Below are 83,010 nucleotides of genomic sequence, written 5' to 3' on the forward strand. Positions count from 1 at the left end.
GTATCTTCGCCCAATCATCCATATTGATCACCCTCCATAGTGGCTGGTGGCCCTGTTTTCAGTCGGCGATACTGGCCCTATATTCGGTCGGCGTTAACACGCCGTGGTGGCGGCACTCCCAATTCTTGTTGTGAGCGTTCAGCAGAAGGAGCAGATTGCATGGCTATCCGACCTGCCGGTCGTTACTATATGGACTATTTTTGCGAAGCCAGCGTTTGATAGTTCCTGGCTTGTTGCGGCACTAGCGTGGTGCGCCTTGCTCGTGCTCGCTTTTCGGTGTCGAAGAATCTGGTCAGGACCGCATGGCAGCGCATTTCGGCTTGCTGCGTCCTGGTTTTCGGTTCCGCTGGTTCTACTTCTGACCGCCGATGCCCTTGTCGGCCCCCTGTACAACGCCCGGTATCTCTTCTTCACCGCTCCGGCGGTCGCCGTTCTTCTGGCGATTGCTTTCACGCTATCGGCGCGGGCGATCGTCGTCTGGGCATTGATTGGCGTTCTTGTGTTAGCCAGCGCGCCCACTTACATCTCCCAGCGAGGACCGTTCGCGAAGGATGGCGGCAGTGATCTCTCCCAGATTGCCGACTACATTCACTCCAATGCGGCCGAGAGCGACGGAATCTACTTGCAGGATACTGGCAAATCCACGCTCAGGCCGCGGCTGGCTCTCTACGCCTACCCGGCGGCGTTTATCAGCACCGAAGACATTGCATTCGAGGCACCTTTCACGACGACGGGTACTTTTTCCGATGAAACACGATCACTCGATGAGATTGAGTCGAAGCTGGTGGGACTCGAACGCATCTGGGTTGTCACGGCTGGCTCAACAGGTACCGATGCTGCCCGGAAGATAAACGCGGCCTTCAACTTGATGGGGTTCTTCGACACCAGCTCGCACCAAACGAATCGTTCCGTCATCACCCTGTACGAACGCTAACCTGATCCCGAGGGGGGTTCCACAGAAAATCACTTGAGAACACTCCTTGAAGTACTTACGCGCTGCGGTCTTGGGGATGGACTTCGACAAGGCGCTGACGCGCACAGGTGCCGACGTCCCACAAGAAGTTGGCGGATTCATTTGGTCGTCGCGACATTCGTTTTTTGTGAGCTGTAATCACCCATCCAATCGTGATGGGCGGCCTACTTTTTGAAGAGCGAAACTGGCCTACTTCTCAACGAGCGCTGACAGCTACGTTGGCGGAGCGTCGGACACGGTTCACGGTGCTGGTCCACCTCCCCGGTGATTCGGCGCAATCACGGTTCGCGATGGGCGGGCTCACCGCCTTCTTTGCTCTGCTCTTGATATCGCTCTTGACAAGGAGATCTTTCGAACTCAGGTCTGTGCTTCGGTCACCAGTGGTACATCGGCTCTCGCCCGGCGATTGACGCGGTCGGCGAGAACAATGGCGATGACACCAAGCAATACCGTACCGCCGATCCGGGCAAGGCCGTCTAGTCCCATCAGGAGCCAGGTCACCAGATTGGGTCCGTATGTGGTGGCTGAGCCTCCGCCCAGCACTTGCAGTAACAGCCAGGTCACGGTCAGTGCCGCCACGACCCCGGCTGGCACCCAGTTCCACGGAGCCGGCACGGCGCCGAGCCGGGCGATCTGCATGACCGCGACCAATGCGAGAGCGAATTGCACGAACGAGTCCGCGTAGGCGAAAGACATCAGTGCGGTCGGAGTGGGGTCGTTCGAGAAGACATCGCCAATAACGCCGGACAGCACAGATCCAAGAAGGAGCCAGAGGGCCAACAAAGCGAGAGCGATAGTGCCGACCGGGCGGCGCGCTGTAACGCTGCCCATGCCGCGCACGCCGAAAGCGAACACCAACAGGGCGGCGGAGAACAGAGCGGGCCCCACCGTCTCGGCGTACGGGAAGAGCGGGGGCTGCGCGATCACCGTGATAACGACCGAGGTCAACAGTAGCCCGCCGCCGATCAACAAAGCGAGGGAGGCCGGTGACACTGGGCGATCACGAAGCTGTGAGTTTGCCATGCGCCCGAGTCTACTCAGAGCGCGCGGCACGTCCAGTCAGGTCACAAGAGAGACGCAGCCCTAATGGATCATGCCGGGCTCGTCCTGCCGGTGCTTCTAAAGTCGAATCATGAACCTTTTCTTCGTGAATAAGCAATACCAAGTGTGAGCACAGACAACAAAGTGATCGAGCGATCGGTCGGCAGCCCGGAAGATTTCGCGACGCTGTTCGACCGGCATGCCGTCAAAGTCCACCGATATGCGGCTCGGCGGATCAGTCCCCAAGTCGCCGATGACATCGTGTCGGAGACCTTTTTGGTGGCGTTCGACAAGCGCGCCACGTTCGACGTGACTGTAGCGGATGCTCTTCCCTGGTTATTGGGGATCGCGACGACACTGCTCAAACAGCACGCTCGTCGGGAAGCGGTCGCGTGGAAGGGCATGGTCGCAGAGATTGCTGCGGGCGTTACTCCCGATGCGATCGAATTAGCGGGCGCGCGCATGGACGCAGAACGGTCCGTGAAACGGATCACCACCGCCCTGCGCCGGCTCTCACCCGGTGACCGTGACGTCGTTCTGCTCTACGCATGGGGCGATCTTGACTACGCCGGCATCTCTCTCGCGTTGGGTATCCCGGTCGGTACCGTTCGGTCTCGTCTGAACCGGTCTCGACGCCTTCTTCGCTCTGCTCTTGATATCGCTATTGACAAGGAGATCTTTCATGGACGAACTGACACTGCTACGCAGCGCTCGATCTGACGTCACCGACCCCACACCGCAGGCGTTGAACGAGGCCCGCTCGGCGTTGTTGACGCACATCGAGGATTCCCGCCGTCCGACGGCGGCGCTGGCGACGCACATACGGCGGCCCGTGCTGCGACGAATCGCCTACTCGACGTTGGGCACGGCAGCAACGGCAGCCATTGTCACCGGATTGGTCATGACCGACTTAGTCGGCCTTGCGGGGTGGCGGGGAGGGGCGGATGCCGCTGCGGCGGCTGTTCTCCGTGAGGCCTCTGGTATGGCCATCGCATCATCGGATCCCATTTTGCAGCCGGGCCAGTATCTCCGTGTGGACACAAGCGCTGTTTATGGTGGGGCCGCAGCAGCCGAGGGTAATCGTCAGATCGGATTTCTCACGATCAACGAGGGGCAGATGTATATACCGGCCAACCGTGATGACGATTGGGTGTGGATGCGAGGCCTACGCAAACCGTATCAATCGTTCGGGCCGGAATCGGAAGCGGCCGCCCAAGACGATTGGAATCGCCAACTTGCCAAGCGCGGCACACCTGACTACCAGGAGAACGTCCGCGCACCGGGAGGCACGTTCTACGCGACGAGCAGTCCCAATCTCGACAAGCTGGACGGACTCCCCACCGACCCCTACCGCCTGCTCAACTACATCTACCGCATTACGCTCGGGTCGGGACCGTCCCCCGACGCCGCGGCATTTACCTGGATTGCCGACAGCCTCCGAGGATTTGGCGCCAAGGCTGAGATTCGTGCCGCACTCTACGAGGCCGCGGCGATGATTCCCGGCGTCGTCATCACGGACAGCGCAGCTACGCTGAACGACCGCACCGGGGTGTCCATTGGACGGACGGAACCCAGTGACGGCCTCCGTCATGACATCATCATCGACGCCCGGACGGGCCGACTTATCGGAGAACGCGCCGTACTCGTGGACCCTACGAAAAAATCACCCTTCCCCGTGGGAACGAGCGTCGCGTGGACCGCAATCACTATTACCGTCGTGGACGAAGCGCCCGCGGGCGGCAAACTGTATGGCGACATGGGCTTGCCGGGGTAGCGACGACCTCATCGGCATCGGAGACAGACCAGGGGTGAGGCTCGGCCTGCAAATGGACAAGCTCATGCGTAAACGCGAGCCAGCGTCGGCCTTCCGCCGACTTGCTGCATCGACCCGACTTCGGTCGTCGGGGTTGAGCGCTGAAATCAGACCGCATCTCCCAAGAAAGGGTCTTGTCGCCAACGCGCCTCAAAACCCGTGGATTTGGGCCAAATACGCTACGAGACACCCTTTGTGATCAGCTCGCAAACGACCGTGACTAGGCTGGCATTTGTGGGCGAGTGGCAGGGAATCGGCGGCGTTGCTACCGTAAGCGACCGCACGACTGCGCCGGCCAGGAGCGGCGGCTTCGACTCACCGACCCTTGGGTCTGCGCTTCTGACTTTCGTGCTGACCTTCATGCTCGTATTCCAGAGACTTTCGGCAAGCTCCAGTGCGCAGCCGCCAGTTTCAGATGTCGTGGGCTACTGGGTGACCGCCGGCATCATGATCGCCATTCAGATCGGGCTCCTCCTGAGGGCAATCTTGCGGCGTCGCGGCGTCGCGGCGGCCTCAGGCTCATCGCGGGCATTGCCTTGATCCTGACGCTCGGAGTGGCCCTGTTTATGTCGGTGCCGAAGATCGACTGGCGCCCTGAGCTCCCGACGCCGACCATGAACCCGAACTATCGCCCCTGCTACAGCGGAAGCGGCGACTGCATCGGCGGCTGAGTCTCGATACGGGCGAGCGCCGGCCTCCACATACTATTGCGAGTAGTCCCCGCGAGGTTCTTCACTGCGATCTCAGCTCAAACAAACCGACAGAGAGCCCTCGATCGCCTTTTCAGGTGTTCCGGTCACCGTTCGACTTGCGGACGGCTCCGAACCAATTCAGTCACCTCGCCAACGACACGGTCGCTATATCGACTCGAAAAGGGGAGCTATAATCTGAACATGTTCACCGAACACGTTCACTCAAGAGCGCAAGCACGCGACACGTCACGCATAAAAGTTCTGAGCGCTGCTGAAGTGTTGTTTGTGCGGCACGGTTTCGCGTCCACAACCATTCGACAGATCGCCGAAAGCGCTGCGGTCAGCGTTGGCACTGTGATGGCTGTTGCCGACAAGAATGGCCTGCTCGTGGAGGTCGTCGATCGAAAGATCGCCAGCATTCAGCCCTCGTCTTTTGACGTGCCGATCGCGCAGGACCCTGCTGCAGAGATCATCGACATACTCGGTTCGTTCGTGCGATTCTTCGCAGACCAGCCAGATCTGGCGCGCGCTTACACTGCCATTCTTGTTGGCGGGAAACACCGGTCGGTAATTTTCGCGGAGTTGACCGGCGTACTCGTAGAACAGGTATCGAAGGTACTTACTCGCGCGGGCCACTCTGCGACAGATGCGTCCGCGACAGCCCGCATCATCCACCGCGCATATCTCGGTGAAATTTTCATTTGGGCAGGCCAGGGTAATCCGAACCCGGACAGCACCCTGACTGAGCTCGCGAAAACGGTGCGCTACCTCGTCAACGGAAAGGTCGCCTGAAATGATTCTGCCCCCCCGAACCCGGGTGGCTTGAAGTTGCCCTTGCTGCAGCCCTAGCAGTCGACGTCGGCATGTCCCTCAAGCCACCACAGTTCATCCGCGACTGCTTGAACGGAGTGGGGTTCCCGCGCCAGTGGCGGTGGACGCTCCTTGTCATCAAATCCCTTGCCGTCACCGGACTGCTCGTCGGGCTCGCCGTTCCAGGAATCGGCCTAGCCGCCACGGTCGGCGTCATCGTCTACTTCTCGTCCGCAGCCGTAGCCCACATCCGCGCTCGGTTCACCGGCACGGAGCTATGGATCAATTGCCTGGGCTTCCTGGCACTCGCCGTCGCGACCCTGCTCTTCGGGTTTTTCCTCTGACAGGCACGCTACCGGTTCGGCTTACGGGAGGTCTAAGTGACCGGCGCGCCGCCGGCCGTGTCAATCCTTCTGGAACATTGCAGTTCCGGCTTTGGGGTTAGCGGCTGCGCCCAACTGCTGGCCGCGAACAGGCGCGGTGCCGCCCTCATGGGATGCTGAATGGTGTCTGAATCGGAACCGGTCCTACATGGCGACTTGGACCAACCATTTTGGTCATTGATCTGAAACCAATAAGGAGCCATAAATCGTGATCCAACTACCCTCGCTTGATAATCACACCGCCCTGATCGTCGTTGACGCTCAGCAAGGATTTGACCAAGTCGAATGGTGGGGACCCCGAAACAACGCGGACTGTGATCAGAACATCGCAGCGTTAGTGAACGAGTGGCACAGGCTTTCGCGACCGGTCGTCTTCGTGCAACATAATTCCTCCAATCCGCTCTCCCCGCTGCACCCCAGCAACCCCGGCCATGCGCTGAAAAGCTACCTGTCCGGCACGCCGGATCTATTGGTCCAGAAAACGGTTAACTCAAGTTTTCACGGCACACCCGATCTTGACTCCTGGCTTCGAGAAAACGCCATCTCGACCATTGTGATCTGCGGCATCACCACCAATCACTGCTGCGAAACAACAGCGCGCATTGGCGGAAACTTGGGATACACCGTCTACTTTGCTGTAGATGCGACTCACACATTTGACAGGACAGACCTCGAAGGTGGAATGATCAGCGCGGCGGAACTTTCCCGAGTAACCGCAATCAATCTTCACGACGAGTTCGCCACCGTCGTCCTCTCGCACGAACTTCTCAACCGCTGAAAGCGTCCCCTAGGGGGTTCGGCTTGCGGGCAGCAGCGGCGCTCTCAGCACAACACGACGACGGGCACGGTGCAGCTAGGTGACGCGCCCACCTAATAGGTGGCACCATCTACTCATGGGGGATTCGACGCGGCCGGCCGAATGGCTCAGGGGTGCCCCCACCGCAGCAGTGCTCTCCATCGTGAGCGAGGAAGAAACCTACGGGCATCTTGTCGCCCAGTGACTGAAGGCAGGCGGGCTCGGAGTTGTGAAGGGCGGGACCCTCTATCCACTCCTAAGCAGGCTGGAACAGGATGGCGATGTGGTCACGTCGTGGAGGGTAGGCGCAGGTGGCCCTGGACGTAAGTACTATTCGATATCTCCGACTGGCGAACAGCACCTCAGAACGTTACGAATCGACTGGCAGATCTTCTCTGACCATGCCACGGCCATCATTTCCGGGGAGAAGGGTCAATCATGACCGAAGCAGCACTGGAAAAATATTCGGCGGAGCTTACGGAGATACTCGAACTTCGCGGTGTTCCCGAGGAAGCGATCACGCAGATCGTGCGCGAGGTTGAAAGCCACGCTGCCGAATCCAGTGAGGACCCAGCCTTCGAATTTGGGACACCGAGCGAGTACGCCGACAACTTCGCGCCGAGGTTCCGCATGATCCGTTGGTGGGCACTGATCGTCTCTTCCGGCGTTCTGGCTTTCGGCGGCGCCTATGTATTGATCTCAGGCGTACTAGGTCGACTGTCTTCCACAGTCGTTTTGTGGGGCCCCTCTCCCCGGTTTCGCATCGTAATTGGCACGGCAGGGATCGGCGCGTGGATCGTCCTGCTTCTCATCGCCGGCGCTCGTTCAAAACCGCGTTCTCGCTCGTGGCGTATCTGAACCAACTTCGCGAAACGGGCATACCCGCCCGCTCAACGTTCCACGCTGGGCACGATGCACGATGCACGATGCACGATGCACGATGCACGATGCACGATGCACGATGCACGATGCACGATGCACGATGCACGATGCACGATGCACGATGCNCACGATGCACGATGCACGATGCACGATGCACGATGCACGATGCACGATGCACGGTGCCGTGAGTTGCGTGGGCCTGTGTTCCGGACAGGTGACCGCAAAAGAAAAATTTGGAGGTTGGGTGTCGTACTTGGAACCGTGGAAGTGGTCGCACCCGCACCAGCACCCGCACCCGCAGTCGCCGACAGCGAGGGATCGGTCGGCCTGGCCGGCATCCTTCTCGCCTCTTTCGCAGCGGGAAGCGCAGTCGGAGGCCTGCTCTACGGCCAATAAACTTGGAGGAGCTCGCTCGTAAAGCGACTACTCATCTCGGTCACAGTCCTGATCGCGCTGTGCGCACTGCTCACGACAATTGAGTTTGCCGTGGTCCTCGGCTTCGGGCTCGCTGCGGTGGGCTTTTTCCTGGCCCCGTCGCATCATCGGCGCCGCGGTGTCCTTCATCCTCCTGATAGCCGCAACCGTGCTGATACTCAGAAACAACAAAGCCGCGCCCGTCGTGGAACAATTGCAATCGGCGTAGGTAAAACTAGAACGTACATTGCGCCGAAACCTATGACCACTGGTCAAACCGGATCGGGACCATTCAAGCTGCTCCAGCTTTCCCAACGAGCGCGGCCAACAGCCGTATCGCCGATTACGGGCGACTCGCTCAGCGAATCGACTCGAGCAAATTCACGCTTTGACGCGCCTGCTGGTCGTCCGGCTTGCGGGCTGGTTCACGCCCGTCGGATTGGTGCGAACCCACCCTCGCTTTCGTCAAGGTTTTCCCAAGAGCCGAAGTCCAACATTTGCACATGAACGACTTCCTTTCGCCCACCGCGGCTGCCACCATACGTGAGCCCACCGTTATCGGTCCTCGACGACGGCGCAGACTGCGGGTCCCGCTAATCGGTCTTGGCGCGCTGTTTCTTGCTGCTGCTGTCATTGTGATCGTAATTCCGGGGGAACAGGCTGAGGGGACGCTGCTCGGCGCTTCCGGGACGGTGTCTGGCGGAATCGCTCGGATCAACGGTGTGATACCGCTGGAGAGCGACGGCTGGCTGCCTGAAGAACCCTCCACCGTCCTCACCGAGTCGGCGGCCGATGGGACTCACCGGGTACGCATCATCCTCGAACTGACCGCGCTCGAAGCGGAGGGGCTTGAGTACAGCGCCAACGATTTCACGATCACTGGGCGGGGGATCGTCAAATCGCGTTTGCTCTGGGCGGACCCAAAATCGGCAATCCTTGCGCAGGGAGAGGTAATCACCGCGACCCAAGTGTTTGAAATTCCCAATCAGGCGATTGACCTGATCCTCGAAACTGACGCGGCCCGATTTGCCCTAGGCGCTGGTCACCACACCGGCTGAACTCGCCAAACAATTCAGGGATTGGGTGCGCGAAACTTCGATCTTGTTCTCGCCAACGACGGGAGTTGATCCTCAATTTTGGGGATACCGAACGCCAAACACAGGGGATGGCCCCGTACCGGTCTAGATAGCACGATGGGGGGATCGAAAAATCCAATTAAAACCGAGGAAATCCCATGACTTTTACTCGTCCCCGGCAAGACAACGACGTCAAAATGTCCATGAAGATTATTGGCGCGCTAACAATACAGCGAGGAAACACGGTGCTTCATGCCCAAGATTTAGGGGGGCCTAAGCCTCGACAAATCCTGGAGATCCTGCTCATCAACTTTGGCCGCCCCGTCTCCAAAAACAGCCTCATTGATCTTTTGTGGAGTGATGCTCCCCCACAAAAAGCCATCGTGTCCGTTGAAAGTTACGTCAGTGTCCTGAGACGGCACTTGCAGCCAGGGTATGCGAAAACCGGGCCGCTGCGCACGACGACGGGTGGCTACCTGATCGACAGTACGACAGTTGATCTCGACCTGGCCCGATTTGACTCGCTGGTGCGCGAAGCGCAGTGGGTGAGCGCAGACGCCGCATACCCGCTCCTGCTGGATGCGCTCGCGCTTGCTACCGTTCCCCTTTTCACTGACGAGTTGACTCCGGCGTGGGCAGAGGAGGAGCGCCGCAGGCACGCCGCTGTCGTGACCAACACTCGCGTGTACGCGTCTGCTTTGGCCGCCGCCACCGGCAGGACCGGTGAGTCCATTTTCTGGGCGAATCAGGCTCTCATCGATGACCCGTTGAATGAGGCTGCGTGGACTGCGGTAATCCTAGGGTTCGAGAAAAATGGCCAGCTCGCTGAGGGGCTCAGGGAATTCGCGCGCTACCGGTCGATGCTCGACCGTGAGCTCGGGTGCGCGCCCAGCGCGGCCCTGCGAGAGGCTTACTCACGGATGCTCATGGCTACGGCGAACAGTCACAGTGACCTCTCGGATGCGGTGACCGCGCTTCTTGTGCTGAACAACCAATTGTCACGCATCACGAACGGGAGCGTGCGACCACACGAGGGGTCGGATGACTCATACGCGCGGGCTGCGGTGCGAGCGGCGCAGCAGGTGCTTTCCTCGTTTCTGCACCGGGTCAATGAAGCGGCGTGAAGCCCATCTGCCGATAGCAGGGTTTCTATAAGGACGGTGAGAGACCTTTAGGCAAACACGAATTTTCGAGGAGAACTAATGACAATCACACGCCGTCAAGTGTTGCTAATAGGTGGAATCGGTGCTGCGGGTGCTGCGGGTGCCCTCTGGCTGCCGCGCGAAACACTGAACGCGAAATCTATCAGCCGTCTTCCCTACAGCGAGATGCCGAGGCCGTTCAGAACGCCCCTCGTGCAGGCACCGATCCTTCGCCCCAACCGGGTCGAAATCGACCCGCTCGACGGCGCGCCAGTGAACTATTACTCTGTGTCCGAAATCGCCGCGAGTGCATCGATCTTGCCGCGCCTGAAAACGCCAATTCTTGGCTATAACGGGATTTTCCCGGGACCGACCCTCAGCGTCGACCAAGGAACGAAGGTGGTGCTCCGAGTGCGCAACAAGCTGCCGGCTACCGATCCGCTCGATGGTCATGCCTTGTCAACGTCGACGCATTTGCACGGCTCGGCGTCGTTGCCGCAGTACGACGGATATGCGAGTGACGTCACGCCTCCGGGTTTTTACAAGGACTACCACTACCCCAACTTCCAGCCCGCACGCACCCTCTGGTATCACGATCACGGGGTGCATAACACGGCGCAGAATGCCTACTCGGGCCTTGCCGGACAGTATCACTTGCACGATCCCCTGGAGCGGGCTCTTCTGCCTCAAGGGCCTTTCGACGTGCCGCTCACCATAACGGACGCAATGTTCGCAGTAGATGGCTCACTCGGGTACGACGACAACGACCACTCGGGTCTGTGGGGCGATGTCATTCTGGTGAATGGCAAGCCGTGGCCGGTGATGAAGGTACAGAAACGCGTTTACCGGTTCCGAATTCTGAACGCCAGCATTTCGCGTTCCCTCAGGCCTAAGCTCAGCACGGGAGATCCTCTCGTAATTGTTGGCACAGACGGTGGGCTCATGCCGCGGTCCCGCAGCGTCGCAAACTACCGACACGCGGGCGCAGAGCGGTACGAAATACTTATCGACTTTCGCAAGTACCAGACTGGTCAACGGATCGAGCTCCGGAACCTTTCCAACAAGAACAACGTTGACTACGACTTCACCAGTAAAATCATGGCGTTCGACGTGGTCGGCGACCCGGTCGACACCATGGATCCGACTTGGAACACCATTCCGACGACCCTGGTTGGCAGCGAAGTCATGAGCCTCACTGCCGCGCAATCAACCAAGACTCGGCATTTTCGGGTGAAGCGCAATGATTTGACCAACCTGTGGACCATCGATGACGGTTCCTGGCAGGAAGTCGTCGAGAGTGGCTTCACTAAGGTGGCCGCCAACCCCGCGCTTGACGCGACAGAAATCTGGGAGTTCGAGAATAGTTCTGGAGGATGGTTTCACCCCATTCATATTCACCTCGTGGACTTTCAGATCCTCGGCCGCAATGGCAGAGCGCCGTTTCCAGCCGAGATGGGGCCCAAGGACGTCGTCTACGTGGGAGAGGGCGAAACCGTCAGGCTGCTCATGAAGTTCGGCCCGCATCGGGGCAAGTACATGATTCACTGCCACAACCTTCCGCACGAGGACCACGACATGATGGTGCAGTTCAGCGTCGGGCTAGCCGCAACCGACGTCGACCCCAACGACCCGATTTCGGCGGCACCTCCGGTATGGGACGCCCAGGTATAGCGACTAAGGCACCCACCAGAATCATCTCGGTGATTATGGTGGGTGCCATTGTCATGCTCGCACTTCGCGTGTGGGTGGCGACGCCGATGACGGTGGTTTCCGACAGCATGGAACCCACAGTGATGCAGGGCAGCATCGTTCTCGTTCATTCTGCGGCACCGTCGCTTGACGGCCCAACCGTGGGCCAAATGGTGGTCTTTCGCAGCCCTGAGGACGGCAAGCGCACGTTGAAACGTGTGGCTGGTGCCGCAGGACAAACTGTCGCGATTCGAGACGGCGCACTTTACGTTGACGGCGCACTCATCGTTGAGCAGTATGTGGACTCTCGCCAGATCGACGGAACGTTCTTCCGCCGAGTTACAGTGCCCGCCGGCCATCTTTTCGTGCTCGGAGACAATCGCGCGATTTCGATCGACTCAAGGGATTACGGTTTCATTCCCATCGCCGACGTGGCAGGCACGGTCCTCTGGCCGTGGTGAACGATCACCCAACTGCGCCCAAATCAGCTTGAAAACGAGTCTCCTGACTTTTCCGCGATCAATTGCGTCCGAAGAGTTTCTGTTTGTGGCCGCCGAGGCTGAGCAGGGCAAGGGCGATGGGGCATCGGGTGATGTTGTGCCTAAGGCAATTGCGCAGGGGCGGGGCGGCACCATATGCGGTGGCGACGACCTGTCAACGCAAACTGAAAATGGGGCCAGTATCGCGGCGGTTTCTTGGGGTCGTTACAACGCCGGGTGGTCTATTCAGTGATCAATAGCTTAGTGAAGCGTTCGGCGGGGGATGAGTTCCCCCTCCCGGTTGCCTGGCACGGATCGGTCCTCCACCTCTGGGGGACGATCGCAGATCATGGTCACAGGGTCAACGAATCGTGACCGGCGTGCCTCGCTGCTTCTTCGTGGTTTGCGTCGTGCTCGGCCGGTGCGTAACTTCGCGGCGAGGTCCCGGGGGAGGCCGCTGCGGGCTGGAGAATAGAACCCAAGGCGTTCTCGGCCCTATTTTCAATCGGCGTTAATACCGCCCTGATCGGTTTGGACGTCTCGATCACCTCGATGCACAGCTCGTCTGTGAACTCCTAATGAAACGCCTACGCGCTGCGGCCATACGGCGCACGAAACGGGCTCTCACCGCTGACGCCGTGAGAGCCCGTTCCTGTGTTATCTCTTAGCCGTTACCCAGCGGTCACGGTCACTGGCCCCACGACGCCACCCAGGGTGGAATCGATCCAGATCGAGCCGGGGTTGCTGATCGAGGTCCTGAGCCGGTAGGTAAACACTCCACCGGTCTCCGGCGCCGCCGCGGCCGTGATCGGCGCGCGTCCAATGACAGGACCCGTCGGTCCGTTCCGGTGGATTGTCACGGTGCCGCCGACCGACGAACTGATACCGTCGACTCTAAAGTCGCGCGACTTCCATCTCGCCCCGGTGACGCTGATCTGGCTGGCGATCGGTGTGATTCGCACCTCATCGGTGCGCACGGCAGAACCAGAAGTGACAGTGAGCCGGAAGGTCAACGGATTGTTCGTCATCGGTGTCGCGAAGAGCGGCAAAGAGAACGTTGGATTGACCGTCGTGGGCCCTGAGAGGGTGACGCGGTCGGGATCCGTTAGCCCAGTGAGCACCTGCTCCCACAGATAGGTCGTTTCTGTGCTGGTCGAGCGGCTGCCGTCGAGCACCACCGTGGTCGCGGTGACTGCCCGAGTGATCGCCTGATCGGCTCCCGCGTTAGCGACGAGAGCGCCGAGTGCTTGGACCGGTTCGGACTTAGCGGATTCGGCGCCAGCGCCGTTTGCATTGCTCGCAGTGACCGTGAACTGATAGGTCGTATCTGGAGCCAAACCGTCGAAGAGGAGTGTTGTCACGTCTCCTGCGGTGGTGCGCGCGGGGCCCGAAACAAGTCCATCAGCGGTGTACGCCTGCACGGAATAACCTGTCACAGTGAGTTCCGGAGCTCCCGGGTTGGCAGCAGCCCAGTTCAGCGTCACGCTTCCCGTGCCGGCGATCGCTGGCGAGGAGAAGGTTGGCGTCGAGGGGAGGGGATCATTCGTGATGGTCAACACCACCTGGCCCTGCGTCGAGATGTTGCCGGATGGGTCGACTGCGGCAAAGTTCACAGTAGTCGTTGCGTCAATGTTGAGGGGCTGCGTGTAGAGCACAGCGACCGTAGACAAAGTGCCGCCGGATAGAAAAACATCTGACCCGTCTGTCGTGTAGTAAATCTCCGCTGCCGCCTCATTGGAGCTCAGAGTGAGCTGCTGGGCGGTGCGGAACGACCCGCTCTGGAGGGAGGCTGTAGTTAGGGGCGCCACGATGTCGGTGACCGGGATGGCATGCACAGCGGGGAAGGTTTCGCCCGCGCTGCTCACTGAGACGAGGAAAACGTCATACGTCTCGGCTGGATTAAGCCCCGAGATCGTGGTGGTCTTCGCCGCAGGGGACTCGATGCGCTTGCCAAATTCCGCGCGCTCTCCGTTGACGGCCGTTTGCGCTACCGCGTGAACCCGGTATCCGGTGATCGCCGGTGTGCCGGGGATCGCTTTCGCTGGTGTCCACGTGATCTTGAGGGAATCTGCCACCGTGGCGGCGATCACATCGGTCGCTCCGGAGGGTCCTGATTGCAACGGACCGTTCGGGCATCCGCCCATTCCAGGACCGCCCAATTCGCCGAACTCGGCGATGGTGAGGCCTTGGCGGTTAGCGGCGGCATCTTCGAGTTCCCAGGACATCACGCGCACACCGGTTCCGGCGGCAGCGGCGATGCTCGCAGCATCTTGGCTGTCGAATACGTAGGTGGCCGTGAAAGTGTTCGCGCCCGCAATGCCGTACTCGAGAGATGAGCTGTAACCCACGTTGGCTGTGAGTGGTCCAGGTGCAGCGCGCACGTCTCGACGGCCGATATCGGTGTTCTTGAACGCCGGTTCGACGATTCGCTGTTCAATCTGATCTTGATTTGCACCATCGCCAATAAAACCGGTGATGGTGACGGTGACGCCGTCGGCGGCGAGCACCGGCGTTCCTGTCACATATACGTCTTGAGTAGTGGTGTCACCGGCTGCAGTGGCACCGAACTTCATCGACACGAGGTCTCCGGGACGGATGTCGGGGGTAACTTTCAGTGTCGTGCCGGCGCCCCAGCAGGCGCCCCCCGGGTGGTTGATCTCGAACGCGATGTCGCCCGCGCTCACAACCGACTCCGCTGAACCAATCACACCGACCCCGGGACGCGTAACTTCTACGGTTGCGATCTGGCCAATGCGGTCCTGGTAGCCCTCGATGGTGATGAAGTCGCGGTCAGGGAAGACGATGATGTTGTTGGGAAAAGTCGGGACAGCCGCCGAAGCGGCCGGTACGGCGATGATGAAGGGTGCGATCAGCACTGCGGCTGAGACTCCAATCACGGTCGCGCGCCTTACGGAAGAAATCCTGTTTCCAGGACCCGCCGCAGATGGGCTGGTTTTCACGGTCATTCACTCCTTCATGAGAATGCGTGAGACATTCACACATAGTTGCACTCTCGTCCCGGGACCTTGGAAAAACCATGACCATCTAATTGCGACATTGGTGGTTAGGAGTAGCGCATTGTCCAGCGTCGGATTCGGTAAAGGTTTGTGATCACCGGAGAAGTCAAAAGTCCCCGAGAACGGTCAAACGCGTCGCCTCGAATCCGGCCGACAAATCGATTCGTATAACACGATCAGTCGATATACATCCGCGACGGCCACAGGGCCGATTCTCTCCCGGAGTTAGGCGTCACACTTCTGTAAGAAATGATCCCTAGTCTCCCTCCCCAGTGCGGGATAACGTACTGAATCCAACCGCATGAAAGGTATTGAAAGCATGGCTATTTCTCGGCGACAAGTTTTGTTATTAGGTGGTGTAGGAGCGGTGGGAGTGGGTTTGTTGACACTGCCCCTGCGTAATGCGGAAGCAGGAGCCGCGAGCGCTCTTGACCCGAGCGAGTTGCCCCGACCGTATCAAACACCGTTCGTTCAGGCGCCCATTTTGCGACCTGATCGATCGGGTATTGATCCCGTCGACGGGGCGCCCACGCAGTATTACACTCTCGCGGCGATGGCGGCCAGTTCCGCTATTCTTCCGCGGCTGAAGACCCCAATTCTTGGGTATAACGGTATTTTTCCTGGCCCGACCATCAGCGTCGAACAGGGGACGAAGGCTGTGGTGCGCATGCGTAACCAGCTGCCCGCCACGCATCCGTACGACGGTCACCCGCTCTACTCGTCCACGCACCTGCATGGATCGGCCTCGCTGCCGCAATATGACGGCTACGCAAACGACATCACGAATCCGGGATTTCGCAAGGACTACGTGTACCCCAACTTTCAACCGGCCCGCACCTTGTGGTACCACGATCATGCGGTGCATCACACCGCGATCAACGTCTACTCGGGCCTGGCCGCGCAGTACCACCTGCACGATCCGCTGGAACGAGCGCTCCTACCCCAGGGAGAATTCGACGTTGCGTTGACCATTAATGACGCCATGTTCGCGGTCGACGGATCCCTCGCTTATGAAGACAACAGCCACTCCGGGCTCTGGGGTGATGTGATTTTGGTCAACGGCAGGCCGTGGCCGGTCATGAAGGTCAAGAAGCGCGTGTACCGGTTCCGCGTCGTGAACGCCTGCATTTCCCGGTCGTTGCGTCCGACCCTCAGCACGGGCGATCCCGTCACAGTCGTCGCCACCGACGGCGGGCTGATGCCGGTATCCCAGTCTGTGGCGAGCTGGCGCCACGGCCCGGCCGAGCGCTATGAAATTCTGATCGATTTCCGTAAATACAAGGCGGGCCAACGGATCGAGCTGCGCAACCTGTCTAACAAAAACAACGTCGACTATGAGTTCACGAACTCGATCATGGCTTTCGACGTCGTTCCGGACCCGGTCGACACGAAAGATCCCACCTGGAACACGATTCCCGTGCAACTGGCCCCCAGCGAAGTGATGGCGCTCAAGCCTTCCGCATCGACGGTTCAGCGCCCTTTCAAAATAGCCCGCAACAACGGTTTGTGGACCATTAATGGCACGACATGGGAGCCGATTGTTGCTAGCGGATTCCGTGACGTGGCGGCGAATCCAGACCTGAACTCGGTCGAAATTTGGGAATTTCACAACCCAGGCGGCGGCTGGTATCACCCCATGCACATCCACCTGATCGACTTTCAAGTTCTCAGCCGAAACGGGCAAGCCCCGTTCGCATACGAGAAGGGTCCGAAAGACGTCGTTTATGTGGGCGAGAATGAGAAAGTGCAGGTGCTGATGAAGTTCGGGCCACACACTGGCCGGTACATGATCCATTGCCACAACACCGTGCATGAGGATCACGACATGATGGTTCAGTATCGCGTTGGACCCGAGGACGCGGCCGATACCATCACGAACAATCCGATAACGGCGGCCCCGGCTCAATGGGACACCGGACTAGCCTGACCCAGATGAAAGTGGGGCCTAGTCTGACGGCTGGCCACCGTGGTGCGAGCGCGATGCGCGTTCGCACCACGGTGGCAGTCATCGTTACGTTGGCCTTGCTTTTAGGGTTGCGTCTGTGGGTTGTCGAACCGCTGATCGTTTCGTCCAACAGCATGGAACCTACAGTTCTCCGCGGAAGCATAATTTTTCTGCTGAAGACCGCGCCACCAACGGATGCTTTCACCGCCGGGCGGCTCGTGGTCTTTCAAAGTCCCAAGGACGGTCACACGACGATCAAGCGAGTGATCGCTGTCGGGGGCCAGCGGGTCGATATTCGCGATGCCATCCTGTACGTGGATGGGGTTCGGATCAGTGAGCCCTTCGTGGATCACAGTCGCATCGACGGGACATATTTTGGCCCGGTCACCGTGCCGGCGGGTCACGTCTTCGTTCTCGGTGATAATCGTGCTGTGTCCATCGACTCGCGCGAATTCGGCGCCGTACCGCTGGAAAACTTCGACATGTCACTACTGTGGCCCCAAGAGTAGGCAATGGTGCTCGTAGCTCGAGTCAGACTTCAAACTCACCGGATGCTAATCGACGCGACCTTATTGTTCATGGCCTCTCCCTATCGATGTGACTTCAGCCGGCGGGGAACCGTCTTGCACTTTATGGTTATGGAATGAACATAACGCAGCGGCGGCGGTATCGATGGGCGGCTGGGTTGCTCTTGGTTCAAGGCGTACTTATGGGAGGGGTCGTCTTCATTGGCGCCCTCGTTCTTATCGGTATGAAGATCCCGCAGGCATCCATTGTTTAACATGACCGATATTTTCGCCCTTCCCTATTTGCAGGACAATCTTTATCTCATGATGGCCATAAGCGCGCGATCTGCCCACCTGGCATCCCGCCGACGGACCGGAAAATGCGGCGAGGGGATGTTGCCTCCACCGCTTCACAGCGCGCATTCATCCGAACCATCAAGCGTCTACGAAGGTGGCGCAAAATCAAGCCCTGCATGCAACCTCTTTAAAGAAGGACGTGAAACTCGCTGGGAATCCCAGTAACCGTAGCGTGGCCGCTCGGGTCCCCGTCGGGGGATGGCCGATTCACCTTCCGGCTATCGGTAACGGCCTGCTTCGACGGCGATGGTGCACGACTGATATTTCAGGGCCTCGGCCGGGCTGTCTCAGCGCACTTCACGTCGCACCACTCGCACGGCGCCCAATATCAGCGGTAGGAGCACCCACACCGCAATCGAGACCGTGATGCGTTCGAGGGCGAATGGTGCCGTGGCTCCATTCGCTTGTAACGGCGAGGATGCCCATGGCTGGAAGGAGAACCGAGAGTACCGCTCCGTTAGTCTCGTCGGGGGTCGGGCCTCGCGGAGCGGAGAACCTTTTCGTTGTAGTCCCGGTTTGTGGGGACTAGTTTATGACTCATGGAGCGACTTGAGCCGCGCGCGACGGTGGCCGTACCGGTTTCCGCCCTTGCGCTGGCAGTCGGCGCTGCGGCTTCGTTCGGCATAGGCGATGCAGTCGGGATCCTCAGCGACGCCGCGGAAGGTGTGTCCGTCTTCGCGTGGCTGATGGGTTGGGTGCTTCTCGCCTGGGCGGTGCTCGTCGGTGGAGGCTACGCCGTTCGGCTTGGCCTACGGTCACTTTCTCGGCGGCCGGTATCCCGTGTGCACGTCGCGCTTACCGCCTGCGCTCTCGCGCTCATCGCAGTTGTGCTGGCGACCCATCCAGTCTGGGGAACCGGATCGGCCGTCGGCAGCTGACGGAAGCTCTGTCCTAGATTCGGCGCCGATCTGGTGCGGAGCGGTCTCGCTTGAACGCGCGCTGCTATCGCGTGAACCGAAACGATTGACGCGTGACTATGCACTGTGTGTATAGTCGGGATCTTGGACAACTCTGTGACTTTGCTCGGATTGCTCAGCGTCGAACCCAGCTACGGCTACGACCTCAAGCACACCTACGATCGATATTTCGGGGTGCGCAAGCCTGTCGCCTTCGGTCAGGTGTACGCGACTCTCGCGCGCATGACCCGCGATGAGCAGATTCTTGCACTTGCCGACGAGGCCGGCGGCGGTCCCGACCGCAAGAAGTACCAGGTGACGGACCTTGGCCGCACCCGCGTCTCGCAGTGGATGTTCACCCCCGACGTCCCCTCAGAGACTTTGCAGAGCAACCTTTTTGCCAAAACCATCATCGCCCTTCTGATCAACGACAATGCCGACCGGCTCCTCGACGTGCAACGTATCGAACACCTCGCGCGGATGCGCGAGCTCACTCGGGAAAAGCAGGGCGCAGATGTGATGCGAATGCTGCTGTGCGATCACGCTCTCTTCCACATTGAGGCCGACCTGCGCTGGATCGACCTGACCGCCGCCCGGCTCACCCAACTGCGAAACGAGATCACCCTGCCATGACCGCCCTTATTCAGGCACGGGGCCTGCGCAAGTCCTTCGGCACGACGGATGCCCTCCGCGGCATCGATCTCGACATCCATCGGGGCGAGGTCATCGCTGTGATGGGCCCCTCGGGCTCTGGCAAGTCGAGCCTGCTGCACTGCCTCGCCGGTGTGCTGGTGCCAGACGGCGGCACGGTAATCGTTGACGGTATCACCGTCAGCGCGCTCAACGAGGCTCGCCGCTCGGCCCTGCGCCTGACTGAGTTCGGCTTCGTTTTTCAGTTTGGGCAGCTACTGCCTGACCTCACTGCGGTCGACAACATCACCATTCCCCTGCTGCTCGGGGGCATGAGACGCAGGCAGGCGCTGAAGGAAGCACACGGATGGCTCGACCGCCTCGGCCTTGAGACTGCCGCCGCCAAGCTGCCGGGCGAACTCTCCGGCGGCGAGGCCCAGCGCATAGCGATCGCTCGGGCACTCGTGGCGCATCCGTCGGTGCTCTTTGCGGATGAGCCCACCGGTTCCCTGGACTCCCTCGCCGCTGAGAATGTTCTGACAGCCATGCTCGAGCTCGTGCGACAGGCGGGAACCACCCTTGTGATGATCACTCACGACCCACGCACGGCGGCCTACGCCGACCGCGAGATCATCGTGCGTGATGGCCAGCTGGCCGCAGGTGACCGAGTCGGAATCTCATGAACCCGAGCATCGTGCGTCTAGCCGTGATCGGCAGCCGTGCCTCCTGGGGTCGGCTCCTGGGCATAACCGCCGGTGTCGCGGTGGGTGTCACGCTCGCGCTCTTACTCGGGGGCGCTTATCACGGCCTGGACGCCCGCGACGAGCGGTCGAGCTGGATGAGCGCGTCCGGGGACTACGTGGTCGGCGGCGACACGAGCCCGCGCGCGGTGACCGGCGACCCGGCGTCACTCGGCAATGAGCGAGTACTGCTGGCCTCCACGACTGACCGGCACGAGGGAACACGGATCGCACGCTTTGATGTCGCTGCACCGACAACGTCGAACATCACGATTCCGGGCATCACCGACCTACCGCAGTCGGGGGAATACTATGCGTCGCCCGCGCTTATCGAACGCATTGCGCGGGTTCCAGCCGACGAGCTCGGCGACCGCTTCGGAACACTCACGGGAACCATTGGCGACTCGGGTCTCGCGAGCCCCGAGTCGCTCGTTGTGGTTGTCGGTGCCACTGCGAGCGACCTGATCGAAAGCCCCACCACACAGATTGTGACCGACTTCACGGGCCTGCCCTACCGCGCGAACTCCAGTTACCAAACCGTGGCGATCGTGGGCGCCATTGCTGTGCTGTTCCCAGTGCTGCTGCTGGTGAGTATCGTGACCGGGCTCGGCGCCGCCGCCCGGCAAGAGCGCTTCGCCACACTACGTCTGATCGGCGCCACCCCGCGCACGGTTGCCGCGATCGCCGCGTTGGAGACGGCGGCCACCAGTCTCGTCGGCGCGCTGCTCGGCGTGCTGATGGCCGCGGTGCTCGGCCCGGTCGCCGCACTCGTTGCCGTCGACGACGGCGTGTTCTTTGCCGCAGACCTCGCCGTGACTCCGCTCACGGCTGCCATGGTAGTGGCGATGACCGTCGCGGCATCCGCGGCGACCGCGGGCTGGCGCATCCGTCGTGCGGGCATCGGGCCGCTCGGCCAGACGAAACAGCGACCAGAGAAGACGCCCTCAATGCTTCGCTTGCTGCCCCTCGCCGGTGGGCTGGGCATGCTCATCGCCACGACCCTCGCCGTGCTCGCCGGACTACCAGTTCCGCGCGTCGGAACGCTGATCATCATCGGTTTCACCATCACCACCATGGGTCTGCTCGTGGCAGGCCCCTATTTGACCCTGATTGCCGGCCGCATCATGGCGCGGCGCGGCAGAACGGCGGCCGGAATCATCGCGGGCAACCGCATCCGTCGAACGCCCGTGGCCACGTTCCGCTCCGTGAGTGGCCTCGTGGTTGCCGTGTTCATGGTGAGTGTCTTCGCGGGCGCCGCAACAACCGCCGACCGAAGTGCTGCCCCCAGCGTTGGGCCGGGATTACTCGCCGTCAGTACCCTTATCCAATATCTGGAGCCCAGCTCAGACGCGCCCGACCCCGCCCAAACGGATGCAGAATACGCGCGCCTCGCCGCAATCGCCGGCGTCACCGGGGTGGTCACCGTGTACCGGAGTGACTCGGGTGACGGCCCCGACGTGGGCCGGCTCTTGCTCTCGGCGGATGCCGCGAACGGCCTCGGCCTCGGAGCGGTTCCGTCCGCGGCCGTCGTCTCCGTCAATAGCGATGTCCTGACAGGTGCGCCCGCTGTGTTCACCCCGGCGGAAGCAACCGATGTGGCGAAACTCACGCCGCGCATCCTGCTCCTTGGCACTGACGGGTCAACGGCCGCAGTTGAACGGGCGCGTACGGCGTTGCAGTCAAGCACGATTTTCATGACTGGATGGGTGCCAGCGGGCACCCGAACGGACCTCGCCGACGATCGACTGCAGTCCATGGCGGCCAGTTATGCCACCCTGGCCTACTTGGGTATCGGCGTGGCAACGCTCATTGCCGGGCTCTCACTCGCTATCGCCACCGTATCGGCCATGATCGACCGCCGGCGGATGCTCGCCCTGCTGCGCCTGCTCGGCATGAACCTCGCCGGCCTCCGCCGCATCATCACCCTCGAAGCGGCTGCCCCGCTACTGGCTGTAATGGCCCTGTCGGTCGGGCTCGGCTTTCTCGTTGCAAACCTCATCCTGGTCGGGCTGACCAACGGCGGCCGATCGATCGGCTGGCCCGATCTGCGCTACCTCGGAGCGCTCGCAGCCAGCGCGGTGCTCGCCCTCGCCGCAGTCGCCGTTGCCGCCAGTCGGCTGGGGAAAACCACGGATTTGGCCGCGATTCGCTACGAATGACCGCCTACTGCAGGATGGATCTCATGCGAATAAGAACTGACGAGTCGACTACGGGGGATCACCGCACCCCGCGGGAACAAGCCGTAGCCGCATTTACGGCATTAGCCCTCCCGGTCCGAGTGTCCCTCCCGAGCATCGTGACCCTCGTCGAGCAGTCAAGAAAGACGCACATCTCGATCGCATCCTCGTCGCTGCTGAATGGAACCGAAATTTGTGGTCTCTGGCTTTCGCGCGACACCGACGACCTGATCTTCCACGTCGAAACGGATTCGGAACATCATCGGCAGCAGATTGTCTGTCATGAGTTGGCGCACATGATCTTGCGCCATGACGAGGTGGCCGGCCCGACGTTACACGGAGTGCTCGGAGCGGACAGTTTGGGAATCGCGTTCGGCCGTTCCGATTTTCGCGACGAGTTCGAGCTGGCGGCCGAGGCGCTGGCCGACCTCTTGACCGGCGCCATCCGCACCAGCACCAAGGAGCCCGCAGGCTTCGAGGGAGTTTTCGGATGATGCAACTGATCGTCGCCCTGGCCCTCTGGGGACTCGTGAGCGCGTTGGCGGTCGGTACCCGCCGGCGCACTGATCAGAGCATCCTCTATGCCGCCATCATGATTGCGCTCTCGCTGACCCTGAACATTGACGCTGTGTACTTTGCGGCAGATGGGCTTCTCGGGGGCCGAAACTATGCGGACCTGCCCGCAAACCTGCTCCTTCTCCTGGGTATTTATTTCCTGTCTCGAGCCATTTTGCGCGCATCTGCGCCCAACCGCGCGAACGCGTCGGCCAGGCCGTTTCGGATCGGGGCCATCATCACGGCCGGCCTCATGGTGACGACCTTTGTCTTCATCGACGCGCCCACAACCTCGGGAACGTTCATGCGGGACTTCGGCAACCAACCTGCAGCGGCCGCTTACTCCTTGATCCAGTTCATCTATTTGGGCATCGTCATGGCCCTCACCGGAACGATCTGCCTGCGCTTTGCCGGACGTATGAGCACCCCGGCTCGTCGACTCGGGTTCCGTATCGTGGGCGCCGGTTGTGGCGCGGCCGTTCTGACTGTGATCAGCGTCGTGGGCATGGATCTTGCGCATGTCTTCGGAGCGATGTCGCTGCTTGCCCTGTTTGCGAGTGCCTACGATGTGCTGAACCTGACCGCGATCCTGCTCCTCTGCTTCGGATTATCTCTCCCGCCGATTCTGGGTGGGATAAGCAATAGGTTCAACCGGCGAAAACTGCAGGCGGCTCTCCCCGACCTCACTCGCATCTGGGTCGACGTTTCTGCCCAACACCTCGAGTTGGGCGGCGTGGCGCACCCCAACGCACCAGGTTCGGTTTCACGCGACGTCGACACCGTTGTGCACCGCATGCTGGTCGAGATCCGTGACGCTCTTCTGCTCAACCCGACAGCTCTCGACCGACTTGAGGACGAAGATCTCGCGTTGCTCACAGCGGCCGAGACGCGCATCGGTGCGCAGCGGACATCCGCGTGAGACTCGCTTATCTCGTGGCCGGCGGCGGTCTGGTCGCCGGAGGGCTGGCGATTGCGAGTCTGATGATTGCAAGTCTGGCCGTCGTCAGGCAGATCGTGAGAACGGATGCGCCCAGGCGCGAACGACTCCGCGTTGTCGCGGTCGATGACGTGTCGTCGTCGCCCTACACCGTGACGCTACCGTTGAACGCGGCGACACACGCGCCGGGCCAGTACGCGATCTGGTTCGACTCCGGCCGCGGCTACGCACAGCTCGGGGCAGTCCTGGCCGTTGATGAGCGTGCTTCCATCGTCACGCGTGAGGTCGTCAGCTCGCGCGGCACGCCGCTTCGAGCAGGCCTCTCGGCGAGGTGGAGCGGGGTCGTACCGTCGCAAGCAGCGGATATTGGACTGCCGTTCACCGCCGTCACCGTTTCGACCGAACTCGGCCCTGCGCCCGCCTACCGCTTCGATGCCCCGATCGACCGGCCACCCGCCTCGACGTGGGCGATCCACATCCACGGGCAGGGCGCGAGCCGGGCCAGCCCGCTGCGCGGCGTTCCCGTCGCCCATCGTGCCGGCCTCACGTCGCTCGTGGTCTCGTACCGCAACGACCACGAGGCTCCGAGCTCGCGCGATAGAAAATCGATGCTGGGCCAGACGGAGTGGCGCGATATCGCCGCAGCCCTCGACTACGCCGTGGCCCACGGCGCCGAAAGCATCATTCTCGTTGGCTGGTCAATGGGCGCGATGATCGCTCTGCAGCTCACCCGGTCATCGCAGCATCGGAAGCGAATCATCGGGCTGTGCCTCATCGCCCCGGTCGTGGATTGGCGGTCGACGATTCTCGCCGCCGGCCGCCGAGCGCGCGTGCCGGCTATCGTGACTCGCCTGGCGCTGGGTGCGCTCGAAAGTCCCTTGTGGCGCCGGGCAACCGGACTGCAGGAGTCGATGCACCTCTTAGATCTCGACTGGATCGACAACGGCTCCGACCTCATCATCCCAACGCTGGTACTGCACAGTTTCGGCGACCTCTCCGTTCCGATCGCCCTGTCGCGAGCATTCGCGGATGCCCACACAGGCCTGGTTGAGCTCGTCACCTTACCCCCAGCTCCGCACACACTCGAATGGAACAAAAGTCCCCACCTGTGGGAATCCGCTCTATCCGATTGGCTCTGTCGCGTACAGCTTTCGTGAAGTCTCTGGCGCAGCTCCGAATCAGGCCCGGATCCAACGTTGAGTCTGCAGCTGCCTGTGAGTAGACGACCAGCCCGTTTTCCTGAGCCTTGACAATTGACGCGAACATGATTGGCTCGTATTACGTGATTTTCTCCGGAACAGTAGCCCCGTGAAAGGAGGTGGCTCGTGAGCCACCCCGCCGTTATCAACCCCGCCACCGGCGAGACGATCAAGACGTTCCCACAAATTTCGGGTGATGAACTCGAGCAGGTCATCGCATCGGCAGATAAGGCCCACGTCGGCTGGTCACGGTCGTCCTCGACCGCCGAGCGGGCCGCCCTCCTGCGTCGGGTCGGTGATTTGCATGAGGAGCGTCGCGACGAGCTGGCGGCCATGATCGTGCGCGAGATGGGAAAGCCCGTCGATCAAGCGCTCGGCGAGGTCGACTATGCAGCTGACATCTACCGGTACTATGCCGAGAACGCGCAGGAATTTCTGAAGGACGAACCAATCACCCTGCGCGGCGGCGAGGGTTCCGCCTTCATGCGCTCCAAATCGCTCGGTGTTCTGATCGGTGTCATGCCGTGGAATTTTCCGTACTACCAGGTTGCGCGCTTCGCCGCACCGAACCTCATGACCGGCAACACGATCATCCTCAAGCATGCGTCGCAGTGCCCGGAGTCGGCCGCGGCGATCGAGCAAATCTTTCACGACGCGGGCTTCCCGGCTGGTGCCTATACCAATGTGTACGCGGACAGCGAGCAGGTCGCCACGATCATCGCCGACCCGCGGGTACAGGGCGTCTCGCTCACCGGTTCGGAGGGCGCGGGCGCGGCCGTTGCCGAGGTCGCCGGTCGTCACCTCAAGAAGGTCGTTCTGGAACTGGGCGGATCGGACCCGTTTATTTTGCTGAGCACCGACGACATGGCCGCCGCAGTGGATGCCGCCGTCGCCGGTCGCCTCCGCAATGGCGGGCAGGCCTGCGACGCCGCCAAGCGATTCATCGTGATCGATGAACTTTACGATGAGTTCACGGAGAAGTTCACCGCCGCAATTCTGGCGTGCTCTCCCAGCGACCCGACCGTCCCCGGGGCAGACTACGGACCCATCTCGTCCCTCGCCGCGGCCGAGCATCTCGAGGAGCAGGTCGAGCGCGCAGTCGCGCAGGGAGCCACCCTGGCGACCACGGGCAAACGGTCGACCACCTTCTACCCATCGGCCGTGCTCACCGGCGTCACGCCAGACAACGACACGTACCATGAGGAGTTTTTCGGCCCCGTGGCATTCGTCTACCGGGCAGCCTCCGAGGATGACGCCGTCACCATAGCGAACGACACTCCCTTCGGGCTGGGCTCCTACCTGTTCACGACCGATCCCGAGCAGGCACTGCGAGTTGCCGACCGCATCGAAGCCGGCATGGTCTTCGTCAACCTCGTCGACGCCGGCAGCGCAGAGCTACCGTTCGGCGGTGTGAAAAGAAGTGGTTTCGGGCGCGAACTCGGACACTACGGTGCCAGCGAATTCGTCAACAAGAAGCTCATCCGCATCGGCTGAGCATCGCCGACCTCGGCGGCCGACGCGGCGATTGACGTGTGGCCGCCGACTTTGGGCGACAGTGGCACCACGCCGCAGGCAGATTCGTCACGAGCCCGCCACCGCGGCCCGTAGGGTGCGTTGAGGCTCAACCGTCGCCGCACGTTCTCGTGCGCGCAGGTCCTTACGCAGAATCTTGCCGGAGGCCGACTTCGGAATCACCTCGATGAACTCGACCGCCCGCACCTTCTTGTGCGGGGCGACCCGCTCGCTGACAAAGGCCATGACCTCCTCGGTCGTGACCGCAGACTCAGCCACGGTGACGACGAAGGCCTTCGGTATCTCCTGGCCGTCGGCATCCGCTGCACCGATCACAGCCGCATCCGCGATCTGCGGGTGGGTGAGTAGCAACGCCTCGAGTTCGGCCGGCGCTATCTGATAGCCCTTGTACTTGATCAACTCCTTGCTGCGGTCGACGATGGTCACCTCGCCGAGCGCGTTCACCGTGGCAATGTCGCCGGTGTGTAGAAACCCGTCGGCATCGATGGTCTCGCGGGTGGCCTTTTCGTTATTGAGATAGCCGAGCATCACGTTCGGGCCGCGTACCAGCAGTTCGCCCCGTTCGCTGACCCCGCTCGAGGGAACCTCGATCTCGTCCCCGGTCTCGGTCGAGACGAGCTTGCAGTCCATGTTCGGCACCGTCACACCCACCGAGGCGCGCGACAGGTGCGGAGCATCGATCGGAATCAGGTGACTCACCGGGCTCACCTCCGTCATTCCGTAGCCCTGCAGAATGCGACAGTCCAGCCGGGCAGCGACGGCCGCGGCGAGGGCGCCGTCGAGCGGTGCGGCCCCGGAGAGAATGGTGTGCACGCTCGACAGGTCGTATTTTTCGACCAGCGGATGCTTCGCCACGGCCACCGCGATGGGCGGCGCGATAAAGACGTAGCTGCAGCGGTGGTCCTGGATCATGCGCAGAAATTCGACGAAGTCGAACTTTGCCATGGTGACGAGGGAGGCCCGCTGTTTGAAGGCGAGATTGAGCAGAACCGTCATTCCATAGATGTGGTAAAACGGCAGCAGCGCGAGCACCTTGTCCTCTGGAACGACGCCGATCAGGTCGCGCGCCTGCTGCACGTTCGCGATGAGGTTGCGATGGCTGAGCATGACGCCCTTGGGCGCTGCGGTCGTGCCGGAGGAGTAGGGCAGAACGGCCACGTGCGTGGCCGGGTCGATGGTCACGGCCGGCGCGGCGGCATCCGCTGCCAGCAAATCAGCGAGCGACGGATGCCCCGCCTCGCCATCGATGACCACGATGCGCTCGTCTGGAATGCCCGACGCGTGCGCAGCAGCCTTGGCGCCCGGTAGCAGCGGCGAGACGGTGATGAGCCAGGTGGCGACGGAGTCGTAGAGCTGGCGTTGGATGTCGTCGGGGGTGTAGAGCGAGTTGATGGTGGTGACGGTGGCGCCCGCGCGCAGGATGCCGTGGAAGACGGCCGTGAATTGAGGCGTGTTCGGGCAGAGCAGGCCCACAACCGTGCCGGGACCGACGCCCTCTGCGGCAAGAGCCCCAGCCACCCGGGTGATCTGATCGACGAGAGCGCGGTAGCTGAGCTCCGCTCCGCTGACCCCGTCGATGACGGCGGTGCGATCGAGTTCGGCCTCACTCAAATCGTCGAACAGGTAGTCGAAAATGCTGACGTCGGGAATCTCAACGGGAGCGTAGGGGCTCGTGAACACAGGGATCTCCTTTGATCGGATGTGGCTTGCCCACGCTACCGCCCTGCGCTGGCGCGAAACTGTGCATATGACCACAGCCACGCTCGTTCACTTGCCGCTGCCCGTTCACCTGCTGGTTACCCGGCGCACCATCGTTGTTGGCACGGTCTGCTTAATGTGACTAAACGTAATGGCCTCGATTTAGGAAGGTTTCACGTGGCAATCTGCAGCGCTTTGTCCCGCACCTCTGCGCGGACCGGCACGACGGTGCTCGCTGCCGGTGCCGCCGCTCTGCTCATGTTCAGCCTCACCTCCTGCTCAGCGGATACCGCCGACGCGGCCGGCAACGATGCGGCCGGCGTACGCTTCGCCGAAGACAGCGAGGTCGCCAAAAGCGACAGGGTGAAGGTCATGGCTGAGACCATGGTTCCCGGTGCGCCCATTGTTGTCTCGGACACCCTCCCGGCCGAGCTGAAGACCCAGCTCACCGAGGTGCTCGGTGAGGTCACCATAGACGACATCATCGCCTCGGGCGTGACGAGCGCCGATACGCAGGCCTTTCGCGACACGTTCTTTGCCACAGAGCCGGTGGACGACCAGCATTACGACACCATTCGCGACATTTGCGTGAAGACGTCGGCCTCGCAGTGCCAGGGGTGACCCAGCCTTCAAAAGCGATCACCGGTCCCGCCGTCGCGGCGGGAACGGTGATCGATGTGCGCGGTGTCACCAAGACCTTGGGCGAGACAACAGCCCTCCATGACGTGTCGCTCACGGTCGCTGACCGTACTCGACAACGTGCTGACCGGAGCGCTATTCCGAGTGCGCGGCCCGCGACTCGGCCCGGAACAGGCGCTCAGGGCCGCCGGTGCCACCCGGCTGCAGGTCTACGCCGGTGCTATGGTGCGCCAGGGCATGAAGGCGCTGATCGGTCACAGTTTCTACATGCTGGGCACCAATATTCGCGCGGCCACCATACTGGGCCTGGTCGGCGGTGGCGGGGTCGGGTACTACCTCCTGAACGCCGGGCGGGAGCCATCGGCGGGGCATCCGTTCGAAATTTCGGGCATCTGCGTTTCACCCCGCAGAGCGGCCTGGCGCGTGAATTTGCGCAGGGATCGCGCCCACTGTGGCTGCGCCTGGTAGCGGATGCCCGTGTCTGGCTGCGCGAGTCGGGCACGGTCGTCCTCGCCCGGCAGGATGACGAACTGGCGGTCCTGAACGAGCTGGCGGTCCAGCGGGGAACCGAGTCGCTTTTCGGCCCTGGTCAACCCGACGTGGTGATGCGGAGCGCTGCCGAGGTCAGCGCTCGTTTGCCGCTCGCCCCCGGCACGGCCCGGGACGGGGCGATGCTTGCGTGGGATCTTCAGGTCAATCCGCGCCAGGCCGGAGCCGGCCTTGCCGCGTACCTGGCCAGTCGGGGCGTCGAATTTCGCTACCGAACCGCGGTGACTGCCGTGCATCCTGGTCGGGTCACAACGACCCGGGGTGCGATCGATGCCGGAACGGTCATCGTGGCGGTCAACCATGACATCGACCAGCTGTACCCGGAGGTCGCGGAGCGCGACGGCATGGTGCGCTGTGGCCTCGACATGCTGCGCGTCGACGCAGGCCTGCGCGCCCCCCTGCCGGCGCCGACTTTCTCATCGACCAGCCCGAACCCGGCGTCTGTCTCGTCGCGGCAACCACCGGGATGGGTATGACGACCGGACTCGGACTCGGATTCGGACTCGGTCTCGGTCTCGGTCTCGGTGTCAGTCTCAGTCTCGCTGAGTACGTCATCGCAACCGTGTGCGATTCACCCATCTCCCTCACCCTGAAAGGCACCCCATGAGCACCGCACCTTTTTCCCTTGATCTCGATCTGGACGATTTGGACACCGAAGACGTTGACGTCGAGCTCGTCGTCTTCGACATGTCCGGCACCACCGTGACCGACGACGGACTGGTCGAGCGGGCGTTCGCGCTCGCCGCCGAGCGCAGCGGATTGACGGACACCGCTGATGAGCTCGCGGAAGCCATCGAGTTCGTGCGCGAGACCATGGGGCAGTCCACACTGGATGTCTTTCGCGAACTGACCGAGTCCGAAGAAGCGGCCGTCGCCGCGACGGCCGAGTTCGAAACCGCATATGACGAACTCGTCGAACAGGTCGGGGTGACGGCGATCGCGGGTGCGGCCGACCTGTTCCAGGAACTGCGGGACGCCGGCGTGAAGGTGGCCCTGGTAACGGGATTCTCTCGGGCGACGCAGGACACCCTCATTGACTCACTCGGTTGGGACGACCTCATCGACGTAAGTCTCTGCCCGGCCGAAGCCGGCCGTGGCCGCCCCTATCCCGATCTGCCGCTCACTGCGCTGTTGCACGCCGGGGCGTCGAGCGTTGCTGCCATGGTTGTCGTCGGTGACACCGCGAGCGACATGCTCTCCGGCCAGAGCGCCGGCGCCGGCCTGATCGTAGGAGTCCTGACCGGCACACATGACACCGCCACCCTCGAAGACGCCGGGGCCGACGTCGTCATCGAGAGCGTCGCCGACCTCGCCGAACTGCTCGGCCTGCGTGAGGAGACGATCGAGTAGTCATGACCGAACACGATCCGGTCGCTGAACACATGACGCTGCCCGCCCTCACCCTCGGAGTCGGTCGTGAGGTGGTCTTGCCGCGCGCCGCGGAAGCTATGGTCTGGTCGGGCGTTGGCCAGCCGCTCGCGTGCGTGGCGGTACCCGGCGTGCTGCTGCGGCCCGGCGACGTGCTGGTCGAAGTGGAATTGGCCACGGTCTGCGGCTCAGACGTACACAGAGTGCTCGGTCACCGTTCGGCCGCTAAACCGCTCGTGCTCGGGCACGAGCAGATCGGCCGTATCGTCGCCGTCACCGAACGGTCATATGCCGCAAATGGAATGCCGCTGCGGGTTGGGCAGCGAGTGGTCTGGTCGGTCGCCGTGAGCTGCGGAACGTGCCCGCGCTGCCGCCGTGGCGTGCCCCAGAAATGCCTCGAGCTGGTCAAATACGGCCACGAACGGATGCAGCGGGGCTGGGAACTGAGCGGAGGTTTCGCCAGCCATGTGCAGGTGCGCGGGGGGACGGCGGTCGTCGTCGTCGACGAGCAGGTTCCCGCCACGGTTCTGGCACCGGCCTCCTGCGCGACCGCCACGGTTGTCGCGGCGCTGGGGGCGGCATCCGCTCTCGTGCCGCTGGCCGGGGCTACCGTCTTGGTAATCGGTGGCGGAATGCTCGGGGTCACGGCCTGCGCGATGGCGACGGATGCCGGGGCGCTCGTGCTCGTCAGCGACCCCGATCCGGCTCGCCGACAGCTCGCGCTCGCGTTCGGGGCCGCGGCGGTCGCGGACCCTGGGGCATCGCGGGAATCGCCGACCGGGGTGGCGAGCGTGCTCGCCGCGCTCCAGGATGCGGGGGCTGCCGAGCCGACGATCGCCCTCGAACTGAGTGGCGCCCGACTGGCCGTGCACACGGCGATAGACCTGATCGGTATCGGCGGCGTGGTCGTGCTGGTCGGCAGTGTCTCACCGGGGGAGCCGCTGCTGCTCGACCCGGAGTCGATCGTGCGCCGCCTGATCACCGTGCGCGGCGTGCACAATTACACGCCGGACGACCTGCAGCAAGCAGTGACGTATCTCAGCGGAGCGTGGCATCGGCATCCGTTCTCGGCTCTGGTCGGAACGACGTTTCCCCTCGAGAAAGCGGATGCCGCGCTCACGCTGGCCGCCACCGCACGCCACCCCCGTGTCGGCATCACCCCGCAGCAGCCAGCGACGCTCGGCTGACCGGCCCCGCGCGTCGGGTGCGGGGGATCATGGCGCAGAACGCTAACTGATGCTGCCGGGCGGACCGATCGAAAGCAGCGTGGCCATGATCGACACCAGGGCGATCCCCATGATGCAGGCGAGGAGCACCGGCCGAGCCAGCATCCAGCGGAGCAGGGCGCTGACCCGGGTGTGATCTCGCGGGTCGGCGGTGCGGGTCTGCCGCCACTCTCCGTTCAGCAACCCATTCTTCTCGAATCGGCGGTCGAGAGGGATCGTGCCGAAGGGAACGATTGCGGCAACCATCGCTATCGCGGTGAGCCGAAAGCTCCAGTGCTGGTTGACGCCCACCAGGAGGGCTGTCATCCCGAAGGCGATGAAGACCAGGCCGTGCACAAAGCCGCCGATCTGCACCCCAATCTCACCGACCTCAAGAACGTACTTCATGAGCATCCCGGCGATGAGTAGTGCCCAGGTAATGGCTTCGGCGATAGCGACGGAACGGAACAGCAGACGCGGGGTCATGGTGACTTTCGACTCGTGGCGGGGTAGGAGACATCCATCGTTGCAGCCGCGCCTGAATAAGCCCCCGATCCAGACGTCCTGACCATTCGCCGAAAAACCCGCGGGACTGAGATTTTGCACTCGCGCAAAAACGCAGTATGCGCTCGAATTGTGTTCGTGATGGTTACATCGCACCTCGGGCTGCGGCTCTGCCGACCATTGTCGGCGAACTCAGTCACGTCGACCAGCATGCTGCTCGTCTACGGCAAGCTCGGCGACCACCGTCATTCGAACGCGCGCTTCGGCCGCGCGCTTCGGCCGCCGCGTCGATGCCGTTGGGGGCTGGCTCGGTTCCTACGGCGGAGAAGACTCGACCGGTGACATCTCGCGGTTTCCACGCTAACCCTGACGGGCTTTCAAGCGTGGGTTTTTCTTGTTGATCACGAACACTCGTCCCCGGCGATGCACGATCTGTGCGCCCGGGAGTTTCTTGAGCGCTTTGAGTGAATTTCGAACTTTCATAGCCACCTCGACTTATTGATAACAATTATCAATTAGAGTAGCAGCCATGAACCCGCCACGTATTTTCACCGTGAACCTCATCAGCGGACTGCCCGGTGCCGGCAAATCATCCATAGTGCGAGCCAGCGGCGCAACCTCGCTCAGCCTCGCCGGTTCCGGGCGAAGCGCCGTATCCGAAGCTATAGCCAGCATCACTCGGAGTGACGTGATGTTGGAGATCCACCCGTCCGCAGTACCGATCGAGGTGGCCGTGTCGGTTATCGCTGCTGTCGACGATGGTGCTCTGGGACCCGATGTTGGAACGCTTCGCCTCGGCAATTTAGTGAGCGTGCTGGACGCGTCCACGTTCTGGGAGGACCTTCGCAGCGATGCTCCTGCACCGGTTCCTCCGAGCTCCTCCCTCACGCACGGAGAGCACGGAGAGCACGGAGAGCACGACCGCACAATTGCCGACGCACTGGTCGAGCAGATCGAATGGGCCAGCGTCGTGGTCATCAATAAAACTGATGTGTCTAGCGCCGCCGACTGTACTGACCTGCGTGACTTCGTACGTCTGCTCAACCCGGCCAGCCACGTCGTGTTTGCGCAACAGAGCCCTGGCTGGCTTCGACAGCTCAACGGTGAGGGCCTACTGGCCAGGAGCAATACCGGGCTCGGATGCGTTGTGTACCGGGATCCCCGGCCGTTCCACCCGGGCCGGTTAGCTCGATTCCTCAACGATATGACGACCGCATCGGGTGAGATATTACGTTCTCGCGGCCTGTTCCGCCTCGCCTCCCGCCCCGACATTGTCGGTTCGTGGAACAGCGCCGGCCCCACCATCGGTTTCGAACCGACCAGCAAGGGCAGCCACGACCCTGAGTCGCCGTGGGGCCAGGAAATTGCCTTCTTCGGCAAAGACCTCGACGCAGCCACGCTCACCACCAACCTCGACGCCTGCCTACTCACCGATCGCGAATTTGTCAGCGGTCCCAGCGAATGGAAATGCCTGGCCGATCCTTTCCCTGCCTGGGACCTGGATTCGAACTGACGCTTCACCGAGAAAACATTCGTACGACACAACAGAATGGAGTGCCACCATGAAACACACCCAAGCTTCGTCCCCGATCGAACAGGGAGCCAGCGGCCCACTGGTCGCCGTGTGTGCGGGGCATCGCTGCAGTGCGCTCCACCGACTAGCTGCCGGTCAAGATGGTGCTGACCGCTTGCGGTCGACGGTTATGACCGGCACAGGCGGTGTCCTTGTCTCCACAGAATGCCTGGGCGCCTGCGCCGGGGGAGCGATCGCGGCGGTGGCCCGGCGTGAGGGAAACACGGGAGTCACCGGGCCGTCGGTGTGGCTGGGTGGAATAGACCAACCCGCCGCCCTGGACGCCCTTCTGGCCTGGATAGCGTCCGGCGGCCCGACACGCATCGACGAACCGGCACTGAGCATGCCACCCGTGCTGCACAGCGCCATCCTCGGGATCGGCACACCCATCCGTGCACACAGCCCTCTGCACTGACTTTCGGGCCGTACGGCTGTGGCACTGAGCGGGGTCGCACTCGCACCAACGCACGAGGCTCCCGCCGATTCACCCACGGAGCGTGTGCGACCCGGCCCCGGTAGGCGACGAGCGAGGGCGCCGAGGATCTCCCGCAAGACACCAACGATCCCGCCGATGTCCAGCACCGCAGAGTCCTCGTGAGCCGGTCGGTGGGCGCAGGATATTCACGCCCATGAATCAAAAGGATGTCGATCGGAGACGGACGCGCACCGTAAATTATTACCGCTTAGGCCGGTTGGAACAGGGTGGGTGACGCCGGTGTCTGACCGTCGGTTGTCGAATATCACTCCCACGCGGCGCGAGCTCGACGCACACGGGTGGCAGGCTGTGGGAAGGGCATCGGCTAGCGTCCGACGAGCGCCCGCGCAATCACCGAGGTGAAGAAGGTGAGACCGTCGACGCCGCTCGCCATGGCGTCGTCGGTGTCGGGGCCGAACCCGGCCTCAACGGCGTGCTCGGGGTGTGGCATGAGGCCGACGACGTTGCCGCGGGCGTTGGTGACGCCGGCGATGTCGTTCAGTGACCCGTTCGGGTTGCCGCCGATGTAACGAGCCACGATGCGGCCCTCGCCCTCGAGCGCCCTGAGGGTCTCGTCGGAGGCCATGAACGCGCCCTCGCCGTTCTTGAGCGGAATGACGATCTCGGCGTTGGCGGCGAAGCCCGTCGTCCAGTCGCTCGTGTTGTTCTCGATGCGCAGGCCCTGGTCGCGGCAGATGAAGCGGCCCCTGTCGTTTCGAATGAGGCCGCCGTCGAGCAGGTGGGCCTCGGTGAGCATCTGGAATCCGTTGCAGATGCCAAGCACGGGCATGCCCTGGTTCGCTGCCTCGATGACTTCGGTCATGATCGGCGAGAGGCTGGCAATGGCGCCGGCCCGCAGATAGTCGCCGTAGCTGAACCCGCCGGGCAGTACCAGGGCGTCAACGCCGTGCAGGTCATGGTCGCCGTGCCAGAGTGCCACGGCGTCGGCGCCGGCCAGGCGGATCGCGCGCGCTGCGTCGCGATCATCGAGCGAGCCGGGAAAGGTGACGACGCCGATGCGCATCAGGCGACCGCTGACGAAGGAGCGTCTTGCACGTGGATGCCGACGACGTCCTCGATCACGGAGTTTGACAGCACCGAATCTGCGAGCACGCGCACGGCGGCCAAGACGTCGGCATCCGCGGCGCCATCGATGGAAATCTCAAAGCGCTTGCCGACGCGCACGCCGCTGATGTTGGCCAGCGCTGTCTGGGTCTGACCGAGGCGACCGAGGGCGCCGGCGACGGCCTTGCCCTGGGGGTCAAGCAACTCGGCCTTGGGCATTACTTCGACGACGATCGTTGGCACTGGGCACTCCGCATACAGTCTGGGGCTAATAGTCGTGGCAAATCACTGCAATTCTACAGGCCGGGCGGGCTGCACCGGCCCGCCTCGGTGTCGGCCTACTCGGCTACGCCGCTTCGGCCGAGCAGAATGCCGCGCAATACGTCGCGCACTGCGGCCACCCCGTCGTAGGTCTCGACGAAGCTCGTACTGAGCGGGGCGAGGCCGAGCCGCAGCCCGTTGGGTGCCCGAAAATCTGGAATCACATCGTTGTCCCACAGAATCTTTGTGACCTGGCGCATCAGCGGATGGTTGATGGTCACGTGCCCGCCGCGATGGGTCTGCTCGCGCGGCGAGGCGACGGTGACCCCCATCGGCGCGAGCCACGCATCAACGAGGGTGATCGCAAACTCGGTCAGCGCGACCGACTTGGCTCGTACCGACCCGATCGTGGCTTCGCCCAGCAGGGAAATGGTGTCCTGCATAGCGAGCATGCCCACCACGGCAGGCGTGCCGCTCATGAATCGACGGATGCCGGTGGCCGGCCGATACTGCGGCCCCATTTCGAAGATGGCTTGCGAACCCATCCAACCTTGAATCGGCTGGATCAGCACAGCCTGCAGGTCGCTTTTCACATACCCGAAGGCCGGAGCGCCCGGGCCCCCGCTCAGGTATTTGTAGGAGCAGCCGACCGCGAGGTCGACGTCGCAGTGGTCGAGTTCGATCGGAACAGAGCCGACCGAGTGGCTCAGGTCCCAGAGCACGAGGGCATCATACTCGTGGGCAACGGCCGTGATGGCCTGCATGTCGGCGAGGTAGCCGGAACGGTAGGCCACGTGGCTGAGCAGCACGAGCGAGGTTTGTGGGCCGACGACGCTGCGCACTTGTTCGGCGGTAACGCCGCCCTCGGTATCGGATTCGATCCAGCGGAGCGTCAGGCCTCGCTCGCGCGCTATCCCTTCCAGAACGTATCGGTCGGTGGGGAAGTTATCGCTGTCGAGCACGATTTCGGTTCGGTGCGGCCGTGAATCCACGGCGGCCCTGGCCAGTTTGTAGAGCAGCACGGTGGTCGAGTCGCCGATGAAAACCTGGCCGGCTTCGGCGCCGAGGCAGGCCAGGCCGAGGTCGTCACCGATCTGCATGGGCAGGTCCATCCACTGCTCGTCCCATCCGCGAATGAGTCGGGTGCCCCAGTTTTGCGCGAGAAAGTCGGCGATGCGCTCGGCGCTGGCCCGCAGCGGCCGGCCGAGGGAGTTGCCGTCGAGGTAGGAGCGCGGGTTGGCGGTCTCGGGGTCGGTGTCTGTTCCCAGAAATCTGGCGCGATAATGTGCCAGGCCGTCAATGCGGTCCATCCGCCGGGCGAAAGCGAGGGGGACGTCGAAGCCGGTCGCACCGTTCATCGTGGGTGTCATGCGAGAACCTCGAGTTCGGGGTGGGGGGTAATTTTCAAATCTTTTCTTGAAAATCGGTCACGATCTCGGGGTCGAATTCGCGAGTGTTGTTCTTGGGAGCCATCGGTTTCCATTCGGCTTGTCCAAATTGTGCGCAGGTTGCGACTGCGGGCGCAACACCAAGGCGAACCGAGCAGGTCAAAGTTCTAGACTGGAGCGCATGACCCCGCCGACCCGAAAGCCCCAGGATGGCGTGTCAGCCCCGTCTTTGCCCGAGCGAACCGCGCCGCTTCCGCCCCGTCGCCGAGACGCCCGGCTGAATCGAGACCGTCTTGTTGTTACGGCTCGTGCCCAGTTTGCGCAGTATGGAATCGACGCCTCGCTCGAGGAGATCGCGCGTCAGGCCGAGGTTGGTGTGGCGACTCTCTATCGCAACTTTCCGACCAGGGACGACCTTGTGCGTGCGCTCTATGACCTCGCGCTCGCCGAATTGCACGCCGTGCGCGGGGAGATCGAGGCGGCGCCCAACGCGTGGGAAGCGCTCGTCATCTATACCGAACGGGTCGCGGAATGGCTCGTCGCCGACCCGGCGCTGCCGCCGATTCTGCGGCGCATGGCCCAGCTGGACCCGTCAGCCCGACCCGCCGCCGAGTTTGACGGCTTCATCGCGAGTCTCGTGGCCCGCGCGAAAAAAGATGGCACGTTGCGCCGAGATGTCGACGCGGTCGACCTTGCTGTGCTCGTCACCATGGTCGGATCGCTGGGTGGCCTCGGCGCCGGCTATGCCGGCCAGTGGCGTCGTCAGCTCTCCATCGTGCTTGACGGCCTGCGTGCGGCCGACGCGCCCCGGCCCAAGCTGCCCGGCCGCCCACTCAACGTCAAGGATTATCAGGCCACCGTGCACGGGCTCACCCGCCGCACCGCCCGCGCCGCCCGCTGAGTCACCGGGTGCTGTCTAGCGTAGGCCTGCTGCGAGCGCCTAGACCGTCGCGACCGGGTTTTCAGCGGATGCCGACGTGCTGGCGCGCACGCGGATGCGGTTGGCCCATGGGTCGTCAAATGCGAGGGTCTGCCCGTCGTGACTGGTGCCCACTTTGTAGTGGGACATGCGCTCGTTGAGGGCGCCGATGTCATCAGCACCGGGCACGATGATGCTGATCTCGCCGAGGCCCAGCGCCAGGCGACGTTTGCCGGTTCCCGAGCTCTCCCAGGTGTTCATAGCCATGTGGTGGTGGTAGCCCCCGGCCGAGACGAACAGTGCGGAGGGGCCGAAGTTCGCGGTCGCCTCGAAGCCGAGACGGTTCACGTAGAACTCGCGAGCGGTCGCGACATCTCCGACCGAGAGGTGCACGTGACCGACGATGGCGTTACCCTCACTCGGCTCGGCCGACATATGCTCAGAAATGAATGCATTCGGGTCGAGGTGGAGCGAGGCCATTTCAACCTGGCCGTGGGCCCAGCTCCACAGGGAGCGGTCGCGGTCCCAGTACAACTCGATGCCGTTTCCCTCAGGGTCGGTGAAGTAGAAAGCCTGGCTGACCAAGTGATCGGCACTGCCCGTGAACGTTCCCGGGGACTTCGTGCCGATCGAAAAGACGGCGGCGGCGAGATCGGCCTGCGTGTTGAAGAGAATGGCCGTGTGGTAGAGCCCAGCCGAGCGCCGTTCGGCGGCTGCGAGCTCGGGCGCGTGCTGCAGAATGACGAGCGGTATCCGGCCACGCCCGAGCACGGCGACCGGCCCGTCGTGGCTCTGTATTTCGAGCGTCACGATGTCGCGGTAGTAGGCCAGCATGGTGTCGAGGTTGCCCACGCGCAAAGTCACCGCGCCCATTCCGGTTTCGGCGGCCAGCAGGTCATTCACGCGGGGAGTCACAGTTGGCACAACTCAGGCGCTGCCGAAGCTATTCCGCTATCCGAAGGTATCCGTACCCCGGTGTGCGGCTCAGGCGCCGGTAAGGCGCTCGAGCAGTTCGCGATAGCGGGCCGCGGTCTGCTGCACGATTTCGGCCGGCAGCTCGGGCGGAGCACCGGTACCGTCCCAGTGGGCGGCGAGCCAGTCGCGCACGATCTGCTTGTCGAAGCTCGCCATGCGCTCGTCGGGTGTCGTGCCCATGTGCCAGGCTTTTGCGTCCCAGTACCGACTGGAGTCGCTGGTGAGCACCTCGTCGGCGAGCACGGTCATGCCGGTCTGCCGGTCGGCGCCGAATTCGAACTTGGTGTCGGCGAGAATGACGCCGGCCTTCTCGGCGATCGCCCCGGCGGTGGCGAAGAGGGTGAGGGAGAGGTCGCGGAGCTCGGCGGCAATGCCCGGCCCGACGAGTTCGATCGTGCGTTCGAACGTGATGTTCTCGTCGTGTTGGCCCAGGGGAGCCTTCCACGCGGGGGTGTAGATGGGTTCCGGCAGGCGGTCGCCGTTCACGAGGCCGGCCGGCAGCGCGATGCCGCACACCGACTGCGACTGGGCATATTCCTTCCAGCCACTGCCCGTCAGGTAGCCGCGCACGACGCACTCGATGGGGTACATGTCGAGGGTGCGGCAGAGCATCGCCCGGCCAGCGGCGGGCGCGGGGATGAGCTCGCGCACGGTGCTGCCGACCTGTTCGTGGTCGGCGACGAGGTGATTGGGGATACCGGTCAACCGGTCGAACCACCACAGGCTGAGCGTCGTGAGCAGCTCGCCCTTTCCCGGGATGCCCGGCTCCAGCACATGGTCGAACGCGCTCACCCGGTCGCTGGCGACCACGAGCACCCGGGAGGCGCTCATCAGGTCCGCCGGGGCATCCGTCGTTCCGTCGGTGGGAATATAGAGGTCCCGCACCTTGCCCGAGTAGGCATGCAGCCATCCGGGCAGATCGCGGGCGACGGATGCTGTGGGCTGCGCGGATTCGGTCACGCTTGTATTCTCTCTCACTTCAGCAGGGCAACGTCGGAGACAAGCTCGATATGCGAGAGCATCGCCGCGCTCGCGGCCGTGACATCCTGCGCCCGGATCGCCGCGATGATCGTGAGGTGCGAGGCCAGGGACTGCTCGGGCCGGCCCGGCTGGGCCAGGGACTCCAATCTCGTTTCGAGAATCATCTCGGCGATGAACGTCATGAGCTGGGCCAGTACGGGGGAGTGGGCGGCGGCCGTGACGGCCTGGTGAAAGAGCTCGTCGCCGTGCGCGCCGCGGTCGCCGACCGCGATTTCCTCGCCCATGATCCGCACGGCGTTCTCGATCGCCGCCAAGTCGGCATCGGTTCGCCGCAGCGCGGCGAGCTCGGCCAGTTTCACCTCGAGGGTGCTGCGGGCCTCGACGATTTCCGGCAGCCGGTTTCGGTGGTCGCGGAGTCCCTTGATCACCGTTGCGATGCTGGGCCGGTACACGAGCACGGCTCCAGTGCCGTGCTGGACATCGATGACTCCGAGCACCTCGAGGGCGACGAGCGCCTGCGCCAGGGTGGCGCGGGAGACGCCGAGACGTTCCGCGAGATCGCGTTCGGCGGGCAACAGGTCACCAGGGCCCAGGTGAGCCGACTCGATGTAAGACAGAAGCTGCGCCACGAGCTGTTCGTACAGCCGTGGTTTCGACACGCGCGACAGGGGCTGGGGTTCTAGATCCTGGGCCACGCGTGTACCTCCCGCATCGAAGTGTGACCCTAGGGTACACGGGCGTTGACAAACTCACCTACTATCTAGGAGGCTAGTCCAGTGAGCCAATAGCCCACATTCGCTTGAATCATGGAGGAACAAGGATGTCCGCTCCCATCATCTCGATCATCATCCTGGCGGTGATGTTTCTGACCGCCACGCTACTTCCCGTCAATATGGGGGCGTTGGCTTTCGTCGGTGCTTTCCTGCTCGGCACAGTCTTCCTCGGCATGGAAACCGCTGACATCCTCGCCAATTTTCCCGGCGGGCTCTTCCTGACACTCGTGGGAGTCACGTACCTCTTCGCGATCGCGCAGGGCAACGGCACGATCGACCTGCTCGTGCGCGGATCGGTTCGACTGGTCGGTGGACGGGTAGCTCTCATCCCCTGGATCATGTTCATCATCACGGCTGTGATCACCGCCGTTGGTGCACTGTCTCCGGCCGCGGTGGCCATCGTGGCGCCGATCGCGCTCGGCTTCGCCCGCAAGTACAAGATCAGCCCCCTGCTCATGGGCATGATGGTGATTCACGGAGCGCAGGGCGGGGGATTCTCGCCCATCGCCGTCTACGGCGTGATCGTCAACAGCCTCATCTCGACCACGGGGCTCGATGCAAGCCCCACAGCGGTGTTCCTGTCGAGCCTCATCTTCAACTTCCTGATCGCCGTCGTACTGTTCATCGTGCTCGGTGGCCGGAAGCTCCTGTCGAGCAGGGTTGGACACTTCGTGGAGCAGGCAGCCGAGGCTCGGATGGCGGTCAGCGTGGGTGCCCGGGCCGGTGGCGACGTGGCATTCAAGGGCTTCGGCTCCGGCATCTACGGTCCCCGCGACCCCGCCGGTGACGGCGCACAGGAGACATCGACCCGTGCGGAACGCATTCCTCAGCTAATCACCGTGGCCGGCCTCATCGCCCTGGCCGTCATCGCACTCGGTTTCAAGGTCGATGTCGGTTTCGTGGCCATCACCATCGCCGTCATCCTCGCCCTGGTCTCGCCCGCGGCGCAGAAGGGTGCCGTCAACAAGATCAGCTGGTCGACCGTGCTGCTCATTTGCGGCATGCTCACCTTCGTGGGCGTGCTCGAAGAGGCCGGCACCATCGCATACGTGTCGGATGCCGTAGCCAACCTGGGTATGCCCCTGCTGGCGGCGCTGCTCATTTGCTATATCGGTGCCATCGTCTCGGCCTTCGCCTCGTCGACCGCCATCCTGGCTGCCCTCATCCCCCTTGCCGTCCCGTTCCTGGCCAGCGGCGAAATCGGGGCGATCGGCGTGATCTGCGCCCTCGCCGTGGCATCGACCATCGTGGACGTATCGCCGTTCTCTACGAACGGCGCTCTCGTGCTGGCCAACGCCCCCGACGACGTCGACAAGGACCGTTTCTATAAGCAGATCCTGGGTTATAGCGGCATCGTCGTGGTGGCCGGCCCCGCCATCGCCTGGGCGGTACTGGTCCTCCCGGGCTGGCTGTAGACGCACACCGTATACCGCAGATCGAGAGAGGACTGAATATGAGCACGGACACTCAAACCCGAGCGCGAGGTCCACTCGAGGGCTACCTGGTCGTCGACCTGAGTCGTGCCCTCGCCGGGCCGCACGCGAGCATGATGCTCGCCGACCTCGGGGCACGCGTCATCAAGGTGGAAAATCCCGGAATGGGAGACGATACCCGGGGCTGGGGTCCGCCGTTCGTCGGTCCCGACGACAACCTGCAATCCACGTATTTCCTCTCCTGCAACCGCAACAAGGAATCAATCGCCCTCGACCTGAAGAGCGACGACGGCCGCGCTGTGCTGCGCGACCTGCTGCTGCGCGCCGACGTGGTGGTCGAGAACTTCCGCCCCGGCGTTCTGGACCGCCTCGGATTCTCGCCCGAGGCGATGCACGAGCTCAACCCGTCGCTCGTGATCCTCTCGATCACCGGCTTCGGCCATGACGGCCCCGAGTCAAGCCGCAGCGGCTACGACCAGATTCTGCAGGGCGAAGCCGGCCTCATGTCACTCACCGGATCCGGCCCAGACGACCCGCAGCGGGTGGGGGTACCGATCGCCGACCTGCTCTCGGGAATGTACGGCGCCTTCGGGCTCCTCGCAGCCTTACTGCAGCGCGAGCGCACGGGAGAGGGGCAGATCGTTCGCACCTCGCTTTTGGCCGCACTCGTGGGAGTGCACGCCTTTCAGGGCACCCGCGCCACCGTGGCGGGCGAGGTGCCTGAGGCTCAGGGCAACCACCATCCGTCAATCGCACCCTACGGCCTGTTCGCGTGCCGCGACGGCAGCGTGCAGATCAGCATCGGCAGTGAGAAGCTCTGGGCCACCTTCGCGGCCGAGTTCGGCTTCGATCCTGCCCGGGCCGAGTGGGCCACCAACGCCCATCGGGTGCGCAACCGGGAGAGCCTCAAGGCGGCGATAACGGATGCCTTCGCCCATTTCGACGCCGTGCCGCTGCTTCACAAGCTTGGCCAGGCCGGGATTCCCGCCGGAAAAGTGCGCTCATTGGATGAGGTCTATCAGTGGGACCAGGCGCTGTCGCAGGGACTGCTGATCGACGTCGAGCATGACGTGCTCGGCAAGATCAGCCTCCCGGGCCCGCCGCTGCGGTTCTTCAGCCCCGCCGACACCGCCGAGACGACCAACACCACGCACTCTGCTCCGCCGGTGCTCAACCAGCACGGCAGCGAAATACGTGACTGGCTCAATCGCGCAGTGGAAGGGATCTAACCGTGCCGAATGACAACGCGTTGACCGAACCGAAAACCCGTCACCTCAGCGCCGCCGAACTCATCGGGGTGGTACTCGACGACGGATCGTTTTCGAGCTGGGACCAGCCCGTGGTCGATCCCGACCCGGACGAGGCGTACCGGCTTGCTCTGGTGAAGGCTCGGCAGAAGAGCGGCACCGACGAATCCGTGCTGACGGGCGAGGGCCTGATCCGCGGGCATCGGGTAGTGATCGTGGTGAGCGAGTTCGCGTTCCTGGCCGGCTCCATCGGGCTCTCGGCCGCGGACCGTATCGTCGACGCGATCGAACGCGCCACTCGCGAGGGGTTGCCGGTACTGGCCGGGCCGGCCTCCGGAGGTACCCGCATGCAGGAGGGCACGCTCGCCTTTCTCTCCATGGTGAAGATCACCGCCGCCGTGCGGGCCCACCGGCAGGCGGGGCATCCGTATCTCGTCTACCTGCGGCACCCCACCACGGGCGGGGTCATGGCATCGTGGGGATCGCTCGGGCACGTCACGGTGGCGGAGCCGGGTGCGCTGCTCGGGTTTCTGGGCCCGCGGGTCTATGAAGCGCTCTACGGAAAAAAGTTTCCGGAGAACGTGCAGGTCTCCGAAAACCTGTTCAACCACGGCCTGATCGATGCCGTCGTGCCGCCTGAGCAGCTGCCGGAAATCGTCGACCGGGCGCTCACCATCCTCACCGGCAAGGCGACCACCCCGGTGGCGGCCCCAGAAAGCCTGCAGGTGCGGCCCGCTCCTGTTGGCGCGTGGGCATCCATTGAAATCTCGCGAAACCCGCGCCGACCCGACCTGCGCCAGCTGCTCGCCTATGGCGCCCACGACGTGCTGCCGCTCAACGGCACGGGCGAGGGCGAGAACGACCCGGGGCTCATGCTCGCTATGGCCCGCTTCGGGCAGCAGAGCTGCATCGTTCTGGGTCACGTTCGCCCGCGGCCGTCACGCGACACCACGATGGGCCCGGGGTCGCTACGCGAGGCCCGCCGGGGTATGCGCCTCGCCGAGGAACTCGGGCTGCCGCTGCTCACCGTGATCGATACGGCCGGGGCCGCCCTATCGCAGGAGTCCGAAGAGGGTGGGATGGCCGGTGAAATCGCCCGTTCCCTGCATGAGCTCATCGGCCTGCGGTCGGCCAGTGTGTCGGTCTTACTCGGCCAGGGAGCCGGCGGGGGGGCGCTCGCGCTGTTACCGGCCGACCGCACCATTGCCGCGCAGCATTCCTGGCTGTCCCCGCTGCCGCCCGAGGGCGCGAGCGCCATCGTGCACCGAACGACGGAATTCGCCCCGGCCATGTCGGAAGCACAGGGCGTAGACGTTGCGTCGCTCTTTGCCAACGGGATCGTCGACCACATCGTCGACGAGCGCCCGAATGCAGCCGAGGAAGGACGGGCATTCTGCCAGCGGATGGCGGCGGCCATCGAGTACGAGCTGTCCACGCTCTCAAGCGTTCCGGTAGACGAGCTGCTGCCGCGCCGGGTGTCGAAGTTTCGGGCCATGGGCCGACGCACCTGAGCCCGCTGACAGGCGATGGCCCCGCCGTCGCCTGTCGAGCGGCGTCGGGGCGTCACTCAGGCGACGCGGGCGGCGATGTCTGTTCGATAGTGTGAGCCTTCGAGCGACACCTGCCCGAGCGCCTCGTAGGCACGCGCGCGGGCCTCGAGGAATGAGGCGCCCACGGCAACAACGCTGAGCACTCGGCCGCCGGTGGACACGATCGTGTCACCCCGAGCCGCCGTCGCGGCGTGTGCGATCGTGACGCCGGGCACCCGCAGCGCGGCGTTCAATCCGGTGATCACGCGCCCGACCTTCGGGGTTTCTGGGTAATTTTCGCTTGCGACGACCACGGTCACGGCCACGTCGGCGGAAAACTCGGGCCGGGGCATCCCGCCGAGCACGCCGGTCGCCGCGGCGAACAGCAGCCCGGACAGCGGAGTGACCAAACGAGGCAGCACGACCTGCGTCTCTGGATCTCCGAAGCGCGCGTTGAATTCAATGACACGGATGCCCGCATCCGTCAAAATAAGTCCGCAGTAGAGCAACCCGACGAACGGGGTGCCCTCGGCGGCGAGCTGGCGTATCGTCGGCAACGCAACCGTCTCGATGATCTCGTCGACGAACTCGTTCTCGCTGCCGAACCGGGCGTCGAGCCAGGGCAGCGGCGAGTACGCGCCCATGCCGCCGGTGTTCGGGCCGGCGTCGTGGTCGAGGGCGCGTTTGTAGTCCTGGGCGGGCGAGAGCGGTAACACGCTGTGGCCGTCGCTGAGTAGAAACAGCGAGATCTCCTGGCCGTCGAGGAACTCTTCGATGAGCACGCTGCCGTGTTCGAGCCAGAAGGTGGCGTGGGCGAGGGCTGCGGCGCGATCCGATGTGACCAGCACGCCCTTGCCGGCGGCGAGGCCGTCGGCCTTGACCACGTAGGGCGCTCCAAACTCGTCGAGCGCAGCGTTGGTTTCGGCCAGGGTGCCGGCACGCACGGCGCGGCCGGTGGGAACCCCGGCCTCATCCATGATGCGTTTAGCGAAGGTCTTGCTGCCCTCGAGGGCAGCGGCGGCCCGGTCGGGCCCGAATACGGCGATACCGCGAGTGCGCAGGGCGTCAGCGACTCCGGCCACGAGCGGGGCCTCCGGGCCGATGACGACGAGTTCGATGCTGTTCAACACGGCATAGTCGGTGACGGCGACCGGGTCGTTGGGGTCAAGCGTTACAACCGCAACTTCGGCGGCGATACCGGCGTTGCCGGGAGCGCATACGACACTCGGTCGCGGCTGCTCACGAAGCAGCGCGGTGATGATGGCGTGCTCGCGGGCACCGGAACCAAGGACCAGAATTTTCACCATTTCAGGCTACCCGATGCCCCGGGCCCGGCGGATCGGGCAGACTGGAAGCATGGCACGAGCGCGCATCGACGACGGAGCCGGCCGGGCGGCCGTGCGAGCGGCCCTTGCGGCGGTCGCTGCGGGTACCAGCGCGAGCCGGGACATCCGGGCGCAAGCCGTGCGCTACACCCTGCAGCTGCTGGCCGAACAGGCTGAGGGCAACACCCTCGAGGTGCGCGTGCCGCCGTTCGGCGCCGTGCAGTGTGTCGCCGGCCCGCGCCACACCCGCGGCACACCGCCCAACGTCATCGAAACGGATGCCGTTACCTGGCTCGCGCTCGCCACCGGCGCCCTGCCCTGGGCGGACGGCCTGGCGAGCGGCGCCATCCACGCCTCCGGGTCCCGGGCCACCCTGATCGGGCATGTGCCGGTGCTGCCCCTCCCCTGAGCGTTGAGTTTCGATGCCGGCGAGGCACGGGCGGAAGGTGGTGCACAGTCGTCGGGGTGCAGGGTCGTCAGGGTGCAGGGTCGTCAGGGTGCAGGGAGACCACGAGCCAACTCAGTGACGATGACCGTTGCGGTCATTCATCGGTGGCGGAGAATTGGCTGCGTCGAGCCGTGGGGCTGGCGAAATTGTTCGGGGGCTTAATTCTGACGAAGAATCGTTTATGACTTCGATAGAAGCCAGACCGCCGCGGCGGTGAATCACGAGGGCTGGCCAAGGGAATACCATGCAGAATTAGCAGCTACCATCGCGAATTTGCATCGATCGCCCCAATTTGGAACCTGGAATACTTCTGAGGTTTTCTCGCTTTTGTGTTCGATTCGCGGTAGAATGGTGCGAAGGAGGCAATGGCGCCCATGTTCATGGAAAACCCGAGTGAGTCCAGTTCACACCCCGTTATTGTGGCGGTGGAGCAGGCTCGGGAGATTCTATTGGCGGCGTTGCGTGGTGTGTCGTTCGGGCTGCTCGGTGATGAAGAATCGCTGACCGTGCTGCTCGCGCTGGAAAGTGTGGGCCGGGTGCTCGACGGTGCCCGGGTGCTTTCCACCACGGATGTGCTGCGCCGGTCCGTGTATTTCGATGCTGCCGCGGCCCAGAGCGCCGCGGCTCAGGCATCTACCGCTCAGGCATCTACCGCTCAGGCATCTACTGCCCAGGCATCTACCGCTCAGGCTGCTGCTACGGGTGCTGATGCGGACTCTGCGATAACGGGGAGCGCCGTGCCGGGGAACACGGCGGCTGCGGGTGCGCCGGCGGCTCTGGGTGCGCCGACGCTGGCCCGTCGCCTCGGCTGTCGCAGCGGCGTAGACCTGATCTGCACCCTCGCCCGGCTGTCCCGAGCCGAGGTTCGCCAGCGGTCCGCGCTCGGCGAGAAAGCCGGCCAGCGGATGCTCCTCGGCCGCCCCCTCACCCCCACCTACCCCGTTCTCGGTGAAGCACTGCAGTGTGGGAAACTCGGGCTCGAGCAGGCGCGCGTGATCGTGTCGGTGCTCGACGGCCTGCGATCCTCCGTCCTGGTGGAGGATCTCGACCGGGTGGAACGTTCCTTGGTCGCCAGCGGCTCCGGCGCGATCGCCCCCGAAACCGAGGGGCTTCCCGGTGCCGGTATCGCGTTCGCGCCGGAGTTGCTGCGGCAGCAGGGCATCCAATGGAAGGCCCGCCTCGCCCCCGACGGCACCGCGCCCGGCGAAACCCCGCCCGAGCGGCGCAGCTGGCTGACCTTCGGTAACCTCAGCAACGGCGGCTACAGCCTAAACGGCTGGTTCACCACCCTCGATCGGGCTATTGTCAGCAACGTCTTCGACGCTTTCCTCTCCGCCGCGGCGGCCAACCCGGTTCCCGGAGCCGAAAGCACTGCGACCCCGGTTCCCGGCACGACCCGAGTCTTCGACAGCACTCCGCGTGCCCGGGTCGCGTTTCGTGAAACCGAAAGCAACGACAAGCCAGCTTTGGAAACGAGCGTCGAGGTCGTCGTGGCCGGCGAAGCCGTCGAGGTCGGCGACAGGCTGGGCAGCGACCCACCCGACGCGCTCAGTTTCGACCCGCCGAGTCCAGACGTGCACGGTCCGTGCCCGCAGCAACCCGACGACACCCGCTCGCGCAGCGAAAAACAGGCTGGCATCCTCCGCGCAGTGTTCGAAGCCGCCGCACGGCACCCGGGTGCCCCGACCATGGGCGGCGCGGCGCCCACCGTGCTCGTGCACATCAACATCAACGACCTCCTCGCTGGCCGCGGCGCCGGCTGGATCGACGGTATCGACGGACCGCTCACCACCACCCAGGTCGACGAATTGATCTGCGCCGGCGGGTATCAACCGGTGCTGTTCGGCCACAACGGCAAGATCCTGCACCTCGGCACCAGTAACCGATTCTTCACCGCCCAGCAACGCCGAGCGTTGGCTGCCCGGGACGGCGGCTGCGTCATCCCCGGCTGCACCGTGCCACCCCAGCTCACCCAGGTACACCACCTGAAACCATGGCGTGAGGGTGGCCGCACCGATATCGACAACGCGGTGCTGCTGTGTAACGCCGGCCATGCCAGCATCGAGACCTCCGGCTGGGATATCGACATGCGAGACGGCCGACCCTGGATCCGCGGCCCGCTCGTCTTCGACCCCACCCAAACCTGGCGCCCGGCCGGCCAAAACCGCGCGGCCACTTCCGTCGAAAAACCCACCTGGAACAAGTAACACCCGCACCTCGCTACTGCAGGCGAATCAAGCTCGCGCCGCCGTCACGGACGACGTTCCGAGGCTCTGACCTGGACACACGCTTGGCAGGGGTGGAGGTCCCGTTTGCTGATGTGGATGACACGTTCGGGATGGGCGGCCTTCGGCATGACGTCGATGCAGAATCCCTCGCACCGGATTCTGCTGCCGTGACCCCGCATGCCACACCCGCCGACGACGTCGGTGTCGTAGGCAAGGTGACCGGCGTCGAGGAGCTGGTGCCGATCAGTATCCGGGCGATTGCCCTGATCCTGCTCGGTACCGTAGCCGCCACGGCAAGCGCCGGGTCAGCTTTCGGGTGGTGGGCACCCACTCCTGAACCGGGAGAGCGCGAAAGAGCCCGGTAGAGCTACCCAATCGGGTTTTTGTTGTGCGCTCGAGCGCTAGCGGAGGATTGCGTCAACCTCGGCATGGACGGGCATCGAGGTGGTGGCCCCGGCGCGGGTCACCGCGATCGAGGATGCGACCGTCGCGTAGCGCACGCCTTCGATCATCTGATCGGGCGTGATGGCGGTGCCGCGCACGTAACCGACCGCCAGGCGTGCCACGAGCGCTCCGACGAAGGTATCGCCCGCCGCAGTCGTATCGACCGCTGTCACCGGGCGAGCCGGCGCGAGCCCGAGCGCCTCACCGTCATAGGCCACGACCGATCCTTCCGAACCCAAAGTCACGATCGCCCAGGTGCCGCGGGCGCTGAGCACCTCCGCCGCACGAACCGGGTCGCTCTCCCCGGTGAGTTCGGCGGCTTCACCCTGGTTGGGCACGACGAGGTCGACCGAAGCGAGAAAGCCGGGCGGCAGCGGCACCACCGGCGCCGGGGTCAGCACCGTGAACAGACCGGCCGCGCGAGCGAGCGCGAGTCCCTCGACCAATACCCGGGTCGGCAGCTCGCACTGCATGACCAGAAACGACGAATCGGCAACGACCGCGCGCTGCTCCACACTCAGAGTGGTGACGGTGGCGTTGGCTCCCGACACCACGACGATGGAATTCTCGCCGCTGTCCACCACGGAGATGTGGGCGGTGCCGGTGGGGGCATCCGCTGTGGCGAGTTCGGTAGAACGGATGCCCTCGCTCACCAGCAGCGCGCGCAGCTCGGTTCCGTAGGCATCCGCTCCCACCGCTCCCAGAAAGGTCACGTCCGCGCCGAGTCGAGCGGCAGCAACCGCCTGATTCAGTCCCTTGCCGCCCGGGACCGTGCTGAAACCGGCCCCGAAGATCGTCTCACCGGGCAGGGGGAGGCGCGCCTGGCGTACGACGAGGTCCATATTGGCGCTTCCGAGTACCGCAATCGTGTTCATAGAGACAGTCTTCCATCTGTCCATGGGACAATAAGCGGGTGAGTTCCACCGAGCAGCCCCAGGACCCGTTGAACGATACCGTCCCCGACAGTGCGACCGACAGTGCGACCGACAGTGCGACCGCACTGGGGGACACGACCGTGACCGTGCATCGGGCGCCGCGGTACCGCAACTTCATGCTGCTCGGCGCCATTGTCGGCGTGCTGCTCGCCCTGATCCTCACCATCTCCTTTCCCGAAAACAACGAGTACGACCGGGTGCAAATTTTCGGTTTCCTGCTGCTCGGCGGTCTCGCCGTCGGCACGACGCTCGGCGCGGTTGTTGCCCTCATCATCGACCGGATCATCGGTCGATCGCACGTGTCCGTCGTCGCCGATAGACTGGGGGCGAACGAAGCACGTACCAACGAACTGCGTACCGCTGAGCCTGGCTCCGGCACTCCCAACGATGATTTTCAAGCGTTCAACGAGAAGTAAAGAGGCTGCGGCTTGCCCGGTGGCGACGGACTGTTAAATCACGATCTTCTTCCAGGCGAAAAGGGCCCGCAAGACGCGTGCGGCGTCTTCGGTGTCTGGGCTCCCGGTGAAGAGGTAGCCAAACTCAGCTACTTCGGGCTGTATGCGCTGCAACACCGCGGTCAGGAATCGGCCGGAATCGCTACGAGTGACGGCAGCAAGATCCTCATCTACAAAGACATGGGACTCGTCTCGCAGGTCTTCAATGAGGCCTCGCTGAGTACCCTGCTCGGGCACATCGCCGTCGGCCACACCCGGTATTCCACGACGGGTTCATCGAGTTGGCAGAACGCCCAGCCGACCCTCGGCCGTACCTCGAGCGGAACGGTAGCCCTCGGCCATAACGGCAACCTCACCAACACTGCCGAGCTGCTGCAACTCGTGCGCGAACGGTATCCGCAGGTTGATGGCGAACTTGCCCGCGGTAACACCACCGACACTGCAGTGATCACCGCCCTGCTCACCGGCGATCTCGATCACACCCTCGAAGCCACTGCGCTCGAAGTGTTGCCGCGCCTCCGCGGCGCCTACTGCCTCGTTTTCATGGACGAAACGACGCTCTATGCGGCCCGCGACCCGCAGGGCGTGCGGCCACTGGTGCTCGGACGCCTCGAACGCGGCTGGGTCGTCGCCTCTGAGACCGCTGCCCTCGACATCGTCGGTGCCAGCTTCGTGCGCGAGGTCGAGCCGGGTGAGCTCATCACTATCGACGAGAACGGGCTGCGCACACAACGATTCGCGAAGGCCGAGCCCAAGGGCTGCGTCTTCGAATACGTCTACCTCGCCCGCCCCGACACCACCATTGCGGGTCGCGGCGTGCACGAGGCCCGGGTGGAGATGGGGCGCCGGCTCGCCGCCGAGCACCCGGTCGAGGCTGACCTCGTCATTCCCACTCCGGAATCCGGTACTCCGGCGGCTATCGGCTATGCGCAGGCGTCGGGCATTCCGTTCGGCCAGGGCCTGGTCAAGAACTCATATGTCGGTCGCACCTTCATCGCGCCGTCGCAAACCATCCGACAGCGCGGTATCCGCTTGAAGTTGAACCCGCTCAAAAACGTCATCAAGGGCAAACGACTCATCGTGGTCGATGACTCGATCGTGCGCGGCAACACGCAACGCGCCCTCGTGAGCATGCTGCGCGAGGCCGGCGCCGCCGAGGTGCACGTGCGCATCTCGAGCCCGCCGATCACCTGGCCGTGCTTCTACGGAATCGACTTCGCCAGCCGCGCCGAACTCGTCGCGACCGGCCTCGAAATTGACGAAGTGCGCCAGTCAATCGGCGCCGACAGCCTCGGCTACCTCTCCGAAGACGGCATGATCGAAGCCACCGAACAGCCGCGCGAACGCCTCTGCACCGCGTGTTTCACGGGCATCTACCCGATCGCATTGCCAGAAGCGCAGCACCTTGGCAAGAACCTGCTCGAGCGCCCGGCGGCATCAAACGGATGCGACCCCGGCCCGGATTCCGAACTGGAAGCCGTGCTGGCTCCCGCCGTTCGTAAAGAAGAAGCCCTTGCGCGATTGGGCCAAGTACCGTTCGGTGACCCGGGAAGACCAGAATGAGCAACTCCAGCACTTCGACCAACGCGAGTTATGCAGCAGCCGGAGTCGACACCCGGGCCGGTGACCTTGCCGTTGAGCTTATGAAGTCGGCCGTCTCCAAGACCCACGGCCCCGAGGTCTGGGGCGGTGTCGGCGGCTTCGCTGGATTGTTCGACGTGTCGTTCCTCACCAAATTTCGGCAGCCCCTGCTGGCCACGTCGACGGATGGTGTCGGCACCAAGGTCGCCATCGCCCAGGCGATCGACAAGCACGACACCATCGGCCAGGACCTGGTCGGCATGGTCGTCGATGACATCATCGTGGTCGGTGCGCGCCCGCTGTTCATGACCGACTACATCGCCTGCGGCAAGGTCGTGCCCGAGCGCATCGCTTCGATCGTGGCCGGCATCGCCCGCGCCTGCTCCGAGACCGGAACCGCTCTCGTCGGTGGTGAAACCGCCGAACATCCCGGACTGCTCGGTCCAGACGACTACGACGTGGCCGGCGCGGCCACCGGCGTGGTCGAGGCCGACCAGGTGCTCGGCGCCGAGAAGGTGCTCTCCGGTGACGTGGTCATCGCGCTGGCCTCCAGTGGCCTGCATTCCAACGGCTACTCGCTCGTGCGCCACATCCTGGCGCACCGCGGCATCGGCTACACCGACATGTCGGCTGAACTGGGCGGCATGGTCGGCGAAGTCCTGCTGGAGCCGACCCGCCTGTACACCGGCCCCCTGCTCGACGTGCTCGATGAGCCCGCGCTGGCCGGCGCCATCCACTCGCTCAGCCACGTGACCGGCGGCGGCATCGCCGCAAACCTCGCCCGCGTATTACCCGTCGGGTCGTGGGTCGAGGTGGACCGGTCCACTTGGTCACCGGCACCCGTATTCCGGGTGCTCGGCGACATGGCCGGGTCCACGCTGGAAAGCGCGGAGGGAACCTGGAACCTCGGAGTGGGCATGTTCGCCGTCGTGGATGCGGCCTCTGCCTCATCGGTCATCGCCCGCCTGGCCACGAGCGGAATTCCCGCCTGGGTCACCGGCCGCGTCTCGCGCGCTGCGCACGACCTAACGGGGTTCGAGCAGGGTGCCAAGGGCGTCAACGGCGGCGCAGTGCGCCTCGTCGGCACTTACGCGAAGTAGCGCAGCGTAACCGTCGAGGGCAGGGCGCGACCGCTGTCGGCAGCACGGGCGACGTCGAATGAGACGCCGACCGTAATTATGGAGCGCGCCAGGGGCGAGCGGATGTCGCCGCCCGCCGGTGCAGGCTAAGCGCGCTTCTTCTCGTCTTCGGGCGCGTAGTGGTCCACGTAACGGTCATCATCGTCGGGATCGTCGTCGTCGTCCGCGGGATCCGACGAATCCGTGGCGCCGTCACCGGCCGCACTCTTAGCCTTGCCCGCTTCATACTCGGGCCACTTGGCGAGGTCTTCGTCGAGGCGAGGATCGGATGGATGCCCGGTCAGCTCGCGTTCGAGCGCGTTGTAGTTGGTATCCGGGCTGAAGTACTTCAGCTCCCGAGCTACCTTGGTGTGCTTTGCTTTTTGACGGCCGCGCCCCATGCGTGACCCCCTTACGATGCCTGGCCGAGCAGGTCGCGAGACCCTCGGGATTTGCCGAACGGAATGTGTAAAAACTAGAGTTTAGTTTAGCATGACGGGCCTTGTGCCCCGCGGACGCCGTTCGCACGGCTAATCCGTAGGAATGGGGTGACATGACGGGCAACGTCAGCGTGCCCATCGTCATCATCGGCGCCGGCCAGGCCGGGCTGTCCGTCGGCTTCTACTTGCGTCGGTTTGAGCTGGTGGCCGGCCGCGATTTCATTATCTTCGACCGGGGCCCGAGCACCGGCGGCGCCTGGCAACACCGCTGGCAGGCCCTGCAGCTCGGGTCAGCGCACCGTGTCAACGATCTTCCCGGCATGAAAGAACTCGGCCTGAGCTTTGACACGGCCGACCACACCGTGCCGGCCCGCGACGTTGTCAGCGACTACTACCGCGACTACGAGCAGCACTTCGAGCTGAACGTGGTGCGGCCGGTGAGCGTGACCAGCGTGGTCCCGCTGCAGTCCAACCTGGTCGTGGCCACGAGTTCCCCGGTGTTCGGTGACCAGAAAACCGACGCACGCATGATCGTCAACGCGACCGGCACCTGGGGCGCGCCGTTCGTGCCGCACTACCCCGGAGCGAGCACCTTTGAGGGTACGCAGGTGCACACGGCGACCTACGTCTCGAGTGACGCGTTCGAGGGTCAGCGGGTGATCGTCGTCGGCGGTGGCACCTCGGCGATCGGGTTCCTGCTCGAGCTCGAAGGGGTGGCGACCGAGTTGACCTGGGTAGCACGTCGCCCGATCGATTTCAGTCACACCGACGAGCTGGCGGAGGTGACCGCTGTGGCGGCCGTGATGTCGCAGGATCGCGCGGCCCGGGCTGGCAAAGCCCTCCCGAGTATTGTCAGCGGTGCCGGGGTGCCGGTCACGCGCCGCATCGCGGCCGGCATCGACCGGGGACTGCTCGTGGCTCGTCCGATGTTTTCGAGCATTGAGCCGACGGGCGTGCGGTGGAGCGATGGAACCTTCACCGAGGCCGACGCGATCGTCTGGGCATCCGGTTTTCGCCCGGAGCTGCGACACCTGGCCCCGCTGAAGCTGCGCGAGAAGGCCGGCGGTGTCTCGGTTACTTCCGGTGCGTCCTGGACTGACCCGCGCATCTTCTTCGCTGGTTACGGCCCGCAGGCGAGCACCGTCGGCGCCAACCGGGCCGGTCGCATCATCGCCCGGCAAATCATGGCCAGGCTGTAGCCCGATGCCCGATGCCCGCCGCGCTGCTGAAGCGGTGACGCTGCTACTTGCGCTTGCGGCGACGGGATGTCGACGGTCGCGACTGTGACGGAACGGTGCCGACGATCGGGGTCGACTTCGTCGCGGTCTCGGCCGTTCCCGTGGGTGGAGCAAGCGGCCGGCGCGACACCGGCCGGGAGCGCACGGGCTCGCCGCGACGGTCCTGACCGGGGATCGGGCGGGAGCGGCGGCCGTAGATGAGCTCTGAGGAGTCGAGGAGCCAGGGCACGAGGGCAATGGTGACGCCGTGCACGAGCATGAGTTTTTGACGCAGCCGGCGTGCCTTGTGGTTGTGCAGCAGGCCTTCCCACCAGTGCCCGACGATGTAGATCGGTGTGTACACGGTGATGACCTCGGAACCGTGATCCTGGCGACGCTCCTTGATGTAGTTGATCAGTGGCCAGCTGATGTCGCGGTAGGGCGAGGCAACGATGCGCAACGGCACCTGGATATTCTGCTTGACCCAGGCACGTTTGAGTTCCTTGGTCTCGGCGGTGTCAATGGAGACATGCACCGCTTCTAAGCTGACATGCCGCGCCGCGATGGCGTAGTCGAGGGCCTTCAGAACGGGCTTCTGCATTTTGCCCACGAGAACGATTGCATGATCGCCCTGCGATCCGAAGGTCGTGACCGGGTCGACCTCGATCTCCTTCGCGACGTCGCGGTAATAGCGGTTGACGCCCATCATGAGAAAGAACAGGATCGGCATCATCACGAACACCAGCCACGCGCCATGGGTGAATTTTGTCACGGTGACGACGATGAGCACGACGCCGGTCAGTGCCGCGCCAAATCCGTTGATCGACAAACTCAGAATGATCGAGCCCCGGTTCGGCGGATTCTTCCCCAGCAGTTTCAGCCAGTGCCGCACCATGCCGGTCTGGCCGAGAGTGAACGACACGAACACGCCGATGATGTAGAGCTGGATCAGCACGGTGAGGTTGGCCTGGTAGACGACCATGATCGCCACTGCGGCCAGGGCCAGTAGAACGACACCGTTGGAGTAGATGAGCCGGTCGCCGCGGGTGCTCAGCGACTTGGGTGCGTAGGAGTCCCGGGCGAGGACGGAGCCCAGGAGTGGGAAGCCGTTGAAAGCCGTGTTCGCAGCGAGCAGGAGCACGGCCGCTGTGGCCGCCTGCAGCACGAAGAACATGATGGAGTAGTCGCCGAACGTTGCCGCGGCGACCTGGGCGATCAGGCTGCGCTGTGGAGCTGTAGCGCACTCGGCCCAGCCGATCAGGTCGCAGGCACGTTCTGCGTAATGCACCTGGGAGATGAGGGCGAGGGTGGTCAGCCCGACGAACAGAACGATGGCGATGCCGCCCATGAGGGTGAGCGTGCGCTGGGCGTTTTTGACCTTGGGGTGTTTGAACGCTGGCACCCCATTGGCGATCGCTTCCACGCCGGTCAGGGCGGAGCATCCGCTCGCGAAGGAGCGCAGCAGCAGCAAGATGAAAGCCGCCTGCGCGAGGTTCTCGCCCTGCACGTCATAGCCAGCCGATTCGGCCACCGGTGCGTCGCCGAGCAGTGCGCGAACAAGGCCGACGATGATCATGAGCAGCACGCTGGCGATGAACAGGTAGGTCGGCACGGCGAAGGCCTTGCTCGACTCCCGAACGCCGCGCAGGTTGGCTGCCGCGAGCAGGATGATGAACACGACGGCGAGTTCGACGCGCAGGGGGGCCAGCGCGGGTATCGCCGAGATGATGTTGTCCACGCCGCTCGCGACCGACACGACCACGGTCATGACGTAGTCGACCAGCAGGGCGGATGCGACGACCAGGCCGGCTTTCTCACCCAGATTCTTGTGGGCGACCTCATAGTCGCCGCCGCCTGATGGGTACGCCTTGATCAGCTGGCGGTAGGACGCGACCACAACGACGAGCAGCACGACGACGACGGCGGCGACCCACGGCGCGAAGCTCAGGAATGCAAGTCCGCCGAGGGTCAGGATCATGAGGAGTTCTTGCGGCGCGTACGCCACGCTCGACAGCGGGTCGCTCGCAAAGATGGGCAGTGCGAGGTGTTTGGGCAGCAGTTGGCCGTCCAAATGCTCGGTGGGGAGCGGATCGCCGATGATCCACCGTTTGGGTGAACGGTTCTCTGGTACGGGGGCATTCGCCTCGGGTGTCACGAGGGTCGACACTACACCTACCCGGTTCCGTGTCAAATCGATCGGCCGATGTTCAACCGGCAAAATTTCGACACGCCGTGCTGAGCGGCCGAAAGAAACGACGCTTCGCGAAAATCGCCGGCCTTACAGACCAGGCCGTGCAGGGCTACGGATGCAGGATGGCGAGGACGCTTGCGCGCACGTCGGCGAGCTTTCTGCGGAGTGTTGAAACGGTGTCGGGCGGCAGGGTCGACCGGTAGGCCTGCGTGCGCAGGTCGGCGCGCAGCTGCTGCCGAAACTCATTCAGCACCATGTCGGCCTCGCGCAGGGCGCGCGTGGAGTCGTGGCGAGCAGTCGATGCCGAAGCGGTCGAGGTCTCGATAGTCGATGCGTCCGTAGTCGAGGTCTCGGGCGGCGGTTCTTCGGCGGCTGTCGGCATCGGGCGGGGTCGCTCCCCGGTCGACGAGCCCGCTGGATCCCACGAACCGGCTGTGCCGTCGTAGCCGCGCGGGTCGGCCTTGGTGGCATCGCGGGCCTCCCGCGCGGCCGAGGCGAGGTCGGCGCGCAGGGTTTTCATGGCGGAGTTGACGCCGGTACGCACGTGGTCGGCGAGGCGCCGCACAGAGTCGGTCACCTCGTCTTCGATTGCTCCGAGTTCGCCGTTGCGGGCGACCAGTTCGGCGCGGCCGGCATCGGTGATCTCGTAAACGGTCTTGCGGCCGTCGGTCTGCTTGGTGACGAGTCCTTCTTCTTCGAACTTGGCCAGCCGCGGGTAGATCGTGCCGGCGCTCGGGCTGTACGTTCCGCCGAATCGGTCGCTCAGCGCCTGGATCAGCTCATAGCCGTGTCGGGGCCGCTCGGCGAGCAGGCTCAGCAGGTAGAGGCGCAGGCTGCCGTGGGCGAACATGGCGCTCATGCCGGGTCCTGCCGGGTATCGGGGGAGGCTGGCGGTGCGGCATCCGCTGCGCTGGTCGATGTTGCGCTGGTCGATGCTGTACCGGTCGATGCTGTATCGGTCGATGCTGTTCCGGTTGGTTCGGCGCCGACGGTCTCTGTGCGCACGACCGAGATGTCGCCAGACACGGAGTTGGAGCGCACGTCGAGCCAGCTGCCGTCGAGGGCGCCGGTGGAGCCCTCGTAACCTTTGCCGAAAGCGGTGCGCACGGTGTGCTCGTCGAGCTGGAGTGTGCCATAGAGAGTGTTGAGGTGGTAGCGCGCGGCGACGCCGGGTTCGAGCCGCACGGTGAGGTTGCCGCTGACCGTGTTCGTCACGATCTGGTCCGGCGAGCCGGCCAGGTCGAGGAACGCGTTGCTTGAGACCCCGTCGAGCGTGAATTGAGGGATGCTGCCGCTGGCTGTGATATCGCCCGATACGGTGTGCACGGAGAGCGTTCCGACGTGATTGCGCACCGAGATTTCTCCGTTCACCGCGTTGAGCTCGAGGTCGCCCTGCACGTCGTCGATGACAATATCGCCGGAGACGGTGCTCAGCTTGGCGTCGTTGCGCAGTCCCGAGACGAGGGCATCGGCCGTGACGACTCCGAAGCGAAGCGCGACGTCGCGAGGAACGGAGAGGCTCACCTCGGCGCGTGCGGTGCCGCGAAATGACGCGAACACCTCGATGAAGTTATCCCAGCGCAGCTGCGGGTGGTCGATCTCGAGGCGGTCGCCGTCCATCGAGATCTTCAAATCTTTGCCGGTGACGCCGTGCACTTCGATGCGCGCGCCGGGTTCGTCATGGCCGATGATGTCGACCGTCCCGCCGATGAGGCCAACCTTGAGCTTACGCACCAGTTCGACGTCGATTATCTTGGTCTGCCCGGGGGCGACCAGCCATTTTTCCAGTGACACTGGGTTGTCCTTTCAAAAATATAAACTCGCGCTATATCGCGTGTTGTGAAAGACAAGATATAGCGCGTTCCTGAGAGGTGCACGAGCGTCAGTACAGAAAAATGGCCAGCCAGTCGCGATTGTGAGCGTGCACGAGCACGAGGAACACCACCAGGTCGAAGAGCAGGTGCACACAGACAACATAGGTCAGCGACCGGGTGCGGGCGAAGGTGTAACCCTGCAGCAGCGCGAACGGCACGGTCAGCAGCGGACCCCACGACTGGTAGCCGAGCTCCCACAGGAACGACGAGAAGATCACGGCCTGCAGAATATTCGCCTGCCAGTCGGGGAAATGCCGCCGCAGCAGGGCGAACGCGATGCAGATGAAGAACAGTTCATCCCAGATGCCCACAAAACCCACGCCCACGAACAGCCGGGCGATCTCATCGGGCGCGGTCACCGCTGGCCAGTTCTGGTACGCGCCGCTTCCGATGAAATAGCTTGGAAGAATGAGATACCCGAGCAGCACCACAAGCGGCAGGTAGGCCCGTTCGAGCCTGGTCCAGCGCTGCCCGGTGCGAATCGGAAACCGAATCGCGTGTTCCCCAAAGTAGTAGCGCGAGAGCAGGTACGGCACGAGCACCGACAGGCTCAGTACCGTGCCCATGAGCGCGATGTTGGGGTAGCTGATGTTCGCCGCGACCGAGATCGAGCTGATGATGCCAAGGCCAATGGCAAGCAGCAACAGGTCGCGAAACAAAGCCCGGTCGATCAGAAACGCGAGCACGAGCGCCGCGGCCAGCGTCGCGTAGCCGGGAAGCGGCATCCGCAACGCAAAGAGCAGCACAGCGGATGCGCTCACCAGCGCCGCCGGAACCAGCCCCCACCGCGCCGTTTTGCCCATGCTGCACCCTACCGAGGGCAGCGCCCAATTCCGCGAAAGCGGGCAAACAGTTACGTGGCATCGCGATGCCGGTGACTGGATGCTTCAGCACGCCAGTAGCAACGATTCTTTGGCACTCGCGGGAGGGCCTAGATTTTAGGGATGACCCGACTACCCCCTGCGAGTGACCCCGTCACGATTTTGCAGCAGCTCGTGCGCATCGATTCGGTCAATCCCGACCTCGTGCCGGGAGCCGCGGGGGAGGCCGAGATCGCGATCTGGTGCAGTGAGTGGCTGCGGCAGCAGGGTTTCGACGTCACGGTGCTGGAGCAGACTCCCGGGCGCCCGTCGGTCGTCGGCGTGAAGCGCGGCACCGGCACCGGCCGCTCACTCATGCTCAACGCCCACCTCGATACGGTCGGCGTCGCTCCCGGCGCAGTCGGTCCGTTCAGCGGCGATCTCCGGGACGGCCGGGTGTACGGGCGCGGGGCCGTCGATACCAAGAGCGGGGTCGCGGCCATCCTCGTGGCGGCGGCGCGGGCGTCCGCTGGTGAGTTAGCCGGGGATGTGATCGTGACGTTGGTCGCCGACGAAGAATTCGGCAGCATCGGCACCGAGGAGGTGCTGCGCAGCTTTCGGGCCGACGCCGCCCTGGTGGTCGAGCCGAGCAGCCTCGAACTCACCACAGCGCACCGCGGCTTCGCCTGGTTTGAACTCGAGCTGACCGGCCTCGCCGCGCACGGTTCACAGCCCGAGCTCGGCGTCGACGCCATCTGGCATGCCGGCCTCGTGTTACGCGCACTCGACGGCCTGCAGCGACGGCTCAACGCAGCCCCGGCGCATGCCACGCTCGGCCACGGCGCCGTTCGGGTGTCGCAGATTGCCGGCGGCGACGACGCGGCCACGGTCGCGGCTCGCTGCGTCCTCACCGTCGAACGACGGATGCTGCCCGGTCAGTCACCCGAGAGCGTCGAGACCGAATTGTTCGCACTCTTGACCGCGTTGACCGTGGAAGAACCGCAGTTCCAGTTCGCGCTGACCAGACTGGTGGCCCGCGCTGCCTTTGAGGCCGAGCCGCAGTGGCCAATCGTGCGGGCGCTGACGGCCAATGCGCAGCGGGTACTCGGGCACCCAGCGGTCACGCGTGGCGAACCGTTCTGGACCGACGCGGGACTCATTCTTGAAGCAGGCATACCCTGCGTCGTTTTCGGCGCCGACGGCGAAGGTTTGCACGCCGACATCGAGTGGGCTGACGCGCAATCGGTGCGGGCGCTCGCCGATATTCTCGAGGGCACGATCACCGAGTTCTGCGGGCTCACAGCCGGCTGATCCGCTTGACCCGGAGAAGACGGAGTGTGTGCGCGACGTGATGCTGTCCTCCGTCGACCGTTATTTTTCGCGCACACTCCGGCGCCCCCTTAGGAGCCCCCTTAGGAGCCCCCTTAGCCGGCCCGTTAGGCGGTCGCGGCGCGGGCGGGATCGGCCGAGCGGACCGCACGCTTGATTGCGAAGAGTGGGATCGTGCGCTGGCAGAGGGGGCCGATCAGCACGGCGAACAGTGCGGTGCCGATTCCCACGTTGCCCCCGAGCGCCCAGCCGATGCCGAGCACCATCACCTCGATGCCGGTACGCACGATCCAGATCTTCCAGCCGGTGCGCTTGTGCAGGCCGGTCATCAGGCCATCGCGCGGGCCGGGGCCGAAGTGCGCCCCGATGTAGAGGCCGGTGGCGACAGCCACGGTCAGGAGACCGACAGCGAACAACACGATGCGCGCCCAGAGATCGAGGTTGGCGGGAATCAGCCACAGGCCCACATCGGCTGCCGGCCCCACGAGCACGGCGTTCAGCAGCGTTCCAGCGCCGGGCTTTTGCCGAATGGGAATCCACAGCAGGAGCACGACCCCGCTCAGCAGAATCGTGATCAGCCCGAAGCCGAGCTGCGTGTGATTGTCGATCCCCTGGGTGAGCACATCCCAGGGGGCCACGCCAATACCAGCGCGCACAATCAGTGCAATGCCGATTCCGTAGAGAAAAAGGCCAATCAGCAGTTGGAGCAGTCGACGAGTCACGAGCATTCAGTCTAAAGGTCGGGCGCACTGTGCGTACTGGCATACTGAGCGGGTGCATTTTCTCGCGGTAGTGAGCATGAAGAATCGGGCGCTGATCGCCCTCATCACCATTGTGGCAGCCGTGTTCGGCAGCCTGGCCCTGACCGGCCTCAAGCAGGAGCTCATTCCATCCCTGCAGCTTCCGCAGCTGCTCGTGTCGACCAGCTACCCGGGGGCGTCGCCGCAGGTCGTCAACGACGACGTTTCAACCCCGATCGAGACCGCCATTCAGGGCCTCGTCGGCCTCGAAACGACGTCGACGACGAGCAACACCAACTCGTCGCTGGTGAGCGCCACCTTCACCTACGGCACCGACCTGGTCAAGGCCGAATCCCGCATCGACCAGGCCATCAACCGCATTAAGAATGTGCTGCCGGCCGACGTCGATCCGCAGGTGATCAGCGGCAGTATCGATGACTTTCCGGTGATCTCGCTCGCGGTCGCCTCGAGTGACACCGTGGCGCTCGCTGACCAGTTGAAGCGCAGCGTGCTCGGTGACATTCGGGACGTGGCCGGCGTGCGTGACGCCGCCCTGGTCGGCGATATCGGCCGCCGCGTCACGATCACGCCCAACGTCGATGAGCTCGCCGCGCGCGGATGGAGTACGCAAAACCTCCGGGATGCGCTCCAGCAGAACGGGTCGCTGGTTCCGGCCGGCGCCATCACCGAGGGTGACACGACACTGTCTGTTCAGGCCGGCAGCAAACTCAACTCGGTCGAGGACATCGTCGCGCTCCCGCTCGTGGCCAGCTCGGCCGGTTTCACCGGTGCCGGCGTCGGTGCCACAGCGGATGCCGCCCCCACAACCATCGGCGACGTCGCGACGGTCGCCCTGGTGGAAAACCCGATCACCAGCATTTCCCGGGTAAACGGCAAACCGGCCCTCACTATCGCCGTCACCAAGGTGCCCGCCGCGAACACGGTCGACGTGTCCAGGGCGGTGCGGGCGATCCTGCCGCAGCTCGAGGCGGCCGTCGCGCCGGCCACGTTCACGGTCGTGTTCGACCAGGCGCCGTTCATCCAGCAGTCGATAGACGCGCTCACCCAGGAAGGTCTGCTCGGTCTCGGCTTCGCGGTAATCGTGATTCTGCTGTTTCTGCTTTCGGTGCGCGCCACACTGGTCACGGCCATCTCGATTCCGACCTCGGTGCTGATCACCTTCATCGGCTTACAGGGCGTGGGTTATTCGCTCAATATCCTCACCCTCGGAGCACTCACGATCGCCATCGGCCGTGTTGTCGACGACTCGATCGTGGTCATTGAAAACATCAAACGGCACCTTGTTGCCGGTGCCGACCGCGCCGCCACGATCGTCTTCGCGGTGCGCGAAGTAGCGGGGGCCATCACCGCGTCGACGGTCACCACGGTCACGGTGTTCCTGCCGATCTCCTTCGTTGGCGGATCGACCGGGGAATTGTTTCGCCCATTTGCGCTCACCGTGACGATCGCCCTGCTCGCCTCGCTGCTCGTGTCACTGACCATCGTGCCCGTGCTCGCGTTCTGGTTTTTGCGAGCGCCGAAAACCCTGGTGGCTGCCGATGACGAGCACCCCGCCGACCTGGCACCCGGAATCGTGCCGCAGGAGGCAGCCCCGACCGGCCTGGCCGGTGACGGCGTGCTCGGTGCCGGTCCGGCTGCGGTGGCTCACGCGCCCGCTCCGGCGAACGGCGCCCACTCGCGGCACGCAGCAGCGGCATCCGCTTCCACCGGGCTATCGGCGGCGGCCGAGGCCGGCGAGAACCCGGGACGGCTGCAACAGGGGTACCTGCCGGTCATTCGATTCACGCTCAAGCATGCCGTCGCGACGCTGCTGCTGGCGGTTCTCGTGCTTGGTGGAACGGCCGCGCTCGTGCCGTTCATGAAGGTGAACTTTCTCGGGTCAACCGGGCAGAACACCTTTCGGGTGACGCAAACGCTGCCAGTGGGCAGCAGCCTGGCCGCGCAGGATGCGGCATCCGCGTCGGTCGAGACCGCGCTGCAGGGCCTCGACGGTATCGACATCGTGCAGCTGTCGATCGGCGGCGGAAGCGCAGCGAGCGCGTTTCGCGGCGGTGCGCCCAGCTCGAGCGCCGTGACCTATTCGATCACCACAGCCGACGGTGCCAACTCCGATGCGGTGCAAAACCAGGCGCGCACGGCACTGGCGGCACTGGGTGACGTGGGCGAGATCTCGGTGGCTGCGGCAAGCGGATTCGGGGCCTCTTCCGACATCGCCGTCGATATCACGGCCGCGACGGATGCCGACCTTCAGACCGCGACGACGTCCATTCTCACTGCAGTGCAAAAACTCGGGGCGATCAGGGAGAGCGCGAACACTCTCGCCTCCTCGCTGCCGTACCTGGCTGTCACGGTCGACCGGACGGCTGCGGCTGCTGCCGGGTTGAGCGAATTCGCTCTCGGCACGCTCGTGTCGCAGGCCATGCAGCCGAGTTCCATTGGATCGATTGTGATCGACGAGACCAACCTGACCGTGTACCTGTCGGCGCAGTCGCCGCCGACGACAGCCGCTGATCTCGCAGCCGTGCCGATCCCGACCCGCGCCGGATCGGTCGCCCTCGATACCCTCGCCACCGTTGAACAGGTCGAGGGACCGAGCACCCTCACGACGACGAAGGGGCTGCGCACGGCGACCGTCTCGGCGACTCCCGCGAGCGATGATCTGGGCACGGCGAACGCGCAGCTGAGCCAGATGCTCGTTGATACGAAGTTGCCGACCGGAGCGACCGCGACGCTCGGCGGGGTCAGCGCCGATCAGGCCGAGGCATTTCAGCAGCTCGGAGTGGCGATGCTGGTCGCCATCCTCATCGTCTACATCGTGATGGTGGCAACGTTCCGGTCGCTGCTGCAACCGCTGCTGCTGCTCGTGTCGGTGCCGTTCGCGGCGACCGGGGCGATCGCGCTCCAGGTTGTAACCGGTATTCCGCTGGGCGTGCCATCCCTGATCGGGGTGCTCATGCTGATCGGGATCGTGGTGACCAACGCCATCGTGCTGGTCGACCTGGTCAACCAGTACCGGCGGCGCGGCCTGGCGGTATTCGACGCCCTGGTCGCCGGAGCGAGCCGCAGGCTGCGGCCCATTCTGATGACGGCGCTCGCCACCATCTTCGCCCTGCTGCCGATGGCGATCGGCCTCACCGGCCACGGAGGATTCATCTCGCAGCCGCTCGCCCTCGTGGTCATCGGCGGGCTCGTCTCCTCGACTGTGCTGACCCTGATCGTGCTTCCGGTGCTCTATCTACTGGTCGAGGGCGCACGAGAACGCCGCGCTATGCGTCGGACTGCCTGAATTCACCTGAACCGAACCCTGTCCGGCCTGTTCCGGGCCCGTACGTTCGGGCGGATGCGCCGCGCGCCTCAACGGCCGAGAATGACGCCGCGGTTCAGAAAGAATGGTTGCGGGTCGATGCGCACGCCGTCGACCCGAACCTCGACGTGGGAGTGGCAGCCGGTAGACAGACCGGTGCTCCCAACGCTGCCAATCTGCTGGCCGGCGGTGACCGGATCACCGGCAGCGACCAGGGTTTCACCGCTGGCGAGGTGGGCGTAGCCCGTCTGCACACCCTCCCCATGGTCGATCAGAATCCAATTGCCGTAACTTCCCACGGAGCCCGCTGCGCGCACGATTCCCGATGTGGCTGCAAAAACGGGTGCCCGACAGCTCGCCCCGATATCGGTACCGTAGTGGAACGTGCCAACTCCGGGGAGCGGACGAAGCGGGCGTGGCCCGTAGCCATCCGTTATGGCACCATGCACGGGGTTGGCCCAACCCTGCTCGCTGAGCTGGCCGAGGTCGGTGCGAATGATCGGGCGCACATTGAGAGCCGCCAGGGTCGCGGCGGCGTTCGACGCCTGCGAGGCTGCGGAGGCGAGCGCCAGACCTGCCGCCTCGAAGTCGCTCGAGGCCGCGTCGAATGTCGCCTGGCTCGCGTCGACCGGTACTGAGCTGGCAGCAGCGCGAGTCTCGGCGTCCTGCTGGCTGAGTTTGACGGCTCGTGCCTGGTCAGCTTCGGCATGGGCCTGGATCGTGTCGATGTTGTCGGCCAGGTAGTTCAGCTGGTCGAGCGTGCTGAGCTGGTCGAGCACGTTGCCGAGCGAGTGCCCGCCGAGGAAGACGTCGGCGATTCCGGCACCGTTTCGCTGCTGGGCGAGCCTGCGTGCGACCACGGCGAAGCTTTGGGCAGAGACGCTTGCTTGCTGCGAGGCCTCGACGGCGAGTCGGTGAACGAGAGTTGCGCGGCCCTGCGCGCTCGTCTGACTTGCTCGCGTTGCTGCCAGGTCGCCGCGTGCGGTGTCGAGCGCGGCTTGCGTGGTTTGCGAGTGGGTGAGGGCCGTCGTCAACGCTGCGGCCCGTTCCACGCTGAGTTCCTGGGCGGAAGCGCGCTGGATTGCGACCTGCGCGGCCGCGGCACGCTGTTCGGCGCGCGCTCGTTCAGCAGTCGCCCGGGCGGTGGCCGTCACCTGAGCGGCTGCCGCAGCTTCTGCTTGGGCTGACGCCGCCACGGAATCGGTGGGTGCGACCGGAATCGGATTGACCGTCGGTCCCGGGGTTGGTTCGATCGTCGGTCCGGGGGTTGGTTGCGGGGGTACCGCCACCGGGGGGATGGGACCGTCAGTCGGTTCCGGCGCGGGCTCCGCCGTGGGGAGCGGGGTTGCGGTGGGGGCTGGGGTTGGGGTGGGGTCGATGTCCGGTGCCGGTTGCGGGGTGGGGCTGGTGATCGGATCAGGTTCTGGTGTGGGTGTGGGTGTGGGTGTGGGTGTGGGTGTGGGTGTGGTCGACGGCGTAGGCGTAGGCGTTGCGCTGGGGGTCGGCTCTGCCGTTGCGATCGGTGCTGGGCTCGCGGGGGATCCGGCGGGCGCCTCGTCGGCGATCGCTCCGATCGGTGCGCCGAACAGCGCGAGTGCCACGATGACCACGGCCACCAGCCCGCCTTCGGCACCCCGCAATGCCCGGCTTCGCGGCGCCCGATTGTAAAATTTCGCACGCCCAAGCTGAACGTCATGACGGCGCGTGACGGGTAGCAGCATATGAGAACCTGATCCATTCGGGTAATGGATTTACGCGGCTCGGGCGGGCCAGCGTGGCGCAAGTATGGCACGGTGCCGCATTGCTTACAACGGGGTGGATGCGTGACGCAAGGTCACTGTAAGGTTGTCCGAAATTTACGCCAATCCGGGTCCGGCAGCCGAGCGCACCGCGCCGGAGGCCACGAGAGCCACAACGCCTTCGATTTCGGGGGAGAGGAAACGATCGTGCCCGGGGCCGGCTGCTACCGTGCGCACGAGATCGCGCACCGCTGTGGTCGCGGCGGCGGGGGTGAGTGGCGCCCGCAGATCGAGCGATCGCGACGCCGTCATGATCTCGATCGCCAGCACGCGGCCGAGCCCGTCGAGCGACCGGCGCAGCTTGCGCGCGGCGTGCCATCCCATCGAAACGTGGTCCTCCTGCATCGCCGAGGAGGGAATCGAATCAACGGATGCCGGCGCGGCGAGTCGCTTGAGCTCCGACACGATACCGGCGGCGGTGTATTGAGCAATCATGAGTCCGGAGTCCACCCCCACCTCGTGCGCGAGAAACGGCGGCAGGCCCTTGCTGCGGCTCACATCGAGGTGACGGTCGGTACGGCGCTCACTCATGCTGGCGACATCCGCTGAGGCGATGGCGAGAAAGTCCAGCACATAACCGAGCGGTGCGCCGTGAAAGTTGCCGTTTGAAGAGACGCGCCCGCCGACGGTGACGACCGGGTTATCGATGGCGCTGGCCAGTTCGCGGCCGGCGACGAGGGCGGCGTGGGCGGCGGTGTCGCGCGCGGCGCCGTGCACTTGCGGGGCGCACCGCAGGGAGTAGGCATCCTGCACCGACACGTCCTCCGGACCCGCATGGCTGGCGAGTAGGCCAGATCCGAGCAGCAGTCGGCGCAGGTTCGCGGCGCTGTCGGCCTGACCGAGCTGGGGCCGCAGCTGCTGCAGATCGGCCGCGAAGACGGCATCCGTTCCGAGCAGGGCTTCGACACTCATGGCGGCCGCGATGTCGGCGGTGGTGAGCAAGCGGGCGAAATCGTCGAGGGCGAGCACGAGCATGCCGAGCATGCCGTCGGTGCCGTTAATGAGGGCGAGGCCCTCCTTTTCGGCGAGCACGACCGGTCTGATTCCGGCCGCGGCCAGGGCCTGGCTGCCGGTGACGAGAATGCCGGTCGTGTCACGCGCCTGGCCCTCGCCCATCACAACGAGGGCACAGTGGGCGAGCGGGGCCAGGTCGCCGGAGCAGCCGAGCGATCCGTATTCGTGCACGACCGGGGTGATCTGGGCGTTCAGCACGGCGGCGTAGGTCTCGGCGGTGGCCGGCCGAACGCCGGTGCGACCGGTCATCAGGGTACTCAACCGCAGCAGCATGAGGGCGCGCACGACTTCCCGTTCCACCTCGGCCCCGCTGCCGGCGGCATGCGAGCGCACGAGGCTCGCCTGCAACTGGGCGCGCCGGCCGGGGGTGATGAACGTTGTCGCGAGGGCGCCGAAGCCGGTGGAGATTCCATAGTGCGGTTCGGGATCCGCGGCGAGGGCATCGATGATCCTGCGGGTCACTGCGACCTCGTCGAGGCTCGAAGGATCAAGCGTCACGCGCGCATTGTGGCGCGCGACGGCGATCACGTCAGCGAACGAGAGGGCGCCGGCTCCGACAGTGACACTCGCCGTACCGTTTCTGGCTGCGGAAACGGGTGCTGTGCTCACGGTGGGCAAATCGGTGCTGGGCGTCTCTGCAAGAGTCATGATTTCATTGCACACCCGCGCCGGGGTAGGCGATACGCCGATAAGGTAAATGCTGTCCGGTATGCCGGACAGCATCCACTCTCGACGCATGCGAAAGCGCGTGCAGATGGGCCGCCCAGCGTCGGCGGAGCCGGGGACCTGCCATGAAAACACCGTCCAAGGTCCCGGCCGCCCAAAGCGCCCTGCGCATGCTGGCACACCTCGCCGCGCAGCGTGGGCCAACGCCGGCGGCCGCCGTAGCGAGCGCCCTCGACCTGCCACGCTCGACCGTTTACCAGTTGCTCGACGTGCTCGTGGAGCAGGGATTCGTCGTGCACCTGCCCGAGGAACACCGGTACGGGCTCGGTATCGCCGCCTTCGAACTCAGCTCGGGATTCAGCCGCCAGGAACCGCTTTCCCGACTCGGTCGCCCCTTGATCGCGCAGCTCGTCGACCGGTTGGGGGAGAGCGCCCATCTCGTGGTGCTGCACGGTCGGGACGTGATCTACCTCGTCGAGGAGCGTGCAGCGCACCGTCCCTCACTCGTCTCCGAGGTGGGCGTGCGGCTGCCCGCCCACCTCACGGCGAGCGGGCGCGCCCTGCTCGCGGCGGTCCCTGCCGCCCAAGTGCGCGCGCTCTACCCGGCCCAGGTGTCGCTTGAGCTGCGGGACGGGCGGGGTCCGGGAAACCGCTTAGAGCTGCGCGCCGTACTCGATCGAGTGCGAACAGATGGTTACGCCACGGAGGACGGCGAAATCACGCCCGGCATCGCCTCGGTGGCGCTCGCCGTGCGCGATCATGCCGGCTGGCCGGCCGCCGCCATCGCGGTCACCTTCGCACGCGATCGATTTGCCGCGGCCGAGTGGCCCCAGATCGCCCAGGCAGTGATGGCGACGGCCGCAGAACTGTCCCGCCGGATCGGCGGACAACCGCGCTGAGCGTCCGCGCGAAACCTTGCGGCACGCCTTGCGGCACTCCTTGGGGAAGCGGGCACTCGTTCCTACGGGGGCCCGCTTCTCTAACGAGTGCCGCGAGCGGCCAGGTCGCGGACGAAGGCGGTTCCACCCGCCGCCTGATTTACAGGCTCTTAGCGAAGCAGACGCTGAGTTCTTCGCCGATATACGGGCCGAACAGCTCGATCTGTTCGTAGCCGCGGCCGCGGTAGAGCGCCATCGCTGTGTGTTGCAGCGTGCCGGTTTCCAACGCGAGAGAGCGGATGCCGTGGCTAGCGGCATCCGCTTCGATGCGGTCCAGCAGGCGGCCGGCCACACCGCGGCCACGAGCTTCTGTGTGCACGAACAGTCGCTTCAGTTCAGCTGCGGCGTCGAGGTCGAGCGGCACGAGGGCGGCCATGCCGCACGCCTTACCGTTTTCATCGCGGGCCACGTACACGTCGACGCCGGGACGCTCGAGCTCGTCGGTGCTGAGCAGAAACGTGTTCTCCACGGGGTACAGGGAGTGCGCAAAGACGGTGCCGGCCGCGAGAAGCGCCTCGACGTCGGCCTGCCGGGGCGGCTCAATACCGATCGAAATGGTCATGTCACCAGAATAGAGCGAGGCATTACCTACCCCGTTGCGTGACTTTTCCGGATACATCGGGTAGCGTATATAAGTCGGCTCTTGACACCGCGCTGTGCGCGGATGGGTTTGTAAGTCAAGTTGGGCCGGTTTCCCAGTAATCCGCTGGTGAAAAATCACTGTATGTGAACGGCCCCGACCGCAGATTGCTCGGGTTCTCAGTTACGTCGCATGTGCGATGTTGTTCTGCCATGTACTAAACACAACCCAGAGATATTTTTATGCCTCAAGGCAATTCACGCAATTCCACCGTCGGTCGTGGCGGTAAGAACTTCGATCCCAAGTACGCCTCCAAGGGCGGATCGGGCCACGGCGGTTCCAACAACGCCGGCAGCAAGAGCCCCGGACACCGCGGTTACCGCGCTGATGAGGGCGCGCCCAAGAAGCAGCGCTGGAACGCGGACGAGCGCGCCGCGCGGTCGAATGAGCGTCCCTCGAGCGAGCGCCCAGCCTACGGCTCGCGTTCCGTTCGCCCCGAAAACGGCGGTCGTACCAACAGCGAGCGCAACGAGCGCCCGGCCTACAACAATGACCGTCCCCGCACGGACCGTCCCGCGTACAACAACGAGCGCCCGGCTCGGACCGAGCGTCCCTCCTATGGTGACCGCAGCAGCGCTCCTCGCGCCGAGCGTCCCTCTTATGGCGACCGCGCCCCGCGCACCGACCGCCCGGCCTACAACAACGACCGTCCGTCCTATGGTGACCGCAGCAGCGCCCCCCGCACGGAGCGTCCGTCTTATGGAGACCGCGCCCCGCGCACGGATCGTCCTTCCTACAACAACGATCGTCCGGCTCGCACGGAGCGTCCGTCTTATGGAGACCGCGCCCCGCGCACGGATCGTCCTTCCTACAACAACGATCGTCCGGCCCGCACGGAGCGTCCGTCTTATGGAGACCGCGCCCCGCGCACGGATCGTCCTTCCTACAACAACGATCGTTCGGCCCGCACGGAGCGTCCGTCTTATGGAGACCGCGCCCCGCGCACGGATCGTCCTTCCTACAACAACGATCGTCCGGCCCGCACGGAGCGTCCCTCCTATGGAGACCGCGCTCCCCGCAGCTTCGACGACCGCGCCCCGCGTCGCTCGAACGACGACCGGCCGCCCCGTCGTGACTTCGGTAACGACCGTCCGACCCGTTCCGACGATGGCGACAGCAAGTTCTACCCGAAGCGCAGCGAAAACGGCGCCAAGCCGAGCTTCGCCGGTGGCGACGACGTCGTGCTCGAGCGTCTCGAAGCCATCGCAACGACGGCATCCGATGTCGTCGGTGTGACCTTTGGCGACCTGGGCCTCGGCGAGAACATCGTGCGTGAGCTCGCCGCCCTCGGCGCTCCGTCGCCCTTCCCGATCCAGGCTGCGACCATCCCCGACGTGCTCGCCGGGCGCGACGTGCTCGGCCGCGGCAAGACCGGATCCGGCAAGACCATTGCCTTCGGCGCTCCCCTGGTCGAGAAGCTCATGGAGAACAACGGCGCCAAGGACCGCAAGATGGCCCGCAAGCCTCGCGCGCTCATCCTGGCTCCGACCCGTGAGCTCGCCCTGCAGATCGACCGCACCGTGCAGCCCATCGCCCGCAGCGTCGGCCTCTTCACCACCCAGATCTACGGCGGCGTTCCGCAGTACCGCCAGGTCAGCGCCCTCCAGCGCGGCGTGGACATCATCATCGGCACCGCCGGCCGCATTGAAGACCTCATCGACCAGGGTCGTCTCGACCTGTCCGAAGTCGTCGTCACCGTGCTCGACGAGGCCGACTACATGTGCGACCTCGGGTTCCTCGAGCCGGTCCAGCGCATCCTGCGCCAGACCAAGGCCGGCGGCCAGAAGCTGCTCTTCTCCGCCACCCTCGACAAGGGCGTTGCCTCACTGGTCAAGGAGTTCCTGACCAACCCGGCCGTGCACGAGGTCGCCGGTGAGGACCAGTCCTCCTCCACGATCGACCACCGCGTTCTCGTCATCGAGCACCGCGACAAGGGCCGCATCATCGAGGAGCTCGTCAACCGCGACGGCAAGACGCTCATCTTCAGCCGCACCCGCGCCTACGCTGAGCAGCTCGCCGACCAGCTCGAGGATGCCGGCGTCAAGGCAACGAGCCTGCACGGTGACCTCAACCAGGCTCGTCGCACTCGCAACCTGCAGATGCTCACGAGCGGCCGGGTCAACGTGCTCGTCGCAACGGACGTCGCTGCTCGCGGAATCCACGTCGACGACATCGACCTGGTCATCCAGGCCGACGCCCCCGACGAGTACAAGACGTACCTCCACCGCGCGGGTCGCACCGGGCGTGCCGGCAAGACCGGAACCGTCGTGACGCTCATTCCCAAGCAGCGCAAGCGCCGCATGGACGAGCTGCTCGACCGTGCCGAGATCGATGCCAGCTACACCTCCGCCACCCCCGGTGACGCGGCTGTGCGCGAATTGGCCAGCATCTAGCATTCGTTTGATCTAGAAAGGGGCACCCGCCAATTGGCGGGTGCCCCTTTTGCGTGCCCCGCGGGTTGTGCGAACCCGCCCATATCTGCCAGAATTACTTTCCGAACGATCGGTAGCTTATTCGTCGTTCCCGCACGCGCACGCAGACACCGTCGTCAGGAGAGAATATGGCTGAGGCCTACCTCGTTGGAGGAGCACGCACCCCCGTTGGCCGGTACGGCGGCGTGTTGGCCACAGTTCGTCCCGATGACCTCGCCGCGCTCGTCGTCGGTGAGGCAGTGCGCCGCGCCGGTGTCGACCCGGGCCTGATCGAAGAGATCATCTTCGGCGCAGCCACCCAAGCTGGAGAAGACAACCGCAACGTCGCCCGCATGGCCGGGCTGCTCGCCGGACTGCCCGACCACGTGCCGGGCATCACCGTCAACCGGCTCTGTGCCTCCGGAATGTCGGCGATCACCATGGCCGCGCAGGCCATTCGTGCCGGCGATGCTGACCTGTGCATCGCCGGTGGCGTCGAATCGATGACGCGTGCCCCCTGGGTGCAGGCCAAACCCGATCGTGCCTGGGCCAAGCCCGGCGCCCAGTTCGACACCTCCATCGGCTGGCGATTCGTGAATCCTAAACTCGCCGCACGCGACAAGGCCACCTTTTCCATGTCGGAGACGGCTGAAGAGGTCGCCCGGCTTGACGGGATCACCCGTTCAGAAGCGGATGCCTTCGCCCTCCGCAGCCACCAGCGCGCCGCCGCCGCGATTGACGCCGGCCACTTCGTCGAGGAGATCGTCGGCGTTCCCACCCCGAAGGGCGAGGTTCTCGTCGACGAGGGCCTGCGCCGCGACACCAGCCTCGAGGGACTCGCCGCCCTGCGCCCGATCGTTGCCGGCGGCTCGGTCGTCACGGCCGGCAATGCGAGTTCGCTCAACGATGGTGCTTCGGCGGTTCTCGTGGCGAGCGGTGAGGCCGTGAAACGATACGGACTCACGCCGCGGGCCCGCATCGTGGTCGGAGCCAGTGTGGGGCTGGCCCCGGAGATCATGGGCCTCGGCCCGGTCGCCGCGACCCAGCGTGCCCTCGACCGCAGCGGGCTGACCATCGCCGACCTCGGGGCGATCGAACTCAACGAAGCTTTCGCCACCCAGTCGATCGCGTGCATCCGCCGCCTCGGCCTCGACGACGAGACTGTCAACCGTAGCGGTGGCGCTATCGCGCTGGGGCATCCGCTCGGATCGAGTGGAGCTCGCCTCGTCGTCACCCTGCTCGCCCGCATGGAGCGGGAAAACGCCCAGCACGGCCTCGCCACCATGTGCGTCGGCGTCGGCCAGGGCTCGGCCCTCATCTTGGAGCGTGTCTGATGTCTGTGTCTGAACTTGAGCTCGGCGATCGCGGCGAATCCGGGGTCCCTGCGCGGGTCGGTGTGCTCGGTGGCGGGCGCATGGGCGCCGGAATCGCGCACGCGTTCCTGCTCGCTGGAGCCCATGTGGCACTCGTTGAACGCAACGACACCGAGGCGACGGCCGCCCGCGAGCGGGTGCTGCGCGCCGTCGACGCGAGCATTGCCCGCGGTGCAACCGGCGAGACCCGCCCGGAACTTGAGGCTCGTCTCGCCGTCGGCGCCGATTTCGGTCTGTTCCGCGATCGGGAACTCGTGGTCGAGGCCGTTCCCGAGGTGCGCGCGCTCAAGGTCGACGCCCTGCAAAAGGTCGAGGCGCAGCTGGCCGACGACGCGGCCCTCGCCAGCAACACCTCGTCGATCTCGATCGACGACCTCGCCGATGAGCTGCAGCGCCCGGCGCGTTTTCTCGGGCTGCACTTCTTCAACCCTGTGCCCGCATCGAACCTGGTCGAACTCGTCACCGGCAGCGCCACCTCACCCGAACTGGTGGCGGATGCCCGGAGCTGGGTGTCTGCCCTCGGCAAGACTCCCATTACCGTCAGCGATGCGCCCGGCTTCGCCTCCTCCCGGTTGGGAGTAGCCCTCGGACTCGAGGCCATCCGCATGCTCGAGGAGGGCGTCGCGAGCGCCTCAGACATTGATGCCGCGATGATGCTCGGCTACAAGCATCCGGTGGGGCCGTTGAAGCTGACCGATCTGGTCGGGCTCGATGTGCGCCTCGGTATCGCCGAGTACCTGCACAAACAGCTCGGCGCTCGCTTCGAACCGCCGGCGCTGCTGCGCAGACTTGTCGGCGAGGGCAAGCTGGGCCGTAAGTCCGGCCAGGGCTTCTACCGCTGGGACGAATCCTGATGTCCGCCCACACTGAAGCCCCGCCCGCACCACGTACGCATCACAAAGGAGACCCCATGACGACCATTCTGCCCAGCTACGTGCAGGGCGCCTGGTGGACTCCGACCGACGAAAACGCCGTCGCTGCCGTCGACGTCTGTGACGCCTCGACCGGTGCGGTCGTCACTCGTGTCAGCACGCAGGGCCTCGACCTCGCCGCGGCGCTCGACTACGCACGTACGGTCGGCCAACGCACGCTCGGCGAGCTCACTTTTCACCAGCGTGCCGTGCTGCTCAAGCAGATGGCGCTGCTGCTGACCGAGCACAAGCAGGAGCTCTACGCCCTCTCCAGTCGTACCGGCGCCACCAAGGTCGACTCCTGGGTGGACATTGACGGCGGCATCGGAGTGCTGTTCAGCTACTCCTCCAAGGGCCGCCGCGAACTGCCCAACGCCCGCGTCTACGTCGACGGGCCGGTCGAGCCGCTCTCCAAGGACGGCTCCTTCATCGCACGCCACATCTACTCGCGCCTGCCCGGAGTCGCCGTGCAGATCAACGCGTTCAACTTTCCGGTCTGGGGAGCCCTCGAGAAGTTTGCGCCGGCTTTCCTGGCCGGAGTGCCCACCCTCGTGAAGCCGGCCACCCCCTCCGGCTACCTCGCCGAGGCGTTCGTGCGCATCCTCGCCGACTCCGGCATGCTGCCGGAAGGTTCGATGCAGCTCGTCTCCGGCAGTGTGCCGAGCTTGTTCGACGACGTGCGCCTCGGCGACCTCGTCGCCTTCACCGGATCAGCCTCCACCGCCGAGAAACTGCGCGCGAGCGACTCGGTGCAGACCGGGGGAGTGCGCTTCACCAACGAGACCGACTCGATCAATGCCTCCGTTCTCGGAACGGATGCCGTCACCGGCACTCCCGAATTCGACGCCTTCGTCAAGCAGGTCGTCGCCGAGATGACGGTCAAGGCCGGCCAGAAGTGCACCGCCATCCGCCGTGTCATCGTGCCGCGCGCGGCAATGGACGACGTCGTCACGGCCGTGCAGGCGCGCATCACCGACCGCATCGTGCTCGGCGATCCCCGCGCCGCGGGCGTCACCATGGGCCCGCTCGCCTCCACCGCGCAGCGCAGTGAAGTACTCAAGCAGGTCGCCCGCCTCCAGGCCGCCGGTGGCCAACTGGTCGTCGGGCAAACGGATGCCCCCACCGTTCTGCACGCCAACGGCACGACCGCGCCCGCTCCCGATGGCGCTTTCGTCGAGCCGCTACTGCTGCGCTTCGATGACGCCTCCGTTGCCGCCGTGCACGAGGTCGAGGCCTTCGGCCCGGTCTCGAGTGTGCTCGGCTATGACTCCCTCGACGAGGCTATCGCCCTCGTGCGGCGGGGTGGCGGGTCGCTCGTGACCAGCATCGCAACCCACGACCCGGCCGTGGCCGTCGCCTTGATGACCGGAATCTCCGCCTTCAACGGTCGCGTGCTCGTGCTCGACCGAGACGATGCCCGCACATCCACCGGGCACGGTTCGCCGGTTCCGCAGCTCGTGCACGGTGGCCCGGGCCGGGCCGGCGGCGGCGAAGAGCTCGGCGGTATCCGCGCGGTGTTGCACCACATGCAGCGCACGGCCATTCAAGGCTCACCCGAAATGCTCACGGCCATCACCGGAATCTGGCACCAGGGCGCGTCTGCGCGAGTCGGTGACACGCATCCGTTCCGGAAGAGCCTGGCCGAACTCGTGATCGGTGACCAGATCGTCTCGGACTCCCGCACGGTGACTCTCGCAGATATCGAGACCTTCGCTCAGTTCACCGGGGACACCTTCTATGCGCACATGGACGAAGAGGCCGCCGCCGCCAACCCGTTCTTCCCGGGCCGCGTGGCGCACGGCTACCTGTTGGTCTCCTGGGCCGCCGGACTGTTCGTCGACCCGGCGCCCGGGCCGGTACTCGCCAACTCCGGGCTGGAGAACCTGCGGTTCGTCACACCGGTCTCGCCCGGTGACAGCATTCGCGTCGCGCTCACTGCGAAGCAGATCACCCCGCGCGAAACCGACGAATACGGCGAAGTGCGCTGGGATGCCGTGCTGACCAACCAGAATGACGAACTCGTTGCGTCCTATGACGTGCTCACGCTCGTCGCGAAGCACTAGGTCGCTGCAGATTCGAAAGCGGGCCCGCATTTCGTGTGCGATCACGAACAGTTTGTTGGGTTCCAACCCCTCGAATTGGGGTCAACGGAGAAGGTCGAATTCGACTGTCGTCGGACGTTGCGCCACATAAGCTGAACCTGGGGGGCTTCGCTCCGCGCGTTCGGGCATGCATGTATGCAGGCATGCCCGAACGCTGGCATCAGACCAAAGGTCATCATGGGGAACTTTTTCACCCGCATCCGAGAGCGCAGCTTCGCGGTTGCCCTCACAGTAGCGGCCGTCCTAACCTTCGGGGCCCTCGCGGCGGCTCCGGCCACCGCGGTCGAGGCAGACCCTGCCATCGAATCGGTTGCGGCCGTCGAAACGCCGATTGCGCCGATTGCTTCGGCGCCGATTTCGACGGCCACCATCTCGGGCACAGTCAGGGGCGATCGGAAAACTGGAACTCTAACAGATGACGCACCGCTTGCAGATGCTTATGTCAACGCGTGGACCGAGGCTGGCTACCCGAGTAAGAGAGCCATAACCGATACAGACGGGAATTACACGCTTCAAGGACTCGAATCTGGCACTTATGTCGTTTCGTTTGACCACTATGAAACTTTATCTAGCTTTGCATACGCCAGGGAATATTGGGAAGACAGTCCTACCTTCGAGACCTCAACCCGCATCACGGTCGTTGCCGATTCTGCCATCACGGGCATCAATGCGACCCTGCGGGCAATGGACCCAGTAATTGCGGGTGAAGTGTCGATCGCTGGCTCGGCGATTGTTGGTGAAACGCTGGTGGCAATTCCGGGGGTGTGGGGGCCCGGTGAGGTTGAACTTAACTACCTCTGGATGCGGGATGGCACACAGTTCAACAGCTCGGACAAAAGCTACTTGGTAACCAAGGACGATGTCGGTCACACAATTACCGTCAGCATCTGGGGCTGGAAATTTGGCTATGAGAGTGCAGGAGGAGTGCGCGTGACCTCAGGCGTGGTGACTGCGACAGCCTCGCCGACGAGTAGCCCCAGCCCGACGCCCTCCCCCAGCCCGACGCCCTCCCCGAGCACAAGCCCGACCCCGAGCGCCACCCCGACGGTCGAACCCGAGACTGACACGGCAAAACCCGCCTCGGTGGTCGGTCCGCCGAGTGAGCGCGTGACCATGCCGGCCGAGACTCTCGTCGGGGGAGCCAGCATCCCCATTACCGGCACGGGTTTCAAGCCGTTTGAGGTCGTCGACATTTGGATGCACTCGACCCCGGTGCTGCTCGGAACCCTCACCGCCGACGCCCAGGGTCGCATCAGCGGCAGCTTCCCCATGCCAACGTCGATCGCAGCCGGTACCCACCACATCGTGTTGGTTGACGAGGCGGGTGTCTCGTTCACCTCCGCCGCACTGGTCGTCACGACGACAGCGGTCCTGGCCTCGACCGGTGCCGATATCTCCTCGGGCTGGCTCGCACTGGCCCTCATGGTGCTCGGTGGCCTGGCGTTGACCATCAGAGCGCGTCGCCGCACCGCCTCGGCGCTGAAATAGCATCACGCACCTGCTCTAACCAGCGGCCTTCGACGATATTCGCGTCGAGGGCCGCTTCGTGATGTCCAGAACGGTCCCCGCCAAGCGGATGCCGCAGCGCGGGGCGCCGAGACCCGTCCTGGTTCCGCCGGGGCGGCGCCGTGCGGCAACGGTAGCGCTGTGGCTGCTCGTTGCCTCCTCGATCTTCTTCCTGCCCGACGCCTTCGTTCGCTGGTTTCTACCAAAAGACGCACTCGCGGCCATCGCCGTCGTGCTGGCTTCCGTCGGGGTTGCCCGGGGACGGTTGCCGCGCTGGTTTGTGGCTGCGGCATCCGCTGCCCTCGCCGTTGCCCTGCTGAGCGTGCTGATCTCGGCGGCTCCCGGTGTGCAGCTCTGGGGTCGCTGGCCGCGGTATGAGGGTCTCGTCACGCTGCCGGTCTACTTCGGTGCGGTATGGACCGGCGCGCGATTGCTCGGCCCGGCCGCTCCAACAGACACTCTACGCACGCTAATTCGTGCCATTGCGACGGCGGCAATCGCCCTCGGCCTGGTCTCGCTGCTCGAAGCAGCCGGAGCCCGACCCATCGCGACGGACTTGGCTCGACCCGGGTCCCTCACCGGAAATGCCACCGACCAGGGCGTGCTCGGAGCCATTTTCTGCGCGATGCTCATACTCCCCGTGCTGCGGGCATGGACCGAGCCGAGAAAAGCGTTCGCAGAGCGAGCCTGGCTGAGCACGGCATTGCTGCTCGCAGCGGCGACCGTCATCGTGAGTGCATCTCGAGCGGGGTTGCTCGCTGCCGTAACGGTGCTCGGCATCCTGATGGTTCTCGAAATCGTGCGGTCACCGGGCCGGCGGCGACTGCGCCCAATCGGGCTCACCGCCCTCGCTGGGGTGGTCCTTATCGGCGGTGCGCTGGCCGTGCCGTTCACCCGCAGCCGCCTGCTCGGTGCGAGCCCCCTCTCGACCCAATCCCTCGAGGGCCGATTCACTTTCTGGAGCGACGCCATCGATGTGCTCACTGAGCGTCCACTCGGGGTGGGCGTGAGTGGGTTCCTCAACGCGAATTCCCGCAACTCCACGAGTGATTCAGTGCTGGATTCCCCGCACAACTGGGTCATCCAGGTACTTCTGGCAGGGGGAATACCGCTCCTCGCCGTGGTCGTCGGCCTCCTCGTCACTGCAGCAGTGATTGGACTGCGCTCTTGGCGACGATTGTGCGTGCCCGAACCGGTATCGGCCGCTGCACGACGCTCGACCAGCGGCCTGGTCCCAGCGGATGCCGCCCGCAGCGACGTTCTCGCCGGTGCGCTCGCAGCGCTCGGCGGATTCGGTGTCGCTCTGCTGACGCACTTTACGGCGCCGTCAACCACCATCGTGGCCGCTCTTCTGCTGGGAGTCCTCGTGACCAGGGCGCCGGATGGTGAGCTCCGAGTTCAAATGCGGCCCGGTTCGCCACGGTTGGCCGCCGCCACGGTCGCACGAACGGCAATTCTTGGTGTCTGGTCAATCTGGTTGGTCATTCTGGTGAGCGCGGAGATTCCACTGGCCTCGGGCGTTTCGCATGCGGCCCGCGGTGACATTCAGGCCGCTGAGAGTGCTTTTGAAGCGGCACATGCCATCCGCCCGTGGGACGCCGATCTCGCGGGCATCGCCGCCCAGTCGTTCGCCGCTGCGGCAGATGCTCGTGTCCCTGAAGCCGCGGCCTTAGCCGTCCACTGGGCTGAGCTTTCGCGAGCAGCACTTCCTCAGACCGCGACCACCGAACGCGCGCTCGCGGTCGGACAGTTTACCGACGGCGATGTGCCCGGCGCCGTGAAAACCCTCGACGCGCTCGTAGAACTCGCCCCGATGGACCCTACTATCGCCGTTCAAAACGCGATCGTGCTCTACACGAATGGCGACACAGACGATGCACGCCGTGAGGTCAAGCGCGCCCTCGCCCTCGACCCGACGAACGACGTAGCACTGCAGCTTGAGGAGATTCTGCGGCACGAGTGAGCACTGCGATCCGCATTTTCACACCAGTGGACTATGCCAGGACCGTGTCGGTGCGAGCGGTCGTTCGCGCGTTGATTGTCGTTTTCGAGCGCACCGCGAGAGTGGTGACCGGCGACGAACCGGCCTCGCTGACGATCATGAGACCCTGAGCGCTGTTGGCCGAGCGGCCGAGGTCTTCGATCCACTCTCGGTTGAGCGTGGCTGCGTGTCCGCCGGCGTATTTGAAATACAACGGGATGGCCTGGTTCAGCCAGACAGAACTGCGCCCAGACCCCACCGATGGACAATCCTGCCAGGACAGGAGAAAACTCTCGCCCCGGCGCAGCTTCTGCACGATCACGAGTTGCAGGTGCGCGAGGGTGCGATCATCGATCTCCACGATGACGCGGTCATACGTGAGAGAACCCATGATTGCCTTCCGATCTGTTTCAGCGATCTCGCTTACCTCAGCATCGCGGTTGCTCAGGCGCAACAGTAGAGTCCAACGTCCCCACTCGTCCCTCACTGACTTTGTTCGGGGCCCGGGCCAGCGTTCTTCGGGCCGGCCCGGCATCCGCTTGGGTCAGTCCGCCAAAAATGGCAGCCTCCCGGTCTCTGTTCAGCCCGCGTCGTCGTCGGTTGTGCCGGTGTGGACTCGCACGATGGTCTCCCACGCCGCAACGGTGACCAGCACCACGGAGGTCACCGCTCCCAGGCCGAGCGGAGTCAGGACCGTTGCCGCCACGCCGGCCAGGGCGAGCAGTCCTAGCCCCACCAGGTGGGATACGAGCAGCGTGCGCGTGACGATCCAGCGAAAGAGCAGCAGCCCGAACAGATAGCACAACGGCCCGCCGATAATAATCACGGCCACCGGGAGCGTCATGGCACCTTCCGGATGCTCTAACAACGACTTGTCCGCGACCGAGGTCAGCACGATTGCCGCAATGATGACCGCGTGCACGTAGGTGTAAGCCAGCCGAGTGATGCGGCCCGGCTCGCTCGATACCGCGATTGCTTTGCTCCCAGCTTGCTCTCCATGATCGAAGTAGAGCCACCACATAGCCACCCCGTTCACAAAGGCGAGAAAAAGCCCGAATATCCCGAGAGCAGATGCCTCCTGATCGACAAACGCAAAGCCGGTGACCAGGAAGGACTCACCCACTGCGATGATGACGAACAAGGCACTGCGCTCGGCGATGTGCGGTCCAGACACATCCCAGTCATCCACGCCCGGCGCCTTCAAGCCAGGAATGCGAAATCCCAGGCTGGCTGAGCCGTACTCGATCACCAGGGCGATCAACCAGGCCGGCAGCCGCACCGACAGGGGCAAGAGACCCCCGACGATCCAAAAGACACTCGCTACCGACAGCCAGAGCAGAATGCGAAGAAAGGTCGCGTGCAGGGCCGGATCGTGCCGGGCAAGGGCGAGCACCATGAAGACCGTGCGGCCCAGTTGCAGGGCAACATAGGCGACGGCGAAGACGAGACCCTGATTGCCAAACGAATCGTAAATCGACGTGCTGATCACGAGTCCCACGAGGGATAGCCCGATCACGACGCCGCGCACGGGAAGCTTGGCCGGGTCGAGCCAGTTGGTCACCCAGGTCGTGTAAACCCAGAGCCACCAGAGCGCGAGCACCAGAATGATCGACTCGAGCGCTCCAACCCAGGACTGGTTGGCGTAGAGGTAGCGCGACAGCTGGGTGAGCGCGAAGACAAAAATCAGATCGAAGAACAACTCAATGTGGGTCACCCGGTCGCTGCGCTCCGAGTCTGCTGGCCGCAGCAGGTTGCGCCGAAACCCGAGGCGCAGAACCCATGCGCGATGTTCGAGCGGATGCTGCTGTGTCGTCTTCATTGATCGGCTCACCTTCTCAGTCTCCCCCTACCCGGTCGCGACACGCCCGGGTGGGGGGCGTTTTGACGGGTGGGTGTGGTGGCCGTAATGTATCTATACGTACCCCAAAGGTGCGGAAAGCCGCAGTGCTTTTCGG

The 83,010-nt window shown here is 64.4% G+C and carries 76 protein-coding genes and 2 pseudogenes; 53 read left to right on the forward strand and 25 right to left on the reverse strand.

Annotated elements, in window-relative coordinates; translation table 11 throughout:
• Positions 1-130: 130 nt before the first annotated feature.
• A complete protein-coding gene (locus tag E3T38_RS04225) occupies positions 131-934 on the forward strand; it encodes a hypothetical protein (RefSeq protein ID WP_134546490.1) in 804 nt (267 codons plus the stop codon).
• Between the two features lie 396 nt (positions 935-1,330).
• Here the strand turns inward: E3T38_RS04225 and E3T38_RS04230 are convergent, their stop codons facing one another.
• Positions 1,331-1,996: a hypothetical protein gene (locus E3T38_RS04230; RefSeq protein ID WP_134546492.1), complete on the reverse strand. Its 666-nt coding sequence runs from the start codon at positions 1,994-1,996 to the stop codon at positions 1,331-1,333.
• 144 nt (positions 1,997-2,140) lie between these two features.
• Here E3T38_RS04230 and E3T38_RS04235 point away from each other — a divergent pair, with 144 nt between their 5' ends.
• The 13 genes and pseudogenes from E3T38_RS04235 (at position 2,141) to lepB (E3T38_RS04295) (ending at position 12,172) form a co-directional block, all read left to right on the forward strand.
• Positions 2,141-2,734 (forward strand): RNA polymerase sigma factor, encoded by a 594-nt coding sequence (locus E3T38_RS04235; RefSeq protein ID WP_241984287.1) that lies wholly within the window; start codon positions 2,141-2,143, stop codon positions 2,732-2,734.
• Entirely contained in the window at positions 2,697-3,788 is a 1,092-nt protein-coding gene (locus E3T38_RS04240; protein ID WP_134546494.1) for a CU044_5270 family protein, read from the forward strand. Before E3T38_RS04235 ends, E3T38_RS04240 begins: the two co-directional genes overlap by 38 nt.
• Positions 3,789-4,043: 255 nt before the next feature.
• Positions 4,044-4,367, forward strand: a complete 324-nt coding sequence (locus tag E3T38_RS04245; RefSeq protein WP_134546496.1) for a hypothetical protein — start codon at positions 4,044-4,046, stop codon at positions 4,365-4,367.
• A 353-nt stretch (positions 4,368-4,720) separates the two neighbouring features.
• Entirely contained in the window at positions 4,721-5,311 is a 591-nt protein-coding gene (locus E3T38_RS04250) for a TetR/AcrR family transcriptional regulator (protein ID WP_134546498.1), read from the forward strand.
• Positions 5,312-5,352: 41 nt separating this feature from the next.
• Positions 5,353-5,673 (forward strand): annotated as a pseudogene (locus E3T38_RS04255) (DoxX family protein); the annotation flags it as partial.
• 247 nt (positions 5,674-5,920) lie between these two features.
• Entirely contained in the window at positions 5,921-6,490 is a 570-nt protein-coding gene (locus E3T38_RS04260) for a cysteine hydrolase family protein (protein ID WP_241984288.1), read from the forward strand.
• Positions 6,491-6,737: 247 nt separating this feature from the next.
• Positions 6,738-6,950, forward strand: coding sequence for a PadR family transcriptional regulator (locus E3T38_RS04265; protein WP_241984289.1), 213 nt, complete (start codon positions 6,738-6,740; stop codon positions 6,948-6,950).
• Positions 6,947-7,366, forward strand: coding sequence for a hypothetical protein (locus E3T38_RS04270; RefSeq protein WP_134546501.1), 420 nt, complete (start codon positions 6,947-6,949; stop codon positions 7,364-7,366). Before E3T38_RS04265 ends, E3T38_RS04270 begins: the two co-directional genes overlap by 4 nt.
• 264 nt (positions 7,367-7,630) lie before the next feature.
• Positions 7,631-7,786 (forward strand): hypothetical protein, encoded by a 156-nt coding sequence (locus E3T38_RS16605; RefSeq protein WP_166805413.1) that lies wholly within the window; start codon positions 7,631-7,633, stop codon positions 7,784-7,786.
• A 521-nt stretch (positions 7,787-8,307) separates the two neighbouring features.
• Positions 8,308-8,862: a hypothetical protein gene (locus tag E3T38_RS04280; protein WP_134546503.1), complete on the forward strand. Its 555-nt coding sequence runs from the start codon at positions 8,308-8,310 to the stop codon at positions 8,860-8,862.
• Positions 8,863-9,038: 176 nt separating this feature from the next.
• On the forward strand, positions 9,039-10,004 hold the full coding sequence (locus E3T38_RS04285; protein WP_134546505.1) for a BTAD domain-containing putative transcriptional regulator: 966 nt from the start codon (positions 9,039-9,041) through the stop codon (positions 10,002-10,004).
• 78 nt (positions 10,005-10,082) lie between these two features.
• Positions 10,083-11,693, forward strand: a complete 1,611-nt coding sequence (locus E3T38_RS04290) for a multicopper oxidase family protein (RefSeq protein WP_134546507.1) — start codon at positions 10,083-10,085, stop codon at positions 11,691-11,693.
• A gap of 29 nt (positions 11,694-11,722) precedes the next feature.
• Entirely contained in the window at positions 11,723-12,172 is a 450-nt protein-coding gene (lepB, locus tag E3T38_RS04295; RefSeq protein WP_255452722.1) for a signal peptidase I, read from the forward strand.
• 300 nt (positions 12,173-12,472) lie between these two features.
• Here the strand turns inward: lepB (E3T38_RS04295) and E3T38_RS17020 are convergent.
• Positions 12,473-12,646, reverse strand: a pseudogene (locus E3T38_RS17020) (IS30 family transposase); the annotation flags it as partial.
• 215 nt (positions 12,647-12,861) lie between these two features.
• Positions 12,862-15,087 (reverse strand): fibronectin type III domain-containing protein, encoded by a 2,226-nt coding sequence (locus E3T38_RS04300; protein WP_241984290.1) that lies wholly within the window; start codon positions 15,085-15,087, stop codon positions 12,862-12,864.
• A gap of 493 nt (positions 15,088-15,580) precedes the next feature.
• Here E3T38_RS04300 and E3T38_RS04305 point away from each other — a divergent pair, with 493 nt between their 5' ends.
• The 11 genes from E3T38_RS04305 (at position 15,581) to E3T38_RS04350 (ending at position 26,643) form a co-directional block, all read left to right on the forward strand.
• Complete coding sequence (locus E3T38_RS04305) at positions 15,581-17,134, forward strand: multicopper oxidase family protein (protein ID WP_241984291.1); 1,554 nt, start codon at positions 15,581-15,583, stop codon at positions 17,132-17,134.
• A gap of 53 nt (positions 17,135-17,187) precedes the next feature.
• A complete protein-coding gene (gene lepB / locus E3T38_RS04310) occupies positions 17,188-17,661 on the forward strand; it encodes a signal peptidase I (RefSeq protein ID WP_134546513.1) in 474 nt (157 codons plus the stop codon).
• A 134-nt stretch (positions 17,662-17,795) separates the two neighbouring features.
• Positions 17,796-17,933 (forward strand): hypothetical protein, encoded by a 138-nt coding sequence (locus E3T38_RS16610; RefSeq protein WP_166805414.1) that lies wholly within the window; start codon positions 17,796-17,798, stop codon positions 17,931-17,933.
• A 621-nt stretch (positions 17,934-18,554) separates the two neighbouring features.
• Positions 18,555-18,893 carry a hypothetical protein gene (locus tag E3T38_RS04315; RefSeq protein ID WP_134546515.1) on the forward strand — a complete coding sequence of 113 codons (339 nt, stop codon included), beginning with the start codon at positions 18,555-18,557 and terminating at the stop codon, positions 18,891-18,893.
• 123 nt (positions 18,894-19,016) lie between these two features.
• Complete coding sequence (locus E3T38_RS04320; RefSeq protein ID WP_104198820.1) at positions 19,017-19,544, forward strand: PadR family transcriptional regulator; 528 nt, start codon at positions 19,017-19,019, stop codon at positions 19,542-19,544.
• Entirely contained in the window at positions 19,541-20,224 is a 684-nt protein-coding gene (locus E3T38_RS04325) for an ABC transporter ATP-binding protein (protein WP_134546517.1), read from the forward strand. The genes E3T38_RS04320 and E3T38_RS04325 overlap by 4 nt, the downstream gene beginning before the upstream one ends.
• Entirely contained in the window at positions 20,221-22,440 is a 2,220-nt protein-coding gene (locus E3T38_RS04330; protein ID WP_134546519.1) for an FtsX-like permease family protein, read from the forward strand. The genes E3T38_RS04325 and E3T38_RS04330 overlap by 4 nt, the downstream gene beginning before the upstream one ends.
• Before the next feature lie 23 nt (positions 22,441-22,463).
• The gene (locus E3T38_RS04335) at positions 22,464-22,952 is read left to right on the forward strand and encodes a hypothetical protein (RefSeq protein ID WP_134546521.1); all 489 of its coding nucleotides are present in this window, start codon (positions 22,464-22,466) and stop codon (positions 22,950-22,952) included.
• On the forward strand, positions 22,949-23,932 hold the full coding sequence (locus E3T38_RS04340) for a hypothetical protein (RefSeq protein ID WP_134546523.1): 984 nt from the start codon (positions 22,949-22,951) through the stop codon (positions 23,930-23,932). The genes E3T38_RS04335 and E3T38_RS04340 overlap by 4 nt, the downstream gene beginning before the upstream one ends.
• Positions 23,929-25,107 carry a S9 family peptidase gene (locus E3T38_RS04345; protein WP_134546524.1) on the forward strand — a complete coding sequence of 393 codons (1,179 nt, stop codon included), beginning with the start codon at positions 23,929-23,931 and terminating at the stop codon, positions 25,105-25,107. Before E3T38_RS04340 ends, E3T38_RS04345 begins: the two co-directional genes overlap by 4 nt.
• 168 nt (positions 25,108-25,275) lie before the next feature.
• Positions 25,276-26,643 carry an NAD-dependent succinate-semialdehyde dehydrogenase gene (locus E3T38_RS04350; RefSeq protein WP_134546526.1) on the forward strand — a complete coding sequence of 456 codons (1,368 nt, stop codon included), beginning with the start codon at positions 25,276-25,278 and terminating at the stop codon, positions 26,641-26,643.
• Positions 26,644-26,730: 87 nt separating this feature from the next.
• Here E3T38_RS04350 and E3T38_RS04355 read toward each other — a convergent pair whose 3' ends face one another.
• On the reverse strand, positions 26,731-28,362 hold the full coding sequence (locus E3T38_RS04355; RefSeq protein ID WP_134546528.1) for an AMP-binding protein: 1,632 nt from the start codon (positions 28,360-28,362) through the stop codon (positions 26,731-26,733).
• Between the two features lie 195 nt (positions 28,363-28,557).
• Between E3T38_RS04355 and E3T38_RS04360 the strand changes: the two genes are divergently transcribed.
• From E3T38_RS04360 to E3T38_RS04375, 6 genes are all read left to right on the forward strand, one after another.
• Positions 28,558-29,001 carry a hypothetical protein gene (locus tag E3T38_RS04360; protein ID WP_134546530.1) on the forward strand — a complete coding sequence of 148 codons (444 nt, stop codon included), beginning with the start codon at positions 28,558-28,560 and terminating at the stop codon, positions 28,999-29,001.
• Between the two features lie 99 nt (positions 29,002-29,100).
• Entirely contained in the window at positions 29,101-29,487 is a 387-nt protein-coding gene (locus E3T38_RS17025; RefSeq protein WP_241984301.1) for a hypothetical protein, read from the forward strand.
• Positions 29,436-30,044, forward strand: coding sequence for an FAD-dependent oxidoreductase (locus tag E3T38_RS16920; RefSeq protein ID WP_241984298.1), 609 nt, complete (start codon positions 29,436-29,438; stop codon positions 30,042-30,044). The genes E3T38_RS17025 and E3T38_RS16920 overlap by 52 nt, the downstream gene beginning before the upstream one ends.
• The gene (locus E3T38_RS17275; RefSeq protein ID WP_255452723.1) at positions 30,041-30,175 is read left to right on the forward strand and encodes a hypothetical protein; all 135 of its coding nucleotides are present in this window, start codon (positions 30,041-30,043) and stop codon (positions 30,173-30,175) included. The genes E3T38_RS16920 and E3T38_RS17275 overlap by 4 nt, the downstream gene beginning before the upstream one ends.
• The gene (locus E3T38_RS04370) at positions 30,172-30,918 is read left to right on the forward strand and encodes a phosphonatase-like hydrolase (RefSeq protein ID WP_134546534.1); all 747 of its coding nucleotides are present in this window, start codon (positions 30,172-30,174) and stop codon (positions 30,916-30,918) included. The genes E3T38_RS17275 and E3T38_RS04370 overlap by 4 nt, the downstream gene beginning before the upstream one ends.
• A 2-nt stretch (positions 30,919-30,920) precedes the next feature.
• A complete protein-coding gene (locus E3T38_RS04375) occupies positions 30,921-32,123 on the forward strand; it encodes an alcohol dehydrogenase catalytic domain-containing protein (protein ID WP_241984292.1) in 1,203 nt (400 codons plus the stop codon).
• Positions 32,124-32,165: 42 nt separating this feature from the next.
• Here the strand turns inward: E3T38_RS04375 and E3T38_RS04380 are convergent, their stop codons facing one another.
• Together E3T38_RS04380 and ykgO are read right to left on the reverse strand one after the other, a co-directional pair.
• Positions 32,166-32,627, reverse strand: a complete 462-nt coding sequence (locus E3T38_RS04380) for a DUF3817 domain-containing protein (RefSeq protein WP_134546536.1) — start codon at positions 32,625-32,627, stop codon at positions 32,166-32,168.
• Positions 32,628-33,005: 378 nt separating this feature from the next.
• Entirely contained in the window at positions 33,006-33,128 is a 123-nt protein-coding gene (ykgO, locus tag E3T38_RS04385; protein ID WP_088455075.1) for a type B 50S ribosomal protein L36, read from the reverse strand.
• A 46-nt stretch (positions 33,129-33,174) separates the two neighbouring features.
• Between ykgO and E3T38_RS04390 the strand changes: the two genes are divergently transcribed.
• Complete coding sequence (locus E3T38_RS04390; protein ID WP_134546538.1) at positions 33,175-34,158, forward strand: GTP-binding protein; 984 nt, start codon at positions 33,175-33,177, stop codon at positions 34,156-34,158.
• 49 nt (positions 34,159-34,207) lie between these two features.
• Positions 34,208-34,633, forward strand: a complete 426-nt coding sequence (locus E3T38_RS04395; protein WP_166805416.1) for a hypothetical protein — start codon at positions 34,208-34,210, stop codon at positions 34,631-34,633.
• A 385-nt stretch (positions 34,634-35,018) separates the two neighbouring features.
• Here E3T38_RS04395 and purQ read toward each other — a convergent pair whose 3' ends face one another.
• From purQ to E3T38_RS04410, 3 genes are all read right to left on the reverse strand, one after another.
• Complete coding sequence (gene purQ / locus E3T38_RS04400; RefSeq protein WP_134546542.1) at positions 35,019-35,717, reverse strand: phosphoribosylformylglycinamidine synthase subunit PurQ; 699 nt, start codon at positions 35,715-35,717, stop codon at positions 35,019-35,021.
• Positions 35,717-36,001 carry a phosphoribosylformylglycinamidine synthase subunit PurS gene (locus tag E3T38_RS04405; RefSeq protein WP_134546544.1) on the reverse strand — a complete coding sequence of 95 codons (285 nt, stop codon included), beginning with the start codon at positions 35,999-36,001 and terminating at the stop codon, positions 35,717-35,719. The genes purQ and E3T38_RS04405 overlap by 1 nt, the downstream gene beginning before the upstream one ends.
• Positions 36,002-36,096: 95 nt before the next feature.
• Positions 36,097-37,389 carry a kynureninase gene (locus E3T38_RS04410; protein WP_241984293.1) on the reverse strand — a complete coding sequence of 431 codons (1,293 nt, stop codon included), beginning with the start codon at positions 37,387-37,389 and terminating at the stop codon, positions 36,097-36,099.
• A 199-nt stretch (positions 37,390-37,588) separates the two neighbouring features.
• Between E3T38_RS04410 and E3T38_RS04415 the strand changes: the two genes are divergently transcribed.
• Complete coding sequence (locus E3T38_RS04415; protein WP_134546545.1) at positions 37,589-38,308, forward strand: TetR/AcrR family transcriptional regulator; 720 nt, start codon at positions 37,589-37,591, stop codon at positions 38,306-38,308.
• 39 nt (positions 38,309-38,347) lie between these two features.
• Here the strand turns inward: E3T38_RS04415 and E3T38_RS04420 are convergent, their stop codons facing one another.
• The 3 genes from E3T38_RS04420 to E3T38_RS04430 form a co-directional block, all read right to left on the reverse strand.
• The gene (locus E3T38_RS04420; protein ID WP_134546611.1) at positions 38,348-39,199 is read right to left on the reverse strand and encodes a VOC family protein; all 852 of its coding nucleotides are present in this window, start codon (positions 39,197-39,199) and stop codon (positions 38,348-38,350) included.
• Positions 39,200-39,310: 111 nt separating this feature from the next.
• Positions 39,311-40,261, reverse strand: a complete 951-nt coding sequence (locus E3T38_RS04425; protein ID WP_134546547.1) for a phosphoribosylaminoimidazolesuccinocarboxamide synthase — start codon at positions 40,259-40,261, stop codon at positions 39,311-39,313.
• 14 nt (positions 40,262-40,275) lie between these two features.
• The gene (locus E3T38_RS04430; protein WP_134546549.1) at positions 40,276-40,977 is read right to left on the reverse strand and encodes a FadR/GntR family transcriptional regulator; all 702 of its coding nucleotides are present in this window, start codon (positions 40,975-40,977) and stop codon (positions 40,276-40,278) included.
• 125 nt (positions 40,978-41,102) lie between these two features.
• Here E3T38_RS04430 and E3T38_RS04435 point away from each other — a divergent pair, with 125 nt between their 5' ends.
• The 3 genes from E3T38_RS04435 to E3T38_RS04445 are packed head-to-tail and all read left to right on the forward strand — an operon-like array spanning position 41,103 to position 45,246.
• Entirely contained in the window at positions 41,103-42,470 is a 1,368-nt protein-coding gene (locus tag E3T38_RS04435; RefSeq protein ID WP_134546551.1) for an SLC13 family permease, read from the forward strand.
• A gap of 38 nt (positions 42,471-42,508) precedes the next feature.
• On the forward strand, positions 42,509-43,717 hold the full coding sequence (locus E3T38_RS04440; protein ID WP_134546553.1) for a CaiB/BaiF CoA-transferase family protein: 1,209 nt from the start codon (positions 42,509-42,511) through the stop codon (positions 43,715-43,717).
• A 2-nt stretch (positions 43,718-43,719) separates the two neighbouring features.
• Positions 43,720-45,246, forward strand: a complete 1,527-nt coding sequence (locus tag E3T38_RS04445) for an acetyl-CoA carboxylase carboxyltransferase subunit alpha/beta (RefSeq protein ID WP_241984294.1) — start codon at positions 43,720-43,722, stop codon at positions 45,244-45,246.
• 56 nt (positions 45,247-45,302) lie between these two features.
• Here the strand turns inward: E3T38_RS04445 and purD are convergent, their stop codons facing one another.
• Positions 45,303-46,568, reverse strand: a complete 1,266-nt coding sequence (purD, locus tag E3T38_RS04450; RefSeq protein WP_134546555.1) for a phosphoribosylamine--glycine ligase — start codon at positions 46,566-46,568, stop codon at positions 45,303-45,305.
• A gap of 52 nt (positions 46,569-46,620) precedes the next feature.
• On the opposite strand from purD, the gene E3T38_RS04455 reads away from it, so the two are divergent.
• The 3 genes from E3T38_RS04455 (at position 46,621) to E3T38_RS04465 (ending at position 49,630) form a co-directional block, all read left to right on the forward strand.
• Positions 46,621-46,998, forward strand: a complete 378-nt coding sequence (locus E3T38_RS04455) for a sterol carrier family protein (RefSeq protein ID WP_104126413.1) — start codon at positions 46,621-46,623, stop codon at positions 46,996-46,998.
• 404 nt (positions 46,999-47,402) lie between these two features.
• Entirely contained in the window at positions 47,403-49,244 is a 1,842-nt protein-coding gene (locus E3T38_RS04460) for an HNH endonuclease signature motif containing protein (RefSeq protein ID WP_134546557.1), read from the forward strand.
• 113 nt (positions 49,245-49,357) lie between these two features.
• On the forward strand, positions 49,358-49,630 hold the full coding sequence (locus E3T38_RS04465) for a hypothetical protein (protein WP_134546559.1): 273 nt from the start codon (positions 49,358-49,360) through the stop codon (positions 49,628-49,630).
• A 36-nt stretch (positions 49,631-49,666) separates the two neighbouring features.
• Here E3T38_RS04465 and E3T38_RS04470 read toward each other — a convergent pair whose 3' ends face one another.
• Positions 49,667-50,584 carry a ribokinase gene (locus E3T38_RS04470; protein ID WP_134546561.1) on the reverse strand — a complete coding sequence of 306 codons (918 nt, stop codon included), beginning with the start codon at positions 50,582-50,584 and terminating at the stop codon, positions 49,667-49,669.
• Between the two features lie 38 nt (positions 50,585-50,622).
• On the opposite strand from E3T38_RS04470, the gene E3T38_RS04475 reads away from it, so the two are divergent.
• Genes E3T38_RS04475 through purM form a run of 3 tightly spaced genes read left to right on the forward strand, consistent with a single transcriptional unit; the run spans position 50,623 to position 53,780 of the window.
• A complete protein-coding gene (locus tag E3T38_RS04475) occupies positions 50,623-51,060 on the forward strand; it encodes a hypothetical protein (protein WP_134546563.1) in 438 nt (145 codons plus the stop codon).
• Between the two features lie 12 nt (positions 51,061-51,072).
• Positions 51,073-52,662 (forward strand): amidophosphoribosyltransferase, encoded by a 1,590-nt coding sequence (gene purF / locus E3T38_RS04480; RefSeq protein ID WP_241984295.1) that lies wholly within the window; start codon positions 51,073-51,075, stop codon positions 52,660-52,662.
• Positions 52,659-53,780, forward strand: a complete 1,122-nt coding sequence (gene purM / locus E3T38_RS04485) for a phosphoribosylformylglycinamidine cyclo-ligase (protein ID WP_134546565.1) — start codon at positions 52,659-52,661, stop codon at positions 53,778-53,780. The genes purF and purM overlap by 4 nt, the downstream gene beginning before the upstream one ends.
• 125 nt (positions 53,781-53,905) lie before the next feature.
• Here the strand turns inward: purM and E3T38_RS04490 are convergent, their stop codons facing one another.
• Positions 53,906-54,199, reverse strand: a complete 294-nt coding sequence (locus E3T38_RS04490; protein WP_134546567.1) for a DUF3073 domain-containing protein — start codon at positions 54,197-54,199, stop codon at positions 53,906-53,908.
• 152 nt (positions 54,200-54,351) lie between these two features.
• On the opposite strand from E3T38_RS04490, the gene E3T38_RS04495 reads away from it, so the two are divergent.
• Entirely contained in the window at positions 54,352-55,437 is a 1,086-nt protein-coding gene (locus E3T38_RS04495; protein WP_134546569.1) for an NAD(P)-binding domain-containing protein, read from the forward strand.
• A gap of 43 nt (positions 55,438-55,480) precedes the next feature.
• Here E3T38_RS04495 and E3T38_RS04500 read toward each other — a convergent pair whose 3' ends face one another.
• The 4 genes from E3T38_RS04500 to E3T38_RS04515 all read right to left on the reverse strand — a co-directional run bounded on the left by E3T38_RS04500 (position 55,481) and on the right by E3T38_RS04515 (position 60,323).
• The gene (locus E3T38_RS04500; protein ID WP_370448984.1) at positions 55,481-57,622 is read right to left on the reverse strand and encodes an APC family permease; all 2,142 of its coding nucleotides are present in this window, start codon (positions 57,620-57,622) and stop codon (positions 55,481-55,483) included.
• Between the two features lie 133 nt (positions 57,623-57,755).
• The gene (locus tag E3T38_RS04505) at positions 57,756-58,505 is read right to left on the reverse strand and encodes a PadR family transcriptional regulator (protein ID WP_134546571.1); all 750 of its coding nucleotides are present in this window, start codon (positions 58,503-58,505) and stop codon (positions 57,756-57,758) included.
• On the reverse strand, positions 58,502-59,440 hold the full coding sequence (locus tag E3T38_RS04510; protein ID WP_241984296.1) for a DUF4097 domain-containing protein: 939 nt from the start codon (positions 59,438-59,440) through the stop codon (positions 58,502-58,504). Before E3T38_RS04510 ends, E3T38_RS04505 begins: the two co-directional genes overlap by 4 nt.
• 88 nt (positions 59,441-59,528) lie before the next feature.
• Positions 59,529-60,323: a CPBP family intramembrane glutamic endopeptidase gene (locus tag E3T38_RS04515; protein WP_134546573.1), complete on the reverse strand. Its 795-nt coding sequence runs from the start codon at positions 60,321-60,323 to the stop codon at positions 59,529-59,531.
• 141 nt (positions 60,324-60,464) lie between these two features.
• On the opposite strand from E3T38_RS04515, the gene E3T38_RS04520 reads away from it, so the two are divergent.
• Positions 60,465-61,631, forward strand: a complete 1,167-nt coding sequence (locus E3T38_RS04520; protein ID WP_134546575.1) for a M20/M25/M40 family metallo-hydrolase — start codon at positions 60,465-60,467, stop codon at positions 61,629-61,631.
• A gap of 125 nt (positions 61,632-61,756) precedes the next feature.
• Here E3T38_RS04520 and E3T38_RS04525 read toward each other — a convergent pair whose 3' ends face one another.
• Positions 61,757-62,377 (reverse strand): YitT family protein, encoded by a 621-nt coding sequence (locus tag E3T38_RS04525; protein ID WP_134546577.1) that lies wholly within the window; start codon positions 62,375-62,377, stop codon positions 61,757-61,759.
• A gap of 46 nt (positions 62,378-62,423) precedes the next feature.
• Here E3T38_RS04525 and E3T38_RS04530 point away from each other — a divergent pair, with 46 nt between their 5' ends.
• Positions 62,424-65,696: an efflux RND transporter permease subunit gene (locus E3T38_RS04530; RefSeq protein ID WP_134546578.1), complete on the forward strand. Its 3,273-nt coding sequence runs from the start codon at positions 62,424-62,426 to the stop codon at positions 65,694-65,696.
• A gap of 68 nt (positions 65,697-65,764) precedes the next feature.
• Here the strand turns inward: E3T38_RS04530 and E3T38_RS04535 are convergent, their stop codons facing one another.
• The gene (locus E3T38_RS04535) at positions 65,765-67,330 is read right to left on the reverse strand and encodes a M23 family metallopeptidase (RefSeq protein WP_134546580.1); all 1,566 of its coding nucleotides are present in this window, start codon (positions 67,328-67,330) and stop codon (positions 65,765-65,767) included.
• A 240-nt stretch (positions 67,331-67,570) separates the two neighbouring features.
• Positions 67,571-69,175, reverse strand: a complete 1,605-nt coding sequence (gene hutH, locus E3T38_RS04540) for a histidine ammonia-lyase (protein ID WP_134546582.1) — start codon at positions 69,173-69,175, stop codon at positions 67,571-67,573.
• A 143-nt stretch (positions 69,176-69,318) separates the two neighbouring features.
• Here hutH and E3T38_RS04545 point away from each other — a divergent pair, with 143 nt between their 5' ends.
• Entirely contained in the window at positions 69,319-70,092 is a 774-nt protein-coding gene (locus tag E3T38_RS04545; protein ID WP_134546584.1) for an IclR family transcriptional regulator, read from the forward strand.
• Between the two features lie 139 nt (positions 70,093-70,231).
• Here E3T38_RS04545 and E3T38_RS04550 read toward each other — a convergent pair whose 3' ends face one another.
• Positions 70,232-70,693 carry a GNAT family N-acetyltransferase gene (locus E3T38_RS04550; protein ID WP_134546586.1) on the reverse strand — a complete coding sequence of 154 codons (462 nt, stop codon included), beginning with the start codon at positions 70,691-70,693 and terminating at the stop codon, positions 70,232-70,234.
• Between the two features lie 260 nt (positions 70,694-70,953).
• Here E3T38_RS04550 and E3T38_RS04555 point away from each other — a divergent pair, with 260 nt between their 5' ends.
• From E3T38_RS04555 to E3T38_RS04580, 6 genes are all read left to right on the forward strand, one after another.
• Positions 70,954-73,164 carry a DEAD/DEAH box helicase gene (locus E3T38_RS04555; protein WP_134546588.1) on the forward strand — a complete coding sequence of 737 codons (2,211 nt, stop codon included), beginning with the start codon at positions 70,954-70,956 and terminating at the stop codon, positions 73,162-73,164.
• A gap of 167 nt (positions 73,165-73,331) precedes the next feature.
• Positions 73,332-74,516, forward strand: coding sequence for an acetyl-CoA C-acyltransferase (locus E3T38_RS04560; RefSeq protein ID WP_134546590.1), 1,185 nt, complete (start codon positions 73,332-73,334; stop codon positions 74,514-74,516).
• Positions 74,516-75,409, forward strand: coding sequence for a 3-hydroxyacyl-CoA dehydrogenase family protein (locus E3T38_RS04565; RefSeq protein WP_134546591.1), 894 nt, complete (start codon positions 74,516-74,518; stop codon positions 75,407-75,409). The genes E3T38_RS04560 and E3T38_RS04565 overlap by 1 nt, the downstream gene beginning before the upstream one ends.
• Before the next feature lie 56 nt (positions 75,410-75,465).
• Positions 75,466-77,529, forward strand: coding sequence for a phenylacetic acid degradation bifunctional protein PaaZ (paaZ, locus tag E3T38_RS04570; protein WP_134546593.1), 2,064 nt, complete (start codon positions 75,466-75,468; stop codon positions 77,527-77,529).
• A gap of 216 nt (positions 77,530-77,745) precedes the next feature.
• Positions 77,746-79,056: a carboxypeptidase-like regulatory domain-containing protein gene (locus E3T38_RS04575; RefSeq protein WP_166805417.1), complete on the forward strand. Its 1,311-nt coding sequence runs from the start codon at positions 77,746-77,748 to the stop codon at positions 79,054-79,056.
• Between the two features lie 61 nt (positions 79,057-79,117).
• Positions 79,118-81,037 carry an O-antigen ligase family protein gene (locus tag E3T38_RS04580; protein WP_241984300.1) on the forward strand — a complete coding sequence of 640 codons (1,920 nt, stop codon included), beginning with the start codon at positions 79,118-79,120 and terminating at the stop codon, positions 81,035-81,037.
• Between the two features lie 31 nt (positions 81,038-81,068).
• On the opposite strand, the gene E3T38_RS04585 is transcribed toward E3T38_RS04580, so the two are convergent.
• Both E3T38_RS04585 and E3T38_RS04590 read right to left on the reverse strand, forming a co-directional pair.
• A complete protein-coding gene (locus E3T38_RS04585; protein WP_241984297.1) occupies positions 81,069-81,446 on the reverse strand; it encodes an ATP-dependent DNA ligase in 378 nt (125 codons plus the stop codon).
• 189 nt (positions 81,447-81,635) lie between these two features.
• Entirely contained in the window at positions 81,636-82,874 is a 1,239-nt protein-coding gene (locus E3T38_RS04590; RefSeq protein WP_134546599.1) for a low temperature requirement protein A, read from the reverse strand.
• Positions 82,875-83,010: the final 136 nt, after the last annotated feature.

Origin of the sequence: Cryobacterium sp. Hb1 (assembly GCF_004403585.1) — a bacterium.
GTDB lineage: Bacteria > Actinomycetota > Actinomycetes > Actinomycetales > Microbacteriaceae > Cryobacterium > Cryobacterium lyxosi.

What these genes read in the sequence shown, in the direction of transcription:
- E3T38_RS04230 (WP_134546492.1), bottom strand. Translation starts at nt 1,996, where the DNA reads ATGGCAAACTCACAGCTTCGTGATCGCCCAGTGTCACCGGCCTCCCTC.
- E3T38_RS04240 (WP_134546494.1), top strand. Translation starts at nt 2,697, where the DNA reads ATGGACGAACTGACACTGCTACGCAGCGCTCGATCTGACGTCACCGAC.
- E3T38_RS04250 (WP_134546498.1), top strand. Translation starts at nt 4,721, where the DNA reads ATGTTCACCGAACACGTTCACTCAAGAGCGCAAGCACGCGACACGTCA.
- E3T38_RS04270 (WP_134546501.1), top strand. Translation starts at nt 6,947, where the DNA reads ATGACCGAAGCAGCACTGGAAAAATATTCGGCGGAGCTTACGGAGATA.
- E3T38_RS04280 (WP_134546503.1), top strand. Translation starts at nt 8,308, where the DNA reads ATGAACGACTTCCTTTCGCCCACCGCGGCTGCCACCATACGTGAGCCC.
- E3T38_RS04285 (WP_134546505.1), top strand. Translation starts at nt 9,039, where the DNA reads ATGACTTTTACTCGTCCCCGGCAAGACAACGACGTCAAAATGTCCATG.
- E3T38_RS04290 (WP_134546507.1), top strand. Translation starts at nt 10,083, where the DNA reads ATGACAATCACACGCCGTCAAGTGTTGCTAATAGGTGGAATCGGTGCT.
- lepB (WP_134546513.1), top strand. Translation starts at nt 17,188, where the DNA reads ATGCGCGTTCGCACCACGGTGGCAGTCATCGTTACGTTGGCCTTGCTT.
- E3T38_RS16610 (WP_166805414.1), top strand. Translation starts at nt 17,796, where the DNA reads ATGAACATAACGCAGCGGCGGCGGTATCGATGGGCGGCTGGGTTGCTC.
- E3T38_RS04315 (WP_134546515.1), top strand. Translation starts at nt 18,555, where the DNA reads ATGGAGCGACTTGAGCCGCGCGCGACGGTGGCCGTACCGGTTTCCGCC.
- E3T38_RS04325 (WP_134546517.1), top strand. Translation starts at nt 19,541, where the DNA reads ATGACCGCCCTTATTCAGGCACGGGGCCTGCGCAAGTCCTTCGGCACG.
- E3T38_RS04330 (WP_134546519.1), top strand. Translation starts at nt 20,221, where the DNA reads ATGAACCCGAGCATCGTGCGTCTAGCCGTGATCGGCAGCCGTGCCTCC.
- E3T38_RS04335 (WP_134546521.1), top strand. Translation starts at nt 22,464, where the DNA reads ATGCGAATAAGAACTGACGAGTCGACTACGGGGGATCACCGCACCCCG.
- E3T38_RS04340 (WP_134546523.1), top strand. Translation starts at nt 22,949, where the DNA reads ATGATGCAACTGATCGTCGCCCTGGCCCTCTGGGGACTCGTGAGCGCG.
- E3T38_RS17025 (WP_241984301.1), top strand. Translation starts at nt 29,101, where the DNA reads ATGACGTGTCGCTCACGGTCGCTGACCGTACTCGACAACGTGCTGACC.
- E3T38_RS17275 (WP_255452723.1), top strand. Translation starts at nt 30,041, where the DNA reads ATGACGACCGGACTCGGACTCGGATTCGGACTCGGTCTCGGTCTCGGT.
- E3T38_RS04370 (WP_134546534.1), top strand. Translation starts at nt 30,172, where the DNA reads ATGAGCACCGCACCTTTTTCCCTTGATCTCGATCTGGACGATTTGGAC.
- E3T38_RS04375 (WP_241984292.1), top strand. Translation starts at nt 30,921, where the DNA reads ATGACCGAACACGATCCGGTCGCTGAACACATGACGCTGCCCGCCCTC.
- E3T38_RS04380 (WP_134546536.1), bottom strand. Translation starts at nt 32,627, where the DNA reads ATGACCCCGCGTCTGCTGTTCCGTTCCGTCGCTATCGCCGAAGCCATT.
- ykgO (WP_088455075.1), bottom strand. Translation starts at nt 33,128, where the DNA reads ATGAAAGTTCGAAATTCACTCAAAGCGCTCAAGAAACTCCCGGGCGCA.
- E3T38_RS04390 (WP_134546538.1), top strand. Translation starts at nt 33,175, where the DNA reads ATGAACCCGCCACGTATTTTCACCGTGAACCTCATCAGCGGACTGCCC.
- E3T38_RS04395 (WP_166805416.1), top strand. Translation starts at nt 34,208, where the DNA reads ATGAAACACACCCAAGCTTCGTCCCCGATCGAACAGGGAGCCAGCGGC.
- purQ (WP_134546542.1), bottom strand. Translation starts at nt 35,717, where the DNA reads ATGCGCATCGGCGTCGTCACCTTTCCCGGCTCGCTCGATGATCGCGAC.
- E3T38_RS04410 (WP_241984293.1), bottom strand. Translation starts at nt 37,389, where the DNA reads ATGACACCCACGATGAACGGTGCGACCGGCTTCGACGTCCCCCTCGCT.
- E3T38_RS04415 (WP_134546545.1), top strand. Translation starts at nt 37,589, where the DNA reads ATGACCCCGCCGACCCGAAAGCCCCAGGATGGCGTGTCAGCCCCGTCT.
- E3T38_RS04420 (WP_134546611.1), bottom strand. Translation starts at nt 39,199, where the DNA reads ATGGGCGCGGTGACTTTGCGCGTGGGCAACCTCGACACCATGCTGGCC.
- E3T38_RS04435 (WP_134546551.1), top strand. Translation starts at nt 41,103, where the DNA reads ATGTCCGCTCCCATCATCTCGATCATCATCCTGGCGGTGATGTTTCTG.
- E3T38_RS04440 (WP_134546553.1), top strand. Translation starts at nt 42,509, where the DNA reads ATGAGCACGGACACTCAAACCCGAGCGCGAGGTCCACTCGAGGGCTAC.
- E3T38_RS04455 (WP_104126413.1), top strand. Translation starts at nt 46,621, where the DNA reads ATGGCACGAGCGCGCATCGACGACGGAGCCGGCCGGGCGGCCGTGCGA.
- E3T38_RS04460 (WP_134546557.1), top strand. Translation starts at nt 47,403, where the DNA reads ATGGCGCCCATGTTCATGGAAAACCCGAGTGAGTCCAGTTCACACCCC.
- E3T38_RS04470 (WP_134546561.1), bottom strand. Translation starts at nt 50,584, where the DNA reads ATGAACACGATTGCGGTACTCGGAAGCGCCAATATGGACCTCGTCGTA.
- purM (WP_134546565.1), top strand. Translation starts at nt 52,659, where the DNA reads ATGAGCAACTCCAGCACTTCGACCAACGCGAGTTATGCAGCAGCCGGA.
- E3T38_RS04490 (WP_134546567.1), bottom strand. Translation starts at nt 54,199, where the DNA reads ATGGGGCGCGGCCGTCAAAAAGCAAAGCACACCAAGGTAGCTCGGGAG.
- E3T38_RS04495 (WP_134546569.1), top strand. Translation starts at nt 54,352, where the DNA reads ATGACGGGCAACGTCAGCGTGCCCATCGTCATCATCGGCGCCGGCCAG.
- E3T38_RS04505 (WP_134546571.1), bottom strand. Translation starts at nt 58,505, where the DNA reads ATGAGCGCCATGTTCGCCCACGGCAGCCTGCGCCTCTACCTGCTGAGC.
- E3T38_RS04515 (WP_134546573.1), bottom strand. Translation starts at nt 60,323, where the DNA reads ATGGGCAAAACGGCGCGGTGGGGGCTGGTTCCGGCGGCGCTGGTGAGC.
- E3T38_RS04520 (WP_134546575.1), top strand. Translation starts at nt 60,465, where the DNA reads ATGACCCGACTACCCCCTGCGAGTGACCCCGTCACGATTTTGCAGCAG.
- E3T38_RS04525 (WP_134546577.1), bottom strand. Translation starts at nt 62,377, where the DNA reads ATGCTCGTGACTCGTCGACTGCTCCAACTGCTGATTGGCCTTTTTCTC.
- hutH (WP_134546582.1), bottom strand. Translation starts at nt 69,175, where the DNA reads ATGACTCTTGCAGAGACGCCCAGCACCGATTTGCCCACCGTGAGCACA.
- E3T38_RS04545 (WP_134546584.1), top strand. Translation starts at nt 69,319, where the DNA reads ATGAAAACACCGTCCAAGGTCCCGGCCGCCCAAAGCGCCCTGCGCATG.
- E3T38_RS04550 (WP_134546586.1), bottom strand. Translation starts at nt 70,693, where the DNA reads ATGACCATTTCGATCGGTATTGAGCCGCCCCGGCAGGCCGACGTCGAG.
- E3T38_RS04555 (WP_134546588.1), top strand. Translation starts at nt 70,954, where the DNA reads ATGCCTCAAGGCAATTCACGCAATTCCACCGTCGGTCGTGGCGGTAAG.
- E3T38_RS04560 (WP_134546590.1), top strand. Translation starts at nt 73,332, where the DNA reads ATGGCTGAGGCCTACCTCGTTGGAGGAGCACGCACCCCCGTTGGCCGG.
- E3T38_RS04565 (WP_134546591.1), top strand. Translation starts at nt 74,516, where the DNA reads ATGTCTGTGTCTGAACTTGAGCTCGGCGATCGCGGCGAATCCGGGGTC.
- paaZ (WP_134546593.1), top strand. Translation starts at nt 75,466, where the DNA reads ATGACGACCATTCTGCCCAGCTACGTGCAGGGCGCCTGGTGGACTCCG.
- E3T38_RS04575 (WP_166805417.1), top strand. Translation starts at nt 77,746, where the DNA reads ATGGGGAACTTTTTCACCCGCATCCGAGAGCGCAGCTTCGCGGTTGCC.
- E3T38_RS04580 (WP_241984300.1), top strand. Translation starts at nt 79,118, where the DNA reads ATGTCCAGAACGGTCCCCGCCAAGCGGATGCCGCAGCGCGGGGCGCCG.
- E3T38_RS04585 (WP_241984297.1), bottom strand. Translation starts at nt 81,446, where the DNA reads ATGGGTTCTCTCACGTATGACCGCGTCATCGTGGAGATCGATGATCGC.
- E3T38_RS04590 (WP_134546599.1), bottom strand. Translation starts at nt 82,874, where the DNA reads ATGAAGACGACACAGCAGCATCCGCTCGAACATCGCGCATGGGTTCTG.